The following is a 115,343-nucleotide window of genomic DNA, read 5'->3' as shown; positions in this document are numbered from 1 at the left end:
GCCGCCGCAGCGGTTGCGGCCGCGACCGGTTCGTTTCTGCTCGCACTCATGGCAAGTCTGGCTGCCGCTGCCGCCGCCGGGATCGTGGTCGAAACCACCGTCATCCGCAGGCTTTACGATCGCGATCATCTGGATCAGGTTCTCGCCACGTTTGCGCTGATCCTGATCTTTTCGGAAGGAACACGCTGGGTCTTTGGGTCATTTCCCCTGTTTCTTGACCCGCCCGATTATTTGTCGGGCTCCGTCTCGCTGCCGTTCGGTATCGAATATTCCCGCTATCGTCTCAGCCTTATCGTGGTTGGATTGGCCGTAGCTGCCGGTCTGTTCTGGATGATCGCCAAAACCCGGATTGGTATCCGCATCCGGGCCGGAGAGAACGATCGGGAAATGATCGGTGCTTTGGGGATCGACATTTCCAGTCTCTACACGCTGGTCTTCGCGCTTGGAGCAGCCCTTGCGGGGTTGGCCGGTGCGCTGATCGGCGCAATTCAATCCGTGCAGGTGGGTATGGGCGAACCCGTTCTGATCCTGGCGTTTGTCGTGATCGTGATCGGCGGGATCGGGTCGATCAAAGGCGCATTGATAGGCGCAATTCTGGTTGGCCTTACCGACACATTGGGTGGCTTCCTGCTGCCAAAACTGTTCGCCCTGTTCCTTTCTCCTTCAGCGGCCACTTCGGTTGGATCGTCGCTGGCTTCAATGTCAATTTACATCCTTATGGCGGGCGTCCTTTTGGTTCGGCCCAAAGGGCTGTTTGGAGGGGTATGAAATGAAACGGGAATCCTTGCTGAACAGCGGCCTTCTCATCCTGCTAATTGTGATCCCAACGGCGGCGTGGTTTTCGGATGAACCCTTCCTGATCACGTTGGTCACGCGCGCGGTGATCTTCTCGATTGCGGGCATCGGACTGAATTTCGCACTTGGCTTTGGTGGGCTGGTCAGCTTTGGCCACGCTGCATTCTTTGGTCTCGGCGGCTATGCCATGGGCATTCTGGCTTATCATGCCCAGACCTACACACCGCTGCTGGAATGGCCAGTCTTGGTCGAAGGCACAAACTCGATGATGATCATCTGGGTGGTTGCCACCGTTGTTGGTGCCCTCGCCGCGCTGGCTATCGGCGCATTGAGCCTGCGAACGACGGGTGTTTACTTCATTATGATCACACTCGCCTTCGGGCAAATGCTCTATTATTTCACGATATCCTGGTCTGCATATGGTGGCGAAGACGGCCTTTCGATTTACGTGCGGAACGGGTTCCCCGGTTTGAACACCATGGATCCGATCCAGTTCTTCATCATTTGCTATGTGCTGCTTCTGGTGGTGGTCTACGGCGTATATAGGACCGAAAAATCGCCATTCGGGTTGATGCTGCAGGCGGCGCGGCAAAATGAAGACCGCGTGCAGGCCGTGGGGCAGGTACCTTATCGCCTCTATCTGACAGCCTTCACGATATCCGGTGCGATTACCGGGCTGGCCGGCGCATTGTTCGCCGATCTGAATCGGTTTGTCAGCCCGTCCATGCTTAGTTGGCAGACATCGGGCGAAATCATGATCTTTGTCATCCTCGGGGGGGTCGGTCGAGTATTCGGACCCGTTGCCGGGGCTGCCCTGTTCGTTTTGCTCGAACACAGTCTTGGCGGGCTAAGCGAGTATTGGCACATCTACCTGGGTGCCATCCTGCTTGGCGTCGTGCTGTTTGCCCGGGGCGGGCTGTTCGGACTGATCGCGGGCCGGGAGGTGGCACATGACTGAGCCGGTTCTCGACATACGTGGCCTGACCAAAAGGTTTGGCGGGCTGGTCGCAAGTAAAAACATCAGCCTTGATCTGCGTCCGGGTGAAATTCATGCTTTGATAGGACCAAACGGTGCGGGAAAGTCGACGCTGATCAAGCAAGTTGCCGGAGGGCTGCAGCCGGACGAGGGCAGCGTCTACTTCGATGGGACGGACGTCAGCCCGTTGTCGACGGCCGCACGTGCGAGACTGGGCATGGGGAGAACCTTCCAGATTTCGTCTCTGGCCATGGATTACACCGTTTTGCAAAACGCGGTTCTGGGAGCATTGGGTCATCGTGGCGATGTGTTCCGGTTCTTCAAACCAGTCATGAAAGATAAGGAGCTGGTTCAGGCCGCCGAAAACGCCCTCGAACAGGTCGGTCTGGAGGAGTTTCGCGCCTTCAGAACATCCGACCTGTCTCATGGTCAGCGGCGCCAGCTTGAGGTTGCGGTCGCCCTGACGCTGGAGCCCAAGGCCTTTCTGATGGACGAACCTATGGCCGGGCTTGGGCTGGAAGGCTCTCAACGCCTGATCGGTTTCCTTGACGGCTTACGGAGCAAAGCGCCCATCCTGCTGGTTGAGCATGACATGGATGCCGTCTTCACCTTGGCCGATCGGATCAGCGTGCTGGTTTACGGCGAAATCATTGCATCGGGGTCGGTCGCAGAGATTCGGTCAAATCCAACTATACGCAGTGCCTATCTGGGCGAGGAGGACGCAGTATGAGCCTTTTGAAAATGGCCCATGTGTCCGCCTTTTACGGACCGTCTCAGGCGTTGTTCGATGTCCATCTTTCGGTTGAGGACGGCGAGCTTGTCGCACTGATGGGCCGTAATGGGATGGGGAAGTCGACCACGATCAAGGTCATTTGCCGGTTATTGAAAAACCGCGGAGGCTCGGTCTTGTTCAGTGGCGAGGATATCACTCGGTTGCCCCCCCATAAGGTTGCTCGCATGGGGGTAGGGCTGGTGCCGGAAGGGCGTCGATGCTTCACCGATCTGACGGTCTATGAAAACCTGATCGCCGCCGCGCGACCGGGTGAATGGGATTTCGCCAGGGTCGCCCGGTTGTTTCCCAGACTGAGGGAACGCAAGGATCAGACCGCTGGCACCCTGTCGGGCGGTGAACAGCAAATGCTGGCCATTGGCCGGGCGCTGATGACCAACCCCCGTCTTCTGGTGTTGGATGAGGCGACCGAGGGCCTTGCACCAGTTGTTCGGCAGGAAATCTGGACGGCGATTTCCAAGCTGAAAGCCGAAACCGGAATGGCGATTATCGTTGTGGACAAATCCCTCAAGGAATTGTCCGCGGTTGCCGACAAAGCCGTCATTCTGGAAAAGGGCAGGTCGGTTTGGGTGGGGGACTTTGGTTCGCTCACTCCGGAAATCACTGACAAGTATCTTGGGGTCTGAGCCATGGCTTTTAACTTTCCGCAGAAAATTCTGTTCAGGCACTGTGATCCGGCAGGAATCGTCTTCTACCCGCGGTTTTTCGAAATGATAAATGACTGCGTCGAGGCCTTTTTTGAACAGGAACTGGACTTTCCCTTTGCAGAGATTCACCGGGATGGAGCGGTTCCAACTGCTGAAACCTCGACCAGGTTCTTGGCTCCTTGCAGGATAGGAGAAGAACTGAACATGGAACTGGAGGTCACCAATCTGGGCCGCACGTCCATGGGTCTTGCACTTCGGGCGAAGTGCGACGGCGAAACGAGATTCGAGACCAATTCGACCCTGGTATTCGTAAACGAGCAGGGACGACCGCAACCGTGGCCTGATCGGGTTCGCCACAGGATCGATCATTTCCTGAACCGGTAAGGCAAACACACTGCCACGCATATTCAAAGAACAGAGTTGAGTTATGACCGACGCATTTATCTGTGACGCACAACGCACCCCGATCGGCCGGTATGGCGGCGCGCTGGCGCAGGTGCGCACCGATGATCTGGCGGCGATTCCGATCGCATCTTTGGTTGAGAGGAATCCACAGGTGGATTGGGCCGCGTTGGATGACGTAATTCTTGGGGACGCGAACCAGGCGGGTGAAAGCAACCGCAACGTAGCGCGAATGGCGGCGCTCTTGGCCGGGTTGCCGGTGGAGGTGCCGGGCACTACGATCAACCGGCTTTGTGCATCAGGCATGGACGCGGTGGGCATGGCTGCCCGTGCAATTCGGTCCGGTGACTATGATCTGGCAATTGCAGGGGGCGTGGAAAGCATGTCCCGCGCGCCGTTTGTGATGCCTAAGGCCAGCAGCGCCTTTTCACGAGCCAATGCGGTTTATGACACGACCATCGGCTGGCGCTTTGTAAACCCGGTGATGGAAGACATGTACGGCACCGACTCGATGCCGCAGACGGCCGACAACGTGGCCGAGCACTATGGTATCAACCGCGCCGATCAGGATGCTTTTGCTGCCCGCAGCCAAGCCCGCTGGTCCGCTGCGCAGAACAGCGGGTTTTTCCGGGACGAGATCACCAAGGTCACGATTCCGCAACGCAAAGGTGAGCCGATTATCGTGGAAGAGGACGAACATCCCCGGCCGGGAACTAGTGTGGAAAAGCTGTCCGGTCTGCGCGGCATAAACGGGCCTGACAAAACGGTTACCGCGGGCAATGCCTCGGGCGTCAACGACGGGGCCGCCGCCATCTTGCTGGCAAACGAGACCGCTGCTAACCGCAATGGCCTGACGCCGCTGGCACGCGTCGTGGGTATGTCAGTTGCGGGTGTGGAACCGCGCCTTATGGGCATTGGCCCTGTACCCGCGACGCGCAAGGTACTTGCACGCGCCGGGCTGCGCATTGATCAGATGGATGTTATGGAGCTGAACGAGGCATTTGCCGCTCAGGGGTTGGCGTCTCTGCGCGAACTTGGCGTGCCCGACGATGCGCCACACGTGAATCCCAATGGCGGCGCAATCGCTCTGGGACATCCTCTGGGTATGTCTGGCGCGCGACTGGTGATGACCGCCGCCTATCAACTCCGCCGAACGGGTGGGCGATACGCGCTGTGTTCTATGTGTGTCGGTGTCGGGCAGGGAGCTGCAATCATCATAGAGCGCGTGTAGCACCGGCGGTATTCCGTCTGACCAGCCGTTTTGAAAGTTCACTTTGAACTCTGTTATGATTTCCAGTCCCTGTTTCCTGTATGAGGCCGCGGATCTACCGGGTCTCGCTTGGCGCGTGGCCGAACCGTGCGCGGAAGTCCCGAGAAAAGCGACCCAAATGGCTATAACCGCAGTCATAGGCGATTTCAGACACACTCGCGCGGTTCTGACGCCGCAGAAGATGAAACCGCGCCTTGTCCAAACGAACGTCGCGCAAAAACTGGATCGGGGTCATGTCCAAACTCTCGCGAAACGCCGTTTGCAGCGTGCGGTGATGCACCCCTGCGGCACATGCAATATCGTACAACCCGATGTTGTCGTGGGCATTTTCATGGATAAAGGCAATGGCGCGGCGCACATGCGCGGCAGAGCAGGGCGGCACCACCGCATTCATGAGGTGATAGATATTGCTGCGCTGGTTTTTCAGCAAGGTGACCGCAATCTGCCGCTCTAGCGTGAGCAGGTTGAGATCCTGCGCGATCGGTCGCACGCGTCCCGTATCAAAGGCCCGTGCCGCAATAAGAGACATGGCTCTGATACGCTGACCGGCCTTTTCCGAAAGCACCACTTTCGGGTCAAAACGCACAGGTCCGGGAAGCTCTGCGCCGATTTCCTCGGTTGCGACGCGCGAAAGGTAATCCGCGTCGATCTGAACCATCAGCTTGCGGCAGTCACCCTTCCATACCATCCGCGACGGCCTGTCGGGGTTGAGCAACGTGCCGCAGCTGGCGCTCGCCTCAACCTCTTCGCCGCGATGTTCAATCCGGGCGCTGCCGGCCATCGGCAGTTGCAGCAGATAGAAATCCTTTAGTTCTCCGGGGTTGATCGCGACGTCGGCCCCATACCCAAGAACGTTAAGCGAGACCTGAGCGCCGCGAACATGGTGATGCACGACCGTGACTTCACCATCTGAGAAAAGCTCGAGCCGATGATCGCAATAGCGCTGCGTTACGGCTGCCCGCGCTTCGTCCAGCCTACGTGTGCGCAGAACATTAAAGTTCTCAAGCAATGTGCCCTGATGCCCCATGAAAAAAAACTACCCGATGGGAAAACTATTTCAAGCCTGAACCTTTTTGACTCGCAAAGTGGATAATGCCTCGGACCGGGTTCGGTGCAGAGTATTCCTGCAACAACAGCGAGGAAACAACATGGACCTGGGCATCACTCAAAGCGACGGTCATGTCGGCGACAGGGCCTGGAACGTTGTCGGACATATTTACACCCCGAAACTGCACAGCCCGAATGCATTTATCTGGCACGCGCAGATCCCGGACGGCACCTTTGTCCCGCCCCATATCCACCCGACGCAGGATGAATGGATATATATGCTGACCGGAAATCTGGAGGTCGAGTTTGGCCATGATGAAGGCAAAGTAACAACGCATCCGGCCAGTGCCGGTGATCTCGTGCGGATGCCGATGGGCAAGTCGCATGGCATCTTCAACCGCTCTGGGGCGGAGGCGACATGTGTCTTTGGCGTTGCGCCGGCTCGCAAGCTCTTTGACCTTTTTGGTCAGCTGGACGGCGTGACAGACCCCGACGAACTGGTGCGCCTGTCGGCCCTGCACGAGGTCGACTTCCTGCCGCCGCCTCCGGGCGCGGGTTAAGGGGGTTCAGACATGGCCAAACGCAAAAAAGTAGCGGTCATCGGGGGTGGGGTCTCGGGCCTTGCGGCCGCCAAGGCCTTTGACGAACGCGGCCACAGCGTCGTCGGTTTTGAACGAAGCCACGATTTTGGCGGTGTATGGGAGCTCAGCCGGTCTTACCCGGATGTGCAGACCCAATCCCCCAAGGATCTATATTGTTATACCGATCACCCGATGCCGGATGAATATCCGGAATGGCCCAAGGGTCCTCAGGTGCACGCCTATCTGCATTCCTATGCAGACAAGCACAATCTGCAGCGGCTCTTCCGGCTCAACACCAATGTGGTTTCCATGGATCGGCGCTCGGACGGGGAACCCGGTTGGACCCTGACGCTGGACTCCGGCGGCCAGCGCTGGACCGAGGATTTCGATTTCGTGGCCATCGGCACCGGACAATTCTCGGACAAGAATATCATTACCCATCCCGGTCAGGAGTCCTTTGAAGCGGCCGGTGGGCAGGTCATGCATTCGTCCGAATACACGGACCCTTCGGTGGTCAAAGGCAAACGCGTAGTGGTGCTGGGCGGGTCCAAGTCCGCCACGGATATTGCGGTCAATGCCGTCAAGAACGGCGCGCGTTCTGTCCATTGGGTCTATCGTGAACGGATGTGGCGCATTCCCTATTTCGTGGGCGGCATCAACTTCAAACGGCTGCTCTACATGCGGGCGCAGGAACAGCAGTTCAATTCTTGGGGCAGGACCGGCCTGCAACGCACAATCGCGACCCTTTTCAAGCCGTTGGTCTGGGCGAACTTCCGTGGGCTGGAGACCTTGCTCAAATTACAACTCGGGCTGAAAAAGCATAACCTTGTACCCAAAGTCCCGATTGAGAAGGATATCTCCTGTTCAGTACCTATTGTGACCCCGGGATTGTTTGAAGCGTTGAACGACGGAACGCTAAAGAACATCGAAGGCACTTATGACCGGTACGACGGCAAGACCATTTACATGAGCACCGGAGAAAAGGTTGAGGCCGACGTCTCGATCCTTGCCGTGGGTTGGAAGATGGGCGTTCCGTACTTGCCGCAAGAATATCAGGATAAGCTGATTGAATCCGATGGCCAGTACCGGACCTATCGTCTGTCGGTAAATCCCGACCTGCCGGATATGGGATTTGTCGGGTTCAATTCGTCGTTCTGCACCATCCTGTCGGCCGAGATGATCGCGAACTGGCTGGTGCGCTATGCTGATGGTCAACTGGAACAGCAACCGACCGCAGCACAGATGAATGAGAACATCGACATGATGCTGAACTGGAAACGGCATGAGCGCCCTGCGGCTCAGATCTATGGCGGTCAGTGCTCGGCGCCGTTCCATTTTAAGCACCTTGACGAATTGCTTGCGGATATGGGGGCTAAAAAGAACAAACGGTCGAACCCGTTGGCCGAGCAATTCAGCTATCCCAACCACAGGGCGTACAGTGAATACCTCGCCTCCTGCCCGCAGTACCAGGCGGTGTAGCACCTCGGATGCGCCGGCCGCAAAAAAGATCGGCCCGACTTTAGTCGGGCTGACAGAGATTCAATCCGAACCTCGGATATGCAGGACTTTCATGCAGGCGAAGCTCACATAGGTAGTGCGTGAATGGCTGTAGGTGTACTGAGTGCGCAAGTGACCCTTCCTGAAGAATGGGTGAAACGTACATCAAAGTGAAAGACAAATCGGTGTACTTTGTCGAATCTGAGATAATCACGGCAAGCCCCTTGTTTTCATCCCGTCCGAGCGACGGAACAAGCCTTCCCTCAATCTGAACCAAAAGCTTGCGACATAACCCATATTGTTCGAAATCCTCATCCGAAGCGAGTGGCACGGTAAGAACAGTCAGATAGCCTGGCGATTCCGTTATGAAACTTGGGCCTTGGGTATTTGATCAGGCGTAATCTTGCTGGGTGATCCGGAGACATATACCTCCTCAATCGCGCGGTCATCTCCCATCATCTGCAAAACAAACAACTCCTCTGCAAGACTGCCCACACGGTTCATGCGTAAGGCCATGGAGGGCGTGCTGCGCGCATTCAGGACAACAACGTCTGCCTCGGTTCCGGGGTCGAGATTTCCAATTCTATCTTCCAACCCAAGAACGCGCGCATTTCCGAGCGTTGCCCAGTGAAAGGCCTGTAGAGGATGCAGTGCCGACCCTTGCAACTGCAGGATCTTGTAACCCTCGCTCAGGGTTTGCAGCATCGAATAGCTGGTGCCTGCCCCAACATCGGTCGCGATACCGTTCGATATACCTCGCGCTCTCAAACCACTATAATCAAAAAGACCGCTGCCAAGAAACAAGTTTGAGGTCGGACAGAACACGGGATGCGCACCGGTTTCGGCAAGAGCGTCGATCTCGCGTGGTTCCAGATGGATGGAGTGCCCAAGAAACGTTTTTTGCCCCAGCAGACCGTAAGACTGGTAGACATCCAGATAGTCGCGGGCCTGCGGATAAAGTTGCTTGGTAAAGGCGATCTCATCCTTGTTTTCCGACAGATGCGTCTGGATGTGGCAGTCCGGATGTTCCTGCGCCAGCGCTTGCGCCATCGCCATCTGTTCCGGGGTTGACGTGATTGCGAAACGAGGCGTGATGACATAGCCGTTCCGGCCCTTACCGTGCCAATCCGCGATTAAGGCCTTAGTGTCATCGTACCCGGATTGTGGCGTGTCCTGAAGACCTTCGGGCGCATTGCGGTCCATCAGGACCTTGCCACCAAGCATGCGCATGTTGCGTCTTGTCGCTTCGGTAAAGAAGGCGTCCGCCGATGTCTTGTGGACCGAGCAATATGCAACAGCAGTCGTCGTGCCGTGCGTGACGAGCTGATCGAAGAACGCCCGAGCCATAAGTGTGCTGTGCTCTTCCGAAGCAAAGCGGGTCTCTTCCGGAAAGGTGTAGTTGTGGAGCCAATCCAAAAGTTGCGCGCCCCAAGAGGCGATCACCTGTACTTGCGGGAAGTGAATGTGCGTGTCGATGAAACCAGCCATCATCAGATGCGGGCGATGGTCTGTCACTGGTACATTCCCGGCTTTCGCACTGATCTCGGCGAAGGGTCCTGTATCCTGGATGATCCCGTCCTGGATCAGCAAGGCACCGTCTTCGAGATAAGTGTAAGCGTCGAAATCTTCGCCGTTCTGCGGTTCGCGGTGAAAGGTCAGCAGACGACCGCGGAGCAATCTCTGTGTCATGAATAGTCTCGGTTACTTTGAAAGGGAAGGGTGGGGGCAGCCGTGCAGCTGCCCTCGATGGTTCAGGCCTGTTGGGCGGGCGAGTCGTCGTCGATGAGATCCGGCTCATCCGGCACGATGACGCGATGCTCGAGGTCCTCTTTCGGTGCGAGCACCGGGTAAGCATAGAGGAATGCGCCGATGATCCAGTAGCCAACAGTGATCCCGTCAAGCTGAGGCATCTGCAGCGTGTAGGAGTGAATGATTCCAAACGAAGACATCAGTCCGCCCGCGAAAGCAAACGCCGCTGCCATCCGGAATCGACCGTCGATCACGTCGGCCACGATTGCACCCCAGATCAAACCAGTAATGATCGCACCCTGGCTTAAGGCAAGATGACCTTCGTAATGGGCACCTTCCATGAGAAGGGCCGCAGTCAGCCCCTCATCACCCAAAGACGGCAAACCTTCGACACCGGAACTGCGCAGAGCATTCATCAATGAACCCCATTTAACCATCAGGAAGGCCGAGATGTGAGGCAAGATCGCAAAGGACACAGCTGCCATGTGCATCGGCTTCACAGCCCAGGCTGTATTGGTGATTAGGCTCACAGAGACAAAGACCAAAACAGGTGCAGCGGCGGCAATCGGGATCAGGCCGGCAAGAAAGGACAGAAAGCCAAGGAACGCAGCAGCAGCGATAACGACTGCCACACCGACGATGTACCCTGCATGAGCATCCAGCCGCTTATAGGCTGGGTGACCTATGTAAACGGTTGTCGGGAAGGGCGAACCAAAGAGAGCACCCAGCATCGTGCCTGCTCCGTCCGTCACCTGACACAGTCCGACCGGATAATGGTCGCCTGCAGCTTCGGCGGACTCTACGTTGTTCATCGTTTCGATGAAGTTGTAAATCTGCACGGGGATCAGCACCAGGAACAGCTCGGGGTTTGCGAACAGGTACTGCACACCGGCAACGAGGTCACCGAAATACGGGATCGGTGGGTAAAAACCGATGCCGCTTACGTCAATTTTGGACTCACCAAGAAGAATTGCGATCACGGTACCGGCAGCAATTGCAACCAAACCGGCGGGTACATTGCCCGGAAGGCGGAAACGACCGATAAGGCCCCAGAGGATAAACAGCAGTGACGTGAAGCCGATGATTGGGTTTTCGAAGACTTCCGCCAGTGGGACGGCGCCGATGAAGACCAGTGCGATGCCGCAAAGCGTGCCCAGCATCCCGGCGCGCGGCGTGATCCGCTTGAGGTACGGTCCGATCACGGAACCAAGTGCAGCCACGATGCCGCCCATAAATCCGGCGCCAATACCCACTTGCCATGCAAGCATCGGGTCGTTGGTCGCCCAGTAAATGGGTCCGATCACGCCAAACAAGTAGACAAACATTACCGGTGTCGAGATGCCGTAGGGCAAGGCCGTTACGTCTTTGCCTTGAGCGGATGCCGCCCATTTGGCGAGGTACGTGTAGACGGCCACACCGGCCAAAATCGCGATAGCGGCACCGGGAACGATGCGGCCAAAGACGATCTCTGCAGGCATCTGAAACACGAACTGGCAGACCCCGGAAAGGATCAGCAGGTTCACAAGGTTGTCGGTAAACAGCGCCCAGAAAGCGCTGAAGTCGCTGCGGGTAAACAGCTTGTATTCGTAGGTCCTCCCGTCCATGACGGTCTCCTCCTCTGATATGACCGGAATTGCCCGACGGATGTCAGGCCGTTCTCCCTTTCCGGTCGCTATGGTGGCCCTCGGCGGGCGCCTGGTTTGCCCCGGTCAGGGCGGTCGCGGCAGTTTCAGAGGTCAATTCAGCCATCACTTCGGCCACCACAAAGGCGGCGATGACGCTGGGCCGCTTATCGCGGCTACCGCTTGCCCCAATGGGGCAATTCAAGTGTTCGATAGACTGTCCGTCACAGTTTTTGTGCGCCCAGTTTCTGAGCTTTACCCGCTTGGTGGCGGATCCGATCATCCCCACATATGCTGCGTCCTGACGTTCCAGCGCTGCAGACGTCAGCAGGAAGTCGAGCCCATGATCATGGGTCAGAATGATAAAGGCGCTGTCTGCAGGGGCACTCCGGATTTCGGCCTCTGGAATGGCGCTCACTCGGGTTTCGACATTTGCGGTGCAAAGCTCGACTTCGTCAGCGCGTGTATCGACGAGGATGCAGCGTACCGGTAGGTGCTGAAACTGAATTGCCAATGCACGCCCGACATGGCCTGCGCCCATGACGTATACGTGCGGCAGTGCTTGCTCGCGCCGGGCCGCACGTTCTGTTGCGGCCCATTTGTCTGACACTCGCATACGGTTCAGCTGCAACTCGACGCGACCACCACAGCATTGCCCGATTTCAGGGCCAAGCGGTACATCCAAATCCTGGTGCAGCGTACCGTCGCGCAGCATGTCCCGCGCTGCGTTGATGGCCATGAATTCCAATTGCCCACCACCAATGGTTCCCCAAAGTGCCTTTGGAGTCACGAACATTTCTGTCCCCTCATTGCGTGGAGAAGACCCGCGCACACGCGTAAGGGCAACTTGGATCACGCAACGCTGAGCGGACAGAAATTCGTTTAGGGAACCCAGGGCGGTCATGGCTCAGGGACCTTCTTTCAGCCGTGTAACTGCCATCAGCACACGCTCGGGGGTTGCCGGAGCGTCAAGGCGTGGGCATTCTCGGTAGTCGGCAACAGAGGCCACGGCCATCGACAGGGCTTCGAACACCGAGATTCCCAACATGAACGGTGGCTCGCCAACGGCCTTGGACCGTTTGATGGTCAATTCGCGGTTTTCTGACCAATCGGCGAGGTTGACATTGAAGATGCGTGGGCGGTCTGACGCGAGCGGGATTTTGTAAGTCGACGGAGCATGCGTGCGCAGACGACCGGCATCATCCCACCAGAGCTCTTCGGTGGTCAGCCACCCCATGCCCTGAATAAACGCGCCTTCGACCTGACCCTTATCAAGCACCGGGTTCAGCGAACGTCCGACATCGTGCAGCACATCCGTACGTTCTACGCGGTACTCACCTGTCAGGGTGTCAATCGTCACTTCCGAGCACGACGCGCCATAGGCGTAGTAATAGAACGGTCGCCCTTGACCCTTGGCCCTATCCCAGTGGATTTTCGGAGTTTTGTAGAACCCGGCTGCCGACAGTTGCACACGGGCCAGATAGGCCTGCTTGATGAACACTTCGAACGGCAGAACATCTTGGCCGATAAAGACTTGATTGGCGTGAAAAGCCACTTCCTCAGGGGCGACGTTCCAGTTCTCGGCTGCGAATTTCACCAGACGCTCTTTGATCTGTTCGACCGCGTTCAAGGCGGCCATACCATTCAAGTCGGTCCCGCTGGAGGCCGCAGTAGCCGAGGTGTTGGGAACTTTCTCGGTGGTCGTTTTGGTGATCTTGATCCGGCTGAAATCAACCTGGAACGCCTCGGCCACGACCTGCGCGACCTTGGTGTTGAGGCCCTGCCCCATTTCGGTGCCGCCGTGGTTCAGGTGGATCGAGCCGTCATTGTAGACATGAACCAAGGCACCGGCTTGGTTGTACCAGGTCGCGGTGAAGGAAATACCGAATTTGACCGGTGTCAGCGCGATACCTTTTTTCAGGATCGGCGAAGTCTTGTTGAATTCGATGATGTCCTGTCGGCGCTGGCGGTATTCCGAGGTCTCTTCCAGCTCTCCGACCAACCGGTCGAGAATGCTGTCTTCGACCTCTTGGTGGTACGGGGTAATGTTGCGGTCGTCGGCGCCGTAGAAATTGGCCTTTCGCACATCCAGCGGGTCCTGCCCCGTGGCATAAGCGATTTCTTCGATCATCCGTTCTGCCGCGATCACGCCTTGCGGTCCGCCAAACCCGCGAAACGCGGTATTCGAAACCGTATTGGTTTTCATCGGGTGGCTGTTCAGGCGCACGTTTGGATAGAAATAGGCGTTGTCCGCGTGGAAGAGCGCCCGGTCGGTCACAGGGCCCGAAAGATCGGCCGAGAACCCGCACCGCGCAGCAAAGCTGCTTTCGACAGCCCGAATGCGGCCGTCGTCGTCAAAGGCGACATCGTAGTCGATCACGAAGTCATGGCGTTTACCGGTCGCCGTCATATCCTGATCCCGGTCGGGGCGGATTTTCACGGCGCGGTTCCATTTCTTCGCGGCCATAGCAGCAACAGCGCAGAACAGGTTCATCTGACTTTCCTTGCCGCCAAATCCGCCACCCATGCGGCGCACATTGACCACAACGGCGTTGGACGGTACGCCAAGAACATGGGCTACCATATGCTGCGCCTCGGACGGGTGCTGCGTGGAACAATGCACGACCACGTCATCGTCTTCGCCGGGAATGGCAAAAGCGATGTGACCTTCGAGGTACATGTGATCCTGACCGCCAACACTCATCCGGCCTTTGATCCGATTGGGGGCGGCTTCCTGCGCGGGCGCGACATCGCCGCGCTCCAGCTTGAGCGGTGCCGTGACATGCGGGTATCCGGCGTCTTGCGCGGAAATAGGGTCCAGCGCGTGGGGCAGGGTTTCGTACTCGATCTTTGCCAGTTCGGCGGCCCGGCGCGCGATGTCGCGGGTTTCGGCAACTACAGCAAACAAAGGCTGCCCATGAAACTGAATGGCATCGGTTGGGAAAACCGGTTCGTCGTTCAGATGTGTCGGGCTGATATCATTGGCCCCCGGCACATCATCCGCGGTCAACACGCCGACAACGCCGGGCGCGGCCAGAACATCGGTGAAGTCGACGCCCAATAGCTTGGCGTGCGCGACGTCAGAGACGCCGAGATACGCGTGCAGCGTGCCTTCGGGTTGGGCAATGTCGTCGGTGTAATCGGCCCGCCCAGTGACATGCTTGATCGCGCTGTCGTGGTTTACGTTGGTGTGGGCCGCCCCAATGATGGAAACGTTGTCTTTCACTTTGTCGTCTCCTGATTAGGCGCAAGCCAGTTGAACGGGGGTGTCGGTTTTAGCGTCGTATTCGAGGAAGAACCGACGCAGCAGGTTTTGCGCGGTCAGCATCCGGTAGTCGGACGAAGCACGCCAATCGGTCAGAGGAGAGAAATCTCGCGCCAGCGCCACAGCGGCGGCTTCAAAGCTTTCGCGTGCCCAGGGTTGACCGTTCAGCGCCGCCTCGGCAGACGATGCACGCTTGGGCGTGGCAGCCATGCCACCAAATGCGATACGGGCGTTGCTGATGGTGCCGTCCGTGACCGTCATGTGGATGCCGGCCGCCACGGAAGAGATATCCTCGTCGCGGCGCTTGGAAATCTTGTAGGCCGCATCCAGATCGTTAGGCCCGGGCAGAGTGGCACGGATACTTTCAACAAACTCATCAGGCTTGCGATCCTGTTTGCCGTAGTCGATGAAAAACTCCTCGAGAGGCAGGGTCCGGACTTCTGAGCCACGGCGCAGCGTGATGTCCGCGCCGAGCGCGATCAGAACAGGCGGCGTATCCCCGATGGGGGAGCCATTGGCGATGTTCCCGCCAACGGTTCCCATATTCCGCACCTGCCACCCTGCGATGCGATCCCAGTAAGAGGACAGGTGCGGCAAGTGCTCTGACAGGAGTTCCTGGCAATCGGTGTAGCTGGCACCAGCACCGATCAGGAGGAGGGAACCCTGTCTTTCGACGGTTTTCAGGTCCTCGAGGTGACCTGTGAAGATGGCAGGCCCGATGTTACGCAGGAATTTGGTGACCCACAGACCTACATCTGTGGCACCAGCCACGATTGTGGCCTTGGGGTACGTCTGCAGGCACTCGGCAAGGTCATCAACGCTGGATGGGATAATGCTCAGGTTGTTCTCAGGGCCGGACGCAACGCGCCGTCCGTCTTTGAGACCAGCCAGACGTTTGGTCATGAATTCTCGCTCAGTATTCAAGTAGTCCGACGCTGGGGTGCCATAACGGCTGACGGCAACGGCGGCGCGGATGATTGGTTCATATCCGGTGCAGCGGCACAGGTTGCCCTGCAAAGCGGTCTCAACCTGCGCTTCGGTCGGCTCGGGTGTCTGCATCCAAAGGGCGTAAAGCGCCATCACGAACCCCGGTGTGCAGAACCCGCACTGGCTGCCGTGATGCTCGACCATGGCTTGTTGAACGGGGTGCAGGCGACCGTCGGGACCGGACAGGTGTTCGATTGTCACAACATGACAACCATCGACGGAGGCGAGAAACCGAATACAGGCATTCACTGGGACATAGGTCAGGCCGGCGTCGCCAAGCCGTCCGACAAGCACGGTGCACGCGCCGCAGTCGCCCTCGGCGCAGCCTTCCTTTGTACCAGTTAGACGGCGCTCCAGGCGCAGAAAGTCCAAAAGCGTTTGGTCTGCTGATACGTTTGGGACGGACACATCCTTGCCATTGAGGATAAACTGGATGTTGGTGCGATGCGTCATGGAATTCTCCCTCTGCCCCTGCCTTCCGGCGGGTGATCGGAAGGACCATAAAAGCAAAGATTGGGTCGGAAAATCGCCGCAAATGGCAAATACTTTCAACAGAACGTTGAAAAAGAATTGATCGTAACGCACTCTCTCACCACTGGGAGGATCAAATGTCGTACATTGAAAGTCTGCGTGTCTTTGTCAGAGTGATGGAGTTGGGCAGCATTACGTCCGGTGGGCGCGACCTTCGGTTGACTCCGGCGGTGGCCAGCAAGCGCTTGAAAGAGTTGGAGAACCATTTGGGCGTGCGGCTGTTCAACAGAACAACCCGGTCAATGACGCCGACCGAAGTTGGAACAATTTTTTACGATGAGGCCAAGGCCGTTCTGCTGGCATTGGATCACGCCGAGGCGCGTGTCGCCAGCTTTTCAGATGCTCCCCGTGGCGCCATTCGCATCACTGCACCGCTGGGCGTCGGGCGGAGAATCGTTGCGCCATTGGTCCCGGAGTTTTCGGATCGCTACCCTGAGACAGAGATTCGTATGCGTTTGTCCGACCGGAAGGTGGACATTCTAGCGGACGGGCTGGACATCGCATTCTTTATTGGAGAACCCGGCGACTCCACAATGAAATTGCGGAAGTTCGCGGATTGCGATCGGGTCCTGTGCGCGTCGCCGGATTACCTATCGCAATTTGGTGTGCCTAAGACACCAGATGACTTGTTGCACACACCGCACAACTGCTTGTTGCTGCGCTATCCCAGATCTCCTGAGTATTTCTGGACGCTCAAGACCGACATGGGCCCGCGGAAACTTGAAGTGCGTGGAAGATACGATGCGGATGACGGTGACGTGCTGACCGACTGGGCTTTGGCGGGCAGGGGGATCGTTAATAAGCCGCGCTTTGATGTGCGCGAATACCTAAACGATGGTCGATTGGTCGAGTTACTACCCCAAACGCCACCATTACCAACGATTTTCGGGTGTCTCTATCCACATAAGAAACTTCAAGACCCCAAAGTGCGCCTGTTTGTTGAACATATCGCGCAGCACAGCAAACGCTATTTCGCGTAGCGCAAAAAACAGAAAAACCGGGCGTCGCGACCCGGTTTGCAATCTTCGATTTAGTGAGCGCCGGCATTTACTGGTCTCTGACTTCACGCACCCATGCAATGATGGTTTGGCGCGCTTCGTCATCCATTTGCACCGCAGATGGGGGCGGCATCGCATGGCTGATCCCTGCCTGCAGATAAATCTGGTCGGCCTGACGGGCAACGTCGCCGGGTGTTTCAAGGTACACCTTCTTGGGGGCCCATTTAATGGTGCCATAAACCGGCTCGCGTGCATGGCACATGGAACAGTTGCCGATAACCGTGTCGTACGCTTCTTCGAAACCAGCGGCTGACGCATATTTTTCCTCATACGGTGTAAGTGCCCGCGCTTCCGCATCTTCCCAGGTCTCCGTGGGCCTCACCGAAGAAAGCCAAGCGATCACAACCATGAGAATGACTGTCACTGCCCAAGTCCAGTGCGGGCCGGTTCCGGTTGCGTGCATCGTGTTGAAGTAGTGACGGATAGTGACACCAGTCAGAAAGATCAGGCTGGCGATAATCCAGGAATACTCGGTGCCGAAGGCCAGCGGATAGTGGTTTGACAGCATCAGGAACACGACCGGCAAAGTCAGATAGTTGTTGTGCGTAGAACGCACCTTGGCGATCTTGCCGTACTTGGCGTCTGGCGTGCGACCAGCCTTGAGGTCTTCGACCACAATACGCTGGTTTGGCATGATCTGAAAGAACACGTTGGCGGTCATGATCGTCGCGGTGAACGCACCAAGATGCAAAAGCGCGGCACGACCGGTGAATATCTGGTTATAGCCCCAGGACATGATCACAAGGATCACGAACAGCAATAGCATCAGTACGGTCGGGTGGTCGCTCAGCTTGGATTTACACATCTGATCGTACAGCAGCCAACCAATGGTTAGTGATCCGCCGGAGATCAGGATACCCTGCCACAGCGCCAAATCCACTTTGGTTGGATCAAGTAAGAACAACTCGCCGCCGACCCAGTAAATGATCATCAGCAGAGCCGCACCGGACAGCCAGGTCGTATAGCTTTGCCATTTGTGCCAGGTCAGGTGTTCAGGCATCCGCGCAGGTGCCACCAGGTATTTGACGGTATGATAGAACCCGCCCCCATGCACTTCCCACTCTTCGCCGTAGGCCCCATCCGGCAGGGCGGGGTTCGGCTTAAGCATGAGATCGAGTGCGATAAAATAGAATGACGCTCCAATCCACGCCATTGCGGTGATCACATGCAGCCAGCGGACGGAAAAGGCGATCCACTCCCACATTACGGCCAGGTCATACATGGCATTGCTCCTAAGATTCTTTAGTTCCGGTCACTCTATGCGAGACAGTTTTGTTCTGGTATTGCTGGTAAAGACCAAGCAGTATCAAAAAATGCAAAAAAATGTCCTATCTTGACAACATTCGCACTTTTGTCCGTGTCTACGAATTGGGCAGCATGTCTGCCGCAGGCCGTGATCTGAGGGTTTCACCGGCCGTGACCTCGGCACGAATTTCACAACTGGAAGAGCATCTCGGTGTGCGGTTGTTTCAACGCACTACGCGCAGTCTTACGCCCACCGAGCAAGGAAAATCTTTCTATCGGGGGGCGGCAGAGATACTTGAAGCGGTTGATCGCGCTGAAGCTCAGATCGTCAACATTACAGAGAACCTGAAAGGTTCACTTTATGTCGCAGCGCCTTTGGGTGTTGGGCGACGATTGATTGCGCCGCAGGTGCCAAAGTTCCTGGCCGAATACCCGGAGGTGAATGTTAGGCTAAGGTTGACGGATCGAAAGGTGGACCTGACCACTGAGGGACTGGACCTGGCGTTTTTCCTCGGTCAGCCAGAGGACAGCAACTTGCGTATTCGCAAGATTGCTGATGTCGAAAGAGTGCTTTGCGCATCTCCGAAATATATCAAAAAACGTGGGATGCCTGAGAGCGGCGATGACATTATCGCTGATCAGCATGAGTGTCTCAGTTTGCGGTTTCCGGGTGCGACCGAATTTCAGTGGCTCTTGAGAACTGATGCGGGACCAAAACGTTTCCGAGTCTCTGGGCGTTATGAGTCAGATGACGGCGATGTGTTGACGGATTGGGCGCTGGGCGGCCATGGCATTGCACTGAAACCGATTTTTGAGATTGCTCAGCATCTTAAGGCCGGAAATCTGGTCCCGGTTGCAGAAAAAACGCCGCCGGAACCGATTCAAATGGCTTGTCTGTTTACGCACCGCCGTATGCAGGATCCTAAAACGCGGCTGTTCATGGAGTTTATAATAGACCGCATCGGATCTTCAATTGCCGCGACAAATACGTTTCGGTAAGTCGCTCAGCTTCCACGATAGGTCGAGTAACCGAAGGGCGAAAGAAGCAACGGCACATGATAATGTGAGTGTTCGGACATGCCAAAGCGGATCGGTATCACGTCCAGAAAACGTGGGTCCTCAGGAGGGGTGCCTGAGGCATCAAGGTAATCTCCGGCATAGAAGATCAGTTCGTATTCGCCTGTTGAAAACTCTGCCTCGGGCAAAATCTGTTCGTCGGTCCTGCCATCGTCATTAGTGACCAGAGCTTTCAGCAAAGTGCGTTCTGCGCCATCGATGCGAAACAGCTCGATTTTCAATCCTTCGGCGGGGCACCCCCGCGCCGTATCCAAAACATGTGTCGTAAGGTAACCGGTCATGTGCGTTACTCCTCAAGTTACACGGTAACTAATCTGTTTTCGTCGCAGGGGGCAAAGGCTGTCTATTCGAAGCTGCTTTCTGAATTTTTTGAAAAACATCTAAAATTATCTGAGGTATTGATGAAAAGAAGAAGAAGGAAATTGATGTGACGCGCTATCCACGAGACTTGACCGGCTATGGTGGGCAAGTGCCAAAAGCAAACTGGCCCAATGATGCAAAGATCGCGGTTCAGATTGTACTGAACTATGAAGAAGGTGGCGAAAACAACGTCCTGCACGGCGATGCCGCGTCCGAGGCGTTCTTGTCCGAAATCACAGGTGCCGCCCCATGGCCGGGGCAGCGGCACTGGAACATGGAATCGATCTATGAGTATGGCAGCCGCGCCGGGTTCTGGCGTGTGCATCACCTTCTCCAGGATCTGCCGATTACCGTTTACGGCGTCGCCACGGCTTTGGCCCGCGCACCAGCGCAAGTTGCGGCGATGAAGCACGCGGGATGGGAGATTGCCAGCCATGGTTTGAAATGGATTGAACACAAGGACATGGGCGCGGAAGAAGAACGCGCCGAGATCCGTGAAGCAATTCGGCTGCACACCGAGGTTACAGGTCAGCCACCGCGTGGTTGGTATACGGGCCGCTGTTCTATGAACACTGTCGATCTGGCCGCTGAGGAAGGTGACTTTGCCTATATCGCCGACAGCTACGCCGACGATTTGCCGTATTGGACCAAGGCTGGGGGCAAGGATCAACTCATCATGCCCTACACGATGGACTGCAATGACATGCGCTTTGCGATCCAGGCTGGGTACACCAATGGGCAGCAGTTCGAAAGCTATCTGAAGGACAGCTTTGACATGCTTTACGCCGAGGGTGAAGCCGGCGCGCCGAAAATGCTCTCGATTGGTCTGCACTGCCGTTTGATTGGCCGCCCCGGTCGCGCCATGGCGCTAAAACGTGCGCTGGACTACTTCAAGAAATACGACGGTGTCTGGTTTGCCACACGCGAACAGATTGCCGACCACTGGGCAAAGGAACACCCACCGATGCAACGCCTGACCCCGTCCGAAATGGACCAGCCCACCTTTGTTGCCGAATTCGGCGGCGTGTTCGAACACAGCCCGTGGATTGCCGAAGGTGCGTATGATCTTGAGCTGGGGCCGACCCATGACAATGCTGCCGGTGTTCACAACGCGTTGGCCCGAGTATTCCGAACGGCCTCTGACGAACAACGCCTTGGTGTTCTGACCGCTCACCCGGATTTAGCGGGCAAGCTAGCCGCGGCTGGACGACTGACCAAGGAAAGCACAGCTGAACAGGCCGGGGCCGGTTTGGATATGCTGACCGATGAGGAACGCGCAACATTCACTGCGTTGAACGAGGCCTACACGACCAAGTTTGGCTTTCCCTTCATTATTGCGGTCAAGGACAACACGAAAGCCAGCATTCTGGCAGCCTTTCAACGTCGCATCGACAGCGACCGGGACACCGAATTTTCTGAGGCCTGCCGTCAGGTTGAACGGATCGCCGAATTGCGCCTGATTGAGAAGTTTGCGGAATGACAACAGCGTTAAAACTCCGGCCACTGAATGCAGAGGCTTTTGCTCCGTTTGGCGATGTCATCGAAGTGGCGGGCGACGCGGACAAATACATCAATCAGGGCAAGTGCGCACGGTATCACGATCGCGCCGCGCTGGATTTTCATGACGGGCGCGCTGGAATTAGTGTGTTTCAATCAGAAGCCTTTAGCCTGCCGATCAAGCTGGAGATGGTTGAACGCCACCCGGAGGGAAGCCAAGCGTTTCTGCCCTTGTCGGACAAACCCTTTGTTGTGGTTGTGGCCCCGGATCTAGACGGCACACCAGGACAGCCCATCGCATTCAAAACAGCGCCGGGGCAGGGCGTGAACTATCATCGCAACACTTGGCATGGCGTGTTGACGCCACTTCATGCACCCGGACTCTTTGCGGTGGTCGACCGAATTGGAGCCGGGCCCAACCTCGAAGAGCACTGGTTCGGGGAGGCTTTTTTAATCACGGAATGAGGGACGTGGCCGGAAGAGGAGCCGGTTTACGAACCTCAAGGGAGGAAAGACTAAATGTCAGATGCATCCATCGGAACGCCGGAACAGCTCCGCGATCCGAATTACACTCCGCCAATCATAAAAGCGGTGCCACTGGGAATTCAGCATGTGCTGGCGATGTTCGTGTCCAACGTCACGCCAGCCATTATCGTTTGTGGCGCGGCCGGGTTTGGGTTCGGATCGAACAGCCCCGATTTTCCGCAGATGATCTACATGATCCAGATGTCGATGTTCTTTGCAGGCGTCGCCACGCTGTTTCAATCCATTGGTGTGGGGCCCGTTGGCGCGCGGCTGCCCATCGTACAAGGGACGTCATTCGCCTTCATCCCGATCATGATCCCGCTGGTGGTGGGAAAGGGCGTGGATGCCATTGCCGTTCTGATGGGCGGTGTTGTCATCGGCGGCCTGTTCCACGCATTCCTTGGGCTGTTCATTGGGCGTATTCGCTTCGCCCTACCGCCATTGGTTACAGGTCTTGTGGTGACTATGATCGGTTTGGCGCTGGTGAAAGTCGGCATTCAATACGCAGCCGGTGGCGTACCTGCTATAGGTACCGAGGAGTATGGCTCTGGCCTGAACTGGTTCATGGCCGGAATCGTGATCGTCGTAACGCTTGGGCTGAAGTTCTTTGCGCGGGGAATGCTGTCGGTGTCGGCTGTTCTGATAGGGCTGCTCGTTGGATACGCTGTGGCTTTTGCTCTTGGTCAGGTCAACTTGGGCAACGTTGGTCGAGCGGCCTCGTTCGCGCTGCCGAACCCGTTGCATTTCGGTATTGAATTTTCAGTCGCGGCCATCATCGGTTTCTGTGCGATGTCCTTTGTGTCGGCCGTTGAAACTGTTGGGGACGTGTCGGGTATCACAAAAGGCGGCGCCGGACGCGAAGCAACCGACAAGGAAATTCAGGGTGCAACCTACGCTGATGGTATCGGCACAGCGATCTCTGGTCTCTTTGGCGCATTGCCGAACACCTCGTTCAGTCAGAATGTCGGTTTGATCGCCATGACGGGGGTCATGAGCCGAATGGTCGTTACCATCGGCGCGCTCTTCCTGATCGTGTGCGGCCTTGTTCCGAAAATCGGTGCGATTATCTCGTCAATCCCGATCGAGGTTCTTGGTGGTGGCGTCATCGTGATGTTCGGAATGGTTGTGGCGGCGGGCGTCTCGATGCTGTCGGACGTGAACTGGAACCGCCGTAATATGGTGATCTTTGCTATTTCCCTGAGCCTCGGTCTGGGATTGCAGCTGGAGCCAGGTGCGCTTCAGTATTTGCCCGGCACACTAAAAGTTCTGGCCACTTCGGGAATCCTTCCCGCCGCGGTCATTGCAATTGTCCTGAACCTGGTGCTTCCCGATGAGCTTTCGGACGAAGCGACGGAAGAAGTGTCAGGTGGCATGGCGGGTCACGGACTGGGGTCTATTGGCCATGACGACCATGTCTGATGGGGCGTAGGTGACGCTCAGAGTGCCACTGTTAAGAAAAAGCGGCGTGCCAGGGCGCGCCGCTTTTTAGTCAGGATTTCCATCCGGTGTGGCAATGGGATCAGCCTGACCTCAGCCGACGTCGGTGAGATCGTTGCGAACTGTTTCGGCGTTTCTGGCAGGGTCTGTTATGGGGATGGAACACGCGCGAAACTTGCTCTTTGCGCAAGATCATTGCAAAACGCTCCGGCAGCTTCATTCTGCCAGCTCCTAACGTCTGAAGCGAGAGCGCGGATCGCGGCTTTAGGTTTTCGTCAGGCAGGATCTCGAATGGCAGATCCAACCTACCAGAGTTGACAGGTCGATATCGCTGCCGTTGGTCGCCGTTATCGGAACTTTGGGAAGACGTTTGCCGACGAGCCACTCAGGCAGGTTGTCACTATGTGACATCAGAAATCGACCTCAATCGCGATCCCTTTTTCAACGGCGAGATCGACCACGGAGGCAGCGACGGCGAGGTCCTGAAGGCCAACACCAGTGCCATCGAACAGCGTGATCTGATCGTCCGATGTTCGGCCCCGGTTTGTGCCGTTGATGACCGCGCCAAGCTGGGCAACGTCGCTTTCTTTGATGAGGCCCTGGGCAATAGCGTGCTGTGCCTCTCCAATGGTGATGGACTGTGCGACTTCGTCGGTGAAGATAGATGCTTTGGCCAGCAGAGCCGCTTCCACTTCCTGCTTGCCCTTGGTGTCCGTCCCCATGCAGGCGACATGCGTTCCAGGGCTGACGTGATCCGCCATTAGCGACGGTGCAAATGCCGAGGTGATCGAGATGATCACATCCGCCTCAGCCATTCCGTCAAGCTCAACCGCTTCAAACGCAACACCGGCTTCATTGGCGACCTTCTCGATATTCGGCAGCATCTCTGGGTGGTAGTTCCAGCCAATGACTTTTTCAAAGACGCGCTGTTCCAGTGCTGCGCGCAGCTGAAATGCCGCCTGGTGGCCCGCGCCGATCATGCCGATGACTTTGGCGTCAGTACGAGCGAGATGCTTGATCGACACGGATGAGGCCGCGGCTGTGCGCAGGGCCGTCAGAAGGTTGCCGCCGACCATTGCCGAGGGTTTGCCAGTGTCGGGGTCGAAAAGAAACACGGTGGACTGGTGGTTGATCAGCCCGCGTTTTTCCAGATTGTTCGGCCAGTAGCCGCCCGCTTTCAGACCAAGTGTCAGCCCCGCGCGGTCAAACCCGCCCTTGAAGCCATAAAGCGCGTCTTCATGCCCGATGGCTTCGCGCACGACAGGGAAGTTGTAGGCGTCGCCTGACGCCATGGCGGCAAAGACCTGTTCAACGGCATCAAAGGCCGCTTGGCGGGTCATGAGGTCAGCGATTTCGCGCTCGGGTACAATCAGCATATCTTTCTCCAATCAAACATTCGTGCGCCCGTGTGCTTTTCCCGAAGGGAGGGAAGGCACACGGGCGGCTATCAGGCTACATTCGAGCCGGATTTTCCTGCCTTAAAATTGCTCGGCTCAATATGCGCGACCGCGGGCGGATACTGGCCAGACGGCTTCGACCTTACCGTTGCGAACGCCGACGTACCAATCGTGCACATTTGCGGTCGGGTCGCAGTGCCCCGGCACCAACTTCAGCTTGTCGTTTACCTTGAGCACCCCTTGCGGGTCCATGACGACGCCATGTTCGTCTGAACATTTGATGTATTCGACATCGTCGCGTCCGAAGATAACGGGCAGACCGCTGTCAACAGATTGTGCCTTGAGGCCAGCATCGACGATGGCTTTGTCCGATTTGGCGTGGCTCATGACGCTGGTCAGGATGAAGAAGGCATTTTCCCACTCACCCTGGTCGATCCGGTTGCCATCCTTGTCCAGAATGCGACCATAATCGGCATCCATGAACGCGTAGGACCCGCACTGCAGTTCGTTGTACACGCCGGAGTTGGACTCGAAGTAGTAAGAACCGGTGCCACCGCCCGAGACCAGCTCGCATTCGATCCCCTCTGCCTTCAGGCCTTCAACGGCGTTTTTCACCATCGCGATTGCGGTATCCAGCTTTTCCTTGCGCGCTTCGTAGCTGTCCAGGTGCTGCATGGCACCCTGATAAGCCTGAATGCCGGTGAATTTCAGGTTCTCGGCAGCTTCGACTGCTTTGGCGATCTCGATCACTTCGGGTGTCGTTGTCACACCACAACGACCGGCACCACAGTCAATTTCGACGAAAACCTCAAGTTGCGTTCCGTGGTCGACGGCCGCACCCGAAAGGTCCGCAACGTTGTCCAGATCATCAACGCAAACGATGATGCGGCTGCCCAGCTTCGGCAGGCTGGCAAGGCGGTCGATTTTGGCGGGATCGCGCACCTGGTTCGACACCAAGACGTCTTTGATGCCGCCGCGCACGAACACCTCAGCCTCCGAGACTTTCTGACAGCAAACACCGACCGCACCGCCGATTTTCTCTTGCAACTTGGCCACATCGACCGACTTGTGCATTTTCCCGTGCACGCGGTGACGCATGCCATGGGCCTTGGCGTAATCGCCCATTTTCTTGATGTTGCGCTCAAGCGCGTCGAGATCCAATATCAGGCTGGGGGTCTGGATATCTGCTTCATCCATTCCGGGCTTGGCCGGAATGTCATAGCCTACTTCGAAATTGTCGAGATTGGTCATATCTTTCATTTCCGTATTCCTATGTCGGGATTGATGTCACGCGTTCAGCCAGGGCAGCTTGTCCAGATCGACGTTGCCCCCTGTTATGATCAGGCCGACACGCTTGCCTTTGAATGCGTCCGGGTTCTTCAAGATTGTGGCCAGCGGAACGGCTGAGGATGGTTCCATCACGATCCGCAGGTGTTTCCACGTCAGCTTCATCGCATCGACGATTTCTTGTTCCGAGGCCGTGTAGATCTCGGAGACGTGGTTCGACACGAAGTGCCAGGTGAGGTCTTTCAGCGGAACCAGCAGACCGTCGGCAATTGTCTTTGGCGCATCATCGGCGATGATGTGACCTGCTTTAAAGCTGCGATAGGCATCGTCGGCCTGTTCGGGCTCAGCTGCGATAATCGCGGTTTCCGGGGCTAATGTGGAAAGGGTCAGGCAGGTGCCGGACACCATGCCGCCGCCGCCGATGGGAGCAACCACCGCATCCAGGCCGTCGGTCTGCTCGATGAACTCACGCGAACATGTGCCCTGTCCTGCGATTACACGTGGATCGTTATAGGGATGGACAAAATCCCCACCCGTGGCTGCCTGGACCTCGGCAAAAGTGGCTTCGCGCGACGAAGTGGAGGGCTCACATTCCGTGATCTTACCGCCATAGCGCCGAACTGTGTCTTTCTTTGCCTGCGGTGCCGTGCGCGGCATGACCACGTTACATGGGATGCCCCGCTTCATCGCTGCATAGGACAGGCATGAGGCGTGGTTGCCCGAAGAATGCGTCGCAACACCCTTCTTTGCCTGCTCTGCGTTAAGGCCGAACACCGCGTTTGTGGCACCGCGCACTTTGAAGGCACCTGGTTCCTGAAAGTTCTCACATTTGAAGAACAGTTGCGCCCCGGTCAGCTCGTTAAGATAATCCGAAGTCCGAACCGGGGTACGGCGGATAAAAGGTTCAATCCGATCATGCGCCGCAAGCATGTCCTCATAGGTTGGGATGTACATAGTGCAATCCTTCATCACGCGGCGTCCTTTTGAACGGCAGCTGGATGACCGCGATAGTATTCCTGCGCAGCGGCCACACCGGAGCCGAGTTGAATATTCAGACCCAGATCGGCCATGCACATCTCGGCGGTGGCAATCCCGGACAGAGCCATGACGTCCGTCAGGCTTCCAAGATGTCCGATCCGGAACACCTTGCCAGCGACTTCGCCGAGTCCCACACCGAAAGCAACGCCGTACTTTTCTGCTGCGTGCGTAACGATATCGGTCGCATTGAAACCGCCCGGGGTGCGGATCGCGCTTACCGTGTCAGAATACGCCGACTGGTCGGCCGCGCAAAGCTCCAGCCCCCAGGCACCAACGGCGGCGCGTACCCCTTCGGCAATCCGATGATGCCGGGCAAAGACGTTTTCCAGGCCTTCGTTCAACAGCATATCACAGGCTTGGTTGAGGCCGTTCATCAAGCCAACAGCAGGCGTGTAGGGGTAGGCGTTGTTTGCGTAGCCCTTCGCCATGTCGTGCACATCAAAGAAGGTGCGGGGCAGGGTGCCCGTCTTGGTTGCCTCCATTGCCTTTTGGCTAAAGCCGACGATGGCCAGACCCGCAGTCAACATGAACCCCTTTTGTGAACCTGTAACGGCGACGTCGACGCCCCATTCGTCAAAGCGAAAATCCATAGATGCGATAGACGATACGCCGTCAACAAACAGAAGGGCCGGGTGCTGTGCTGCATCCAGTGCCTTGCGAACGGCAGCAATATCAGACTTCACGCCAGTTGCCGTCTCGTTATGCGTGGCAAGAACAACTTTGATTTCATGGTTTGTGTCGGCGGTCAGAATCTCTTCGTAACGATCGGCTGGCAGCCCTTCGCCCCAAGGGGTTTCGACGATTTCGACATTCAGACCGTGGCGCTGGCACATGTCGATCCAGCGGTGGCTGAACATGCCATTGCGCGCCGCCAGAACCTTGTCACCGGCGGACAGAGTGTTGGTCAGTGCGGTTTCCCAACCGCCGGTCCCGGTCGAAGGGAAGATGAAAATCTCGGCGCTGTCGCTTTTCAGAATTTTCTGAACACGCGCACGCGCAGGGTGCAGAATCTGCCCGAACAGCGGCGAGCGGTGGTCGATCGTGGGCATATCGCAGGCCTTGCGCAGGCTTTCAGGGATATTGGTCGGGCCCGGGATAAAAACGGGATTTTGAAAGCTCATGGATGGTCTCCTTCCGTCGTTGACCACACAATAGGTTCCAGTCGCTTAGTCGGATATATTTTTGAAATTGCCTTTCAAAAAACGAAGGTTGCTTTTTATTTTATATTTGTCAGTGGTTTGTATTTTTCATATGGTGAATTCTTCTTTCACAAATGATTGGAGGGTTTTTATGGATTCTCAAGAAAATACACCCGGAGCCCGCCGAAAAGCCCGTGGAAGACCACGGGGATGGGATGACAAGACCGCGCAAAATACGATCAAATCCCTCGACCGGGCGATGGAAGTTTTTGAGTATTTGAGCGAGGCGCAAGGTAAGGCGTTAACCGCGCTGTCCGATGAAATGGGCCAGTCGCCGGCCACGGTTTACCGTATACTCGTGACACTTGAGGGCAGGGGGCTCGTCGAATTTGATCACGATGAGCAAGTCTGGCACATAGGTCCACGTGCGTTTGTCATTGGCTCTCGCTTCCTACGCCGCACCAGCCTTGTGGATCGGGCCAGACCGGTGATGCGAAAGCTCATGGAGGCCACTGGCGAAACCGCCAATCTAGGGGTGGAAAAAGAAGGTTCGGTGCTGTTCCTGAGTCAGGTGGAAACCCACGCCAGCATCCGCGCGTTTTTTCCACCCGGTACGTTGTCGCCCATGCACGCATCGGGAATTGGGAAATCTCTGTTGGCATTTATGGATGAGGACAGGTTGGACCGCCTGTTGGCCAATGTTGAGCTACAGGCATTTACTGATTGGTCGATTACCAATCCGGCGGTGTTGAAAGAGGACCTAGCCATAGTCAGGGCGCGGGGCTTCTCAGTCGACAATGAAGAAAAGAACGCGGGCATGCGATGCATTGCGGCGCCGGTTTTCGATATCAACAGAGAAGCGGTTGCAGGAATTTCAGTGTCCGGACCGACAAGCCGGGTCAGCGAGGCTGAAATTGAAAGGCTAAGCCGCCCTGTCATGGAGGCGGCTCATCAATTGACGCTTGCTATCGGTGGAACGGTTTCTCAGCCGCAATCCTGAGACGCCCGTGTTGTGGCTAGGCAGCGGGTCCCGGTCGCAGCGCCATATGCCGGTTTACGTCCTTGTAAAGCAGGTAGCGGAACTTGCCCGGACCACCAGCATAACATGCTTGGGGGCAGAACGCGCGCAACCACATGTAATCGCCCGCCTCCACTTCGACCCAGTCATTGTTCAACCGGTAAACTGCCTTTCCTTCCAGAACATAGAGACCGTGCTCCATAACGTGGGTTTCAAGAAAGGGGATGACCGCGCCGGGCTCAAACGTCACCACGGTGACATGCATGTCATGGCGCAAATCGCTTGGGTCGACAAATCGCGTTGTGGCCCACTTTCCATCCGTCCCGGGCATAGGCGTCGGCTCAATGTCGTTTTCGTTTAGGACAAGTATGTCAGGGCTGTCGAGGCCTTCGACGGCTTCATAAGCCTTTCGAATCCAATGGAAACGCAGGGTTTCATCCCCTTGATTTCGCAGGGTCCAATCACTTTCTAGGGGCAGGTAGGCGTAACCTCCGGGCGTCAGTTCATAGGTCGTGCCCTCGGCGACTAAGGTCGCTGTACCCTCGACCACAAACAAAACGCCTTCGGCCTCGGGATCGGTCTCGGGCCGATCAGAGCCACCACCGGGCTGAACCTCCATTATGTATTGCGAAAAGGTTTCAGCAAAGCCGCTCAAAGGACGTGAAATCACCCACAAACGTGTATCTTCCCAAAACGGCAGGAAACTGGTCACAATATCCCGCATCGTACCCTTCGGGATAACGGCATAAGCGTCAGTAAAAACAGCTCGGTCAGTCAACAATTGCTCTTGCCCGGGATGTCCGCCGATTGGTGCGAAATACTTGTTGCTCATGTATGCTCCTGAAGAAATACTAGTCCCTCAAAAATATGCGCCGGGCGGATTGTGTGGACCACCCGTAAAAATGTAACAGCTCTATTCGAAAAGTTTTGAAAAATCCGCAGAATAAAACCAATGGAATTACTCTATGCGTCCAACTTGCAATCGGACGGGCGACATAATGCGTGGGCAAAGTCTGAGCGATACCTGATCCGTGATTCCTAATGCCAATCAGGATAGGGTGGTTGGCGCATTTCCTTCATCATTTTTTCGCGGATGCATTCGCCCCGGTGTTTTGCCATCCGAGTCAATTACGAAGCGTTGCATTGAGAAGGTCGCGGATTATTTTCGATGCATGAACTTGGATCGCTAGGATGTTGCGTTTCCCGGGCGACTATCTTCAGACGCGCCGCTCGGAGTTCTCCGCAGTTCCATTTTGCCACGGTGATGAGGGATCACGGAACCGGCTGGGAGTTTCCTTTGGGCAATGACCGGCATCTTCGCCATGTCGGTCACTTATCGCTTGGCCACGTTTCCGCAGATGCTTCGATAACAAACTTCCCAATTTTCCCGCCAGTTCAGGGTTAACTGAGCCAATGATGATTATGTAAATGCACTGGGTGTCGGTGCGTCTGTCGGAGTCTATCCAGATGCAGGATTTGGCAATAGCGGTTTATTCCAATAGTTCAGTCCGGAAGATATCCGCGCAATGCATGAAACCAATGTCTTTGGACCGATGAACGTCATGCGATCGGCACTGCCGGACATGCGGGCGGCGGGGTCATCGTTAGTGTAACCTCGGTGGCTGGCCATCTCGGTTTGCCCGGCAATTCGGTCTACTCCTCCAACAAGCTCGCTCTGATCGGTTTGACGGAAGCCATGGCGCAGGAACACGGCCCTCTTGACGTCAGAGTTTTCGATGTAGCGCCCGGCGCTTGTACGACGAACGGCCTCGATGAGGCGGTAGACAAACGTCTGGACAGCGGGGCTCCGCAACTGGTGGCATTCTCTCAAAAGTTGCGGGCGCAAACAGGTGCTTTAGCTGCGCAAGTGCCCAATGAACGGGGTGCGCTTGCCGATCCTCAAGAAGCGGCGGATCACATGTTTGCTTGCGCGATAGAGGGTCACCCAATCCACAACCCCAGCGGTTCTGACGCAGAAATGTTGACGAATTTGTCGGATCAACAAAACCGCCAAGGCATTATCGACCAACTGTCCGCCATGCTGTTTCCCGCAGCCTGATCAATAAACTGGAGAAACCGATGTTTGGAACAATGATATCCAATATGAGGTCAAGTCGAGCCCATCACCCTTGTTCGACAGGCCCGAAGTTCACGGGCTGGATTACGAAAACGTAGAATTCAAAACCCGAGACGGCGTAGCGTTGCGCCGGTGGTTGATAAATGGCGGAAGCGACAAGGTAATAGCGCAAACCCAATTCGTCATGCAGCGCAATCGTGGCGGCGGGACTCCCAAGGGGAATGGTCCGATCACGCCATGGAAGCAGGACATCCAATTTTTGCGTCAGGCAAATACCTGGTGGATCGGGGTTTCTCTGTTCTGATGTATGAAATGCGCGGTCATGGCGAGAGTGATCTTGGTCCGATCCCTTGGGTTAGTTGGGGCCCAGAGGAGACAAAGGGCGTTATAGCCACCGTGGACTTTGTAACCGGTCGTTTCCCCGATGCTTAGATAGGGCTGTTGAGAATCTGCATGGGCGCGGCTTCGAAAACGCATGCGTACGGTTGCGACAACAGCTTGGTCAGCCGCCCGAAAATCTAAGCCATTGTCGCTGTTCAACCCTTGCTTTACACCTGCTTCGTCGTGGCACTCGGCATGCTCGGGTTCATAGCGCGGGCTGGTGAAAAAATCAGTGAAAGGCGGCTTGGCTTCGACATGGGCGCGCCGAATTTCATAGACGACACCCCCAAAATCTCTGTTTCAACGTTGGTCGTTCAGAACAGGAGTGACCCGTGGACAAAGATCGGCATGGTGGAAGATTTCTTCCAAGCATTGAGCGTCGAGAAGGAGTTGAAACTGCTCGACCTCGAAAAAAAACCGTTTTGCTGCTTACGGCTATGTTGGGAGCCACCCCGATGAGGTTATTGGCTGGTCCGACAGATTCATGTGATGTTCTGAACCACCTTGAAATGGGGATTGCCCCTGCTTAGCTTCGTGACCGCCGCGGGCGTTCTCTCGCAGAGAGCTTCGTCAAAAAAGGTGGCGTTTCGGGCATAGAGCGGTATTCGGCAAGTAGGGCCATCTCGGTGGTATTCGTTGCAGTCCAAAGCAATGGCACCTCCGAAGCCGGTAGATGTCCGGTCCCGTGAAGTGGTGCAGCGGCTACACCAGTGTTTGTTGCCGGGTTCAAAGGCATCAGCGACTTTGCCGTCAATACGCTGCGTGAATACGGCGAGGGGCGCGATTTCAACGGATCTTTTCGACCATGAAATCGATCATGGCACGCGTTTTTGCCGGCAGGTTTTCTCGGCTGGCATAGATCACATGAACGCCAAGCTGTGGCTTTTCGAACGCTGTGAGTACGGGAACAAGTGTTCCGGCGTCCAGTTCGGCCCGACATGAAATTTCCGGCTATCGGGTGATCCCGCGACCCGCAAGGGTAAGCGCTTTTTCGGTATGTGCGTCGTCGCACCGCACCCGAGTGTTCATGGAGCACCTGTTCAAGGTTAATCCTGACTCGACATGGTAATCCTCAGTGGGTCAGGGGCTTCGGCACCTGACCTTCTTTGCTGCGTTCAGGGTCATCTACGCTCATCCAAACTAAAAACCTTCTCTATTCCGCCCCGCCACCTGCGCTACCACGACGTACGTCGCAATCGAATGGCTGGCGGTTTTTGGAGGCCGAATAACTTGATTTCGCAGGCAGGAAACACCCCTAATTTCATGCTGTTGGAACGAAGAAACGATCGTAAAGCGATAGGGTTAGTCGCCAGGGCACCTTCGTTAAAAGGGTGCCAAGCAAGATCGTCACCGACAAGAGTGGCGCGAGTACGGCAGGTATCCGAGAGGTCAGCCTCGACAACTGATGTATGCGGAAGCTTAGTTTTGCCGACCGGAATGACTAACTTCGCGACACTTTCCAGAACACAACTTCAATCAATCACCCATTCGTGGAAACCGAGTTATCCGGAAACGTTTTGTCTGCGGTCTTCTACTGTCGAAACCAGTTATTATCAGCTATTCAAAAATCCAAGCCGACATCAACAGAGCGGTATGAATGGGTCAACGCTCCGGAAGATATGTAGTCTACTCCGGTCGCGGCGATGGCCGCAACAGTGTCATGACTGACATTGCCAGAGGCTTCGGTCACCAATTGGCCATCTGCCATCGCTACTGCCTCTTTCAGGTTTTCCGGGGACATATTGTCCAGCAAAACAACGTCCGCCCCTCCCACCTCAAGCACTTCGGCCAATTGATCCAAATTATCCACTTCGATTTCGATCTTCATCATATGAGAAGCGCGCGCCTTAGCAGTTTCCAGAACCGCGCGTACCCCGCCAGCGGCGGCAATGTGGTTGTCCTTGATCAGGATCGCATCTGAAAGTGAAAAGCGGTGGTTGAATCCGCCGCCATGCAGAACGGCTTGTTTTTCCACAATGCGGAGTCCGGGGGTTGTCTTGCGTGTGCAGGTTATACGCGCCTTGGTTCCCTTTGTTTCGGCGACCAACGCTGCGGTTAGCGTGGCGACCCCTGCAAGTCGTCCAACAAAGTTCAAAGCTACCCGTTCAGCAGACAGGATCGAGGCTGCGCTGCCCCGGATTTCCATCAGCGTGTCCCCTTTCGCACAATGCTGGCTATCACGGAAATGGGTGATGATATCCAGCTTGGGGTCGACCAGACGAAAGGCCAGCTCTGCCACTTGCATACCCGAGATCACAGCGTCTTCGCGCGCGTTCAGTCGAGCGCTGTAGGTCGCCGCAGCAGGGATAACGGTCAGTGTGGTTATGTCTCCGTTGGCCCCCAGATCCTCCATCAGCGCTGACCGGACGAGCGGTTCAAGGATCAAGTCGGGCAGTGCCGGATAAATCATGTGGCGTCCTTTGCGATACGGTCTCTTAGCGCCATAGCCTCGCTCAGCGTCAGGATAGCGCGTTGGCTAGGGCCGGGGGTGGTTTCAGGAAAGTCAGATCGGTAATGCGCACCGCGGCTTTCCTCGCGGATCAGAGCGGCGGCGGTTATCAGGGTGGCCGTTGCCGTCATATTTAGGAAAATTTCCGACTCCGCGTGATGTGCCTCGAGCGTTGCGATATCGGCAAGGGCGCTTTCCAAACCGGCCCGCTCGCGTACTACGCCCACATTTGCGGTCATGGTTCGGCGCAAGGCGGACACGGCGTTTTCATCAGAAATCTTTTTACCGGGGGTGAAACGGATATCGACCGGCGGTGTATTTTCTGCAGGTACAACCTCTGCAATATCCCGAGCGCAGGCACGGGCAAAGACCAGAGCCTCAAGTAGTCCGTTGGAGGCCAGACGGTTGGCGCCATGTAAACCGGTGCAGGCAGCCTCACCGCAAACCCAAAGCCCGGCCAAAGAACTACGGCCGGCCATATCCGTTGCCACTCCGCCCATATGGTAATGCGCCGATGCCGTTACCGGGATGGTTTCAGAAACCGGATCAACGCCATTGCGGGTGCAGGCGTCGGTAACAGAAGGGAATTGGGTCGCAATCTCGGACCCGATAGCCGCTCGTGTGTCGAGCGCAGGGCGTAACCCGGACTGCGCGTGCAGATAAACAGCGCGGGCGACAATGTCGCGTGGGGCCAGTTCACCATCGGGATGAATATTGGCCATGAATCGATGGCCGGTCTTGTCAATCAGGGCTGCACCTTCCCCGCGCAGCGCCTCGGTTGCCAATGGCGTTGGATCTTCTCCCACGTCGATTGCTGTGGGATGAAACTGCACGAACTCCGCATCGGCGATACGCGCGCCGGCCCGGGCCGCCATCCCGGTCCCCTGTCCCCGGATGCGCGCGGGGTTGGTGGTCTGCTCATACAAGCCCGATGAGCCGCCCGTCGCCAGAACATGCGCAGTTCCACGTAACAAAACCGGTTCCGCATCAGGCGCGTCGACGCTGGTCAGGAAAACCCCTGTAACTTGCGTGCCGTCACTTTCCAATGCAACAGCCTGCGCGGCCTCAACCACCTGAACAGAAGGCGTCCGGCGCAATTCCGCAATCAGCGCCCGCATGATTTCAGCCCCGGCCTGATCGCCCTTGACGCGTACCACACGGGCAGCGGAGTGGGCGGCTTCGCGCGATTGAACAAAGCTTCCATCAGCCTTGCGATCAAAGCTGGTGCCAAGGTCTGACAGGTCCAGAACACGCTCGCGCGCCGCGCGGGTCACGAATTCTGCCACTTCGCGCAAAACGGCCCCGGATCCAGCCCGCACCGTATCATCTGCATGGGCCTGGGCGCTGTCGGTTGGCGCCATCGCAGCCGCCACACCGCCCTGAGCCCAGGCAGAACTGGCCCCGGTTCCCAAAGGTTCCGGTGAGATCATGACAACCGGTCGCGGTGCTAGTTTCAACGCCGCATAAACCGCAGCTAAACCGGCGCCGATGATGACCACTCGATTTGTGGTTATCTGTTGCATTGAGACGATCAGATACCCAGTTGCCGCGACAGGTCTATCATGCGCTGCACGGACTGCCGCGCTTTGGCTGCAACGTCGGCGTCAACCTCAACCTGACCGGTCATGGTGTCGAGCGCAAACAGCACCTTTTCCAAAGTAATTTTCTTCATGTACGGGCACATATTGCAGGGGCCGACGAACTCGACCTCGGGCAGTTCATCGGCAATATTCGACGCCATCGAGCATTCGGTAATGAGCAATGCCTTTTCGGGTTTTTCGTCGGTGACGTATTTGATGATGCCGCTGGTTGATCCGGAAAAATCGGATTCCGCCACAACGTCCGGTGGGCATTCCGGATGCGCGATCAGGCGTGTCCCGGGATTCCATTCGCGAAAATCACGCAGATCACTGGCGCTGTATTGTTCGTGGACGATGCAGGACCCTTCCCACCAGACAACATTCTTTTGTGGCACATCGCGCGCAACGTTCTGCGCCAGATACTGGTCGGGGGTCATGATCACAGTGTGGTTGTCCTGGGCCGCAACGATCTGAGCTGCGTTGGATGACGTACAACAGATGTCCGACGCCGCTTTAACTTCTGCAGTGGTGTTCACATAAGATACAACCGGAGCTCCGGGATACCGAGCACGCATTTCTTCGATGCCTTCCGCAGTAATCGATTCCGCCAGCGAGCACCCCGCCTCCATGTCCGGCATCAGCACAGTTTTACCCGGGCTGAGAATTTTGGACGTTTCGGCCATGAAATGCACGCCACATTGCACGATAACATCTGCCTCGACCTCGGTTGCCTTGATGGCAAGCTGCAGGCTGTCCCCGCCAAAATCCGAAATGCCATGGTAGATCTCTGGTGTCATGTAGTTGTGACCCAAAATGACCGCATTGCGTTTGGCCTTGAGATCATTGATTGCCTTCACGTATGGCGCATAGATTGCCCAATCGACGGGCGATACCACACGCGACATCCGGTCATAGATATCGTTCATGCTGGCGGCCAGCTGGGGCGATGGGGTCAGATCATACTTTTCGGAGAGATGCGCGCGCTGCGCGGGTAGGTCGAACACGGGTCTGATTTCTGCCTAGCTTACTTGTGGTGCCTTCAGTAACGAATTCGATTTAAATTGAACACCAGTCAATAAAGGAAAATGTGCCAAATTTCGCCGCGGTTGCAGAACTAATTGACTGGAATCGCCAACTTGCCGCTTCGATAGATGCATTGTGGTGCGGCAGGCATGATCGAAAGATCCGAGGCACCCTGACCTATAGGCTTTCGTTACCGTCGAACGATCATGGCGTGGTTGTTTGGGCCGATCACCGCTTCACTCGGGCGATCGTCTCGGACAAGGCACACAGCTACGCCAAGGTGGTTGGCGAGATGAGTTGTCGGCTTGGGTCTGCAGATGCGAGCCGACATATCGAAAGGTGCTTGGTAGCTATGCGGAAGCTACAGTGAAGTTAGTGTGATGGTCGACTGCTGTGCAGGCAAAAAGCATTGACTTAGAATAATCCGGAAAAACAGGCGACACACTAAGTCTTGCCTAACGTCAGCTGACAGGTTCAGTTCGATTGTGAGTGCATCATTGGCCGTTGATCAATCGGTTAAAAGGCTTCTGGTGCCGGTGGGCGATACCTTAAAGTACTGCGGGGTCTTTAGGTGCTGTTGTGTTTTCTCAATTGGTTGATCAGGATCTAAGCCTAGCGCAAACGGTCGAAGATCTCAGCGTTGAGCGGATCACCCCTCATCATTTCCGGTCATGACCTTTGGCGTGCCGTATAAGACCTCACTCAATGAAAAGTGCCTCGTCGACACTCCAATTGGTCTGACCAATTCTATGCCATCCGGTGTTGCGGAATCTGCTTCAAAACTGCTGGTTTACGCGCTCCAACGCTGCCTTCAATTGCAGGGCAAATTCACTTGCCAAGGCAGATGGCGGACGGTGCGCCGGTCGCATGATAGAGACGCTTAGAACGACATTGGGGCGGAACGCCCGGAACTCAACGGGCCTCCGCTCGGGTCGCATATTGACGTACCCAGCCGCGGTGATCGGATCGCAGATACAGTAACAAAGGCCTTTTTCCACCAGGGTCAATGCCGGGTGAAACGTGCGGAGTTCAAATCGTTGGTCGAAGCGGGCCTTTTGGCTGGCGAAAGCTCTTTGGGTGGCGATCAGGTTTGGATGTCCGTCTTGCAGCCCGGCCATCGGGCGACCCGACAAATCGCGGGCGTCGATTGTGTCCTGTTGAGTCAGTGGGTCACCCGCCGGGATTGCGCAAACGCATCTCATGTCAAAGTCGATGGTATCAATCGCCGCTGTCGGTTTCGGCGTCTCACCCAATCCGATGTCATATTGCTGAGAGGCCACCCATTCCTCGATCACCGGTGAGGCACGCATCATCAGCGACGCTTTCACATCAGGCTTGTCCAGCAGGAATTCACTCAGAATCTGCGGCATAAGCAGACTGGCGGCGGCTGGCATGCAGGCGATGTTGAGGCGGCCTTTGGTCAGAGCGCCGATCTCGCGCATCGTTCGGGTCGACAATGACAGACGGTCCAGGATCGCCTCGGCCTCGGTGATGAAATACTGCGCTTCTGGCGTGGGGGCCATTTTCCCGCGCTGCCGACGGAACAGGGCGATCTGCAATTCGGCCTCGAGGTTCGCAATCAGTGCACTGACCGCTGGCTGTGTCCGGCCGAGGATTCGGGCGGCATCCGATACCGAACCTGTCCGCATGACCTCGCGAAAGGCCTGTAATTGGCGAAAGCTGAGATTCATGTGCCTTTGTTAATCCATGATTTTTTCGCATTGTATAAAGCAACTCTATTTCATGATCAATTTAATCGTTTTGACTTAATGACATCTGTTCGCAATTTTTCCCGCCACGAATGCACCGCCGGCATTCATTTTGAAGGAGGGGGAAATGACGCGCTTTGCAAGTGTCTTGCTGACAGTCCTGATCTGCCTGGTCGCACTTGGGCAATTCGTGCAGGTGATCACTCGGTACGTGCTGGAAATCCCAGTTATGGGGCTGGAAGAAAGCCTGCTTTATCCAACGCTGTGGCTTTACATGATGGGTGCAGTCAATGCCTCGCGCGAGAACACTCATATCCGCGCAAACGTTCTTGAGATCTTTTTGTCCACCGAGCGTCAGCATCAAGTTCTTGCTGTGATCGGAGAAGTCATCAGCCTGATTGTCGGCATCTGGCTGACCACCTGGGCCTGGGACTTTACGAAATACTCGATGCGCGTCTGGCGCGAAAGCCCGACGCTGTATCTGCCGACCTTTTATGTCGACGTCGCGCTGTTCGTCGGAATGGTCCTGATGATGATCTTTACCGCCTGGCATCTGCTGATGCACCTGCGCGCGCTGTTCATCCCGTCTACCCCCGCCATTGAAGGAGAAGCGCAATGATCGAGATCGCGCTGTTGGCCGTCCTGGTCCTGGTCATCCTGCTGACGCTGGGCGTACCGCTGCCATACTGTTTTGGCGCGGGTCTGATGGTGATGTATTTTGCCGGTGGCGTGGTCATGAAAGGCAACATGCTGTGGGGTTTCCAGCAGCTTGGCAATCCGGTGCTGCTGGCCATTCCGCTGTTTGTTCTGGCCGGGACGATCATGTCCGTCTCGGGCATTGCTGCGAGCCTTCTGAACTTCGTCAATATCTTCATCGGGCACCTGCGCGGCGGTTTGGGTGTGGTCGCCACCGTCTCTTGCGCGCTGATCGGAGCCATCTCAGGTTCGGGCCTGACCGGCGTTGCCGCGATTGGTCCGCTGTTGATCCCCGAAATGGAGAAACAAGGCTATCCTCGCGAATACGCGACGGCGCTGATTGCCAATGCTTCGCTGCTGGGTCTGCTTATTCCCCCCTCGGTCACCATGATCGTCTATGGCTGGGTAACCGATACATCCATTCTGGCCTGCTTCCTTGCTACTTTGGGCCCCGGCCTGCTGATCATGGCGAGTTTCTCGGTTGTCAACATCCGCATGGCTCGCAAATTTCCCCTGCAGTTGAATGAGCCGCCGAAAGGGCAGGCCTTTCTTTCCGAGGCGACCTCGCGCGGTCTTAAGGCCACGCCCGCGTTGTTGATGCCGGTGATCATTCTGGGCGGTATCTATGGCGGCATCATGACGCCGACCGAGGCCGCCGCCGTAGCAGTGATCTATGCGATCCCGGTAGGTTTCCTGATTTACAAAGGGCTGGACATCAAAACCTTCTTTGGTGCGGGCAAAGAGGCTGCGACCTCGGTCGGTGCCATCATGCTGATGATCCTGTTCTCGATGATCCTCAGCCAGATGTTCGTGCTCGAAAGCGTGCCACAGGCCATCGTCAAAGCGATCTTTTCAGTAACAGAAAACAAGGTGCTGCTGCTGATCCTGATCAACATCCTGCTGTTTCTCGTCGGCATGGTCGTGAATGACGTCACCGCAATCATCCTGATCGCGCCGTTGTTGTTGCCGCTGATGCAGGCCATCGGCGTCAGCCCGATCCAGTTTGCCGCGATTATGGGCGTGAACACGGCCATGGGCGGTGTGACACCGCCCTACGCCTCGATCCTGTATCTGGGCGCGCGCATCGGTCAGGTGCCGGTCACCAAGGTGATCCGCCCGGCCATGACCCTGATCCTGCTGGGCTATCTGCCTGTCGTCTTCCTGACCAGCTTCTGGCCGGACCTGTCGATGTGGCTGCCCCGCTTCTTTGGCTACTAAGCCACCCCTTTCATCATTCACGGAGGAGACTTATCCATGATGAACTTTCTGAAATCCACCTGTCTGGCTGCGGCCGTTGTCGCAACTGCGGGCATCGCTGCTGCCGACACGCTGAAAATCAGCCATATCCGGCCTCAGGGCGCGACCATCGACAATGAACTGAGCGCTTTTGCCGAGGAACTGAAAACCGCCACCAACGGCTCGCTGGAGCTGAACCTGTTCCCGGCATCCGCCCTGGGTGATTACACCTCGGTTCAGGAACGGATTTCGGTCGGTGCGATCGACATGGCCGTGCAACCCGCCGCCACAGCGGTTGATCGCCGTATGCAGATCTCGGCTTTCCCCTATGTTGCGGCAAACTGGGACGAGGCGAAAAAGATCTACGGTCCCGGTGGCGCGATCCACACCGCCATGAAGGAACTTTATGCCAAGCAGGATATCACCATGCTGGCAGCTTATCCGGTGTATTTCGGCGGCGTTGCCCTAAACACCGACGCGGTGAACCCGGGCGACCCGACAACCGCAAAGGGGATCAAGGTTCGCGTACCGGGCATCAAGAGCTTCCAGCTGACTGCGGATGCTCTGGGATATATCTCATCGCCGATTCCATTCTCGGAGGCGTTCACTGCCGTGCAAACTGGTGTTGTTGATGGTGTCGTCGGATCGGGCGCCGAGGGCTATTATGCATCCTTCCGCGACGTGACCACGTCCTATTTCCCCGTGAACACGCATTTCGAAGTTTGGTACATGATTATCAACTCGGGCACTCTGGCCGAGCTGGGCGATGAAGACCGCGCGGCCTTGGAAACTGCTGCACTTGCGTTCGAAACCAAGCGCTGGGAAACCGCCGAGGCAGATCAGGGCGCGTTCGAGCAGAAGCTGGCCGACAATGGCGCAACCATTGTGTCACTGACGGACGAAGAGCTTGCCGCCACCGCTGCCCATGTACGTGCTCAGGTCTGGCCGCAGGTCCTTGAGGACGTGGGCCAGGATTGGGGTCAGTCCATCCTCGACAAGATCGGCGAGTAAGCGGTCGGACCCTGATATCGAGCAAGGCGTACTCCTCCCCGCGCCTTGCCCTGCCAGCCCACGGAGATCAGCTCATGTTCAGATCCTTGCAAGACGATGACCACGATCTGGTGACGCTGAGCGTCAATGGTCAGCAGGTCTATGCGCGCAAAGGCCAGTCAGTATGGTCTGCGATGGCCGTAACCGGTCAGGTCGTAACCCGCAAGGCGGCCCTATCGGGCGAAGCGCGCAGTGCGTATTGCGCCATGGGCGTGTGTTTCGAATGCATGGTCGAAATCGATGGCATGCCCAATCAGCAAGCCTGTCTGCGTCGGGTGGCGGACGGGATGAGCGTTACTATGCAAAACATCACCGAAGACACTGAGGCAACAGATGAAAGCCTTTGACTGCGCGGTCATCGGGGCAGGCCCGGCTGGCATGTCCGCAGCCATTGAATTGGCACAGGCCGGAGCGGATGTGGTTGTTCTGGACCGGGCCGATCGGGCAGGGGGACAAATTTATCGGTCTGCGGCCGACAGCCCTTTGCCGGATGCAACACGCCTCGGACCGGACTATACAACCGGCGCCGATCTGATCACTCGGTTTGAGCAATCGGGTGCGACACATCTTGCCGGAGCCGATGCTTGGCATCTTGGGGATGATGGGCGCATTCTGTTTTCTTATCAGGGTGAAACCCGCGAGCTGCATTGCCGTGAGATGCTGTTGTGTCCAGGGGCGATGGAACGACCCATGCCGATACCCGGCTGGACTTTGCCCGGCGTCATGACAGCCGGTGCAGCGCAAGTGATGCTCAAGTCCGATGCGGTTGTTGCAGACGGAGCTGTCTTTGCCGGATCCGGACCATTGCTGTACCTGATTGTGGCGCAATATTTGCGATTGGGCGTACATGTGGCCGCGCTTGTCGATACGACCCCGCGTCAGCATTACCTGGACGCAGTACCTCTTATGCCACGCGCGTTGCGACAAGCCGGGCAACTGCGCAAGGGTTTGTCTTTATTGCGAGAAATCCATGCTACCGGCGTTGCCACCTTTCGATATGCCGAGAGCCTTGAGGTGATCGGCGGTGACACGGCCACAGGGCTACGATTTAAGGCTTCAGGTCAACAGCACGAGGTCACGTCCGATACCGTGTTTCTGCATCATGGCGTCCAGCCCAATCTGAATATGTCCCAAGCGATGGGGTTGGCGCATCACTGGAACAGCGCACAGATGTGCTGGCAGGTTACGGTTGATGCCTTTGGCCAAAGCTCGGTGCCGCATGTTTCGGTTGCCGGTGACGGCGCAGGTGTTGTCGGTGCGGATGGCGCGCGCGCGGCAGGGCGTGTGGCCGCGCAAAATATTCTATTTCGCCTTGGTCGGATTTCTGGGGCTGACAGGGATCAAAGGGCGCGCGCTAATCTGAACTACTTGTCCACCTTGAAACCGTTTCGCCGGTTCATTGACCGCCTGTACCGCCCGACCGAGGCGCTGAGATTGCCGCGTGACGCAGGAACTCTGGTTTGCCGTTGCGAAGAGCAGTCATTGGGCGACTTGCGAAACGGGTTCGAACAGGGCGCGCGGGATCCGAACGCCCTGAAATCCCTGACACGCTGTGGAATGGGCCCATGTCAGGGACGGCAATGCGGTCATGTGGTGGCCGGGCTGTTGGCGCAGTGGCGCGCAGAATGCCCCGAAGCGGTTGGTTACTACCGACTACGCAGCCCCCAGCGTTTGCTGACCCTGGATGAACTGAGCCGTTACGGCACTTTTCCCGCGGAGGCGGCAGAATGAAGGCGGATGTTCTGGTCATTGGTGGCGGCATCCAGGGCTGCGCAACTGCCTACCATCTGGCGCGCAAAGGCGCATCCGTGATCGTGGTTGAAAAGGATTACCCCGGACGGCATGCCTCGGGCGTAAATGCAGGTGGGGTGCGGCTTCTGGGACGTGACATGGCTGAGGTTCCTTTGTCGAAAGCGTCGATGGAGATGTGGCAGACATTGGATGAAAACCTGGGTCATGACACAGGGTTTCGCCGTCAAACGCTGGTCAACATCGCGGTGGATGAGACCGATCTGGCAACTGCGCAGGCCCGCGAGGCCAAGATGCATGACGCTGGATTCACGTATGAAAGGATCATAGATCAGGCCGAACTCAGGGAGAGACTGCCTCATGTGAGTTCCGATTGCGTTGGCGGTGTGATCTCGGAGCTGGACGGATATGCAATCCCTTACAAGGCGACATCTGCGTTTCGTTTGGCGGCGGAAAATCTGGGTGTGCAGGTCATCGAAGGCGAAGAAGTTCTGGGCCTCCGACGGGTGGGCGACGCGTGGCTGGCGCAGGGCGTCCGGCACAGGTATGAGGCCGAAACCGTCGTCAATTGCGCCGGGGCCTGGGCGGATAAAATTGCGTTGATGATCGGTGACAATGTTCCCCTCAGCCACGCCGCGCCGATGCTGATGATCACCTCTCGGATGCCGCATTTTGCCAAGCCGGTCGTTGGGGCGATCAGCCGGCAATTGAGTTTCAAGCAGTTCGAGAATGGCACTGTCTTGATCGGCGGCGGTGCCAAGGGATTTGCTGACCGCGCCAATAACCGCACACGGCTGGATTACGCCAAACTGGCCGCCGCTTGCCGTACCGCAGCCGAGTTTTTCCCGATCATGCGCACGGCCAGCATCAACCGGATGTGGGCTGGGCTGGAGGCTTATATGCCCGATAACCTCCCCGTAATCGGTCCAGCCGTGAACGCGCCGCGTGCCTTCCATGCCTTCGGGTTTTCCGCGCATGGATTTCAGATGGGACCCGTCGTTGGGCAGGTTCTGGCGGAGTTGGTGACAGGCGGGCAAAGCCGGTTCAATCTATCGCCTTTCCGCATCGACCGATTTGACCGCAAGGTTCTGTAATGGAGATAACCGACATGACAATCACCCGTATCGAAACCGGCCAGCGAATGAGCAAGATCGTAAAGCACAATGGCGTCGCCTATCTATGCGGCCAGACCTCAGACGCCGCTACGGTCGCGGATCAAACCCGCGAAATCCTGTCCAAGGTCGAGGATCTGTTGGCCAAGGCGGGCAGTGACAAGACCCGCATTTTGCAATGTGTGATCTGGATGGCCGACATGGCGGATTTCGCCGAGATGAATGATGTTTGGGATTCTTGGGTGCCGGAAGGCTACTCCCCGGCGCGCGCCTGTGGCGAAGCCAAGCTGGCGCGCGACGTGCTCAAGGTTGAGATGATTGTGACCGCTGCTTGTGATGGAGTTTGAGGGGTTGAACGATACCTGAACCGTGATTGTGGATGTTCTCCCGACCAGACGGCATCGAAACATGCGACAATGCACTGATGCCGTCTGCTGAAGCGAACCATCATGCCCGAGAGCACTGCGCTGACCGGTTTTTTTTTAGAACGTTTTCCGGGTTGTGCGACCACCTTTAAGGGTAGTGATGCCTTCAATCAGCGCTTTGCACACGCGAAACTCAAAGGGCCTCTGACTGGTCATTCTCGGGGTTGTTTTGCCAAGGAGGCGTGCGCAACCAGCCGATTTCTGCAGGCGATTGGTGCAGTATTTTGGCCTTTGATTTCGCCTGATTCCTTCGATTTACGAAGAACCACTCGTAAAACGGTCGGGCAAGAATGACGCCAACAACCCCTCACCATCTCAATTGGGATCGGTAATCCAAACCCCTTCGACAATTTGTAGATCGCCTTACGGCGCGCGGTGTTGGCGCTTATATCGATAGCTAACTTCCCGGCGCTGCATCCTACTCCGGCATCCTACCTAAGAACTTCGCTGTAGGTGGTTTATTACGTAGAAGGTTGAACCTTTGAACATGTCGCACACTGCTCGATAGAGGTAGGCCCAGGCACCATTTTCCTTGATCCGGGTCTCTTCATTTTTTCGACTTAGCGCAGCGAAACAAGCTCGCTCAATTCGACTTTGGAGTAAGGCTGTCCATGCTTGTCGCATCACTCCAATAGGACCCTTCTTTCCTGTCTATGTGAAGTTTGAGCACATCCAGCGCTTTCTGAATATTACCCTCCTCGACACATTGGACCAGTTCTATGTGTTCGCGGTAGGATTTTGCCATGTGATCCGGGTGGTGACCCAACCGGCTACGTAATGCCGCCATTTTTAATGCAATCGTTTGGTATGCATCATTCAGGAACCGATTGTCGGCACAATCGAACAGGCATTGGTGGAACACCGTATCCAGATGCAAGTATGCCGCGTCATCCGCGGCCTCTCGCGCAGCTTTCATCTTACTGACACAGTCGCTCAGCGCAGCGTGAAGTGCTTCTGAATTTGCCTGCATGGCTATCGTCATAGCCGTTGTCTCAAGGCAGACACGTGCATCGCAGAGTTTTGCCAGTTCCTCAGGTTCCAGATTGAACACGAAAGACCCGCGTTGAGGTTCAACAATCAGCAGCCCTTCCATCTCAAGCCTGTTGATCGCCTCGCGGACAGGGGTGCGGCTGACCTCGAGATTCTTGGCGATTCGCGCCTCCGACAACTGTTCACCCAGTTCAAATTCACCTGCGATGATCCGTTCGCGCAGGTTCTCGGTGACCAATTCCGTCAATGATTTCGGTCTGTTGAATAGGCTCATGTCGCTCTCCTCGGGATGACAGTAGCAGCGATGCTTCTGGCATACAATGTGGTAGCGTTGACATATTGGCATACTGTATGCCAGTGTCACTTCCAACGAAGAGACGGCATTGGGAGGGGCGTCTTTGTACATTTTGGAGAAATGGATTGTTGCAGTGAACCGCGCATTGGTCGCTTTGGCGCTGGCTGCGGTTTTTGCAATCGTCTTTGCAAATGTGGTCGGACGATACGGGCTAGGCACCTCGTTCGCTTGGGTCGAAGAGGTTGCGCGACACCTGATGATCCTCGGTGCGTTCTGCGGCGCGGGCCTTGCCCTGCGAGAGGGGCGGCTGGTTGCGATCACCACCATCCCAGATCGTTTGCCGGCGGCTTTGGCACGTCTGCTGCGCTGGGGCATCGTCATCGTCATGTTTGCCTTCATGGCCACGATGCTGTGGCTGGGCATCCGGTTTGTTGAATTTGGCTGGAACAAGGAAACCATGTCCACCGGCATTTCGCGGGGCATTCCCTATCTGGCGATACCGATTGGCTGCGCATTGTTCCTGATCCAGTTGGCCTTCTTCGCCAAACGCTTCGTCAATCAGGATTTCGAACATGGCCTCAGCGCCGAGGGCGATGAGGCGAAGGTCTGAGCCGTGGCAAAAACCCTGATCATCCTGTTTTTTGCCACTCTGTTTCTGGGCGTCCCCGTAGCGTTCACAATGGGTGTTGCCGGTATTTCGGCGATCTTCATCGACGGGTCGCTGAACCCGCTGGTGGCGACCCAGCGCATGTTTGCCGGGATCGACAGCTTTCCCCTGATGGCAGTGCCGTTCTTTATCCTCGCCTCCGAGCTGATGACGGCCTGTGGTCTGACAAATGCCCTGCTGCGGTTTGCCAATGCTCTGGTCGGGCATGTGCGTGGTGGTCTGGGGCATGTGAACATTCTGGTATCCATGCTATTTGCCGGGATCAGCGGCTCGGCGCTGGCGGACGCGGCGGGACCTTCGGCCATCGTCATGCGGATGATGCGTGAAGCCGGGTATGAAAAGAACTATGCTGGTGCTCTGTCCGCAGCGACGGCCACCATCGGGCCGATCATCCCACCCTCCATTCTGGCTGTGATCTTTGCGATCTCGACCAACGGTGTGACGGTTGCTGGCCTGTTTCTTGCCGGTATCGTGCCGGGAATCCTTCTGGGCGTTGCACTGGCCGTTGCCAACCATATCGTGTCGACCCGCTACGGCTATCGCGGGCGCGAGCATCGCGCGACCTTGACCGAGCTGCGCAGCGCGACCCTGTCGGCCATCCCGGCCCTGATCATGCCCGCGATCATTCTGGGTGGCATCCTGTTCGGCGTCTTCACTCCGACCGAAGCGGGGGCGGTGGCCTCAGCCTATGCGCTGTTTTTGGGCTTCATTCTTCGGGCCTTCACCCTTCGTACGCTTTACGCGGCTTTTGTGCGCGCCGCGGTGGTGACGTCCTCGGTCTTTCTGATCGTGGCGATGGCGTCGATCTTCGCCTGGCTGCTGACCTACCTGCAAATCCCGCAGGAACTGGCGAAACTGATCACCCAGATCACCGACAACCGACTGGGTATTCTGTTCATTCTGGCGGCCTTTGCCCTGATCTGCGGCTTCTTCATCGACACGCTGCCCGCGCTGATCATCCTGACGCCGATCCTCGGTCCCATTGCCTATTCCGCCGGGATCGACCCGCTGCAATTCGGCATGATGCTGGTGCTGAACCTGACTATCGGGATGATCACCCCTCCGGTTGGTCCGGTGCTGTTTGTGATCGCCACAGTCGGACAATTGAAAATCGAACTCCTGTCAAAAGCGGTTGTGCCGCTGCTGCTGGCTGAACTCGTGGTGCTGCTTCTGGTCATTCTTGTGCCAGGCGTAAGCACCTTCATCCCCAACTTCTTTGGATTTGCGAACTGACATGAAAGGGAGGAACCTCATGAAAACCATGTCGAAACTTATGACGGCCACGGCTGTTGTTGCGATGACCGCCGCTGGCGCCGCCTCGGCCAAGGAACTGAAATATGCGCATTTTCAGGCCGCTGACCTGAGCTCGCCCAAACATGCCGCCGCGCTGGCCTTTGAGGCCTGTGTCGAGGGCAAGACCTCGGGCTCGATCGACGTCCAGATCTTTCCGGCCTCGCAGCTGGGTGGCGGGTCCGAGATCATGGAAGGCCTGCAGCTGGGCACCGTTCAGATGGCAGCCATCCACGACGGACCGATCTCGACCGTCTATAAACCTTTCTCGGTTCTGGCGATGCCTTACCTGTTCGAAGATCAGGCCATGGCCTGGGCCGTTATGGACGGCGAATTCGGTGATGCGCTGGCCGAGGACATGCTGGCCCAAACCGGCATCCGCAACTTTGGCGTGGCCGATAACGGCGTGCGCAACTTCACCAATAACGTCAAGCCCGTGGCCGAGCCTGCAGATATGGAAGGCCTGAAAATGCGGGTCATGACCGCGCCGGTCTGGGTGACGCTGGTGGAAAGCCTGGGCGCCTCGGCAACCCCGGTTCCGTGGCCTGAACTGCCCGGCGCATTGCAGCAAGGCGTTGTGGACGGTCAGGAAAACGGCGTGACCAACATTGTCAACGCCTCGCTCTATCAGCACCAGAAATACGTATCTCTGGATGGGCATGTGTTCAGCTGGCACGCATATCTGATGTCGGACATGTTCTACCAAAGCCTGACCGACGACGAGAAAAAGGCTGTAGAACAGTGCGTTGAGATCTCAAAGACGATCCACCGCGGCATGACCGCTGCGCAAGACGCGAACGCAACTACGATCCTGTCTGAAAAAGGCATGGAAGTGATCCCGGTCAGCCCCGAGCAGAAGGCCCAGTTTCGGGCCGCGGCCCAGCCCGCCGTGCGCGAATACATCGTCAGCGAGATTGGTGAAGACTGGCCGAACCGCCTCGACGCCGCCGTAGCGGCCTACCAGGCCCAGTAACCGATGCCAAGGGACCGTCACATGACCCGCCAGACCATAGCAATCCTTGAACCCGGCTATGCCACCTATGACACCGAGGCCTCGGTGCTGGCCGCGCAGGGCGCTCAGATCGCGCCGGTCACACCGGATACTGAGGCGGTCCCGGCTTTGCAGGCTCTGGATCCGGTCGCCATCCTGGTGCGGGAACGCACCGTGGATGCGGCGGTGATCGATGCCTGCCCGAACCTGAAAGTCGTCGTCCGCTATGGGGTGGGCGTCGACAATATCGATCTGGATTACGCCCGTTCGCGTGCCATCTACGTGGCCAATGTGCCTGACTATGGCGCTGAAAATGAAGTCAGCGAGCATGCGCTGGCGCTGTATCTGGCGGTGCAGCGGCGCATTCCGTCCCGCGATGGCGAGGTGCGGCAAGGCCAGTGGGGTATTGGTCAGGCTGCCCTGATCCCCAGCCGCGAAAACGCTGTTCTGGGTCTGATCGGCTGCGGCAAGATCGGGTTGCAGGCGGCGCAGAAATTTCGTGCGCTGGGTTTCACATCGGTCCGGGTGTTTGACCCCTATCTGACGAACCACGCGGCCGCCGCCGCCGATGTGCAAAAGGTCAATCTGACCGATCTGTGCAAAGCGGCCGACGTGGTCAGCCTGCATGCGCCGCTGACGCCCGAGACGCGGCATATTCTGGACGCCGCTCAAATAGGGCTAATGAAACCGACTTCGGTCGTGATCAACGTCTCTCGCGGCGGGCTGGTGGATGAAGCAGCGTTGGCTGAAGCCCTGAACCAAGGGCGCATTTTCGGGGCTGGTATCGACGTGTTCGAACAGGAGCCGGTCGCGCCGGACAATCCACTGCTGCATTGCCGCAACACCGTCGTGTCAGATCACGCCGCTTGGTACTCGGAACGCTCGGTCGCAGTGCTGCAGCGATGCGCGGCGCGCGAGGTCGCCAAGGTTCTGAATGATGAGCATCCCGATCACTGGGTGAACAAATGGTAGAATTGGTCGAAACATTACGTTCTGCACAAATTGTCCCGGTAATTCGCCACAGCAACCCCGAGATCGCTTTGACAGCCTGCGAGTTGCTTGCCGAGGCCGGAATACGCGCATTGGAGATCACCACGACGGTTCCGGATTCCGCTGCGCTGATTGTCGAGCTGCGGAAACGCTACCCTGCGATCTGTACTGGTGCCGGAACGGTTCTGGACGCTCGTGAGGCTGACATGGTGTTGGCGGCCGGAGCCGAGTTTGTCGTCTCTCCGTGTTGGAGCGATGCCGCCGCACGGGAAGCCAAGGCTGCAAAAGTGCCATATCTGCCCGGTGCAATGACACCGGGCGAGGTTCAGCATCATGTGGAAAACGGCGCTGCAGTGATCAAGATTTTTCCGGCCGATGCTGCCGGTGGGCCCGGCTTCCTGAAGGCCGTCAAATCCGTGTTTCCCGGTCTCGCCCTGATGCCGACTGGCGGCGTGTCACCTGACACTGCGCAATCCTATTTGAACGCCGGTGCGCTTTGCGTTGGCATGGGTGGCAATCTGCTGCCCGCCCAGGCGCTAGAGGCCGGTCACATCGACCTGGCCCGCGCACAAATCAACGCAGCCCTCACGGCTGCATCCTTTCAATCTTCCCAACGTAAGAGGATACTCTCATGAACACCCAAGAACTCGTTGCCGGGTTTCGCGACGTGGCTACCGCATCCGTCGCCGATGCCGTGGACAAGGTTGCGGGCAAGACTGGATTTCTGCCCGCCTCGATCAAACCCCGGATCAATGAAAAGAAGATCGTCGGCCCAGCCTTGACGATCCTGGAAGGTCCGACCGATGAATTCCTGCCGCCGCAACACGCGTTAGATGCAATCGATGAATCCGAGGCCGGTTCGGTCATCGTGATCTCGACCAACGGCACCACCGATGTGGCGCTGTGGGGTGGTCTGATGACCGCCGGAGCTGTTGCCAACAAACATGAAGGCGCTGTCCTAGACGGTGGCGTCCGCGATCTGGTTGAAATCAAACGCGACTATGACTTCCCGGTCTATTCCCGCTGTGTCAGCCCGGGCACTACGCTGGGTCGCATCCGGACACTGGCCTCGAACGTTGAAGTCGACATGGGCGGTGTGATCGTCCATCCGGGCGACATTATCGTGGCCGATATCGATGGCGCAGTCGCCGTCCCGCGAGATTATGCCGAAGCGGTTCTGGAAATGGCACGCGAGATCGACGAACGCGAAGCGGAACAGGCCCGTCTGATCATCGAAACCGGTTCGCTGCGCGAAGGTCTGGCGAAATACGGCCGCATCTAAAACAACAAACTGTCCCGCAGGTTGCTCGCAACAACCTGCGGGACACCAGAGCACAGCAAGGGAGGAATACATGCTGAAACGAATGCTCAACACGGTGGCCATTACCGCCGTTCTGGCCACCCCGGCGCTCGCGAACGGGCCCGAGGTCGTCGCGGAATGGAACAGTCTGCCCTATGCCGTCAAGGACGAGGCGACAAAATCCGCCTGGGAAGGCAGCGAGATTTTCGGCAAAGCGCTGGTCCAGGGCGCCAAGGTCGACAGCCAGGGCAACATCTATTTGTCCACCGCGCGCTGGGGCGGGGCCGAGATCCCCTCGACAGTCTCCAAGCTGGTCAAGAGCGGCGACACGTGGGAGCTGGAGGCGTTTCCGTCAGAGGAAATGAATAGCATGTCCAACCCTGATGGCCTGAAGGCTGTGCTGGGTTTTGAGATCGACCGTAACGATGTGATGTGGATCCTGGATCAGGGCCACGTGGCCGGCCCTCCGTTCGAAGACGGTGACGCCAAGCTGGTGCTTTGGGATCTGAAAGAGAACAAGGAAATCCAGCGCTATATGTTTACGGCGGAAGAAGCGGACCGCCAGTGTTCCTTCCTGAACGATCTGGCCGTCGATAACGATACCGGCTTTGCCTATATCGCGGACAGCGGTATTTTTTGTGACCCGCTACATGGCGGTCTGATTGTCTATGACAGCAACACCAATTCGGTGCGCCGCATTCTGGATCAGCACCGGTTCACCAATGATGAGCCGAATTTCTTCTTCAACATCGACAACCGTCCTGTTCTGAAAGAGGGCGGGATGCGCACGGGTGCCGACGGCATAGCGTTGTCGGGCGACAAGGAAACGCTCTACTGGACCAACCTGACCGGCAATCATCTGTATAGCCTGCCGACCGAAATCCTGCGTGATTTCGAGACCAATGAAACCGTGATCGAAAACGCGGTTGAGGTTGCCGCAGTGCTGCCTTCGAACACCGACGGGATGACCGCTGACAATGCGGGCAACATCTACATGACCGCATTGTCCTTGGACGGGATTATGAAGTTCGATGAATCCACGCGCGAAGTCAGTCGTTTCGTCCACCATCCGGAAATGAACTGGCCCGACACGCTGGCTTGGGGTCCGGATGGCGAAATGTATGTGGTGTCGAACCACCTGCATGTCTGGGTCGATGGCGACATGAATTTTGAAGACCCCGAAATCCCGAACTTCCGTATCTGGAAGATTCCGGGTGTCGGCCAAAGCTATACGGCCGAATAATCCTCCCATACATCTTGGTCAGCCTTTCGTGGCTGACCCCTTTTTTCGGAAATGAGACACCAATGACCCCGGATATTCTCTGCCTTGGCGAACCGATGCTGGAGTTCAATCAGCAGCCCGACGGGAACTACCTGCCCGGACATGGCGGCGACACGTCGAATTGTGCCATCGCCGCTGCGCGTCAGGGTGCATCCGTTGGATACGTGACGCATATCGGGGCGGATACCTTCGGCAATTCGTTCATGGATCTTTGGCAGGCCGAAAAAGTGGATACGTCGACCGTCCGCCAGGTTACGGACGCACATACCGGTGTCTACTTTGTAACCCACAGCGTAAACGGGCATGAATTCAGCTATTTCCGCGCGGGGTCTGCCAGCAGCCGGATGGGGCCGGAAGATCTGCCGGTAGCCGCCTTGCAATCGGCCAAGATTCTGCATGTTTCGGGCATCAGTCAGGCGATATCGGATGTTGCGGCTGATGCTGTGTTTCGCGCTATCCAGATCGTGAAAGATGTCGGAGGCCTTGTGTCCTACGACACCAATCTACGCCTAAAGCTCTGGCCGATCGAGCGCGCGCGCGCCGTAACGCATGCCGCCATGTCACAGTGCGATATCGCCCTTCCAGGTTTGGATGATGCCGAGCAACTGACTGGCCTTTCCGACCCGGATGCCATCGCAGACTACTACCTGAATATAGGGGCAACAATTGTCGCTCTGACGCTGGGGGCCGAAGGGACCTTGGTTGCGACACCTGACAAGCGCGAGCGTGTCAAAGGCCGCCAGGTCGAAGCGGTGGATGCCACGGCTGCGGGCGACACATTTGACGGTGCCTTCCTGTCTCGTATTGTTGCGGGCGATGACCCGTTTCAGGCCGCACGCTATGCCAACGCCGCCGCTGCCCTGTCGACCCAAGGGTATGGCGCAGTCGCCCCAATGCCGCGCAAGGACGCGGTCGAGGCGTTTCTAGCGGAAGGAGACTAACCCATGAAACACGCCGTTGTCATTGGCGGCACCCGCGGCATTGGCGCTGGTATCGCGGGTGAATTGCGCCGCAAGGGTTGGTGTGTGACGGCGACCGGCGTTGGCGCAGACGAGGTTGCCGCCTGCGCTGCGCAATACCCTGACGAGACCTTTGTGCAGCTGGACGTGCGGGATACTCAGGCCGTCACCGTATTTTTCGGAGGGATTGAAAAATTGGACGGTTTGGTCAATTGCGCCGGCGTTCTAGCCCGCGGTGCGGAATATGAAATCGAAACCTTCGAAACGGTGATCGACATCAACCTGACCGGCACGATGCGATGTTGTCTGGCAGCGCACCCGCTTTTGGCCGCATCAGGCGGGGCCATCGTGAACACCGCGTCAATGCTAAGCTTTTTCGGCGGGCCTCTGGTTCCGGCCTATTCCGCAAGTAAGGGCGGGGTGGCGCAGCTGACCAAGTCGCTTGCCGGGAAATGGGCACTAGATGGTGTACGAGTCAATGCGGTCGCTCCGGGTTGGATCGAAACCGAAATGACAGAGGCCCTGCGCGCCGATCCGGCCCGCAACCAACCAATCCTGAGCCGGACGCCGCTGGATCGCTGGGGAAAACCTGCGGAAGTGGGGGCGTTGGTCGCGTGGCTGCTGTCGGATGAGGCTGCTTTCGTGACGGGCGCCATTTATCCCGTGGACGGTGGCTATTCAGCAATGTGAGGAGGACATCTGATGCCAGTACAAGGACATGATGACGATCCAAGAATGCCGTACCAGCTGCCTTTCCCCAAGGACGCGCAGGATGAGATTGTCATCCCTGACGCCGTGGCCGCGGATGAGCGTGTCTGGGTGCCGCAAACCGAAAACGTCTCATTCCGGCCGCTGTGCCTGAACCGGTCGCAAGGGTACTGGATGAACCTGCTGCGGGTGCGGAAATCCGGGGTTCTGTCGCGACATCGGCACCCCCAGCCCGTTCACGGCTTTGTTCTGAAAGGCCGTTGGCATTATCTGGAACATGACTGGGTGGCGCAGGAAGGCGGCTATGTGTTCGAGCCACCGGGCGAAACCCACACGCTGGTTGTTCCCGAAGATGTCGACGAGATGATCACCTACTTCCAGGTCAACGGCGTTATGCTCTACGTCGACCCATGGGGTAAAACCATGGGCTACGAGGACGTCTTTACCAAAATCGACATGTGCCGTAAGCACTATGAGGAGGTTGGTTTGGGGGCGGACTATGTCGAACAATTCATCAGATAGACCGCTGAATCTGGCTCTGGTTGCCCATGACGCCAAGAAAGACATGATGGTCGAATGGGCCCGATCCCACGCTGACACCCTGCGTCAGGCGCATCTATTCGCCACCGGAACCACTGGTGGCCGCATCAGCGACGCTTTGCCCGATCTTCAGGTCACCGCGCTTAACAGCGGCCCGCTGGGCGGAGACCAGCAGCTTGGCGCGATGATCTGCGAGGGTCGATTGGACGGTCTGTTCTTTTTCATCGACCCAATGTCGCCGATGCCTCACGACGTGGATGTCAAAGCCCTGAGTCGGCTGGCGATTGTTTATGACCTGCCTTTTGCAAGTAGCCCGAGTACAGCGGATTTCGTTCTGAACGGGATATTTCACCTGTGAAGTCAGTAAGGGCTGACTGGCTGCTAACGAATTTCGCCATGACCGAAACGAGCGAGTGATGGTCATGCATCGAGTTAGATGTTTGCGCCTGTGCAGCGAATGGCGTTTTCCAGTTGAAAGCTAATCTATGGCTTCTTGCAGAGGCGCGCTTTGCAAGCAGAGGTTCTTGGTCTCAAAAAAACCGGCACAACCTTCGGCGCTTGGAAAATTGCGGCTTACGTCGCCTTAATTCTCGAGTGGTCAGGCCTACCATCGGCCGGTGGATTTTTAATGGACATATCCGCTTAACATCACCCTTAATTTAATCACTCATTCAGCGTTCTGAATGCAACGGTGCAGGCTGTAAAATGGGCGTGCGGTGAGGCGTTGCGAACGCTCAAATGATCGTAAATTTCAACAAAGCGTCGGGTGGGAAACAAATTGTGATTAGAAATTAAACAATTACGGACCAATTTTGTGGTAGACTAGGATGAACTTAGCGCGCTGGGACGAAGGAGTACGAAACCTAGAGGAATTGTTGAGATGGAGATTTTCGAGCAGTTTGCAGAAGAGTATGGGCGGACCAAGCTCATCGAAATGACATTGCAGGACTACTTGCTGGAATGTCGTGAAGACCCGACTATGCGGGCTACCGCAGCCGAGCGGATGGTCGCTGCGATTGGCGAGCCAGAGCTTATCGATACCAGCCAGGAGGCTCGGCTTAGTCGCATATTTCTTAATCGAACAATCAAGCGATACGAACCCTTCCAGGACATATATGGCGTCGAGGAAACCATTGAGCGTATCGTTGGCTTTTTCCGCCATGCCAGCCAGGGACTCGAGGAACGCAAACAAATCCTCTATCTGCTGGGGCCGGTCGGTGGAGGCAAGTCAACGCTTGCCGAGATACTCAAAAACCTGATGGAGCGGCAGCCAATCTATGTGCTGCGGGCAGGTGACGAGCTCAGCCCAATCTTTGAATCGCCGCTTGGCCTATTTGACCGCGCGCGAATGGGAGATTTGCTGGAGAACAGGTACAATATCCCCAAACGGCTGTTGAACGGATTGATTTCGCCTTGGGCCGTAAAGCGTTTACAAGAGTTCGACGGCGATATTTCCAAGTTTTCGGTTGTCAAACTCTATCCGTCGAAACTGCGCCAGATTTGTGTTGCGAAGACTGAGCCAGGCGATGAAAACAACCAGGACATTTCTTCGCTTGTTGGGAAGCTCGACATACGCAAGCTGGAGGAATTCAGCCAGAACGACCCGGACGCTTATTCCTATTCCGGTGCTCTGAACCGCACCACGCAGGGATTGATGGAATTCGTGGAGATGTTCAAGGCGCCGATCAAGGTGCTGCATCCGTTGCTGACCGCTACGCAAGAGGGGTCTTACGCGGGCACAGAGAACATCGGTGCTTTCCCCTTCCAGGGTGTGATAGTTGCGCATTCGAATGAAGCGGAATGGCAGCAGTTCAAAAACAACAAGAATAACGAGGCCTTCCTGGATCGGATCAGTCTGGTCAAGGTGCCCTATTGCCTGCGTGCCTCAGACGAAACCCAGATTTACGAGAAATTGCTTGAGGAAAGCAGTCTGGGCGACTCCCCATGTGCACCGGAAACGCTGTCCATCCTGAGCCAGTTCAGCGTCCTGACACGGTTGAAGGAACACGAAAACTCGCCGACATTTTCCAAACTCCGCGTCTATGATGGTGAAACACTGAAGGATACCGATCCCAAGGCTCGTTCCGTGCAGGAATACCGGGATGCGGCCGGGGTGGATGAAGGGATGACGGGCACATCGACCCGCTTCGCGTTCAAGGTACTGTCCGAGACCTTCAACCACGACACCGAGGAAGTCGGCGCCGATCCGGTTCACCTGCTCTATGTTCTTGAACAGGCGGTGAAACGCGAACAATTCCCTGACGAGGTCGAGAGCCGGTACCTGTCTTTCATGAAGGACGACCTGTCGCCGCGCTACGCGGAATTCATCGGGAACGAGATCCAGAAAGCCTATCTGGAATCCTATTCCGACTTTGGTCAGAACCTGTTCGACAGATACATCGCCTTTGCTGATGCCTGGATTGAAGATCAGGACTTCAAGGACCCGGATACCGGCCAGATCCTCAATCGCAGCGTTCTGGAACAGGAGCTTGAAAAGATTGAAAAACCGGCCGGAATTTCCAACCCCAAGGATTTCCGGAACGAAGTGGTCAAATTCGTGCTGCGCGCACGGGCCAACAATCGCGGTCGTAACCCTGACTGGCGCAAATATGAAAAGCTGAGAAGGGTCATCGAAAAGCGCATGTTCGGTCAGATTCAGGACTTGCTGCCGGTCATCAGTTTTGGTGCCAAGCGGGATAAGGAAACTGAAGCCAAGCATAACGAGTTCATCGATCGCATGATCGGTCGCGGATACACGCGCCGACAGGTCAGGCGCTTGGTTGAATGGTACATGCGGGTCAACAAGGCAGGATGAGGAGTCTATGCTAAAATGGCCCATTTCATCGACCGAAGGCTGAACCCCAAGGATAAGAACCTTGGGAACCGCAGGCGGTTTCTGCGCCGGGTTCGCTCTGCCGTCAAAAAGGCGGTTGACGAAAGTGTCCGGAACAGAAAAATCGCCGATGTCGGACAGCAGGAAAACATCTCGGTCCCGTCAGAAGGGATCGGGGAACCGCATTTTCAGCATGACATCAAAGGTGGTACCAGACACCAGGTTCTGACCGGAAACAAGAAGTTCAAGGCGGGTGACCGGCTCAAGAAACCGCCAGCGGGCCAGGCCGGGCAAGGGGGACGTGAGGGTGCCCCCGACGGAGAAGGCGACGACGAGTTTATGTTCGTTCTGTCGCGGGACGAGTTTCTTGCCATGTTCTTCGAGGATCTCGAACTGCCCGACATGGTCAAGCACAGCCTGAAAGAGGTTACCGTCTCCAAACCCCATCGCATGGGCTATACTGCCGCGGGAACGCCCGCCAATCTCAGTGTTTCGCGAACGATGCGCAATGCTTTTGGCCGGCGGCTCGCAATGCGGCGTCCGACAAACGCCGCGATACAGGCTCTTACTGACCAGGTTGAAGAACTGGAGGCGCTGGAAAAGCCAGATGCGGCGCGAAAAGCGGAAACGCACTTGCTGCGCGAAGAACTCGACAAGTTGCTCCGGCGACGCCAGATCGTTCCCTACATTGATCCCTTGGATGTGCGTTACAAGTATTTCGAGATGCGTCCCGAGCCGGCGTCGAATGCGGTGATGTTCTGCCTGATGGATGTTTCGGCCTCGATGGGCGAGCGGGAGAAGAGCCTTGCCAAGCAGTTCTTCGTCCTGCTGCATCTTTTCCTCAAACAACGCTACGACAAGATCGAGCTTGTCTTCATCCGCCACACCCAGGTCGCGACCGAAGTAGATGAGGATACCTTTTTTCACTCTCGCCAAACCGGCGGCACGGTCGTGAGCAGTGCGCTCAATGAGATGAAAAAGATAATCGACGCCCGCTACCCGCCCTCATTGTGGAACATTTATGCCGCGCAAGCATCCGATGGTGAGAATTTCAGTGGAGATTCCCAACTGTGCGCTGACCTGCTGAACAGTGAACTGATGAAGTGCTGCCAGTATTTTGCCTACACGGAAATCGTTGACGAGACCGAGGCCAATCTGATGAACAGCGAAGATAACGGTATGGAGCTGTGGCGCTCTTATCGGCAGGTCGCTGAAACCTGGCCAAACTTCGCCATGAAAAGGATCGCGCGCGCCAGTGACATCTACCCGGTTTTGCATGAGCTGTTTGCGCGCAAGACGAACGGAGTTTCCAATGGCTGATGGGACTGATGCAAAGCGACCGCTGTTTGAAGGAGCAGAGTGGGATTTCGATACCATCCACCGCAGCTATGACGCGATCGAGCGCGTGGCGATCGACGAACTCGAACTTGACGTCTACCCGAACCAAATCGAAATTATCTCGTATCAACAAATGCTGGATGCCTATTCGTCGACCGGGATGCCGCTCATGTACCGGCACTGGTCTTTTGGGAAGCGTTTCGTTCACGAAGAGAAAGCCTATAGCAAAGGCGCAAACGGTCTTGCCTATGAGATCGTGATCAATTCCGACCCCTGTATCTCGTACTGCCTCGAAGACAACACGATGGCACTTCAGGTCCTTGTGATTGCCCACGCGGCCTTCGGACACAATCACTTCTTCAAGAACAACCACCTGTTTCGCCAGTGGAGCGATGCGCAGGGTATTCTCGACTACCTCGACTACGCACGCGGTTTTATTGCCCAATGCGAAGAACAGCACGGTGAACGTGAGGTTGAACATTTACTCGATGCGGCCCATGCGCTCATGCCGTCGAGCGTTTTCCGGCACCGGCGACCCCCCCATTCATCGCTTGCAGATGAGAGAACCCGGCAGCGTGAGCGGCGAATCGAAGAAGAGCGAGCGGTACATTACCTGTGGGACGCCTTCGATCATCCCATGCAGTCGTCAAAAACCGATGAAGAGGCGCAGAAACGCAAGCGCGAAATGGGGCTTCCGGAAGAAAACCTGCTCTATTTCGTCGAGCGTCACAGCCCGGTTCTGGAGTCCTGGCAGCGTGAAGTTCTGCGCATCGTTCGCAACATCGCGCAGTATTTTTACCCGCAGCGTCAGACCAAGGTGATGAATGAAGGATGCGCCTGCTTCGTCCACTATTACATCACCAACCAGTTGCACAGCGCCGGTCTACTGACGGATGGAGCAATGCTCGAAATTTTGCACAGCCATACCAACGTGCTGACGCAGCCCGACTTTGACGCCCCGAACGCGATGGGGATCAACCCTTATGCGCTGGGGTTCGCGATGATGCAGGATATCCAGCGCATCTGCTCCGACCCGACCGAGGAGGACCGGGAGTGGTTTCCGGACATTGCGGGCAGTCGCGCGTGGCGTGAAGTTTTAAAGGACGCCTGGGCCAACTATCGCGATGAAAGCTTTGTTCAGCAATTCCTCAGCCCCAATGTCATGCGCCGGTTCCGCATGTTCTCGCTGACCGATGACGACGGAAAACCCTTCTACACAGTCGACGCGATTCATGACGAACGCGGATATCATCAGGTGCGTGACACTCTGGCGCGCAGCTTCGACACTGCGGAACACGACCCCGATATTCAGATCGTCGACGTGGACTTAATGGGGGATCGCCACCTCAGGTTACAACACTCCGTGCGCAACGGAGTGCCACTGGACCAAAAGGCCTGCGAAGCGACTTTGGGCCATCTACGGCAAATCTGGGGTTTCGATGCGGCGTTCGAAAACTAGCAAAGGTTGTGCTGCACACTCTGGGTCCAGATTGACGAAAAAACTGTATCAGCGCCAGTTAACAGTACAGCTTCTGTGGCTGCCGTGACACTCTCGCCGCCATTTGAACGTGCTAATTACTGTTTCGCCCGCAAACTATGGTGGGGTCAGATCGGGTGTTGTAGACCCATAACTTAAATGGGGAATATGACGGATACACCATCGCGGACACCTGCGGATCAGGCGCAACGACGCCAAGTTTCGGTTCTGTTCTCCGATATGGTCGGCTACACTGCCATCGTTGCCAGTTTGGACGAAGAAAAAGCGCTTGAATTCGTGCGCAAGGTCTATGACACGCTGGTCCGCGCGGTCGAAGGAAACGGCGGCACGGTTCGTGATTTTGCCGGTGACAGCATAATGGCGTTGTTCGGTATCCCTGACGCGCTTGAGGACCCGGCCCTGCGAGCCTGCCGGACCGCTTTGGCAATCCACGCAGCCTTCAAATCCGCCGCGGCAGAGTTTGACAAGCGCTTTGGTGTGCGCCCGGAAATGCGTGTCGGTGTCAGTTCAGGCAATGTGTTGATGGCGGCGGTTCAGGGGGAATTCGGGCCGACGACGGCGGTTGGCAGCACGGTTAATCTGGCGGCACGTCTTGAAAATCTTGCGCCATCCGGAGGCAGCCTCCTTTGCGACACCACCCGCGATCTGGTCGAATGGGTTTCCGATCTCAGCTTTTTCGGCGAGCACACGATCAAGGGTTTGTCCGCGCCGCAAAAGATCTGGCAGCTGAAAGCCATCAACGAAGGCGCGACGCGCTTTGATGCGTCAGTCGCGCGCGGGTTGAGCGACTACGTCGGTCGGTTGGGTGAACTGGATGCGATGTCCGCAGCCTTGCTGCGATCAAAATCCGAGCGAACAGTCGTTGACTTGGTGTCCGAACCGGGTTTGGGGAAATCGCGCCTTGTCTACGAATTTGTTCACCGGGTGCCGGCCGACGAAGTCACCGTCCTGACGGGACATTGTTATCCCGACGGTCAACAGGTACCGTTCCTGCCCTTTTTGGAAATCGTCAAAAAGTCCTTTCACATCAGCGACCGGCACAATCCGCTGCGAGTTCAGGCAAAACTAGAAGCGGGGCTTGAGAATTTCGGGCTGTATTCTCAGCAAAATCTGGGCCTTCTGATGAGCCTTCTGGGGTTCAAAGCGCCCGAAGGGTCGTTGGATGGTCTCGACGGCGTTCTAATCGGGTTGCGCATCCGCGAATTGCTGACAACCCTGCTCAAGAAGAAATGCGCAACAGACTGGGTCGTTCTGGTGATCGAAGATGCCCATTGGATCGACACCTCTTCGAAAGATCTGATGGCGATCGTGCTTGAAGACCCCGAAATTTCGAACCTGCTAATCATTCAAACACGGCGGCCGGAATACACACCGGAATGGCTTGGCAAAAGTGGTGTGACAACAGTCGCGCTGAATCCGTTGACGGTTGCGGATTTTGGGGATCTGGCCCAGGGCCGTCTGGGTGTGTCCGACCTGCCGGACGGAATGGCGGAACAACTCACCGAACGCGCCGGGGGCAACCCGCTGTTCGGCGAAGAAATCCTGAGCTTTCTGCTGGATCAGGGTGCTTTGCGCGTCGATGGAGGAACCGTCTGTTTCAACGCGGATATCAACGACAGCGGATTGCCCCTTACAATGCGCAGTCTGCTGACAGCCAGAATTGAGCGTCTCGCGGCCGGGGATCGCGAGGTCCTGCAGGTTGCCGCCGTTGTCGGCCGCCGCTTTGACCCCGGTCTGCTATCCCAAATTGTGGCGAATGCCGACGAAATTGGCACAACTCTGCAACGGCTGCAGGCGCAGGATGTGCTGTATCGCGAGGCGAACTCGGCCGACTATATCTTCAAACACGTTCTGCTGCGGGACTCGGTGTACCAGAGCCTCGTTCCCTCACGCCGGTCCGCGTTGCACTTGGCGATCGCCGACGCGCTTGTTGTGCGCAACGCAAACCGGCTGCAGGAGGCGGCTGAAACGCTGGCCCACCATTATGGCCAAACCAATCGCACCGATCAGGCGTTCCGCTTTACATCGATGGCCGGGGACAAAAGCCTGGGTGTGTACTCGCTGGACGAAGCCAACCAGTTCTTTGTCGCGGCGCTGGAACTTTATCAAAGCGATCCGGACTGTGCCTCGAATGAACAGTTTGCGTCGTTCATGGCCAGTTTCGCGCTCTGCTCCAACATCTCGTTGCGGGTCAAAACGATCATCGAACTGGCTGGCACCGTACGGCCGATCTTGCAAAAAGCGGGGGACAGTCAGGACCATGCGCTGTTCCTGCACCATTACGTGTCGTGCCTGGTGTGCAATGGCAAGTATCGCGAAGCGCACTGGGTGCAGCAGGAATTGACCGAAATGGCTCAGCGCCTGAGGGATCCTTCCTCCAGCGCTTATGCCATGGTCAACGAACTATCAGTTTCGATCTATCATTCCCCGATCCCGAATGAGCGGTTTGAGGCCAAAAAGCGCGAGATCGAGACCGTTCTGGCAAAAATTGACGATGCTTACATCCACAACTTTTTTCTCGCCACGGTTGGTTGGAACGAATTGACCCGTGGCCGTGTGGCCCGGGCGCACGCGACATCGGATCGTATGATTGCGCTTGGCAAATCCAAGAACGACCCGCGGGCGCTGGGATATGGGACCGCGATGAAAGCGTTGATCGCAATGGTTACGGATGACCATGAACTGGCGCTGACGATGGCGGAAAAGGCGCGGCAGGCCTCGCAGGTCGAGTTTGAACAGGCCATTGCCGAAGCGGCCCGTGTCGCCGCCATGGTCCCGCTGGAACAACCCGGTGCGATTGAAACCGTCCAAAGGCATATAAAGGATTGCGACGAAAAAGGGTGGACCTTGTTCACTTTCGGGCCTGCGACGATGTTGGGCGTGGCATATGCGTTGAACGGTCAGGTCACGGCCGGGCTGCGGCAAGTCGAATGGGCCATTCAGAGGCGCACGGATGAGGGTACTCCGGTTTCGGCAGACTGGGCGCGGTTGTTCCTGTGCGAGATGTACCTGGCCATTCTGACCGGCGAGGGCGGTGGCTCGATCGGGGTTCTGATCAAGAACTTCCGCTCTATCATCTGGGTTACGCTGTTTGGCAGAAAACGGTTGATTGCGATGATCGAACAAGTGCGGAGTAACCCGCAGTTCGACAAAAAAGGTCATTACATCGCGCGCTGTGACATGATCATGGGGCTGCTCTACAAGGCAAAGAAAAAGAAATCGCAGGCCAGAGACTATCTGACGAAAGCGCGTGTTGTCGTCGAAACTGCCGGACGATCACCGATGCTGACGCGGATCGATACAGCCCTGGCGGAGCTTGCCTGATCCGTAAAGTCAGACAGGTTTCTGATCGTAGTCCGGTTTAACAGTAGAATTTTAGCCCGGCCGCGGGTTTTGATCAGGAATTGGCTATACCCCGACAGCGTAGCTATCACGGGACGACGAGGCCAAAGCCCTGAATGCGGGAAATGTACAACAGGATCAGCATAACTTTTCGTTGCCCGACACCAACCTGCCCATAGCGTGACAAAGCCATATGAGCAATTTTAGGAAAGGCGTTAAGGTCGGCACCTGGGCGCCAGAGCGTTTTGGCCCTGGCGCTCGCGTGATGGTTAAGCCGTCAGAGCGTTATGCCCGAAATACATGAACTCACGGTCCATTCCGGCCACGTCACCGGCCTCAAGCGACAGGCTGGCGGAGTCCAGCATTTTGTAGCTTTTCTGGGACTTCACCCAGTCATCCGCATGTTGGAGGGTAGTTAGCGTATAGCTGGTGGTTTCATTCAGGTAGTGCGTTGGAATGATAACCTTCGGCTTGAGCCTTTCCACGATGTCATTGCCCTGTTTGTAGTCCAGAATATGCTGGGACCCGTCGACAGGTAATGTCAGGACATCCACCTGTCCGATTGCGTCCCAAAACTCCTGCGGCGGATTGTGACGGTTATCTCCCCAGATCAAAGTCCGGATTCCGCCGGTTTCGATCAGGTACACCACCATATCCATGTGGCTGACATTGTCCGGCGGGCAGGCCTGAACGCCAAATTCGCCGAGCGCATTGGTCCAATCATACCAGCCCGGCGCGCGGCATACATGCTTATCGGCAAGGCCAGTGATTTTGATATCTGCAAACTCGAAATTTCCGACCATACGGTCCAGCACCATCGTCGATACCGGGCGATGAATCGCATCGTGGTCGAAATGCGTATGCGTCGACATGCAGATATCTACCGGAGTTTCGGGGAATTCGTTCTTGAACCACAATCCCCACGCGCCCGAGGGGTCGTCACGCCACGGGTCGAACAGGACCGTCGCGCCACCGGGGGACGTGATTTTTATCGCGCAATGCCCGAAATAGTCGATGCCGACCGCGCCTTCGACGGAACTCCCCGTTGTCTTTTGCAATTCGATCACACCGTTGTTGTTGCCCGGTTGGGTCCAGTCCGTAGATTGCGCCTTGGCCGGGCTGCTGCCCAGCAACGTCGCCGCTCCGCTTACCCCGGCAGCCCCTGCTGCAGCAAAGAAGGTTCGGCGGGACAGACCAGGGCTTAGGTCGTCCTTGTCCCCGCGCAAGAGTGTCGGTTTAAGGTTCAAATCGTCTTTTTCCATTTTTCAGTTCCCTGTTGTCCTGTAACCCGAAGTCCATTTCGGGGTAACGGAAGGGTATCAACTGCACCTGCAGTCGAAGGCACTGAAAAACCGAGGGGAAAACACTGGGGAGATCCCCATGTTTTATTGAATTGATAGCAACAGGCTTCGCAGGTTCCGACCGCTGCGTTTTAACCCAAGCTTGGCGCGAATGTTGTTGCGGTGAAACTCTATGGTGCTTGGTTCACGCGACAAAGTGCGCGCAATGTCCTTGGTTGTCTGACCGCGCATAATCATCTGCGCTATTTCCTGCTCGGTCGGGGTCAGGGCCTCAAAGACGGTGGCCAATTGCCCGCGCATTTCCGATGTGATGGATTTTAGACTTTCCTCGGCGAGTTCCAGATAGGCACGGCCTGCAGGATCTCCGTCAAGCCTGCCACGCAGCTTCGCCAGATGAGGCAGGACCAGCCCCTTTATCTGGCGCAGAATCTTTTCGTCATACTCTTCGCGCGATGTTTCCACGCTGTTGAGAAGTACGCGCAGCGCGGCATTCGCTTCCTCAAGATCTGCGGTGCGGTTTGCGACACGCTGCTCCAATTGGTCCAGCGTGGCCTGCAACTCGGATTCAAGCGCAGCGCGTCTGTCGATCTCGGTCAACAGCTCAAGATCTGCCTCTATGACCCTGGCAAACTCTTGTAAACCTTCGCGAAAAAGCAACGCGCGCCTATTCCGGCGGGTGTCCAAAACACAGATTGTTCCGAAGATACTACCGTCTGGCCACTTCAGCGGGTAGCCGATGTAGAAACGCATCCCGTGTTCCATGTCGTCATTGTCGACCCAGTCGGGATCACAGGTGGCGTCTTCTACAGTCAATTCGCCGTCGTTGCGTAAAACCCCGTAGCAATAGAGCTTTTCGTTCAGTGTGAAACGGCAACCGGGCTTGTACGGATTACCCTCTGAGACACTGGAGACAAAAACAGAATGGTGGGGTTCGTGCGTCCGCATGACAAGACTGGCCGGCACGTTTGCGACCCGTGCAATGAGGTTCACGATCCTCTGCCACTTGGCGATGGTTTCTTGTGATATTGCAGGCTTCAAGCGATGGCATCCCAGTATTCGACGCGAAACCCTTTCAAGCGTAATCCGCGCAGGGGTGATCTCGCAAGGTCTCTGTTGCAAGAACGGAATTGGATCAAACAATCTGGCCTGTCGACGTGCTGCCCGTTTTGGTCAAATTGGACACAAAACACAGCAATCAATAGAATGACTTTTGGCGTTCAATGCGTGTTCTCGGCGGTTTGATCTGCCAGCATGGCCTTTATTCAAGTTTTTTCATTCGAGGGCTGTTTTTAAGTAGTTGCTGTAAACCTGTCACGCTTGTCGCTTTTGCTTGTTGTGTTTATTGATGTGATTGGATTTGGATTAATTCTGCCGATATTCAACACGATCTTGCAGGACCCACAGCAAACCTTGTCGCTGTTCTCAGGAAGCGTCGGACCGTCCGAGCAAGGTTGGGTGATGGGCGTTACGGTTGCAATCTATGCCTTGGGCTCAGGAACCATTACAGCGCTCAGCGGTTCTCTTATGACAATCAATCTGCGCATGCCATTCCTGATCGCCATAATCTGCTGCGTTTTGGTACTAATCGCGATGGCAAAACTGTTCCGGCATCCGGGCGTTCAGTCGCTTGATACCAAAGGTAAGTGACCACTGCCGCGACAGATGCAAAGATGGCATTCGGACCTTTGTTGGAGCGTAAATCGAAGGCGATAAACGTCGGAACTCGCATCCGAGTCAACAGAACCGGGCCCAAACCCGCAATGATCAGAAGGTCAGCAACAAAGCAGAACTCGTGCGGTCAAATTCTGAGGCATCCAATGAATGATCTTGCAGGGTGTGTGACCGACCGACTTCAAAAACTCTGGTTCGGAGCACCGACGGGTCACACTGCGCATGTCGTTGAAGAACTGATCTGTTGTAAATGTAACGAAACTAGTTACTTCGATTGGACCTTCTGACAAGTTCGGGCACAAGGCGCGGATACTGCCACACTGCCAACGACAACTCGAATTGCGTCCAATGTATGGTGCGAATTGTTACCGTTTTCCGCCTCCGATGGTTTTAGTGTCTCAGGTCGCTATTTTATCAATCCTCTGTTTGCGCGGTGAACAGATCCTTGCGCAAAGTCATCAGTGCGCCGGGGTCGATTTTTCCTTGAATAACGGTGGTCTTGCCGCTGGCGATAGCCTGTGTGAGGGCAGGGCCCATTTCTCCGGGACCGTTGACCCAAATCCCTTTGCCGCCGCAACTTTCGGCAAACTGATCAAAGCGGGGCGAGGCGATTTCCGCCCCCAACAACCGACCGCCGTAAAACTCCTGTTGATAGGCTTTCTCAGCTCCCCAGGCTTCGTTGTCGAGGACGACGATCGTAATTGGCAGATTGTGCGAGATGGCCGTTTGGATTTCGATCATTGTGTACCCGATTGCACCATCACCCATGATCGCCACGACCGGACGTTCGGGTGCGGCCGCTTTGGCCCCGATGGCGGCGGCAAGTCCAAATCCGACCAGCCCAAAATCCAGTGGCGTGATCAACGAAAGCGGTTGGTAATGCGCCAGCCGATCTGCGGCCTGCAGACAAGTATTTCCGGTATCCAACGTGACGATGGCGTTTTCAGACAATGCGTCACGTAATTCAGCAAGGGCGCGTCTTGGGTGCAAAGGCATTGTGGCGATCTTGGCCTCTTCCTCGCGTTCCTTCAGCAGGCTGTCCATGTCGGCGCGAAATGCTTTGCGCCAGCTGTCTGCGACGGGCTTTCGGGTTTTGTCGGCCAAGGCCTCGGCCGTCAAGCGAGCGTCACCTTGAGCGGCGATTTCTGCAGGAAAGTAACGCCCCACGGCCGAACCTTCGATATCGACATGAGCTATGCGGGTTTCCTCACCAACGTAATCATTGGAATGAAACGTCGAATTGAACCCCAATCGCGCGCCCAGAACGACCATGACATCGGCTTCTTTGGTCAACCGTGACGCAACCCGGTTGCCGCGCGGTCCGGCCTGACCGGCAAACCAGGGATGGCCGTGACGCATGACGTCTGCGTGCCCCGTGGATGCCACAACCGGCACTTCGAGTATTTCGGCCAAAGTCGTTAGCGCGTCCCGCCCGGCGCCCCATTTGAAACCGCCGCCGGCAAAGATTACCGGACGTTCTGCACCTCCTAGTAGGTCTGCTATTGCAGCGATATCGGCGGGCGCAGCCGGGCCGGGGCGCGCTATGTTGACCGGTTCGGGATCAATTGCCGGAACACTGGTGGCGAAAAGGTCACGGGGCACATGCAGGACAACCGGTCCGCGCCTCCCGGAATTGGCCAGACGGATCGCATCCTCTAACATAGGGGCCAGCCGGCCCGGATTCGTAACCATAACGGAACGTTTGCAAATCGGGGCGAACAACGCGACCTGGTCGACCTCCTGAAAGGTGTCCTTGGCCTGATCCGCGCGAGTGATCGCTCCGGCGATCACCACCAGTGGGGAATAGGCCAAATGGGCTTCGGCTACGCTTGTCACGAGGTTTACAACACCGGGCCCCGCCTGCGCCCCCAGAACGACGCCGGGCTTGCCGGTCATCCTTGCCCAGGCGTCCGCCATATGCCCTGCAGCGCGTTCATCCCGCGCCCCGACATAAGCGATGTCGCCGCCCTGATACATGGCGTCATAAAGTTCGAGCATCGAGCCACCCAGCAGGCCGAACACAGTATCAATTCGGTTCGCTTTCAGGACGCGATAAACGGCTTCGCCGCCATTGATAGTGTTCATGTTCTACTCCTCGGATCGGGGCCGCAGGTTTTGCGGATCAAAGATGGCATCTTGGTGGATTGTAACGGGAATGACCTGGTTCAGAATCTGCACCGACAGACCCTCACGCGGTGTTCCTTTGCGCACGAACAACCAGCCTAACGATTTACCGACGGTGTACCCGTAGCCGCCGGAAGTGGTCAGACCAACGGGCGTGCCGTTCAGTAATACAGGCTCACCGCCATGCACATCGATATCCTGACTATGCACCTCAGCATAAAGAAGCTCCCATTGTGGCGTGTGCGCCAAAAGCGCATTACGACCGATGAAATCGCGCTCTTCGCTGCGCACGAAGCGCTCCAGCCCCACATCGAACGGCCCGGCATCTGTGGTCAGCTCAGCCGATGCGCGATAGGCTTTTTCCATGCGCATGCCATTAAATGCGTAGCTGCCCAAATCGACCAGCCCAAGCTCTGCGCCCGCTGCGTGGAGCGCATCATATAGCGTGCCCATTCGGTCAAGCGGCGCATGCAATTCCCAACCCAGTTCACCTACAAATGACACGCGCAACGCATATAACGGAACATCGGCGACGGTGATTTCCTGCCCGGACAACCAAGGGAAGGCTGCGTTGGACAGATCGGTATCCGTGAGTTTCTTCAGGATCTTGCGAGAATTCGGGCCGCATAAAGCCAGCATTCCCCAATTGGCCGACCGGTTGATCATTTGCACGTCTTCCCCAGCGCAGATATGTGAACTGATCCAGTCAAAATCGGGGTTGGCGCGGGCGATGGCGGATCCGGTTAAATAGCGATCACCGGCTATGCGCCAAACGGTGAATTCGGTCTCGAACCGGCCTCTGTGCGTCAGCAAGTGGTTGAGGCTCATGTTGCCATCGCGTGATGGGATTTTGTTGGCGGACAGTCGGTCAAGCAGTTTGCCTGCATCCTGGCCGGAGATTTCGAACTGCGCAAAGGCGCATAGGTCAATCACACCCGCGCCTTCGCGTGTGGCTCGGGCCTCGGCCATTGCATTCGCATGCCAGGGTTGGCGACCCCAGCCAATCTGTTCGACCTCACCAACCTTGCCGAAATAGCGCGGGCGTTCCCAGCCTGCGACCTCGCCAAAGACCGCGCCCTTGTCTGCCAGCCGGTCATAAAGCGTGTGTCGATTGACAGGCCGCAGACTGTGAAACTGTTTGCCGGGGCAGGGCGTATCATGGCGGCGCATGAATTCGTCTTTGGTCCGCTCGACAATGAAACTGTCATTGGCAAAGTCACCATAACGACGGGGGTCCATCGACCGGGTGTTTATCTCGGCCTCGCCGTGCACCATCCAGTCGGCCAGTACTTTGCCCGCGCCGCCACCCCATGCCAGCCCGATAGACGATCCGCAGGATAGCCAGATATTGGGCACGCCGGATGGCCCGACCAGCATCCCACCATCGGGGGTATGCGTGATTGCGCCACGCACCACACGCTTGATACCCAACTCGGATAGAACCGGCATCTTTTCAAGCGCCACCATCAGGAAGTCGCCGATCGAGTCATAGTCTGCTTCGAACAGTTCGTTCTCTGCAGCCCAGGGGGCACCTTGCGGCATTTCCCACACAGTCGGACAAACATGACCCTCATAGATTCCGATGAGCCCTGATTTCTGTTCCTGCCGGATGTATCCACCGAAGGCATTGTCACGCATTACAGGCAATTCCGGCCGACCTTCGAATTCCGGAACGGTGTCGGTGACCAGGTAATGATGCAGACACGAGACCGAGGGGATTTTCAGGCCGAACCATTGCCCAACCTGGTTGGCATAACTGCCCGCGGCGATAACCACATGCTCGGCCAGAACATCGCCCTGTTCCGTGCGAAGCAGCCACATGTCGCCTTTTCTGCTGGCGCCTGTAACCTGATTGCGCCGCTCGATCTTTGCGCCGCGCGCGCGAGAGGCTGCGGCCAAGGCCATTGTCACGCCAGACGGGTCGATATGCCCGTCCTTGAAGGTCTGAACGGCGGCCTTGACGTCGTCGACCTTGTAGAACGGATTGCCCTTTGCGACCTCTTTCGGTCCGACCAGTTCCATCGGCAGATCCAGCAGCCTGCCCACGCCCATGATGGATTTCATCCAGTCGACTTCGTCGTCGGTCGTGGCAATTCGAAACCCACCAACTTCGTGCCACCCGATACTTTGGCCGGTCTCTTCCTCGACGCGTTTGTAAGTTTCGATCGAGGTTTTGTTGATCCATCCCGCGATGCGGCTGCCCACCGCATGCGCGATCTGCCCCGCTGCGTGCCAGGTCGATCCGCTGGTCAGTTCCGCCTTTTCGAATAGGATCGTGTCGGTCCATCCGTTTTCCGCCAGTTGAAACTGCGCCGCGACACCCATGATGCCACCACCAATTATGGCGACCCGGGTGGTTCGAATAGTGTCAGTCACGCAAACGCCTCCTTCGCGGGTTTGAGAGATGCTTTTGCGGGAAAACGAGTGCAGGCGATTTCAACTTCAAAACCCTCGACCACAGTCTTTTCCAAGAGTTGGTCGAGCGGTGCATCCACCATCGCCAATGCGACGGAACGTTTGAACCGGTAGCTCCACGCAGAAGAGGTAATCTGCCCGACGACCCGACCGCCGAAGTAGATCGGTTCATCATGCATGGGGATTGCCTCGGCATCATCAAACAGCATCGAGACGATGCGCCGATTTGGTGAATGGTTTTGCAAGGCCGCTTCGCCGACAAAAGCCGTGCCAAAGGCGCAGAATGCCCCAAGCCCTGCCTCAATCGGCGTGGTACCAGGGGTCAGTTCATGGCCAAATGCGCGAAAGCCACTTTCGATACGCAGGGATCCGCTGGCGTATAGACCAGTGTGTGTCGCCCCGGCCTCGACCAGTGCTTCATGTGCCGCCATCGCCATCTCGGCAGGGATGTACAGCTCGTACCCTTCCTCGCCAGTAAAGCTCAGCCGCCCGGCCCAGCCGCAGGCTAGGCCAATTTCCACCGGAGCGAAATGGAACCGTTTCAAATCGGGCAGAGGCGTGTTCGAAGTGGCTTGCAAAACCTTGTGCGCCCGTGCCCCGGCCAGGCCGACAACGGCGTGTCCGCTGGTTACATCGGTGAATTCCACGCGGTAATCACCTTTGGTTTCGCGCATCCGTTTCAGATCACGCACCACCTCACCCGCGCCCACGATCATCAGGTAGGAGTCCAGCCCGTGACGTTGCACGGTCACGTCGCTTTCGATGCCGCCACGGGGGTTCAGGATCTGACTATACGCAATTCGTCCTGAGGGGATGTCCATCTGCGCCGCACACAGGTGGTTCAGATAACTGCAGGCATCCGGTCCCTGCACCATGATCTTGCCGAATGCGCTTTGGTCGAGAATGGCGGCCCCGTTTCGGCAGGCGTCGACCTCAAGGCCGACCTGATCGCGCCAGGCCGGAGTGCCGAATGTCAACGGCAGATGCGTTGCCTGACCGCCGAAATGCACCGCCCGTTCCCATCCGCCGCGCGCCTCGAACCGGGCGTTTGCCGCGACCAGTCCGGCATGGATCGGCGAACGCCGTTGTCCACGTGCCGTATCCATCGACCTGCCCGGGAAAGGGTTGTCGTAGTGGCGGCCAAGAACTTCGGGAATGCGTTCCTCCAGCGCCTTTAGAACGTTCATCTCAGGGCTGAAACGGCGAATATCGGCTTCGTTCAACTCCATCGTTGGTTCGCCTGCGATGATCCACTCGGCCATGGCCTTACCCGCACCTCCCGCCAGAGCAATCCCGGTCGAGTTCATCCCACCCATCAGGAACAGACCGGGCACCTCCGGGCTTTCGCCCAGCATGAATTGGCTATCCAGGGTAAAGCTTTCAGGGCCGTTCAGTAACATCCGCACCTCGGCGCGCTCCAACGCCGGAATGCGGTGCAGAGCATTTTCCATCATCGGCATGAAATGGTCCCAGTCCTCATCCAGCAGATCAAAACTGAAATCAGCGGGCAGACGGCTAAGCGGCAGCCCCTTGGCGTTGGGTTCAAACGAGCCGACCAACAATCCTTCGACATCATCGCGGGCGTAAAGAAAAGCGTCCTGATCGTTCAGGGTCGGCAAATGCGTACCGGGGCCAAGCGCCTGAACCTCGGGCAACGGTTTGGTCAGGATATAGAAATGCTCGCACGCGTATAGCGGCATATGTGCCCCGGCCATTGCGGCGACTTCTCGGGACCACAGTCCACAGGAGATGACGACCTCGTCGGCGTCGATGACGTGGTCCCCAACCTCGACCCCTGCGATGCGGCCTTCCTTTTTTCTCAAGCCGGTTACGGCAGTGTCTTCATGGATTTGTACCCCGCGTGCTTTTGCGCCCTTGCTGAGCGCCAGCGCCACGTCCGATGGGTTTACACGCCCATCTGCCGGTGACCAGACGGCGCCGATTACGTCGTCTGTTCTTATGAGTGGCCATAACTCCTGCGTGCGTGCGGCATCGACAACCACGGCTTCAAGCCCGAATGCGCGGCCTAACGAAACCTGTCGTTTGATGTTGGTCAGCCGGTCCTCGTTTGTAGCCAGTGTCAACGATCCGGTCTGGGTCCAGCCTGTCGCCTGCCCGGTCTCGCGCTCCAATTCGCCATAAAGGTCAATGGAGTAATTGATCAGCTTGGTCAGCGTAGCTGACGGGCGCAGGCGTCGAACAAGCCCGGCCGCATGCCAGGTTGTCCCGGATGTCAGTTTCGAGCGCTCCAGCACCACAATGTCTTTGCGCCCTTCACGGGCCAAATGATAGGCAATCGAACAGCCGATAACGCCGCCGCCAATCACAATTGTGCGGGCTTGTTGAGGCAGAGTCATGTGATTGAGCCTTCCCGGATCATGTCGGACAGGGTTTCGCGGAATGCCTCAAGCGCCTCGTCGATCAGTTCGGGCGTATGGGCCGCGCTGGTAAGACCCGACGTGTAGGACATCACGTCGACGCCGCGTGTAAGCATCCCGTTACGATACGCACGGACCTGCGCAGCCGGCAGTCCACGGATGTGTGCGGGCGTCAACCCGTCAAGCGAGCTGTTACCGAAGTGCAGGTGAAAGATCGAGCTGTCGCCATAAGCCAGGCCCGAGACCTCGGCATCGGCCAGGGCTGCATTCATACCCGCGCGCATTCGCTCGGCCATTGCGTTGGCATGCGCCTGCACCTCGCCTGTTGCCAGTATTGGCATGGCCGCACAGGCCGCCGCTGCAACAAGGGGTGAGGCATTGAACGTTCCTTTGTGGCTGACTGCCGGGGCAAACCCGCCCATCGAAGTGGTGTTGTTCATCAGTTCCATGATGTCGGCCCGTCCACAAACCGCACCACCCGGCAGACCGCCTGTAACAATCTTGGCCAGAGTCGTGAGGTCTGGCGTTATGCCATCGCGCGCCTGTCGTCCGCCGGGAGACCAGCGAAAACCGGTGATGATCTCGTCAAAAATCAAAACCACACCAGCAGTTCGGGCGACATCGTGAAGGGCTTGCAGGGTTTCGGATGTCAAAGGTACACAACCATAGTTCGCCCCCGAAACCTCGATGATCACGGTTCCGATCCGATCGTCCTGCAGGGCACTTTCCATCGACTGTGGGTCGGCGTCGCAGATATCGATCAGGTCGTTCACAGCCTCGGGAATTCCCAGTGTGGGCGCGGTCTGGCTGCCGGGTTTGGCCCCTTTAAGCGCGTGGTCATGCCAACCATGAAAGTGGCCATCAACGCGCAGAACGCGATCCTTGCCGGACCACGCGCGGCCCAAGCGGATGGCAAGCATCGTTGCTTCGGTACCCGACGAAGTGAACCGGGTCCGCTCGGCCGAAGGGTAAAGGTGGTTTATCCATTCCGCCCAAAGGGTTTCGGCCTCATGACAATCGGCACTGAAGATTGAATGTTGCGCTTGCTTCTGCACCGCTTCTACGATGGCCGGATGGCAATGGCCCAGCATTTGGCTGGCGCTGCCCATTTTGAAGTCGATATAGCGTCGGCCTTCAACGTCCCACTTTTCGGCACCCTTGGCACGGTCGATGAAAATCGGGTGGGGATCGCGAAACCGCAATTCGTGGCTGACACCGCCGGGCAATGCCGATCGGGCGCGTTCTGACAAAGCCTTGTTGGTCATTCATTCCTCCCAATTCGGGATCGGCTGAGGCGGATGTCGAAAGCGCCCCGCAGCGCGATATCCGTCTCATCTGCGATATGGTTCGGAAAATGGCTGGCCAACAATTCCCGCGCCCGGTCGCGGGCCACATCGCCGACAGGGTGCGCGCCGTCTTCCTGCCATTCGACGGGGGTGCGTCTATCGCCGATATGGGGGTAGAAATAGTCGGACTTCATCCGGTCAAATGTGTGAATTTCGCCCAGATAGTGTCCCGGCCCGCGACACACGTTGGCAATGACATCCGCCGCGATGTTCTCGGGCGTGGCTTCGACCCCGCGAATTGTGCGCAGAATATTCCCAATCAGGTCGTTGTCGCTGACGTAAGCTTCGAGCGATACCCCCAGAAGGCTTGCATGAATGCCTGCCGCCTGAGTTACGATATTCGATCCCGCATGCGCCGCCATCGCAATGGCAAGGGTCTTTTCGGCACCATATTGCGTATCCAGCGTCTTGGCATCCGTGATCCCGGCAATTGAGGATGTAGGAAGGCCAAAGTGCCGACCCATCTGGGCCGCAGCCGCCATCAGGATCGCCTGTTCGCCGCCCCCTCCGGACATTGATCCGGTGCGCAGATCAGCGACAAGGGGCTTGGGCGCGAAAATGGCTTTCGCCTCAGGGTCGACAAGGCGGGCAAAGACCAACCCGGCCAGTGTTTCCGCCAAGGCCTGTACCAAGGATCCGGCGATTGTGGCGGGGCTGGTGGCCCCGGCCTGACCAGCGCTGATTAGTTGCACAGGGAACCCAGCCTTTATGGCCGCTTCCAGGACCTCGCAGGCGTCTTCGGCAAAGCGCATGGGTGGAACAACGTGGCAGACCATGACAGTCAGGAACGGGCGGGCGCGGAACGCAGCTTCCCCACCGGCGATAGTGTAGCAAAGCTCAGCGATCGCCTGAACGTTCTGGGGCTCGGTGATCGACATGGACACATGTTTGGATGTGCCGATCAGACTGGCATAGGCTGTGTTGATATCCATCGTTGCGTTGTCTTCGATGTCACGCACAACAACCGGACGGCTGAAATGGTGGATGTTCTCCATCGCATCCACCAACCTTGCGGCATCATAGAGGTCGGCCAAAGTAGAAGGTCGGTACAGTCCCGTATCAATGTCAAAAACACCGGGGGCCGCCCCGCCGGTCGACATATGCACGCGCGCACCTGCGATGAGCAGGTCGTGTTCGGGGGATTGACCGCACAAGCGGAAATCCCGCTGTGCCCCGGCGATCGCGCTTTGCACCAGGGTTCGTGGGAACAACAACCGTCGGTCTTCAGAAAGAGTGCCGCCCGCTGCAGTGACGGCTCGAACCATCGAAGGGATGGCCTGGCTTAGCCCAAGTGTCTCCAGCAATGACAAGGCGGATTCTTCCACCAAAGCCACCTCGGATGGGCTTAGCGGTTTCAGGCGCCCTCCGGCCACCCCCGCCCAGACCGGAGGATTGGTGTCGACGATCGTTTCTTGGGCCAGGCGATCTTTTCTACCGCGCCGTCGGTTCGATTTTGGCATCTATTCATGAGCTCAGATTGTCTTTGCCCCAGAATGAACCCAACTTGCATAAGTTTACAAAAGCCATTTTTTCATCAATAGATGAATGAAACTTATCTATGAGGTTGACGTGACGCCGTCCCTTCCAGCCCTGCGGGCATTCAACTCGGCAGCCCAATACCAGAGTTTTCGCGCCGCAGCTGAGGCGTTGTCCGTGACGCCAACGGCCGTCAGCCATCACATCCGCGGCTTGGAAGACCAGATGGGTGTCAAACTGTTCGAACGCGTGGGGCGCGATGTTGTTCTGACCGAAGATGGAAAACGCCTGGCCGAGGCAACGGCGCAGGCCTTTGGAATACTGGACGACGCCGTTCGTAAGTTGCGCCGAAGTACACGCAAAGCTGTGCGCCTGGCCGCTGGTCCGATATTTACGGCTCGATGGCTCATGCCCAAGATCAGCGATTTTTGGGAAACCCATCCGGATATCGAACTTGAAGTGGTGCCGTTTTACCAGCCCGGATTGCTGGATCGCGAGAATGTCGACGTTGTGATCCGCTGGGAACGGATGGCAGAAATGCCTGAAAATGCCGTCAAATTGATCGAGCTCAGCCCTGTGGCGATCGCGTCAGAACGATTTACCGCAAGGTACGGGCGCGTAACATCGCCCGAGGACTTGTTGCAGGTTCCTCTGCTGCACCAACGAAACCACTGGGGTTGGCTGGACTGGTTTTCAGCGATGAATGTGCAAGTGGCAGGTCCTTTGCGTGGGCCCGTGTTTGAGGATGCCAATGCGCTGCTACGCGGCGCAGCCGAAGGGCAGGGCGCGATTGTTGGCTGGCTTCCTCTGATCGATCAGGATCTGAAAGAAGGCCGGGTCGCACGTCTGTTCGACGAAGAGATTACCCCGACCCATGGCTATTACATAGAAGCATGGAAGGGCAGCCAAAGGCATCGGGAAGCGCGTTATGCAATTGAATGGCTGGCGTCCCAAAACAAACCGGTGCAATCCGCCGAATAGGAACCCCGCACAAAGCGCGGTTCGAGCAAATAAGAGCCAGGCAGCACTCTTTTGCGCCACCCGGCCGTCATGTTTTTCTACGGGGTGCTTCAACTTTGAAGCCTCGGGTCTGAGGTCTTTGTTATAGACTGCCGAAAGCCCGATCCAAGCCGTCATGAACTTGATCAACATCGTCCATCGACAGGCACATTGGTGGGACCAGACGCAGGCAGGATTGATAAGCCCCGGATTTCGACAGGATGATCCCGCTTTCACGCGTCGCCTCGAACACGGCGGCGGTGGTTGCCGGGTCAGGTTCTTTGGTCTTGCGATCCTTGACCATTTCGATGGCCAGCATCAGACCCCGCCCGCGAACGTCGCCGATGACCTGATACTTGTCCTTCAGCGCGTGCAGACGTTCCAGCAGGGCGGTCCCTACGTCGCGGGCGTTTTCGCGCACATTGTCTTCCTTGATGACCTGAAGCACCGCGCGGCCAGCCGCACATGAGGTGGGGTTGGCCCCGTAGGTGTGGAACATGAACTTTTCCGCCATCGGCGCAGCAATGTGTTTTCGGGCCACGACCGCGCCCAGTGGAAAACCATTTCCGATACCCTTGGCCATGACCACAATATCCGGGATGACACCATCGGCCTCAAAGCCCCACATATGATCGCCGGTCCGACCAAAACCCGCCTGCACCTCGTCCGCAATCAGCAGGCCACCTTTTGCGCGCACGCGTTCCGCCGCGCCGGTCATGTATCCTTTGGGCATTTCGACGACACCGCCATAGCCCTGAACGCTTTCGATGAAGATACCCGCAACTTGACCGGATGTAGCCGTGTGAATGGTGCGCTCGATTTCATCGAGATACGGCTGGGCGCCGGAATTTTCACCAAAGATGCCGCGATACTGATGCGGCTCGGGTACAAAGGCCACGTTTCCGGGCATGCCAGGATGCCGCCAGCCGGAAATGCCTGTGATCGACTGCGCCGCCGCAGTGGGCCCGTGATAAGCCGAGCGCAGCGCCAGCAAATCGAGGTTTCCGGTGTAGCTTCGCGCCATGGTCATGGCCAGATCCACGGCTTCGGAGCCAGAGTTGGTGAAATGCACAACCCATTCGATGTCGCCGTTGGGATTGGGCATGGTGGCGGCCAGTTCCTCGGCGAAGTGCGCCGGGACGGGGTGATAGAACATGGTGGTGCAGTGGGTCAGCTCCTGCGCCTGTTCCATTGCGGCGGCGACCACCTTGGGGTGGCTGTGGCCGACCGAGATGCACACGTTCATACCCAAAAGGTCAGTGTATTTGCGCCCCTCGACATCCCAAAGGTACTGCATCGACCCCTTCTTGAAGACCATGGGGTCCTTGAAGGGAATGAACTTGCGTTGCGAGGCGGCATAGTAGTTGTCGCGACGCGCAGCCGTTTCATCCAAGGTCCAGTCGGTTTGCATGTTCACGTGTCATCTCCTCCGATTTCCCGGCTGCGCCGGGCGACGAAATCATCAAGTGCTTCACGGGTCCCGGCATCCATCGCCGGCGCTTCGTATTCATCAATCAATTTCGCTACGCGCGCGCTGGCGCGTTCGTGCTGCCACTGGCCGCCCTCGGCATGCCACTGTTCAAAAGTTCCGTTGTCGGACATCTCGCCCATCCAGAAGGCGGTTTCGAAATTGTCCTGGGTATGCTGCGCGCCCAGGAAGTGGCCACCTGGCTCAACCTCAAAAAACGCGTCCATCGCCTGTGCCGATTCCGAGAAGTCGACGCCGCCGACAAAGCGTTGCATGGCCGAACAACGGTCGGCATCCATAACGATTTTCTCGTATCCTGTGGTTAGCAACCCTTCGAGACACCCGGTGGCGTGGATGATGAAGTTCACCCCAGCCATGGCTGCGCCCATTAGCTGCGCCTGGCTTTCATAGCCTGCCTGTGCATCCGGCACTTTTGACGCGGTCAATCCACCCACGGAATGGAAGGGCAAGCCCAGCCGATCCGCCAGCGTTTTGGCGCACATCTGGAATTGGGTGCCTTCGGGCGTGCCGAAGGTGGGCGCCCCGGTCCTGAGGCTGATCGGTGAAAAGAACGTGCCGAATGCGGCCGGAGCGCCCGGCCGGATAAGCTGAATCAGGGCGACCGAAGCCATCACTTCGGCCAGAACCTGTGAAAGGGTTGCAGCGACCGAGACAGGTGACATCGCGCCACCCAGCACAAAGGGTGATACCACAGTGCACTGCCCGGCTTGCGCGTATTCCTTGAGCGCCCAGAGCATGGTTTCGTCCATCACCAGTGGCGCATTGGTGTTGACCACCGAATACAGAACGCAGTTTTTGTCGACAAACTCGCGCCCCATGGCGATACGGCACATCTCGATCGTGTCGCGAGCACGCTCCGGTGCGGTGACGGCACCCATGAACGGCTTGTCGTTCATTGTCAGATGCGTGTGTGCCATGTGCAGGTGCCGAACCGGAACGGGGACGTCCACAGGTTCAACCACAACGCCACCTGAATGATTGATCGCCCCAAGCTGATAATGCAGCTTGGTAATGTTGCGGAAGTCCTCGATCGATGCGTAGCGGCGACCGTTTTCCATATCATGAACGAAAGGGGGGCCGAAGCTGGGCGCATAGACCTGCGCGTCACCACCTATCTGAATTGATCGCGCAGGATTGCGCGCATGCTGAGTGAATACCGAAGGGGCCGTGCGGATCTTGTCGCGGCACCAGCCCGGATCAAAGCGCACCCGTTCGCCCTCGACCCGCGCCCCGTTCGCCTTGAAGAGTGTCAGCGTTTCCTGGTCGCCACGAAAATCCATGCCGATCTCATCCAGAATGCGGTCTGCGTTCCGTTCGATGATTGCAACCGCCTCGTCATCGATCAGGCTGACCTTGCCAATCTTTCGGATGGTAAAGGGAGCGGCCAGCGCCCCTTTTGCGGCACGTGCGGCCATACGCTCTTGTCTGCCGGAGCGTCGGGTCGTGTTTCGTGCCATATCGGCCTCCGTGCCATTCTTCTGGAGACTCTCATGACAAGGAAAGGGCTGCGGGGATAGCAAAACCCAACAGTATTAGATGTAATAATGATGCGGATTAGGACGGGTAAATAACGTGTTCGCAAACTTCTGGCAGAAGTTTTTCGAAACTCTGCCGCATGGTTTCCCGGCATTGTAGGGCGATGCGTTCAGGGATGTCGTCCAATTCACCGGCACGGTGAATCATGAGTATGGATCGTTTGAATCCCGCAATCGGAAGTGGTTCCACGCGCAGGTTCATGCCCTCGGCCACGGCGTCGATCAGCAGGCTGGGTGTCAGAATGGCAAAACACTTACCCGTAATTACGCCTGCAACAACCATGGATGCCCGGTCGGCTTCCATTGAGCGCGGAAGGTCCAGGCGGCAACGCTGCAAATGCTGGTCCGTTCGCCTGCCGACTGGTGCATCAGAGCTGAACCGAACAAATGACAGGTCGTTGGCAACCGACATGATATCATCGGCAGAACCGTCATAATCCCGGGGAAGAACAAGAAAAAATGGTTCTTCCAGGATCGGGGTGCATTCAAAGTCGGTCAGGTCGAACTGAGGGTCCGAAGTTATAGCGACATCGATTGTTCGGGCATTGAATGCTTGCTGATGGTCGGTCGCAAGCCCTGCGGACAAGCTGAGTTCTGGAATGCCAAGATCGCTGCGAACCATGTCCAACAACCCGGGCGTCAGGGTTGTTGCAATCGAAGCCAGAAGCGCGACGCGCAGAATGGGCAACGAGCTGGATTGGACATAACGCAACTCGGATCGGAGGTCTTCGACCTCATTAAGAATACGAAAGGCCCGTCGGCGGAGTATTTCACCGGAATGCGTAAGCTCCAGCGGGCGACGCGATCTGTCGAACAGGGAAACGTTAAGCGCCCATTCCAATTTTTTGATCTGCTGAGAAACAGCGGATTGCGTCATTCCCAATGCGGACGCGGCAGCCGTTACATGCTGGCTGTCGGACACCGCCATGAACACTTCTAGCGCGCGTAGCAAGCTGACATCTGTCTCCGATTGCCGCTTCTTCATTTGGCAATAACTTCCATTAGTTTTTCTAATTTCTGTTTTGATTTCTTGATCCGCGCGCTGACGGAAGTCAATCCTTGCGGGGATATTCACGCCTGCGCCGTAGGATCGAATACGCGAAAAACAGGAGCTTGGGGAGTGAGGCAGCGCATGCAGAAAGCTATCATCGTTGGCGGAGGTGCCATTGGCCTTGGGCTGGCCTACCATCTGGCCGGTCGGGCGCAGGTCACGGTACTCGAGCGAAACCAACTGACCAGCGGTACAAGCTGGCACGCGGCCGGGATTATCGGGCCGCTACGTGCAACGCCGAACATGACCAGACTGGCCATGTATGCAGGTGAGCTGTTTCGCCAGCTCGAGGATGAATCGGGCATGTCCACCGGCTACCGCCAGACCGGCGGCTTTTGGTTGGCACGTGAAGAAGCGCGTATGGACGAGCTGCACCGCATTGCCTCTCTGGGTCGCCATTTTGGTTTGACACCGTCGATTTTAGAACGGGATGAGGTCGACGTACCGGGACTGAACCTTGATGGCATCGTTGGCGCGCTGCGTGTCGAAGAAGATGCCAATGTGAACCCGGTGGACCTGTGCATGGCCTATGCAAAGGCTGCCCGCGCCAAAGGGGCCGTGATCCGCGAGAATGTACAGGTCGCCGGACTGCTGGTGGAAAACGGGTCGGCCAAGGGTGTGCGTCTAGCGGATGGGTCTGAAATGCTGGCCGACCAAGTGGCGCTGTGTGCCGGTGCGTGGTCGAAGAAACTGGCGGATGAGGTGGGTGTTGCGCTGCCCCTGCAGGCTGTCGAGCATATGTATGTCGTGACCGAGCCTATGGCTGATCTGCCCACCCCTTATCCGGTGTTGCGCGATCTGGATCGCGGTGTTTACGTCAAAGGCGACGCGGGCAAACTGGTCTTTGGCGGGTTTGAGCCGAATGCCAAAGTCTGGGATGCGTTTGGCCCAGAAGGCGACCGCCCATTTCTGGAATTGCCCGAGGATTGGGATCAGTTCATGCCGTTCATGACCGCGGCGCTGGCGTTGGTTCCCGGGTTGGAAGCGGCGGGCATTCAGCACTTTATGAACGGCCCCGAGAGCTTCACCGCCGACACAAAACCCCTGATTGGTCAGACGCCCAATGTCGATGGGTTGTTTGTAGCAGCCGGGATGAACTCGGTCGGCGTGATGTCTTCGGCGGGCGTCGGACGCGTGCTGGCCGATTGGATGGTCGACGGTGAGCCGCCGATGGACCTGTGGGAGGTCGATATCGCCCGTGTCGATCCGCTGACGGCTGACAAGGATCACATTGAATCCCGGATGAAAGAGGCGGTCAGCGATGCCTTTGCTCTGCACTGGCCGTTCAAACAGCCCAAAGCCGGGCGTGGCCTGCGAAAGTCGGCGCTGCATGATCGCTGGTCCCTAGCGGGCGCGCAATTCGGCCTGACCGCCGGTTGGGAGCGCGGACTTTGGTATGCCCAGGACGATAGTGAGCGCGATTTGCCCTATTCGGTAGGCGATCAGCCCTGGTATCCGATTGCGCAGCGCGAGGCCGCGCAGATGCAGGAAGGCGCGGCGCTGATTGACCTGTCACCCTTCGGAAAATTCGACATTCAGGGCCGGGATGCATTGTCGGTGTTACAGTATCTGACAACCGCCAATCTGGATGTGCCCGTCGGACGCGCGGTGTATACCCTGCTGACAAATGGCAAGGGTGGAACCGAGGCAGATGTAACCATCGCTCGGGTCGCGTTAGATCGTTTTCGCATGACCTCAGCTGCCGCGAGCCGGCAAAAGGATCTGGCTTGGTTGCGTCGGCACAGCGCTGGGCGCGACGTGATAATTACTGACGTAACCGAGGCCGAGGTGGTCATCGGCGTTATGGGCGGCGGTTCCCGAGATGTGCTCAGATCTTTGTCCAACGCGGATTGGGACGACTTCCCGTTTTCAACCTTCAAGACCGTGACAATTGCAGGCAAGACTGCCACGGCCACGCGCGTCAGCTTTGTGGGTGAACTTGGTTGGGAACTGTCCATTGCGGTGGAACAAGGTGGCCCAGTCTTTGACGCGCTCTACGCCATAGGGGCCAGACCTTTGGGCCATTTCGCCGTGGATGGTTGCCGGATCGAGAAAGGGTTCAAGCATTGGGGCCACGATCTGGGTCCCGAGATTACGCCGCTTGAGGCCGGGCTTGACTTTGCCATTGACTGGAACAAGGATTTTCTGGGCAAGGATGTTCTGTCCGCCCAGAAAGAACGGGGCCTGACCCGCAGGCAGGTGATGTTCGACATCCCCACGCATCCTTTGATGTTGCATGACGAACCCATATTGGAAAACGGCCGCGTTATCGGCATGACCACCAGCGGCGCGCGTGGTGCTCGCACCGGACTGACGCTGGCGCTGAGTATGATTGAGGTTGCGACAGGCGAGAAACTGTCCGCCACCTGCGAACGAAAGTTCGAAATTGAAGTCGCGGGTGTGCGTCATCAGGCCAATGTGCTGATGCGCCCCCCGTTTGATCCCACAGGCGAAAGGATGCGCGGATGAGCACCACCAACGCTCGGGTCCTGATCATCGGCGGGGGCGCAATGGGCGTGTCCCTCATGTACCATCTGACCAAGGCGGGCTGGACCGACGTTGTTCTGACCGAAAAGAACGATCTGACCCACGGTTCGACATGGCATGCAGCGGGCCTTTGCACGCATTTCGCCCACAACCCGACCATTCAGGAACTGCGCGCCACATCCGTGCGACTGTATCGTGATATCCTGCCGGAAGAGACCGGTGATACGTGTGGTTTTCACCGCTCTGGTGCGATGCGGATTACCTCAAACCCGGACCGGATGGACGAGTTCGCTCATGTCGCGGGGCTTAGCCGTTTTACTGGGTACGACTTACAACTGCTGAAACCCGAGGACATTGAACGCCTGCACCCGCTGGCCCGAACCGAAGGTTTGCTCGGTGGCATATATGAGCCCGATGACGGCCATGTGGACCCGTCTTTGGCCACTAACGCGATGGCCAAGGTGGCGCGTCAGAACGGTGCCACGATCCTGCGGTACAACCCGGTGACCGCAATCCGGCGCGAGGATGACGCCTGGGTGGTCGAGGCGGAAAAAACCACGATCCGTGCTTTGCATATCGTCAATGCTGCCGGCACCTGGGGATGGGAAATAGGGCATATGATGGGGCTGAATATTCCCTCTGTGCCAGTGTTGCACCAATATCTGGTGACTGACACGGTTGAGGCGGTATCCGACCGCATCAAACAGGGCCTGCCCGAGCTGCCGATGATCCGCGACCCGGAAGAAAGCTGGTATGTGCGGCAGGAACGCGACGGTCTGATCCTTGGGCCGTATGAGAAAGACGCACAGCCCTGGTCGGTCGACGGCTGCCCGCCCGAATTCGGAGCCGACCTGATGCCGCCCGATCTGGACCGGGTCGAGGACATCATAATGATGGCGATGGAGCGTATCCCCGCGTTGGAAACCGGTGGCATCAAATCTGTCGTCAATGGCCCGATTACCTTTACACCAGACGCCAACCCTCTGATCGGTCCGGCGCATGGTTTGCCGAATGCCTGGCTGCTGACCGGATCGTCGATGGGCGTGATGGAGGGAGGCGGTTCAGGCTGGTTTTTGGCCCATTGGATGACCCACGGCGCGCCGCCGATGGACGCGCTGGCAGTAGACAGCCGCCGTTTTGGCAGCTGGGCCGATCGCGACTATCGCGTCGATAAAGCTATCGAATGCTTCGGTTTGCAATTTGGTGTGCATTACCCGCAAGAAGAGCGCCCCGCAGCACGTGGCAAGCGCCTATCTCCCTTGCATGACTTGATGGTCGAGCGTGGCGCCGTCATGGGAACGGCCTATGGTTGGGAGCGGCCCAACTGGTTCAGCGACAAGCAGGGCGACGAGGCGGTGCCTAGCTTCCGCCGCACGAACTGGTTCGAACCGGTTGCGCGAGAATGCCAGGTCGTGACGCATTCGGTCGGGCTTGCCGACATGTCGGTGTTCTCGAAATTCGAAGTAAAGGGCACGGATACCCGCGCATTTGTGGACTCCATCGGCACGAATCTTGCTCCAAATGTTGGCCGCATCGGACTGACGCATGCCCTGACCCCTACTGGGGGAACGCATTCGGAGTTCACAGTCTCGGTTCTGGCCGAAAACGAGTTCTATCTCACCTCGGCTGCAGCCGCAGAAGAGATGGACGAGGATCTGTTGCGCGCTCGCGCGGATGGATTCGACGTTTCCATCACGCGAGTTACCGAGAATTATGGCGTGCTTGGTCTGATGGGACCGAAATCTCGCGACGTCCTGTCTACGCTGACGGACGCTGATTTGGGGGCAGGGTTCCCTTGGCTCTCGGTTCGCGAGATTACAATTGCGGGCATTCCCGTGCGCGCGTTGCGCGTGTCATATGTGGGAGAACTGGGTTGGGAGCTGCACGTCGCAGCCGACCAGATGCGCGCATTGTTCCTGGCCATTGAAGCAGCGGGAAAGCCCTATGGGCTAAGTTTGTTCGGGGCTTATTCCATGAACGCCATGCGCCTTGAAAAGGGTTACCGAGCCTGGGGCGCGGACTTCACGACTGAGCGGACGCCTGCCGAAACGGGAGCGGGTTTCCTGATCAAGATGGACCACGACTTTATCGGCAAGAACGCCCTGGCCGCGCGTTTGGAAAGCGATAATCGCTGGGAGATGGTCCTGCTTGAAATTGAAGCCGGGGATGTTGATCCATATTACGCGCATGGGGTGATCCAAGGGGATCGAATGGTCGGTATTGTCACCTCGGCCGCCTATGGTCACCGAACGGGAAAAACACTGGCGCTGGCCTATCTGCGTGATCGGAACGCGAAGGAGGGACTGGAGGTTCAAATTCTTGGGCAACAACGAGACGCGAAAATTCTGTCAAAACCTCCGTTTGATCCGGCGAACGCCCGAATGAAACACTAGAACCCGCGTGGAGTTTTCGCAGCAATCCGGGGGGAAATTGGTGAGGCCCGTTGTCCACTGTTTTTGAAATTGCGCTCGAGGACATCATAGCGCGGAAACCAGCCAAATCATGACCCAGATTAAGGCTGAATTGCGCTTTAGCAGCGGGTGTTCAGGCTGGGGGATCACTGTTGGGAGCGGCCTTTCCGAACAGGTGATTTCAATCGTGTGATCAGCCGACTTTCAATTTTCAATTGCGAGGGGCGGGCGGAATTTCACCGGTTTCCCTTGTAGCGTTCGTCGCGAGGTGAAAAAGCGGAAAACGCGACATGATGTGTTGCGATCAAGGGAAACCGCAATATGGCGGGTGATAGAGGCGCCGTTTTCCTACGTGGGCCATCCGAAAAAGATATCCCCCAGCTACCGGAACATAATGCGCACTCTTGCCGAATCAAATTGTTTTGTGTTCTGTCGCGGCGATGGTTCCCGACCGCGTTTTGCGGGAAGGGATAAAAGGGAATACGGTGCGGCCTTCTCGAAAAGCCAAATCCGTGACTGCCCCCGCAACTGTAGGCGGTGAGCGACCCGAGATCGTCCACTGGGCTATTGCCTGGGAAGGATCGGGACAGCGTCGACCCGCAAGTCAGGAGACCTGCCATCCGAATATTAATGAACCTGGGCGGGGTGTCCCAGAGGGAGATGTCAATGTTTCAAACGGCCCATGCCGTCCGCAACCTTGCACCTGCTTCGCCCCCTTCCAACCGGAGGAGGCGATGTCGTTGTACTTGCAAAATTCTGATTTCCGACCTTGCATAACCCACAGGGTCAAAGCCACCTTGTCCAGATTCAGCATTCACGAGTACGCCGTAACCGTCGGGGCAGCCCGATGACACGGCGCGCATCGCATAATGACGCCGGAGCGCAAAAAGGCCGCTGTTTTTCTGAACTCAGCGTACCGGTACTGGTATCGGGGGCGTTGGCGCTGTCCGCTCTGTTGTGGTTCGCGATTTACACGGTGATCTGATGTCTGCTGTTCTTCAACTTCGCGATTTGACTCTCGGATACCGTGATCTGACACTGTTCCACCGGTTGTCCATGGACATCGAAGCGGGCTCGACTCTGGCCGTATTGGGTGCCAACGGGTCCGGTAAAAGCACATTTGTCAAAATGCTGCTTGGACTGATGGACCCGCTTTCGGGCAATCTTGCCTGGCCAAAAGGCCGCCCCCGTGAAATTGGCTATCTGGCGCAGATGACCGAGTTTGACCGTCGCTTCCCCATTCGCGTGCGGGATCTTGCGGCGATGGGGGCTTGGCGAGGGTTTGGGTTTCGAAACGGGCTGGACCATGCGGCGCGCGACAGAATGGTAGCTGCGCTGGATGAGGCCGGTGTTCTCGACATCGCGGACCGCCCCTTGCACATGCTGTCCGGCGGGCAATTGCAGCGCGCCCTGTTCGCACGGGTCATCATGCAGGATGCGCCGCTGATTTTGTTGGATGAGCCCTTTGCAGCCGTGGACCAAAGCACGGAGGCGCATTTGTTGTCGATCATTCGTCGATGGCGCGATGAAGGCCGCGCGGTTGTTTTGGTCGTTCACGACCTCTCTTCTGTACTGGACCATTGCAGCCATGCCCTGCTTTTGGGCGGGCAAGAAGCAACGCATGGTTCGGTAAACGACGTGCTCACACCCGACCGGCTGGTAGCCCAAGGGTATCTATCGGAAAGCCAAGCCTCCTGGATGTTCCGGGGCGGGCCAGCAAATGCGGAGCGCACACATGCTTGAACTCTTCACCGAAATGTGGAGCTTTGCTTTCATGCGGCGCGCCTTCGTGGCGACCACAGTCCTTTCCGCCTCGGTTGCTCCGGTAGGAGCCTTCCTCGTGTTGCGTCGCTTGTCCCTTGCCGGGGAGGCGATGGCCCATGCGATCACGCCGGGCATCGTTATCGGGTTTGTGACCGCCGGCCTATCGGTGATGTCGCTGCTGGTTGGAGGTCTGATTGCGGGTGTGGGTGTAGCCATACTAACCGCTTTTCTGGCGCGCAGGACGATTTTGCGCAGCGATGCCAGCCTTGCGTCGCTGTATCTGATTGCGTTGGCTGTCGGTATCTTCATCCTGTCGGCGGCAGGATCCGCCGTTCCGCTCAAAAGCTTCCTGTTTGGCTCGATCCTCGGGATCGACGACGCTTCGATGATGCTTGTGGGTGGAGTTGCGACTGTGACCCTGGTCGCCTTTGCCTTCCTGTTGCGACCTCTGATCGTCAGCACGTGCGACCCGGTCTTTTTTGAAACCCAGACGCGGCGGCCTTGGTTGATTGATCAGGGTTTCATGCTGCTTTTGGTTCTGAACCTGCTGGCGGCGTTCAAGACGCTTGGCACGCTGATGGCCGTTGGTTTGATGATCCTGCCTGCCACTGCGGCGCGCTACTGGGCGAGCACCATAACGGCGCAGCTGGTACTGGGTTTCATTTTCGCCCTGTCCAGTTGCTGGATCGGGCTGACACTGTCCTACTTTTTCCCGGAAACGCCCTCCGGCCCTGCAATTGTGCTGGTCGCGGGTGGTTTGTTTCTGTTCTCAGCCATTTTCGGCCCCTTAGGCTTTGGCGGCCGGTTGCGCAAACCGTCCGTTTCAAAAGACATCCCCGTTGCGCAAGTTCATCAAGAAGAGCGAGCAAAATGACTCTTGTGAAATCCCTCTATGCCGGCATCGCCTCGGCGTCCCTTGCTTTGGCCGCACTGCCGGCTGCGGCTGCTGAAGACGACGTCCGGATCGTGGCCAGCTTCTCGATCCTTGGCGACATGGTCGAAGAAGTTGTCGGCGAACTGGCAACAGTCACGACCATTGTCGGCCCCGACGCTGATGCTCATGTCTATCAGCCTTCGGTTGCCGACGCGAAGGCCGTGGCCAAGGCTGACATCATCTTTGTCAATGGACTGGGTTTTGAAACCTGGTCAGACACCCTGATCTCAGAGTCTGGAACCAAAGCGTCTGTACACGTTGCAACCGACGGTATCACGCCGGTCAAAGTGGATGGTGAGACCGACCCCCACGCATGGAACTCTTTGTCAAACGGCGTGATCTATGTGACCAACGTCGCCGACGTTATGAAAGAAGCCATGCCCGAGCATGCAGACGAGATCGTTGCCAATGCCAAAGCCTATATAGCTGAGCTTGAGGCGTTGGATGCCGAAACCAAAGCCAAGCTGGCAAACCTGCCCGCGAACCGCCGCACCGTCGTGACGGCTCATGACGCGTTCGGCTATCTTGCGGACGCTTACGGACTGACCTTCCTTGCGCCGGTCGGCATCGACACCGAGGCTGAACCTTCCGCCAAGCAGCTTGCCGTTCTGATCGACCAGTTGAAGGCTGATGGTGCCGCTGCCCTGTTCGTGGAAAACATCACCAGCCCGGCTTTGGTTCAGCAAATTTCGGACGAGACAGGTATCGTGATCGGCGGTCGTCTTTTCTCCGATGCTTTGTCCGAGCGCGGCGGTCCGGCCACAAGCTATCTGGCGATGTTCCAGCACAACCTGGGCACTCTGCTGGACGCGCTGGCACACGAGACCGCAAGCTAATCTGAAGTCACGCGCGGGGTGGTTTTTGAATGATCGCCTCGCGCAACCTGACCGAAACCATGTTTGTGGCTGGGTCAACGGTTGCACCGCTGCATTAGGCGGTCATTGCGAACGGCGAATGTGTTATTCACCAACAAACTCTGGCCGATGCAAAGCAACTAAAAGCCAGCTTTTGACCAAATTTGTGTGTGCCGGACTTTCATTTTCAGCGAGTGACAGATCCCGTCAAACTGAGGCAGAAGACCAGCTATTCGCATGCTCTGACTCTCAAGGCCGAAGATCGGTCTGACTGAAGCAGGCCAATCTCGAAAAACCACCGATGTCGCAATCAGTCGGTATTTTGGTTCTGTTTTCAATACGGTTGAGCCATTGCCTGTGCGGACGAGGGTCGGATGACAACCGGTTTGAACGAGATTTCGACCAGACTAGAACACCGCAGGCGAAGTGTGTTTTTCGTTTTTGCAGCCGGTGTCTTGTGGTCGACAGTTGGGCTTGGCATCCGGCTGATCGAAGACGCGGTCGTCTGGCAGATATTGCTCTACCGGTCGATCAGCCTCAGCATTTTCCTGTTTGTTGTGATCCGATTGCGCACCGGAGAGACGCCTATCACGCATCTCCGGCGTCTCGGCTTTCCTGCGGTAGTTGCAGGGCTGTCGCTGGTTGCGGCCTATTCTGGTGGGATCTATGCGATCCAGGTCACTTCTGTCGCGAATGCGATGCTTTTGTTTGCTACCGCGCCATTCATGGCTGCGGTTTTGGGATGGATTGTTCTGAAGGAAGAAGTGCGCGGCGCGACCTGGGTATCTATCGCCGTCGCCATCTGCGGTATTGCCATCATGGTCGCGGACAAGTCCGGGGGTGGAGCTCTGAGAGGTAGTCTGGCCGCGTTGGGATCGGCCGTTGGGTTTGCCGTTTTCACGGTGGCGCTGCGTTGGGGAAAATCCGGTGAAATGCTGCCCTCGGTGTTCCTTTCGGGCGTATTCGCCATTTTCATCACTTTTGCTGTCTGCAAGTTTCTGCAACTTCCTTTGCTTCTGTCCCCTCGCGATGGTGGCATAGCGATGGCCATGGGCGTCTTTCAGGTCGGGGCAGGCCTTATCCTGTACACTCTCGGGTCGCGTGGCTTGCCCGCTGCAGAACTTGTTCTGCTGTCATTGGCAGAGGTTCTGCTTGGTCCGGTTTGGGTGTGGGTTTTTCTGGGTGAAACAGCATCTTTCCACACGTTGCTCGGCGGTAGTGTGCTGTTGGCCGCAATTGTCGGAAACGCGGTTTCTGGAATGGTGCGAGCCCCTCCGCCCGTGTCAGGTTGATAAAAAACCGTGGGTTCGTCCTGATTGCTGGTTGCCGGATTCTGTCGGCAGCTCGTTGGATGATGGGAATAGCTGTGACATGCCAAGGGTAACCAGCGAAATAAGTGGCTGAATGTAGTCACTTATTGGCGGTTAGCTTTTCAGTCGCTACCATCGATGGCGTTCGGATGCTCTGTGAAGGAAACAACCGAGCTTTAAAATCATAGGAGGGCGAATAATGACCGCGAAGCATTTTTTCGGACGTGCCGCAATAGTAACCCTTGTATTTGGGCAGATCGCGACGGCAGCGCTGGCCGAGACGTTTTCGTTGACCGGGCAATACGAGGGACGATACGCCTGTGACAGTACCACGGGGGGTGTTCCTGCAAGCTGGTCAGACCCGATGCGCGCCGGGATCGTGCAGGATGGGGACGACATATCCATTGACCTGCTCTACACCGACAAACAAGAGCTTGGGGCCGAATACTCGCTTTACTCTGGCTCAATCGCACTGTCACCTGATGGCACGTTGATCAGCGGTTACTTTGAGGCCTGTGGCGGCACTTTCCCATCAAAAGAGCTGGCGCGGTTTTTCCCGGCATCAACCTCATCTGCGCCGTTCAGCTTGTCGGTCACGAGTGTCTGGGCTTCGGATCAGGTGCCGAACATTCCGGGACTGACGGTTCAGACCTGCATTTGGAGCCTTACGCGCGTGTCTACGGACACTCCCAAAATACGATCTTGTGATACGAATTCTCAGTAGACGATCCCCTAAATTGGCCAAGGCCGTCAAAAATCTTAGAAATTCTGCAAAATATTTATCGCGGCAACCTCAGTTGACGTAGGGGAAGACGGGAATCTTTCTAAGATCGCAAAATATCTATATATTGATGCATATTAGCGTCAATTGGCCGGCTCGGTGTCTGTGCCAAAATTGGAATTGCGCAAGGGTGGAACCACGGGGTTACGGCTGAACCCGGACCGATCGAGCGCGCCGGGACGGTTACAATCGCGCCCCTGAAACCCATATAGCCGCCAATCTGTTAACTTTCACTGTGCCTTGGCAGGTGTCCGATCCACCTGCAAGGCCCATAACAAACAGGATGGTCCCGATGAGTTTCATTCTAAAAAGTAGCCTGGTTACACAAATCATTGTCGGGCTCATCGCTGGTGTTCTTCTCGCCGCTGTCTGGCCTCAGGCTGGCATGGCGATGGGTTTGCTCGGCGACTTCTTTGTCGATGCGCTGAAAGCGGTCGCGCCGGTTCTGGTGCTGATCCTGGTCTGTGCCGCGATCACCAACCACAAGAAGGACAGTGAGGCCCGTATGGGCCCGGTCGTGTTTCTGTACATCCTCGGCACTTTCGCGGCAGCTTTGGTTGCGGTTTTGGCCAGCTTTGTGTTTCCGGTCTCATTGCAACTGACTGGAACACCTCAGATCATGGATGCCCCCGACGGTCTGGCCGAGGTTGTGAAGAACATCCTGCTTAAGATCGTGGATAACCCGGTCAATGCCCTGGCACAGGCCAACTACATCGGCATTCTCGCCTGGGCGATTGGTTTAGGCCTGGTCTTCCGTCATGCCAGCGCCACGACCAAGACGTTCATGCAGGATCTGGACAACGGGATCACCAAGATCGTTTCCGCCATTATCCGCGTCGCACCGATTGGCATTTTCGGCATTGTCGCCTCGACCATTGCGGAAACCGGGTTCGGCACGCTGCTCGGCTATGCCAACCTGCTGATATTGTTGATTGGTTGCATGGCGTTCATGGCGCTTGTGGTCAATCCGCTGATCGTGTTCCTGCGTATTCGGCAAAACCCCTATCCACTAGTGTTCACCTGTCTCAGAGAATCTGGCATTACAGCATTCTTCATGCGCAGTTCCGCCGCCAACATCCCGGTTAACATGGAGCTGTGCCGGCGGATGAATCTGGATGAAGAGACCTATTCGGTCACCATTCCGATTGGTGCCACCATCAACATGGGCGGCGCGGCCATAACCATCACCGTCATGACACTGGCCGCAGTTCACACCATGGGCATCGAGGTCGACTTCCTCTCGGCTCTGTTGCTGAGCATCATCGCAGCAATCGCCGCGACCGGAGCCTCGGGCGTTGCGGGCGGATCGCTACTGTTGATCCCGATGGCCGCCAGTCTGTTCGGAATCGACAACGCCACAGCCATGCAGGTTGTCAGTATCGGGTTCATTGTCGGCGTCCTGCAGGATTCTGCAGAAACTGGGCTGAACTCGTCAACAGACGTTCTGTTCACTGCGGCGGGGTCGTACAAACAAGGTGATCCCTACCCGCAAAAGCTACCTCTGAACGAGGTCCCTGCGTAAGTTGAACTCACGCTCTCTTTGAGAGACCTATAGTCAGAGGATGCGCCGCTAAGGGGCGCATCCTGCCTTAGGCACAATACCCGGGTTCCGGCCAGAGCGAATCTAGGCGCGCTCTTTTGAATTCAAACACTTGATGCCCCGGCGCCCCGTATGTCTTGCTGCAAGCCCGTTAGTCGCAGGCGGCGGTCACGATCATTTCGACCTTCAACACATCGCGGGCGAGCTTGGATTCCCCGCACGCGCGGGCAGGTGCATGGCCTTCCGGTACCCATGCGTCCCAAACGGCATTCATTTCGGCAAAGTCCGCTATGTCAGCGAGCCAGATTTCACATTTCAGAATACGGGTCTTGTCGCTTCCGGCCTTTGCCAACAGGTCCTCGACCTTGGCCAGGATGTCGCGCGTTTGCTCGGTCACGGATTCCGCGTCCGACGTCTGGCCGCACAGATAGGCGACGCCGTTGTGTTTGACGATCCGGCTCATACGTTGGCCGGTTTCGATCCGGGTGATGGTCATGTCGTGTGTCTTTCCCTTTATGGAACCTGATGGTGATTACGCGCGGCGCAAGAGCGGAGAAATGCAGGTTTCTTGCTATCAGCTGGTCGTCAACTCGGTTTGATAGCCGAATAATGCGGGCAGCCCGCCGGTGTGCAGCATTACGACTTTCTGTCCGGGCTGGATTTTGCCCACATCTACCAAATGCAGTAAACCCGCGAAGGTTTTTGCAGAGTAAACAGGGTCAAGGAAAACGCCCTCGGTCCGGGCCATCATCTCTAATGCATTGCGGGTCGTGGCGCTCAACTTGCCGTAACCCGGTGCCAGTGCCTCGTCCAGAACCTCGATCTTGGCCTGCAGAGCCGGCGCATCAATCTCAAGCAAATCCGCCAGTTTCTGCAAGACCGACTGCATTCGGGCATGCTGCTTGTGTCTGTCCCGACGGACGCAGACCCCGAATACCGGGGAATTCACCCCAGCCAGCGCGACTCCGGTCAACAACCCTCCGTGCGTTGCACCACTGCCCGATGGGACGACGACCGCATCAAAATCGGGCATTTGCTGGCACAATTCCTGTCCGGCAACGACATAGCCCAATGCGCCCAGCGGTGGATGGTTCAGACCCAGATGGATCACGTATGGTTTGCGTCCATCAGCCTTCAGCTCTTCCGCGCGGGCGTGCAGCGCAGCGTCGGCGCCTGCTTCGTCCTCACCCTCGGGATAGCTCATATGCTCGGCACCCAGAATTTTGGCCAACAGCACATTGCCCGAAGTGTAGTAATCCGGTCCCATACCAGAAACACGCTCTTCCAGTTGCAGAACGGATTGCATACCCAAACGGGCTGCTGCCGCAGCTGCGGAGCGCACATAGTTTGACTGAACGGCACCTGTGATTAAAATGGTGTTCGCTCCCTGTTGCAGCGCGTCACCGAAGTAGAACTCCAACTGGCGTGTTTTGTTTCCACCAAATCCTAGGCCGGTCAGGTCGTCGCGTTTGAGCCAGAGGTCGATGCCCAGTGTGCTCGACATCCGGTCCAGCCTTTCCAGCGGTGTCGGACCGGACATGAGCCGGGCCCGAGGGAAACTGGCCAGAGTGTTTGTTGGTGTCATCTTCTGCCCTCCGAAACTATGCCATCGCGAAAGCGCGTTGAAAGAGAACACAGCAAGCAATCAGGGAAACGACCCGAATGGCTGTCGTGGTGAATGTCTGCGGCAGGTAAGCGCCGGTGGCGCGACCTAGCAAGCTGCCGACCAGAGTTGTGACAATAAAGATCCAAAGTTGCGACCCGTACGGGATTGCCTGAGCCCCAGAAAAACTGTGCAACAGAAAGGCGATACCGTATGCCACCAGCGCAATGGGTTGAACCAGCTTGGCGACATCTTTGCCCGAGCGGCCTTTTGCAATCAAACCGAACACCATCAAAGGGCCGGGCGTTGCCGCCCAAACGGTCGCAAGACCGGACAATCCGGATACCGCTGAAAATCCCGCAGTTCCAATCGCGTTGTGAAAAGGGATCAGGGTCGTGATCAGACCGATCAGCAGCAGGCAGGCGGTCAGGGCCAGAACAAATGCCTCGTTCAACATGGGATAAACGGCAAGACCGGCAATCACTCCGATAAGGCATCCAAAAACTGCGATGCGAATAGTCTTGCCTTCGGTCTGAAGGATGTGCCTGTCGGTGGCTGCGGCTGACACAACGGTGTTCAACAGAAGCAGAACAGGAACAGCGGTCGACGTACCAAGCAAAACCATCATTGGCGGCCCAGCAATGATGCTGAACCCAATGCCGACCCCGACCTGCAGCATGGCGCCAAGGCAGATGGCGGCTATCAGAATGGATAGTTCGACGGACACTTCAACCCCTCATGGCAGCGACCACCCGTTGCAACGGTGGAAGTATCCAGAGTTTCGAGCCAGGTCCATGCCTATATCGTCGGGGCCCGACCTGGCCCAATAATCCGTGATGATCCGCGGCATCATCGCGACCAAGGCATGATCCCTGAATACGAACTTCGGGCTGCAACGGAATGCGCCATTTGTGCCAGCGTCGTCAGGTCGAAGACCGGAAGACGCAGCTCTTCCTGAAGCCGGGCGGCGTAGGGCGGCAGATCCGTGCATTCCAAAACTAGTGACCGTATTTCGGGCGTTTGGCGCTTCAGGCGCCGGGCTGCCTCCAGAACTTCGGCTTCGATCACATCGGTATCCATACGAGTCCGCATGTTGCGCAAGATCACCTCGGCGAATTCTCTGGTGTGCTCTAACCCTTGTACTGCAACCGGGATCTCTGCTGCTCCGACGCCTTCGAAATGCTGCGGAGTCAGGGCCGACGCGTCTGCCGTCAACACACCCACCGGAGCGTTGGCTCCGGTCATGTGGTAGGCCAAAGGGACCTGGATCAGACTGGATGCGAAGACAGGTACGGAAACGGCTGCCGCCAATTCCTTTTGAAACAACGCCAGGAAACCGCAGCTGCCGGTTATGGCCCGTACGCCTTCGGCCTCAAGATGCTGTGCGCCTTTGATAAAAGGCTCCAAGAGTTCCGGAGAGGGATTGTTCAACAGGGTCGGAACTGTGACGCCGTCGATCATCTCATAGAGCACCGGAAACGGCAGGCTGGACGGGTTCTTGATGTGACCGGGTGGTTTCGGAAAATAACTTTCAAGGCACAAAACCCCAATCGATGCCCCGCAAATGTTTTGGCCGCCATCGTAAATTGGCATGGTGTTCAGGTCCTTTCGATTTGGGGTTTAAAACCGGGCCAGCAAAAACGGGTCCAGATTGACGTTTGGGCTGCGCCCGGACACAAGGTCGGCAATGAGCTCGCCGGTTTTCGGGGCCATCATCAACCCATAGTGAGAGTGCCCGAACGCGGTGTAGAGTCCGTCATTGCCATCTACAGAGCCGATTGCAGGAAGGCTGTCGGGAAAGGACGGGCGTCGTCCCATCCAGAAACGTGCCTCGTTTGTCTCAAGGTTCGGGATCATGGACTTTGCTTGTTTGGTCAGGATCGTTTCCTTACGCGGATCGACGGGGGCGTCGATATCGGCAAACTCGGCCGTGCCGGCGACCCGCAGGCCGCCTTGCATAGAACTTGCGACAACCTTTGCATCCACATCCATGACCGAGTTGTTCAATTCCGCCGAGGGGATCGGGAACTCAACGTGATAACCCCGTTCGGCGACAAGCGGCACAGGCAGGCCCAGCGGCTTCAGCAAGTCGGCGGACCAAACACCAGCCGCCAGTACGACGCACTGGGCGTGCAGTGTTTCCTGCGGGGTAGTAAGCGTCCAGCCGCCATCCTCAGCTCGGGTCAGTTTTGTAACCTCGGTTCGTACGATCTCAGCACCTTGCATGCGCGCTTTGTCTGCCAGAACCGCACCCATGCGCCCCGGAGAGGTCACGCGTGCCTGACCCTTGATCACGATTGCTGCCTTGAACGCATCCGTCAGCGCGGGTTCAAGGCGCCGAAGCTCGTCGCCGTCGATGCGCTCCAGATCGCCGCCCTTTTCCTTACGGATCAGGTAATCAAGCCCGCCCAGATTGGCTTGTTCCGGATGGCGGAAAGCATGGACATAATAGCTGTCGGTGATCAGGTCTTCGTGCCCTGTGCCTTGCAAATGTCGGCGGTAAAGATCGATGGACGGGCGGCACAAAATTTCCATCGCATCCGAGACCTCGCGAACGGTCTTTTCGCCGGAGTTGCCCAAGAAACGCATTCCCCAGGGGATCATTTTTGGCCAGAAGGCAAGTCGAACTGACAGCGCGCTTTTCGGATCCAGCAACATCTGGGGAATTTTCTTCCAGATACCTGGCATCGCTTGTGGAATAATCGACCATGGCGACACCACACCGGCATTGCCAAACGAGGTTTCCTGCCCCGGTTCGCCCCGGTCGATGAGCCGGACCGGGACGCCGCGTTCCTGTAGCGACAAGGCGCAGCAAACGCCGACGATCCCAGCGCCGATAATGGTGACTTGTTCTGTCATCGTGTCACGCCGGAGAATGGCTGCGATTGCGACCGATCAACTGGGTGACGATGACCGGTGAGGCCACGGCCAGCGCGATCAGATCCGCAGTCAGGCTTGGCGCGACGAAAATGACCCCGGCGATTGCCATCAAAACCCGCGATGCAATGTTCATCGGTTTCAGCCAATAGCCCACCACTGCGGCCGACAGCGCGATCACCCCTGCAATACAGCTGGTTGCGGTGTAGGTGAACTCCCAGAGGTTGAACCCGGTTGACGACACGAACAGTAGAACCGGAGCGTAGACAAAGGCCATTGGCGCGATCACCTTACCCAAGCCAAGTGTAAAGGCGGACAATCCGGTTCGGAATGGGTTCGAGTTGGCAATGGCTGCGGCCGCGTAGGCCGATGTACAGACCGGGGGCGTGATCTCGGACACCACACCATAGTAGAGGACGAACAGGTGGCTTGCGATCGGCGGAACACCCAGCTGTGCCAGCGCAGGCTGGGCGACGGAAACCAGCATGATGTACAGCGCGGTCGTCGGGATGCCCGCGCCCATCAGGATGCAGACAACAGCAATGAAGACCAGCGAGATGAACAGCTGCAGGTCTTCCATGGCAAACAGCTGGAAGCTGCCGAACGAGATCATGTTATAGAGATCCGCCGCCAGATTGCCCGCGCCTTGCGTCACCATAAAGCCGATGCGGAAGCCGATGCCGGTCGTGTTGATCACGCCTACAACGATGCCCACCGCTGCGGCCGCAGCACCCACGGCCAGCGAGTATTTCACGCCCAACTCGACCGCCTGAAGCATCTCGGGGACTTCGATCCGTTTTTGCGGGTTAAGCGTCGCGATTACGGACAGAGTACACAAGATTGCCGTCATGGTCAGATCGAACCCGCCATCTGAAAATTTCCATAGCACAAAGGCCAGGAACGCCGCCGCGTAAATCAGTGTCGGAGGCTGTTTCAGGCGCGACATGCCGGCTATCACCGCCAGCGAGATACCGCAGAAGGCCGACATGAAGGGCGTGTAACCGGTGAACAGAACCACCAACAGTCCGATCAGAGGCACAATGTTGGCCCAGCCTTCGGCCCAGACGGCCTTGAGCTGCGGCAGTTGCTCTTTCGCCAGACCTTTCAGGTTCAGCTTGCGCGCCATCAGGTGCACCACAGCGAAGACACCGACATAGTGCAGGATGGCCGGGAAGATCGCCGCGATCACGATGGTTGTGTAGGGAACCTCAAGGAACTCGGCCATGATGAAGGCGGCTGCGCCCATGATCGGCGGAGTGATCTGACCACCGGCCGAAGAAGCAGCTTCGACGCCGCCTGCAAAATGGCCGGGGTATCCAAGGCGCTTCATGTTGGGAATTGTCAGCGCGCCGGTTGATACGGTGTTGGCCACCGAAGAACCCGAGATCGTGCCGAAGAAGGCCGAGGATACCACCGACACTTTTGCCGGACCGCCGGTATAGCGGCCCGCCAAAATCGTTGCGTTGTCGATGAAAAGCTGTCCCAACCCGGTGCGCTGCGCGATCACGCCAAACAGCACGAAATGGAACACGATGGTCGAAACAACCCAAAGGGTGACGCCGTAGATGCCTTCCTGCGGGAAATACATCGACGACACGAAGGTTTTGAAATTCACGCCGGGATGCTGCAGCAGGCCGGGGAAATAGGGCCCGAGCAGGGCGTATGAGATAAAGACACAGATGATCAGCGGCAGCACCCAACCCAAAGTGCGGCGCGCGATGTCCAGCACCAGCAGGATGATGATCACGCCCAAAATCACGTCGTAAGTGTTGGGGTTACCCATGCGGAACGTCTGTTCCTCGATCCCCAGGAGCGGAATGCCGCGCCAGGCGACGCCGACATACAGCGCAGCGATGATCCCCAGGGCCATGAAGACCAGATCATACAGGGGGATGTTGCCGATGCGGAACCGGCTTACCTTGAGCGCATAGAGGCTTTTGGCGCCGATAATCGGGATTGTTGCGTAGACCAAAATGAACAGCAGGGCCAGATAGATGCCCATATGCCAGTGATCGGCGGGCAGACCAAAACCGGCCGTGAAGAATTCATAGAATGCAAAGATCAGGGCAACGACACGCAGAACCTTACCGGTTGTCGGTGTGACTTGCCGGACGGCGGCGCCTTCGTCGAATTGTTCTTCAATGGCAGCCAGTTCCTCGGCTGTCAGCTCGTGGTCATCAAGTTTCTGTGTCTCGGACATGATGGCCCCCCTGATTACGCGTATTTCGAGTACCCGGTGCCCCAGATGGGACACCGGACGTTTAGGTTTCGTAAAGCTGAATTACTGAAGAAGCCCGGCTTCTTTGTAGAACTTCTCAGCGCCCGGATGCAGCGGAACACCCAGCGCCTCGACACCGTCCAGGGCCGTATCGGCTGTGATCTGCTTGCCCTTGGCATGACCGTTATCCAGCAACTTGCGGGTGTTGTCGTTCCACAGGGCTTTGGTCAACTCATAGACCAGATCGTCCGACAGGTCCGAGGACACAACCAGCATTGCGCTGACCGCGGGGGTTTTGGTTTCGGCGTCGATCCCTTCATAGACTCCACCCGGAATGACCGAGGGGATATAGGCCGGGATGATCTCGTTGATTTTCGCCAGATCCTCGTCCGAGAAGGAATGCAGGTTCATGCCCTTGGTCGAGGACAGCTGCACCATTGCGGCAACCGGCCATCCTGCGGCATAGAAATAGGCGTCCAGCTGACCGTCGGCCAGACGCTCGGCGCTCTGGCTGTTGTTCAGTTCGGCTTCGTCCATGTTGTCACGGTTGATGCCCCAGGCATCCAGCATCTGCAAAACGGCAACCTGCGTGCCGGAACCAGCTTGCGCGATACCAACGCGCTTGCCTTCAAGATCGCTCAGATCGTTGATCGTTGCCCCGGCGGGCAGCACCAGATGTAGGTCTTCGGGGAACAGGTTGGCCACGATGCGCAGCTTGGGGTGGGGTTTGCCCTCGAACTTTCCTTCACCCAGATACATCGAGCGCGTGACGTCCGCTGCGGCCAGGCCGGCCTCCAATTCGCCGTTCTGAACGGCCGCATTGTTGAAGACCGATGCAGTCGTGGATTGCGCAATAGCGATCAGACCCGGAACACCGCACTGTCCGCCCTCTTCACACGGACGCGATCCCGGAGGGGCAGAGATACCGTTTGCGATGGTGCCGCCAATGGGGAAATAGGTTCCGCCAGCACCGCCGGTGCCGATGCGGAAAAACGTCGGGTCCTGTGCCAGCGCAGGCGCGGCCAGCGCGCCAGCCAAGGCCAATCCGGTCAAGCATTTCATAAATTTCATTCTCATCTCCCTTTTTAGATCGTCGGATTCGGTTTTCCCAAACTTCGATCCCGCAAGCGTAGAGGCAAATTTCATAAATACAAATTTGTTATATTTCACTAAACTAAAGTTTGATTTATGTATTGAGGATGAATCTCACACAACTAGCCGTCTTTCGCGAAGTGATGGAAACCGGGTCCATCTCTCAGACCGCGAAAAAACTGCACCGCACGCAACCGGCGATCAGCCTGGCGCTGAAGAACCTTGAAAAGTCCTTGGGTTTGACGTTGTTCGAACGCAAGGGCCGTCGTCTGGTTCCGGTGCCGGAAGCGCATTACCTTCTTGCGGAAACGACAGGTATCCTGGACCGCCTCTCAACGATATCCGGCACGATGGAGGGTTTGATCAAAGGTCGCTCCGGCAGTTTGAATATCGCCACTATGCCCGGTCCTTCGGCATTCCTGTTTCCCCGGTTCATCAGCCAATCCGTTGGTGAAAATCCGAATATTCGGATAACGCTGTCCACGCGCAGCTCACCCCAGATCATGGAACTTGCCGGGACACAGAATATCGATTTTGGCTTCGCTGATTTTGAACACTCGGTCGGAAGGGAGCCACAATATTCGACCGAGATCATCCGGGCCGACTGTTTTTGCGCTGTTGACCTTACGCATCCTCTGGCCGCTCGCGAGAGTATTACGATTTCAGATTTGGACGGGATTCCAATGGGGGGATTGCACGCCACTCATCCGTTCCAGCGTAAGGTTCGACAAGAGTTTCAGGAAGAGTCCGCAAACTACAACCCGACCGTGACCTGCCAGTACTTTCTGCCGCTGATACCCTTTGTAAGTTCGGGTCAGTGCTGCACGATTGTTGATCCGTTGACGGTCGCAACCGAGCGGGAACTTGACCTCTCGCAAGGAAAGGTCGTCTTCGTGCCTTTCGAAAGACCGCTCAGATACGAATATGCGATACTGCAGCCTGACCACCGACCTCCATCGCAACTGGCTCTGAAGATCAAAGCGGGTTGGAAGTCCGAAGTCTTGCAGATGCTGGAAGAAGTGAAGGCCAATCCGCACGCAGAGCAGATCGATGAGGCGGACGACAAGCAGAGTTGAAGATTTTCGTTCTGTGATCCGAACGAACGGCTGCGATGGCCCGATTGCACCTGTCTGTGAAGGCTGAAATGCGCGTCAGGTTTGTCCATTGATTTGAGTGAGGTTGCCAAGAAGAGCCTGCACCAATGCAGCCTTGCGGGAAGTCTCATGAGGGGGCGAAGTGTGTTTAGGGAGAATAGCGACAAAAGCATAAGGCAGCGGCAGGCCGGGCCAATCCGACTGCAGAAAGTGTTCCGATCCGGTCTTCGCACAGATTAGCATCTTAGGAACCAGAGCGATACCGGCACCCTGAGACGCAAGTGCAAAAGCGACAGCCGCACCGCCGACCCGCAAGCCTTTGCGAACGTCCGGTGTTCTTGCAGTTCCTGCGGCCCGAAACCATGCTGACCATGTCGGATACGAGGCATATTGCTCTCCCCAGTCGGTGTGGATCAGCAGACTATCGGGTACTCTGGTCAGATCTCCTTCGGCAAGGTTCTGTTCTCTGAACGGCTGGTTGCAGTAGGGATAGACGGTGTCGGCGAAGAGAGGCACTGATGTGTGCTGCGGATAAAGGTGGCTTTCGGAAGTCACCCTTATATCGGTCTGGGTGCGCAGAAGGTCCACCGGATCACTTTCGATACGCAATTCCAGTCCAGTCTCTGGATTTAATGAACGAAACTTCGAAACCGCTGGCGCGACCCATTTTTCTGCCAAAGACTGGATTGTGCTGATTACGATCCGGGATCGCACTTCGCTTTCAAGCAACTGGTCGGTGGCGACTGAAATGCTCATCAGGGCATCAGAAATAGTCGGGTAGTAGTACCGCCCGGCATCGGTCAGATGTAGACTGTTATTGGTGCGACGAAACAGTGTTTTTCCTAGAAATTCTTCGACCTTTTTGACCTGCATGCTGACGGCGGCGGGTGACACGCCCAGTTCGGACGCGGCTGCGGTGAAGCCGCCCATGCGAACGGTGGCTTCGAAGGCCTTTAGAGAATTCAGCGGTGGAAGTCGCATTGCAGAACATCCTATCTGCATCAGATTTTCTTAACCATGACTGACATTTTTCGATCTGGAACGCCAGCTCGCGCCCGCCAATTATGGAGAAAAGCAAAGGAAGCGTGCATGGCGAAGATTGAGATTGAATACTTGGGCCAGCCTGAAATTGATCAGGTGTCGCTTGGCAATGATGATATTCTGGATGCGATCGAGCAGGGCTTGATTGCTGCGGGCGAGGGTAAAACGGTCATCGAGCCACGTATGCACCTGACACCTGACCCGACATTCAACGGTCACTTCAATGTGCTGCGCGGGTACGTCGAGCCGTTGGGATATGCAGGTGTGAAAATCGTCGGCGACTATGTCGATAATTATAAGCGTGGCCTGCCGTCGGAACTGGCTCTGTTGAACCTGTTCTGCCCAAGAACTGGCGCCCCGCGTGCCGTGATTGATGCCGCGGGAATAACGGATATGCGGACTGGTGCACTCACTGCCCTTGGCGCCAAATGGCTGGGGCCGCGAAATCCAAGAGTTTTAGGGCATGTGGGCGCGCGCGGCACGTCCTACTGGAATGTCAGGCTGTTGGATCACCTGTTCGATTTCGACGAAATCCGGGTGCATTCACGACGCCCTGAAAGCCGGGAAGCGTTCGGTGAAAGGCTGAGCCGTGATCTTGGCAAAAAGGTGATCGTAAGCGAGGATTGGGAAAGCTGTCTGAAAGACGCGGACATCCTGGTCGAGGCGACGCGATTGAACAAGCCAACGCCGATGTTTGACCGATCTTGGGTCAAGAAAGGCGCGTTTGTTGTTCCCTATGGCACCATGAGTGCCCTACCGCTGAACTTCACCGAGGGTTTTGATAAATTCGTCATGGATGATCTGGGGCAGATGCGAGCGGGCCATCTTGGTGCCCTGCGGCCGCATATTGATGCGGGCCTAGTCAGTGAAGACACGTTTTATGCGGAAATCGGCGAAATAGCGGCAGGATCGAAACCGGGCCGCGAGGCAGATGACGAAACCATTCTGTTTTGGCATCGCGGAATGTCGACCGGAGATATCGCGTTGGGCGCGCGGATTTTAGAACGCGCCCGCGAGCTTGGTATCGTTCAAAACCTGCTGTACCGGAACGTTTGATATGGAGACGCTTGGCCTTGACGGTGAATCGCTGACAGTTGCAGCACTCAGCGGGGCCGCCAAGCTATCGCAGAAGGTTGTGCTCGATCCCACTGGGCTGGCGGCCATGGATCGATCTCATGCGCTGGTGACACGGGCAATTCAGGATCAAATTCCGGTTTATGGCGTTACTACGGGTTTGGGTGCCCGGGCGACCGAAGTGCTGTCTGCACAAGCCTTGTCTGAGTTTTCAGTTCAAACCTTGCGTGGCCGCGCGCAAGCGATCGGTTCAGAGACCGCGCCGGAGGTGGTGCGGGCAGGGCTGATCGTGCGATTGAACTCCATGCTCAAGGGGCACAGCGCCGCCCGACCCGAGGTGGCGCGGCACATAGCCTCCTGCCTGAACGCCGGCCTGACACCTGTCGTAGGTGATATCGGCTCGATCGGCGCGGCGGATCTTGTTTTGAATGCAACCGTAGGTCTGGCGTTGATCGGCGAAGGTCAGATGCGAGACGCGAGAGGAGCAATAGGCCCAAGCGACGAGGTCATGCGCGCCCACGGGATCGTACCGCTCACGCTTGCGCCGCGTGACGGGCTGGCCCTGATCAATCACGCTGGTGCGGTTAGCGGGGCAGCCGCGCTTGCAGTCACCGAGGCAGCTTGCGCATTCGAGGCGGCGCAATCTGCCGTGGCGCTGTCTATGGAAGGGTTTTGTGCGAATACCGGACCGCTGGAGCCAAGGGTGCTGCGGATCAAGCCCTATCCCGGTCAATTGAAGGCAGCCGAAGGTCTGCGCAAGCGTTTGGCCGGAGGGCTGCTGTTCGATCCGGGGCAGGCCCGTCGCCTGCAGGATCCGCTGTCGTTCCGAAACGTGGCTCAGATCCACGGCACGGCCCGTGCGGCCCTGGATCGCGCGATTGAGTGTTTGACCATCGAAATCAACAGTTCCAGCGACAATCCGATAGCTCTGGTCGAAAGTGAGGAGATGATATCGTGTGGCGCTTACTTCACGTCCGAGATTACCTGCGCCGTCGAAGCGCTCAGCCGGTCCATCGTTCCGTTGGCCATGGCACTGGTGGCGCGTATCGCCAAACTGCTGAACCCTGAATTCAGCGGGTTGCCTAGTTTTCTGGCTCAGCAGGACAGCGCCTCAAACGGGTTTGCGCCGGTGATGAAAGTGGCCGAGGCGTTGGTGTCAGAACTTGCGCACGCAGCCCAACCAGTGCCGATCTGGCCCAGCTTGAACGCCAATGGAGTCGAGGACTGCTTCACCGGATCACCAACCGCTGTCAAAGCCCTGAGCGCGGTTGTCAGGTATCTCCGGCAATTGACGGCTATTGAGCTTCTGACAGCGTGCCAAGCGGTAGAGTTGCGTGGAAGCCGTCGCTCATTGGGGCAAGTTTTGAGCAGGCTCTGCGAAGATGTTCGTGAGGTGTCTCCTGCGCTCACCAAAGACCGGCCATTGGGTGGAGACATTAAAGCGCTCGCTGCAGGCATCGCTCACAACCGATTTGTCGGGATCGCCGACTAGCAAGGGGTCGCTTCGAAGCAACTTGGTGAAGTCCGGGCAACCTTCTGTGGAGCCTCGAACCTGTCGACTTCTCAACGAAGCTTTCTCGGGACATCTTTGCTTTGAAGAATAAGCGCGCCGCGACTTGGAAGTCCTATTTGGTTGAGCCGTCCTTTTTGAGAGAACGCGCCATGTCGCTTAAAGTTCGGTACACGTTGCCCGCTTGAGGATGCCAGCGCGCAACATCGCGGCCCTGTATGGCAACGACCTCTTCGTCTCCCCGCGCCGCAGGACCTGTTAGGGCGTCCTGAGGACCCAGAGCGGTCACATTCTCGACGGTGCTTTCAAGTAGTTTTGCGTTTAGCTGTGGTATCACGTCATCTGCGACGCCCGCGTCTGCCCATGCTTCACATGCAATCGCCTGCAACACGACGGCAAAGTTGTTCGAGATCACCGCCGCCGCGTGATAAAGGCTCTTTCCTTCGGAGCGGATCGAAAAGCATTCTGCCCCCAAGTTTTCCATCAACGGTTGCAGAAACGCGAGGGCGTCGGGGTCTCCTTCAAGGCCACACAAGGCGCCCTGGAACTGGTCTTTTGCCTTTTCGGGATCAGCGAAGGACAAGACCGGGTGGACACTCGCCAAATGCCAATTCAAATTTCGCAAAGGCTCCATCTCGTTGGCAGGGAAAAACCCGCTGCAGTGAAAGGCAATTGTCGGCTGCGCTGTTGTGTCTGTCTTCGAAAGCGCATCCGCAAGATCAACTGCAACTGCTGATATCTGAGTATCCGGAACCGCGATGATCCAAAGATCAGCGGGTCTCAGATCATAAACGCTATCCACGGCCCTGCCTGCTCCGGTTCGCTGAACCGCTTTCTGCGCAGAAGTGAGGCTTGCGCTGAGAACGTCCTGTATCTGGCAATTCGGCAATTCATTTAACAGGGTCAGGAATGTTTGCCCGACTCGACCTGCTCCGATCAGGTTTATTTTGATCTGGTTCATTTTCGCGTTGCCCCAAACGTGAATGTTTGAAGGGTACTGTGCCACGCCGACCAAGCCTCTTGCAAAGGTCGTATCGCAAAACTGTTTTGAACAACCGAACGCCAGAGAACTGTTCAATGGTTCACGACTTCTGCCGGAGGCCGATAGTCATCAATCCTTTTCAGTTTCCCCGGTTTCGGGCCTCCAACCGTTCCAGATTCACAACCGTTGAAAGCATCAAGCGGTCGTGGCTCCAATCTTGAGTTTGCCGGACAGATGCTGAACCAATGGCAAGAACCGTGGCCAATGACAGTGTCAGGCCGAGAAACGCGACAGGTAAAGGTGATGTCGACGCCGGTGCCTCGGTCAACGCAATCACACGCTGACGCAACGTGTTTTTTGCTTTGGTCCCATTTACGAGGGCAACGTGAAGCACACGCGGGTTGCTGAGGGCGACAGAACGCGTGCAGTAATCCAACAGGCAGGTGGTGTATTCTTTTGCGTCGATCCCTTTGCGGGACACAACGGACTGATCACATGCCATTTCGCGGAGACGATCGAACTGATGCTTCATAGCCAGATAGGCCGGGTTCCAGAAAAGCACCGGGCGCAGAAGTTCAAAGCCCAGCTCCCATTCTACGTCCAGAGACCGAATGTGCTGGAACTCATGTGCCAGGGCAAACCGCAATTCGCGCGGCGTGTTCAGCAGGTGACTGGGCAAAACGACGTGACGGCGGCGCAAACCGCGCACTGCGAAAGGGACGGTTACACGGTCCGACAGACGAATGTCGACTTTCGATGACTGGCGCCAAAGGAAACTGGACTTCACGGCTTTTCGGATTGCCCAAGCGTCGCGTGCTACTCGGATGGCCAATATTGTCGACACAAAAGTTAGTAGAACAAAAACGCAAGTAACAAAGAAGCTGTTGCCTGACAGGATGTGATCGAGCCATCGCTCACGCGTATTCAGCAGTGACTCGAATTGTGCGGCAGGCATCGCGATTTCGCCGCGCAGGAAGGCCGCTACGGCAATGTCACCCAATGCCACTGCACGCCCCGGCCAAAGCAGACTGGCAATTGTCGATACACCCAGCGCAAGAACCGGGCTGAGCACAACACAAAGACACAGAGCCTTGAGCGAGCGGAGTTGGGCCACAAAGCCGTGTCGCATCGATGTCCGATCTAACATGGCACGGGCCGCCAGCCAGATCAGCGCTGATAATCCAAGCACGACATTGAACTCGAGAAATGCATCGAGAACCGGTTTAACCGCCGTCATTTTGCAGTCTCCTCTCTACCAGTGCCCGAATTTCCTCAAGATCGGATTCACTCAGCCCCGCATCATCGACAAGACGCGCGACCAGCGTCGCGGGGGTGTCGTCGAACAGGGTGCGAGACAGGTTCTGGAGTGACCGCGCCTGATACCTGTCCTTTTCCAGCAGTGGCTTGTAGATCAGCGTCTTGCCGTCCTTGCGACTCTCAACGAAGCCTTTTTCGTCAAGAATTCGCAGAATAGTCGCGCCTGATGTATAAGCCAGATTGCGTTCCGATGGCAGGCGATCAAGTACATCCCGCACCGACCCTTGTCCGATCGCCCAGAGCTCGTTCATGAACTCTAGTTCAACTTCGGTCATCAGATTTGTCGTTTTTTTCTTACGCATCGGGTACTGTGTCGCCATTTTTAGTATGCCCGCCAGACAAGCATTCTTTTGTGGTTTCGCAAAGCCTAAACTTTCCAGAAAACAAAAACGCCCCAGCCGATTGACAGGAACAGAGGTGTCCAGACCGGCTGGCCCACCAATCCAAGCCAGGCCAGGAAGATATAAGCCGAGCCCAACAGCGTGATGAACAAGCGGTCACCCAGAGTGGTGGTCAGGCCCAGCACGCCGCGGCGTTCAATGCCGTCGCGGAACTTGACGACTTCCAGAATGCCAATCAGGGCGATAGCCGAGAAAATTCCGATAAAAATTGCAAGTGTGGCTGGGGTCCAGGCCATCCAGAAATCTGGCCATAGCGGGTCGGTCCAGGAGAACCCCTTTTCCTCTTGCTGGCCGACATTGCCCCAACCGGCCTGCGCCTGGGCGAAGGCTGTCGAGGGCAGAAAGGGGAGGGCGAGAAGTAGTTTTCGCATATCGAACCTCACACACGACCCATCGCGAAACCGCGCGCGATGTAGTTGCGGACAAACCAGATGACGATGGCTCCGGGGATGATGGTCAGGGTGCCGGCAGCGGCCAGCAGGCCGAGCTCGTACCCTGCGCTTGAGGCGGTGCGGGTCATTACGGCAGCAATGGGTTTGGCCTCGACTGCGGTCAGGGTTTTCGCCAGCAGCATCTCGACCCATGAGAACATGAAGCAGAAGAATGCCGCAACGCCTACGCCCGCTTTGATGTTCGGCAGAAATATGGTCACGAAGAACCGCGGGAAGGAGTAGCCGTCGACATAGGCAGTTTCATCCAGTTCCTTGGGAATACCACGCATGAAGCCTTCCAAAATCCAGACCGCCAGCGGCACGTTGAAAAGCGTGTGCGCCAGCGCCACGGCCAGATAGGTGTCGAACAGGTGTATCGACGAATAGAGCTGGAAGAACGGCAGCGCGAACACCGCCGCCGGGGCCATCCGGTTGGTCAGCAACCAGAAGAACAGCTGTTTGTCCCCCAGGAACCGATAGCGCGAGAACGCATATGCCGCAGGCAGGGCAACACAGACGGACAAAACCGTGTTGATCGTGACGTAGGCGATCGAATTGATGTAGCCCCAATACCATGTCGGGTCTGTGAAGATGGTGATATAGTTTTCCAGCGTAAACGTCTGGGGAAACAGGGAAAAACCCGACAGGATCTCGTTCGTGGTCTTGAAGGACATCGCCACCAGCCAATAGATCGGCAGCATCAGGAACGCGATATAGAGGATCGGGATGAGGGACCGCTTCTTCATTGCGCGTCATCCTTTGTCATCAGAGTGTAGAAGACCCAGCTAACCAGTAGCGTGATGGCGAAGTAGATCAGGCTCATCGCCGCCGCAGGGCCGAGGTCGAACTGTCCCAGCGCGATCTTCACAAGGTCGATCGACAACAGGGTGGTTGAGTTGCCGGGGCCGCCGCCAGTCAGAACGAAAGGTTCGGTGTAAATGTTGAAACTGTCCATGAAGCGCAGCAGAACGGCGATCGTCAGAACGGTTTTCATCTTGGGCAACTGGATGTAGCGGAACACGGACCATGGGCTGGCACCGTCGATCTTCGCCGCCTGATAGTAGGCATCTGGGATCGACACGAGGCCCGCGTAGCAGAGTAGCACGACCAGCGAGGTCCAGTGCCAGACATCCATGACAATGACGGTGATCCAGGCCGAAAGCGGCTGTTGTGTCATGTCATAATTGATGCCCAATACGTCATTCAGGAAATACCCCAGCAGGCCGATCTTGGGCAGGGTGAAGATGTTCCACATCGAGCCGACCACGTTCCATGGGATAAGCATCGGCAGGGCCATCAGGACCAGACAGACAGGCACCCAGAAACCTTTGCGCGGCATTGACAGGGCCACGATGATGCCAAGTGGCACCTCAATGATCAGGATCAGGAAGGTGAACAGGAACTGGCGCCCCAGTGCGGCCTGAAACCGGTCAGAGCGCAGGATCTGTTCGAACCAACCCAGACCTTCCCAGAAGAACTGGTTGTTGCCGAAGGTTTCCTGCACCGAGTAATTGACCACCGTCATCATCGGCACAAGTGCGTTGAACGCGACCAGCGCCAACACGGGCAGTACAAAGAACCACGCCTTTTGGTTTTCTGTTCTCATTGCGCCCGCTCCTCGGTAGCGATCCAGCCGTCGCGATAGACGCGGGATTGTTCTGGTTTGAATTGCAGGAAGACCTGTGATCCGGGTTCGGGCACGCTGTGTTCGGTCACGGCTTTGAGAGCCGTGTTGCCGACCATCGCGCTGACCACAAAATGACGGCCAATGTCCGAGACCTTGGTCACATGCGCCGGGATACCGGTGTCGCCAAAGCCTACATATTCGGGGCGGATGCCCAGATCGGTGCGGCCTCCCTCACCGTGGGTCGGGCCTTCCAGCACTACCTCGTGCCCTTCGAACACGGCGCGGTCGCCTTTGGCCTCGCACGGCAGAACGTTCATGCCCGGAGAGCCGATGAAATGGCCAACAAAGGTGTGCTGAGGGCGTTCGAACAATTCGACAGGGGTGCCGATCTGCACCACTTCGCCTTCCTGCATCACTACCACCTCATCGGCGAAAGTCAGCGCCTCGGTTTGGTCGTGAGTCACATAGATCATCGTCGCTTTGACGCGCTGATGCAGCTCTTTCAGTTTGGACCGCAGCTTCCATTTCAGATGCGGGTCAATCACGGTCAGCGGTTCATCGAACATCACTGCGTTCACGTCATCACGCACAAGACCGCGACCCATCGAAATCTTTTGTTTATTGTCCGGGCTGAGGCCGCTGGCGCGGGTGTTCAGCATGTCGGTGACGTCCAGCATCTCGGCAATTTCCGAGACCCGGCGGTTTATGGTCGCGGCATCGACGCCTCGGTTCTTCAAAGGGAAAGCCAGGTTCTCACCCACGGTCATCGTGTCGTAGATCACCGGGAACTGGAACACCTGCGCGATGTTGCGCTGATCGGGGGGCAGGGCGGTGACGTCTTTGCCGTCAAACAGAATCTGCCCCTCTGACGGAGTCAGCAGGCCCGAAATGATGTTCAACAACGTGGATTTACCGCAACCCGATGGCCCCAGCAGCGCATAAGCGCCACCATCGCGCCACGTCACGTCGATTTCCTTCAGTGCATAGTCTTCCGGGCCTTTTGGCGTCGGCATGTAGCTGTGTCGCAGGTTTGAAAGCTTGATCTGTGCCATGTCAGGCCACCCTTTTGCCGTCTTGGCCGAAATACCGGCAGTGGGCCGGGTTCATGTAGAAGCTGTGATCTTCGCCAACCTGATACGGATGCACACCTGTGGCGAGCGACACCCACGCGTCATCGCCATGTTGGAAATGCGCGCTGGAATCCGAGCCGGACAGTTCGGTCACAATCACGCGGCCGGTGAGTTCCACATCATCATCGGAAGAGCGGAACGGCGTTACCCGATGGGGTCGTACGGCGACCATGTAATCTCCGTCGGCCACATCGGTGACAGCCCAGCCGCCTCCGCCAGCCAGTTGCGCCTGAGCGCCAGATACGGTGATGCGCGCTACATTGATCGGCGGGTCCGAGAAGACCCGCGCGGCAGCGATGTTTTCCGGGTTACGGTAGATGTCGGCGGTCGGCCCGAACTGTGTGACGCGACCGTCTTCCATCAAGGCGGTGTAGCCGCCCAACAGCAGGGCTTCTTCCGGTTCCGAAGTCGCGTAGACGACGACCGCTCCGCGACCTGCGAACAGGTCCGGAAGTTGCTCACGCAGTTCCTCACGCAGCTTGTAGTCCAGGTTAGCCAGCGGTTCGTCTAGAAACACCGCGCGGCTTTCCTTGGCAATCGCACGCGCCAAGGCGGTGCGTTGCTGCTGCCCGCCCGACAACTCATGCGGGCGGCGGTGTAGCATCGGGCGCAGTTGCAACAGGTCGGCGGCCTCTTCCACGCGGCCTTCGATCTCAGATTTCGCCATGCCCGCCACGCGCAGCGGCGAGGCGACGTTGTCGAACACGGTCATATGCGGGTAGTTCACAAAGAACTGGTGCACCAGGCTGATCTGCCGCTTTTGCGTGTTCAGCCGTGTGACGTCCTGCCCATCCATCACGACCTTACCGGACGCAATTGGGTCCAATCCGGCCATCATCTTGATCAGAGAGGTTTTGCCCGATCCCGTCGCCCCCAGCAACACGTTGAAATGGCCGGTCTGCAATGTCAGGTTCGTGGGCTTAATGTGGATGACGTTACCGACCCGTTTGGTCGCGTCCTGTAATTCGATCATGTCCGTGGATTCCGGTCCTTCAGTGCGCCGCACTGGTCTTGAGGTTGGGGGCGCCTGAAACGGCGTCCCCTGGTTTCATTGCCTTACTGAGACTGCCAGCGCTGAACCAGTTCGTCATAGTTGACGGTCTGGCCCTGCGGCTTTTCGTTCTCAAGCTTGGCCTTGGGCGAACCCGCTTTTTCCAGCCAGAAGGCGGGATCCTGCGGTTCGTTCAGACGGGGGCCGCAGCCACCGTAGACACCGGCGCTTTCATCCGCGGCCTGCATGCGGGCCATGGTGATATCCATCTCTTCTGCCAGACGGTCCATCGCCTCTTGCGGGGTGAAGGCGCCCGAGTTCACGTCACCGATCTGCTGCCACCAGATCTGGGCCAGCTTCGGATAATCCGGCACGTTGATGCCGGTCGGCGACCATGCCACGCGGTCAGGTGAGCGGTAGAACTCGACCAGACCACCCAGCTTGGGTGCGCGTTCTGTGAACGACTCGTGATTGACCGAACTGTCGCGGATGAAGGTCAGACCCACATGGGATTTCTTCACATCAACAGTCTTGGAGGTCACGAATTGAGCATAGAGCCAGGCCGCCTGAGCACGATCCTCGGGGGTCGATTTCAGGAAGGTCCAGGACCCCACGTCCTGATAGCCAACCTTCTGACCTTCTTCCCAATAGGGGCCATGCGGGCTGGGCGCCATGCGCCAAAGTGGCGTGCCTTCGTCGTCGACAGTGTTATTGCCTTCGGATTTCGGCTTCACCATGTCTGCGGTAAAGGCGGTGTACCAGAAGATTTGCTGGGCCACGTTGCCTTGGCTAAGTGCCGGCAGCGACTGGTAGAAGTCATATGACGCCGCACCCGGAGGCGCATAGGCCCGCAGCCATTCATCCCACTTGCGGATCGCATAGACCGCAGCCGGACCGTTGGCCGCGCCACCGCGCGAGACGGAGGCCCCGACAGGGTTACAGGTGCCCGCTTCCATGCGGATGCCCCATTCATCAACGGGTACACCATTCGGCTCACCCACGTCACCAGCACCCGCCATCGACAGCCAGGCGTCGGTCATACGCCAACCCAAGTCAGGCGCACGCTTGCCGTAATCCATGTGACCATAGATTGTCACACCATCGACTTCCTTGACGTCATTCGTAAAGAACTCGGCGATGTCTTCGTAAGCGGACCAGTTGACCGGAACACCCAGATCATAGCCGTATTTCTCTTTGAACGCCGCCTTGTTGGCTTCGTCATCGAACCAGTCCTTGCGAAACCAGTAGAGGTTGGCGAACTGCTGGTCAGGCAGCTGATACAGCTTGCCATCCGGACCAGTGGTGAACTGAATGCCCATGAAGTCATCCAGATCCAACGTCGGCGAGGTTGTCGCCGCCCAGTCGCCGCCCATCATGTCGGTCAACGGATAAGCCAGTTGCAAACGCGAGTGGGTGCCGATTAGGTCGCTGTCATTGACATAGCCGTCATACAGGTTTCGACCGGTTTGTAGCTGTGTCTGAACAGCCTGAACCACTTCCCCTTCACCAAGTATCTGGTGGTTGACCTTTATGCCGGTGATTTCCTCGAATGCTTTGGTCAGAACCTCAGATTCGTAAGAGTGGGTCGGAATACCTTCGGACAGAACATTGATTTCCATTCCCGCGTAAGGTTGCGCAGCTTCGATGAACCACTGCATCTCGGCCATCTGTTCGTCTTTCGACAGGGTCGATGGCTGGAATTCGTCGTCGATCCAACGTTGTGCTGCGGCTTCGTCGGCCCAAGCAGAGCCGTGCCCCGCAATGACGGCAGCCGCCGCCACTGCGGAAAGTAGATGTCTCCGCATCTCTTTCCTCCCAAAATTTTAGCATAACCGGGTGTAACCGGATGGCGCTCAGCATCAGCGATTTCTTGCGCACCTGTCAAACTAAATTTTTAGTAAATGGAAAAAACCGCGTAATATATTAAAAATAAGTACTTTCTTGATGTAGCGCGGGAGGCAGTTGCGCGTTGTTTGCAGATGGATTTTTGTGAAGTTGTTGTGGCGTGCTGCGTCGAATTAGACAGGATGCCACGCCGGTTTAGGTTAATTGGCGCGGCGCGCCTAGTGGCCAAACGCAACCGAAAGAGTAGCACGGCATAGGCAAATACACCTTCGGAGATCTTCGTGACCAATTACATCACGTTTTTTTAACACCTATCATTTGTACGATTTTCACTAACTGCGCCGTTAAAAATAGTAACAAGTATGAATGCACTGTTGCTGATATGCTTAGGGTCAGGATGCATTGATTTTCAAAGCGCTGCGTGATTCACGGCTCGAAAACCGGAGCGGTGATATGAGCGACCTTTTCTGGCTGACTGCTGAGCAGATGGCCAAACT

99 protein-coding genes and 1 riboswitch (1 of these 100 running past the window's edge) are annotated in these 115,343 nt (G+C 57.0%); of the genes, 54 read left to right on the top strand and 45 right to left on the bottom strand.

Features of this window, described 5'->3' with window-relative positions; genetic code table 11:
• The 6 genes in view from ACR0AA_RS16290 to pcaF are tightly spaced (at most 43 nt apart) and all read left to right on the top strand, a layout consistent with a single transcriptional unit that may run on beyond the window.
• Positions 1–768, top strand: the 3' portion of a protein-coding gene (locus ACR0AA_RS16290; protein WP_480663686.1) for a branched-chain amino acid ABC transporter permease. It extends 150 nt beyond the left edge of the window; 768 of the gene's 918 nt are visible here — the last part of the coding sequence; its start codon lies beyond the left edge, outside the window; it ends in the stop codon at positions 766–768.
• Position 769: 1 nt separating this feature from the next.
• Positions 770–1,753 carry a branched-chain amino acid ABC transporter permease gene (locus ACR0AA_RS16285; RefSeq protein WP_480663689.1) on the top strand — a complete coding sequence of 328 codons (984 nt, stop codon included), beginning with the start codon at positions 770–772 and terminating at the stop codon, positions 1,751–1,753.
• Positions 1,746–2,501, top strand: a complete 756-nt coding sequence (locus ACR0AA_RS16280; RefSeq protein WP_480756449.1) for an ABC transporter ATP-binding protein — start codon at positions 1,746–1,748, stop codon at positions 2,499–2,501. Before ACR0AA_RS16285 ends, ACR0AA_RS16280 begins: the two co-directional genes overlap by 8 nt.
• Positions 2,498–3,187, top strand: a complete 690-nt coding sequence (locus ACR0AA_RS16275) for an ABC transporter ATP-binding protein (protein ID WP_480663693.1) — start codon at positions 2,498–2,500, stop codon at positions 3,185–3,187. Before ACR0AA_RS16280 ends, ACR0AA_RS16275 begins: the two co-directional genes overlap by 4 nt.
• 3 nt (positions 3,188–3,190) lie before the next feature.
• Positions 3,191–3,592, top strand: a complete 402-nt coding sequence (locus tag ACR0AA_RS16270) for an acyl-CoA thioesterase (RefSeq protein WP_480663695.1) — start codon at positions 3,191–3,193, stop codon at positions 3,590–3,592.
• Between the two features lie 43 nt (positions 3,593–3,635).
• Entirely contained in the window at positions 3,636–4,841 is a 1,206-nt protein-coding gene (gene pcaF / locus ACR0AA_RS16265; RefSeq protein WP_480663697.1) for a 3-oxoadipyl-CoA thiolase, read from the top strand.
• 94 nt (positions 4,842–4,935) lie between these two features.
• Here pcaF and ACR0AA_RS16260 read toward each other — a convergent pair whose 3' ends face one another.
• Positions 4,936–5,907 (bottom strand): AraC family transcriptional regulator, encoded by a 972-nt coding sequence (locus tag ACR0AA_RS16260; protein WP_480756448.1) that lies wholly within the window; start codon positions 5,905–5,907, stop codon positions 4,936–4,938.
• A gap of 121 nt (positions 5,908–6,028) precedes the next feature.
• Between ACR0AA_RS16260 and ACR0AA_RS16255 the strand changes: the two genes are divergently transcribed.
• Together ACR0AA_RS16255 and ACR0AA_RS16250 are read left to right on the top strand one after the other, a co-directional pair.
• Positions 6,029–6,487 carry a cupin domain-containing protein gene (locus tag ACR0AA_RS16255; RefSeq protein WP_480756447.1) on the top strand — a complete coding sequence of 153 codons (459 nt, stop codon included), beginning with the start codon at positions 6,029–6,031 and terminating at the stop codon, positions 6,485–6,487.
• 12 nt (positions 6,488–6,499) lie between these two features.
• On the top strand, positions 6,500–7,987 hold the full coding sequence (locus ACR0AA_RS16250) for a flavin-containing monooxygenase (protein ID WP_480756446.1): 1,488 nt from the start codon (positions 6,500–6,502) through the stop codon (positions 7,985–7,987).
• 381 nt (positions 7,988–8,368) lie between these two features.
• On the opposite strand, the gene guaD is transcribed toward ACR0AA_RS16250, so the two are convergent.
• The 5 genes from guaD to xdhA form a co-directional block, all read right to left on the bottom strand.
• Positions 8,369–9,694, bottom strand: a complete 1,326-nt coding sequence (gene guaD / locus ACR0AA_RS16245) for a guanine deaminase (protein ID WP_480663705.1) — start codon at positions 9,692–9,694, stop codon at positions 8,369–8,371.
• 62 nt (positions 9,695–9,756) lie between these two features.
• Entirely contained in the window at positions 9,757–11,358 is a 1,602-nt protein-coding gene (locus tag ACR0AA_RS16240) for a xanthine/uracil/vitamin C permease (RefSeq protein ID WP_480663707.1), read from the bottom strand.
• 43 nt (positions 11,359–11,401) lie between these two features.
• A complete protein-coding gene (gene xdhC / locus ACR0AA_RS16235; protein WP_480663709.1) occupies positions 11,402–12,280 on the bottom strand; it encodes a xanthine dehydrogenase accessory protein XdhC in 879 nt (292 codons plus the stop codon).
• A gap of 3 nt (positions 12,281–12,283) precedes the next feature.
• Positions 12,284–14,602, bottom strand: a complete 2,319-nt coding sequence (gene xdhB, locus ACR0AA_RS16230) for a xanthine dehydrogenase molybdopterin binding subunit (RefSeq protein WP_480663711.1) — start codon at positions 14,600–14,602, stop codon at positions 12,284–12,286.
• A 15-nt stretch (positions 14,603–14,617) separates the two neighbouring features.
• Positions 14,618–16,081: a xanthine dehydrogenase small subunit gene (gene xdhA / locus ACR0AA_RS16225; protein ID WP_480663713.1), complete on the bottom strand. Its 1,464-nt coding sequence runs from the start codon at positions 16,079–16,081 to the stop codon at positions 14,618–14,620.
• 155 nt (positions 16,082–16,236) lie between these two features.
• Between xdhA and ACR0AA_RS16220 the strand changes: the two genes are divergently transcribed.
• The gene (locus ACR0AA_RS16220; RefSeq protein ID WP_480663715.1) at positions 16,237–17,139 is read left to right on the top strand and encodes a LysR family transcriptional regulator; all 903 of its coding nucleotides are present in this window, start codon (positions 16,237–16,239) and stop codon (positions 17,137–17,139) included.
• Between the two features lie 67 nt (positions 17,140–17,206).
• Here the strand turns inward: ACR0AA_RS16220 and ACR0AA_RS16215 are convergent, their stop codons facing one another.
• Positions 17,207–18,439, bottom strand: coding sequence for a urate hydroxylase PuuD (locus ACR0AA_RS16215; RefSeq protein WP_480756445.1), 1,233 nt, complete (start codon positions 18,437–18,439; stop codon positions 17,207–17,209).
• Between the two features lie 101 nt (positions 18,440–18,540).
• Between ACR0AA_RS16215 and ACR0AA_RS16210 the strand changes: the two genes are divergently transcribed.
• Entirely contained in the window at positions 18,541–19,461 is a 921-nt protein-coding gene (locus ACR0AA_RS16210; protein WP_480663719.1) for a LysR family transcriptional regulator, read from the top strand.
• A 5-nt stretch (positions 19,462–19,466) separates the two neighbouring features.
• Here the strand turns inward: ACR0AA_RS16210 and uraH are convergent, their stop codons facing one another.
• Positions 19,467–19,820, bottom strand: a complete 354-nt coding sequence (gene uraH, locus ACR0AA_RS16205; RefSeq protein ID WP_480663721.1) for a hydroxyisourate hydrolase — start codon at positions 19,818–19,820, stop codon at positions 19,467–19,469.
• A gap of 146 nt (positions 19,821–19,966) precedes the next feature.
• On the opposite strand from uraH, the gene puuE reads away from it, so the two are divergent.
• The 3 genes from puuE to ACR0AA_RS16190 are packed head-to-tail and all read left to right on the top strand — an operon-like array spanning position 19,967 to position 23,340.
• A complete protein-coding gene (gene puuE / locus ACR0AA_RS16200; RefSeq protein WP_480663723.1) occupies positions 19,967–21,379 on the top strand; it encodes an allantoinase PuuE in 1,413 nt (470 codons plus the stop codon).
• On the top strand, positions 21,376–21,861 hold the full coding sequence (locus ACR0AA_RS16195) for an ureidoglycolate lyase (RefSeq protein ID WP_480663725.1): 486 nt from the start codon (positions 21,376–21,378) through the stop codon (positions 21,859–21,861). Before puuE ends, ACR0AA_RS16195 begins: the two co-directional genes overlap by 4 nt.
• 54 nt (positions 21,862–21,915) lie before the next feature.
• On the top strand, positions 21,916–23,340 hold the full coding sequence (locus ACR0AA_RS16190) for a uracil-xanthine permease family protein (RefSeq protein WP_480663727.1): 1,425 nt from the start codon (positions 21,916–21,918) through the stop codon (positions 23,338–23,340).
• A gap of 428 nt (positions 23,341–23,768) precedes the next feature.
• On the opposite strand, the gene bhcD is transcribed toward ACR0AA_RS16190, so the two are convergent.
• The 4 genes from bhcD to bhcA all read right to left on the bottom strand — a co-directional run bounded on the left by bhcD (position 23,769) and on the right by bhcA (position 28,201).
• Entirely contained in the window at positions 23,769–24,734 is a 966-nt protein-coding gene (bhcD, locus tag ACR0AA_RS16185) for an iminosuccinate reductase BhcD (protein WP_480663730.1), read from the bottom strand.
• Between the two features lie 117 nt (positions 24,735–24,851).
• The gene (gene bhcC, locus ACR0AA_RS16180) at positions 24,852–26,015 is read right to left on the bottom strand and encodes a 3-hydroxy-D-aspartate aldolase BhcC (RefSeq protein ID WP_480663732.1); all 1,164 of its coding nucleotides are present in this window, start codon (positions 26,013–26,015) and stop codon (positions 24,852–24,854) included.
• Positions 26,016–26,042: 27 nt separating this feature from the next.
• The gene (bhcB, locus tag ACR0AA_RS16175; protein ID WP_480663734.1) at positions 26,043–27,011 is read right to left on the bottom strand and encodes a beta-hydroxyaspartate dehydratase BhcB; all 969 of its coding nucleotides are present in this window, start codon (positions 27,009–27,011) and stop codon (positions 26,043–26,045) included.
• A complete protein-coding gene (gene bhcA / locus ACR0AA_RS16170; RefSeq protein WP_480663736.1) occupies positions 27,011–28,201 on the bottom strand; it encodes an L-aspartate--glyoxylate aminotransferase BhcA in 1,191 nt (396 codons plus the stop codon). The genes bhcB and bhcA overlap by 1 nt, the downstream gene beginning before the upstream one ends.
• 169 nt (positions 28,202–28,370) lie before the next feature.
• Between bhcA and bhcR the strand changes: the two genes are divergently transcribed.
• Complete coding sequence (bhcR, locus tag ACR0AA_RS16165) at positions 28,371–29,219, top strand: HTH-type transcriptional regulator BhcR (protein ID WP_480663876.1); 849 nt, start codon at positions 28,371–28,373, stop codon at positions 29,217–29,219.
• 16 nt (positions 29,220–29,235) lie between these two features.
• Here the strand turns inward: bhcR and ACR0AA_RS16160 are convergent, their stop codons facing one another.
• Positions 29,236–30,069, bottom strand: a complete 834-nt coding sequence (locus ACR0AA_RS16160) for a bifunctional allantoicase/(S)-ureidoglycine aminohydrolase (protein ID WP_480663738.1) — start codon at positions 30,067–30,069, stop codon at positions 29,236–29,238.
• Between the two features lie 735 nt (positions 30,070–30,804).
• On the opposite strand from ACR0AA_RS16160, the gene ACR0AA_RS16155 reads away from it, so the two are divergent.
• The 3 genes from ACR0AA_RS16155 to ACR0AA_RS16145 all read left to right on the top strand — a co-directional run bounded on the left by ACR0AA_RS16155 (position 30,805) and on the right by ACR0AA_RS16145 (position 32,154).
• Positions 30,805–31,296, top strand: coding sequence for an SDR family NAD(P)-dependent oxidoreductase (locus ACR0AA_RS16155; protein ID WP_480663877.1), 492 nt, complete (start codon positions 30,805–30,807; stop codon positions 31,294–31,296).
• A 70-nt stretch (positions 31,297–31,366) separates the two neighbouring features.
• On the top strand, positions 31,367–31,618 hold the full coding sequence (locus tag ACR0AA_RS16150) for a hypothetical protein (RefSeq protein WP_480756444.1): 252 nt from the start codon (positions 31,367–31,369) through the stop codon (positions 31,616–31,618).
• A gap of 260 nt (positions 31,619–31,878) precedes the next feature.
• Complete coding sequence (locus ACR0AA_RS16145; protein WP_480756443.1) at positions 31,879–32,154, top strand: hypothetical protein; 276 nt, start codon at positions 31,879–31,881, stop codon at positions 32,152–32,154.
• A 1,102-nt stretch (positions 32,155–33,256) separates the two neighbouring features.
• Here the strand turns inward: ACR0AA_RS16145 and nadC are convergent.
• The 4 genes from nadC to ACR0AA_RS16125 all read right to left on the bottom strand — a co-directional run bounded on the left by nadC (position 33,257) and on the right by ACR0AA_RS16125 (position 38,438).
• Complete coding sequence (nadC, locus tag ACR0AA_RS16140; RefSeq protein WP_480663742.1) at positions 33,257–34,105, bottom strand: carboxylating nicotinate-nucleotide diphosphorylase; 849 nt, start codon at positions 34,103–34,105, stop codon at positions 33,257–33,259.
• Positions 34,102–35,667 carry an L-aspartate oxidase gene (locus tag ACR0AA_RS16135; RefSeq protein WP_480756442.1) on the bottom strand — a complete coding sequence of 522 codons (1,566 nt, stop codon included), beginning with the start codon at positions 35,665–35,667 and terminating at the stop codon, positions 34,102–34,104. Before ACR0AA_RS16135 ends, nadC begins: the two co-directional genes overlap by 4 nt.
• A gap of 8 nt (positions 35,668–35,675) precedes the next feature.
• The gene (nadA, locus tag ACR0AA_RS16130) at positions 35,676–36,728 is read right to left on the bottom strand and encodes a quinolinate synthase NadA (protein ID WP_480663746.1); all 1,053 of its coding nucleotides are present in this window, start codon (positions 36,726–36,728) and stop codon (positions 35,676–35,678) included.
• Between the two features lie 795 nt (positions 36,729–37,523).
• On the bottom strand, positions 37,524–38,438 hold the full coding sequence (locus ACR0AA_RS16125; protein WP_480663748.1) for a LysR substrate-binding domain-containing protein: 915 nt from the start codon (positions 38,436–38,438) through the stop codon (positions 37,524–37,526).
• Positions 38,439–38,583: 145 nt separating this feature from the next.
• Here ACR0AA_RS16125 and ACR0AA_RS16120 point away from each other — a divergent pair, with 145 nt between their 5' ends.
• The 8 genes from ACR0AA_RS16120 to ACR0AA_RS16085 all read left to right on the top strand — a co-directional run bounded on the left by ACR0AA_RS16120 (position 38,584) and on the right by ACR0AA_RS16085 (position 45,018).
• Positions 38,584–39,075, top strand: coding sequence for a TRAP transporter small permease (locus tag ACR0AA_RS16120; protein ID WP_480663750.1), 492 nt, complete (start codon positions 38,584–38,586; stop codon positions 39,073–39,075).
• Positions 39,072–40,370 carry a TRAP transporter large permease gene (locus tag ACR0AA_RS16115; RefSeq protein ID WP_480663752.1) on the top strand — a complete coding sequence of 433 codons (1,299 nt, stop codon included), beginning with the start codon at positions 39,072–39,074 and terminating at the stop codon, positions 40,368–40,370. Before ACR0AA_RS16120 ends, ACR0AA_RS16115 begins: the two co-directional genes overlap by 4 nt.
• A gap of 36 nt (positions 40,371–40,406) precedes the next feature.
• The gene (gene dctP / locus ACR0AA_RS16110; protein WP_480756441.1) at positions 40,407–41,399 is read left to right on the top strand and encodes a TRAP transporter substrate-binding protein DctP; all 993 of its coding nucleotides are present in this window, start codon (positions 40,407–40,409) and stop codon (positions 41,397–41,399) included.
• A gap of 74 nt (positions 41,400–41,473) precedes the next feature.
• Complete coding sequence (locus ACR0AA_RS16105) at positions 41,474–41,785, top strand: (2Fe-2S)-binding protein (protein WP_480756440.1); 312 nt, start codon at positions 41,474–41,476, stop codon at positions 41,783–41,785.
• Entirely contained in the window at positions 41,772–43,169 is a 1,398-nt protein-coding gene (locus ACR0AA_RS16100; RefSeq protein ID WP_480756439.1) for an FAD/NAD(P)-dependent oxidoreductase, read from the top strand. Before ACR0AA_RS16105 ends, ACR0AA_RS16100 begins: the two co-directional genes overlap by 14 nt.
• Positions 43,166–44,281: an NAD(P)/FAD-dependent oxidoreductase gene (locus ACR0AA_RS16095; RefSeq protein WP_480663760.1), complete on the top strand. Its 1,116-nt coding sequence runs from the start codon at positions 43,166–43,168 to the stop codon at positions 44,279–44,281. The genes ACR0AA_RS16100 and ACR0AA_RS16095 overlap by 4 nt, the downstream gene beginning before the upstream one ends.
• Positions 44,282–44,295: 14 nt before the next feature.
• The gene (locus tag ACR0AA_RS16090; RefSeq protein ID WP_480663761.1) at positions 44,296–44,646 is read left to right on the top strand and encodes a RidA family protein; all 351 of its coding nucleotides are present in this window, start codon (positions 44,296–44,298) and stop codon (positions 44,644–44,646) included.
• A 102-nt stretch (positions 44,647–44,748) separates the two neighbouring features.
• Positions 44,749–45,018, top strand: a complete 270-nt coding sequence (locus tag ACR0AA_RS16085; RefSeq protein ID WP_480663763.1) for a hypothetical protein — start codon at positions 44,749–44,751, stop codon at positions 45,016–45,018.
• 289 nt (positions 45,019–45,307) lie between these two features.
• Here ACR0AA_RS16085 and ACR0AA_RS16080 read toward each other — a convergent pair whose 3' ends face one another.
• Positions 45,308–45,988: a GntR family transcriptional regulator gene (locus ACR0AA_RS16080; RefSeq protein WP_480663765.1), complete on the bottom strand. Its 681-nt coding sequence runs from the start codon at positions 45,986–45,988 to the stop codon at positions 45,308–45,310.
• Between the two features lie 154 nt (positions 45,989–46,142).
• On the opposite strand from ACR0AA_RS16080, the gene ACR0AA_RS16075 reads away from it, so the two are divergent.
• From ACR0AA_RS16075 to ACR0AA_RS16005, 15 genes are all read left to right on the top strand, one after another.
• Complete coding sequence (locus tag ACR0AA_RS16075; RefSeq protein ID WP_480663767.1) at positions 46,143–46,619, top strand: TRAP transporter small permease; 477 nt, start codon at positions 46,143–46,145, stop codon at positions 46,617–46,619.
• Between the two features lie 3 nt (positions 46,620–46,622).
• Positions 46,623–47,909 (top strand): TRAP transporter large permease, encoded by a 1,287-nt coding sequence (locus ACR0AA_RS16070; protein ID WP_480663769.1) that lies wholly within the window; start codon positions 46,623–46,625, stop codon positions 47,907–47,909.
• 19 nt (positions 47,910–47,928) lie between these two features.
• Entirely contained in the window at positions 47,929–48,939 is a 1,011-nt protein-coding gene (locus tag ACR0AA_RS16065) for a DctP family TRAP transporter solute-binding subunit (RefSeq protein ID WP_480663771.1), read from the top strand.
• Positions 48,940–48,960: 21 nt separating this feature from the next.
• Positions 48,961–49,929: a C-terminal binding protein gene (locus tag ACR0AA_RS16060; protein WP_480663773.1), complete on the top strand. Its 969-nt coding sequence runs from the start codon at positions 48,961–48,963 to the stop codon at positions 49,927–49,929.
• Positions 49,923–50,582 carry a bifunctional 4-hydroxy-2-oxoglutarate aldolase/2-dehydro-3-deoxy-phosphogluconate aldolase gene (locus ACR0AA_RS16055; protein WP_480663775.1) on the top strand — a complete coding sequence of 220 codons (660 nt, stop codon included), beginning with the start codon at positions 49,923–49,925 and terminating at the stop codon, positions 50,580–50,582. The genes ACR0AA_RS16060 and ACR0AA_RS16055 overlap by 7 nt, the downstream gene beginning before the upstream one ends.
• The gene (locus tag ACR0AA_RS16050; RefSeq protein ID WP_480663777.1) at positions 50,579–51,229 is read left to right on the top strand and encodes an RraA family protein; all 651 of its coding nucleotides are present in this window, start codon (positions 50,579–50,581) and stop codon (positions 51,227–51,229) included. Before ACR0AA_RS16055 ends, ACR0AA_RS16050 begins: the two co-directional genes overlap by 4 nt.
• 70 nt (positions 51,230–51,299) lie before the next feature.
• Entirely contained in the window at positions 51,300–52,490 is a 1,191-nt protein-coding gene (locus tag ACR0AA_RS16045; RefSeq protein ID WP_480663779.1) for an L-dopachrome tautomerase-related protein, read from the top strand.
• A gap of 62 nt (positions 52,491–52,552) precedes the next feature.
• Positions 52,553–53,470 (top strand): sugar kinase, encoded by a 918-nt coding sequence (locus tag ACR0AA_RS16040; protein ID WP_480663781.1) that lies wholly within the window; start codon positions 52,553–52,555, stop codon positions 53,468–53,470.
• A gap of 3 nt (positions 53,471–53,473) precedes the next feature.
• Positions 53,474–54,178 (top strand): SDR family NAD(P)-dependent oxidoreductase, encoded by a 705-nt coding sequence (locus ACR0AA_RS16035; RefSeq protein ID WP_480756434.1) that lies wholly within the window; start codon positions 53,474–53,476, stop codon positions 54,176–54,178.
• A gap of 12 nt (positions 54,179–54,190) precedes the next feature.
• The gene (locus ACR0AA_RS16030) at positions 54,191–54,718 is read left to right on the top strand and encodes a 2,4'-dihydroxyacetophenone dioxygenase family protein (protein WP_480756433.1); all 528 of its coding nucleotides are present in this window, start codon (positions 54,191–54,193) and stop codon (positions 54,716–54,718) included.
• Positions 54,696–55,094 carry a methylglyoxal synthase gene (locus tag ACR0AA_RS16025; protein ID WP_480756432.1) on the top strand — a complete coding sequence of 133 codons (399 nt, stop codon included), beginning with the start codon at positions 54,696–54,698 and terminating at the stop codon, positions 55,092–55,094. Before ACR0AA_RS16030 ends, ACR0AA_RS16025 begins: the two co-directional genes overlap by 23 nt.
• A 522-nt stretch (positions 55,095–55,616) precedes the next feature.
• Entirely contained in the window at positions 55,617–57,551 is a 1,935-nt protein-coding gene (locus ACR0AA_RS16020; protein WP_480756431.1) for a PrkA family serine protein kinase, read from the top strand.
• 15 nt (positions 57,552–57,566) lie between these two features.
• Positions 57,567–58,889, top strand: coding sequence for a YeaH/YhbH family protein (locus tag ACR0AA_RS16015; protein WP_480663791.1), 1,323 nt, complete (start codon positions 57,567–57,569; stop codon positions 58,887–58,889).
• Complete coding sequence (locus tag ACR0AA_RS16010; RefSeq protein WP_480663793.1) at positions 58,882–60,366, top strand: SpoVR family protein; 1,485 nt, start codon at positions 58,882–58,884, stop codon at positions 60,364–60,366. The genes ACR0AA_RS16015 and ACR0AA_RS16010 overlap by 8 nt, the downstream gene beginning before the upstream one ends.
• A 186-nt stretch (positions 60,367–60,552) precedes the next feature.
• The gene (locus tag ACR0AA_RS16005; protein ID WP_480663795.1) at positions 60,553–63,729 is read left to right on the top strand and encodes an ATP-binding protein; all 3,177 of its coding nucleotides are present in this window, start codon (positions 60,553–60,555) and stop codon (positions 63,727–63,729) included.
• 287 nt (positions 63,730–64,016) lie between these two features.
• Here ACR0AA_RS16005 and ACR0AA_RS16000 read toward each other — a convergent pair whose 3' ends face one another.
• On the bottom strand, positions 64,017–65,009 hold the full coding sequence (locus tag ACR0AA_RS16000; RefSeq protein ID WP_480756430.1) for an MBL fold metallo-hydrolase: 993 nt from the start codon (positions 65,007–65,009) through the stop codon (positions 64,017–64,019).
• Between the two features lie 123 nt (positions 65,010–65,132).
• On the bottom strand, positions 65,133–66,038 hold the full coding sequence (locus ACR0AA_RS15995) for a LuxR C-terminal-related transcriptional regulator (protein ID WP_480756429.1): 906 nt from the start codon (positions 66,036–66,038) through the stop codon (positions 65,133–65,135).
• A 345-nt stretch (positions 66,039–66,383) separates the two neighbouring features.
• Here ACR0AA_RS15995 and ACR0AA_RS15990 point away from each other — a divergent pair, with 345 nt between their 5' ends.
• Positions 66,384–66,695, top strand: a complete 312-nt coding sequence (locus ACR0AA_RS15990) for a hypothetical protein (protein WP_480756428.1) — start codon at positions 66,384–66,386, stop codon at positions 66,693–66,695.
• A gap of 438 nt (positions 66,696–67,133) precedes the next feature.
• Here the strand turns inward: ACR0AA_RS15990 and ACR0AA_RS15985 are convergent, their stop codons facing one another.
• From ACR0AA_RS15985 to ACR0AA_RS15965, 5 genes are read right to left on the bottom strand one after another with little or no spacing between them, the layout of a single operon-like run.
• Positions 67,134–68,804: a thiamine pyrophosphate-binding protein gene (locus ACR0AA_RS15985; RefSeq protein ID WP_480663803.1), complete on the bottom strand. Its 1,671-nt coding sequence runs from the start codon at positions 68,802–68,804 to the stop codon at positions 67,134–67,136.
• A gap of 3 nt (positions 68,805–68,807) precedes the next feature.
• The gene (locus tag ACR0AA_RS15980) at positions 68,808–71,219 is read right to left on the bottom strand and encodes an FAD-dependent oxidoreductase (RefSeq protein WP_480756427.1); all 2,412 of its coding nucleotides are present in this window, start codon (positions 71,217–71,219) and stop codon (positions 68,808–68,810) included.
• The gene (locus ACR0AA_RS15975) at positions 71,216–73,615 is read right to left on the bottom strand and encodes a GcvT family protein (RefSeq protein ID WP_480756426.1); all 2,400 of its coding nucleotides are present in this window, start codon (positions 73,613–73,615) and stop codon (positions 71,216–71,218) included. The genes ACR0AA_RS15980 and ACR0AA_RS15975 overlap by 4 nt, the downstream gene beginning before the upstream one ends.
• Positions 73,612–74,901 (bottom strand): aspartate aminotransferase family protein, encoded by a 1,290-nt coding sequence (locus ACR0AA_RS15970; protein WP_480756425.1) that lies wholly within the window; start codon positions 74,899–74,901, stop codon positions 73,612–73,614. The genes ACR0AA_RS15975 and ACR0AA_RS15970 overlap by 4 nt, the downstream gene beginning before the upstream one ends.
• A complete protein-coding gene (locus ACR0AA_RS15965) occupies positions 74,898–76,442 on the bottom strand; it encodes a trimethylamine methyltransferase family protein (RefSeq protein ID WP_480663810.1) in 1,545 nt (514 codons plus the stop codon). The genes ACR0AA_RS15970 and ACR0AA_RS15965 overlap by 4 nt, the downstream gene beginning before the upstream one ends.
• Before the next feature lie 85 nt (positions 76,443–76,527).
• Here ACR0AA_RS15965 and ACR0AA_RS15960 point away from each other — a divergent pair, with 85 nt between their 5' ends.
• The gene (locus ACR0AA_RS15960; RefSeq protein ID WP_480663812.1) at positions 76,528–77,439 is read left to right on the top strand and encodes a LysR substrate-binding domain-containing protein; all 912 of its coding nucleotides are present in this window, start codon (positions 76,528–76,530) and stop codon (positions 77,437–77,439) included.
• A 121-nt stretch (positions 77,440–77,560) separates the two neighbouring features.
• Here ACR0AA_RS15960 and ACR0AA_RS15955 read toward each other — a convergent pair whose 3' ends face one another.
• The 3 genes from ACR0AA_RS15955 to ACR0AA_RS15945 all read right to left on the bottom strand — a co-directional run bounded on the left by ACR0AA_RS15955 (position 77,561) and on the right by ACR0AA_RS15945 (position 81,466).
• Positions 77,561–78,868 (bottom strand): aspartate aminotransferase family protein, encoded by a 1,308-nt coding sequence (locus tag ACR0AA_RS15955; RefSeq protein WP_480663879.1) that lies wholly within the window; start codon positions 78,866–78,868, stop codon positions 77,561–77,563.
• Between the two features lie 2 nt (positions 78,869–78,870).
• The gene (locus tag ACR0AA_RS15950; RefSeq protein WP_480663814.1) at positions 78,871–80,403 is read right to left on the bottom strand and encodes a trimethylamine methyltransferase family protein; all 1,533 of its coding nucleotides are present in this window, start codon (positions 80,401–80,403) and stop codon (positions 78,871–78,873) included.
• 97 nt (positions 80,404–80,500) lie between these two features.
• Positions 80,501–81,466: a LysR family transcriptional regulator gene (locus ACR0AA_RS15945; RefSeq protein WP_480756424.1), complete on the bottom strand. Its 966-nt coding sequence runs from the start codon at positions 81,464–81,466 to the stop codon at positions 80,501–80,503.
• Between the two features lie 147 nt (positions 81,467–81,613).
• On the opposite strand from ACR0AA_RS15945, the gene ACR0AA_RS15940 reads away from it, so the two are divergent.
• From ACR0AA_RS15940 to sstT, 9 genes are all read left to right on the top strand, one after another.
• Positions 81,614–84,001: a GcvT family protein gene (locus ACR0AA_RS15940; RefSeq protein WP_480663818.1), complete on the top strand. Its 2,388-nt coding sequence runs from the start codon at positions 81,614–81,616 to the stop codon at positions 83,999–84,001.
• Positions 83,998–86,412, top strand: coding sequence for a GcvT family protein (locus ACR0AA_RS15935; RefSeq protein ID WP_480756423.1), 2,415 nt, complete (start codon positions 83,998–84,000; stop codon positions 86,410–86,412). The genes ACR0AA_RS15940 and ACR0AA_RS15935 overlap by 4 nt, the downstream gene beginning before the upstream one ends.
• 442 nt (positions 86,413–86,854) lie before the next feature.
• Positions 86,855–87,065, top strand: a riboswitch (cobalamin riboswitch).
• 212 nt (positions 87,066–87,277) lie between these two features.
• The gene (locus tag ACR0AA_RS15930; protein ID WP_480756422.1) at positions 87,278–87,415 is read left to right on the top strand and encodes a hypothetical protein; all 138 of its coding nucleotides are present in this window, start codon (positions 87,278–87,280) and stop codon (positions 87,413–87,415) included.
• Positions 87,415–88,173 (top strand): metal ABC transporter ATP-binding protein, encoded by a 759-nt coding sequence (locus ACR0AA_RS15925; RefSeq protein WP_480756421.1) that lies wholly within the window; start codon positions 87,415–87,417, stop codon positions 88,171–88,173. The genes ACR0AA_RS15930 and ACR0AA_RS15925 overlap by 1 nt, the downstream gene beginning before the upstream one ends.
• Positions 88,166–89,068 (top strand): metal ABC transporter permease, encoded by a 903-nt coding sequence (locus tag ACR0AA_RS15920; protein ID WP_480663825.1) that lies wholly within the window; start codon positions 88,166–88,168, stop codon positions 89,066–89,068. Before ACR0AA_RS15925 ends, ACR0AA_RS15920 begins: the two co-directional genes overlap by 8 nt.
• Entirely contained in the window at positions 89,065–89,964 is a 900-nt protein-coding gene (locus ACR0AA_RS15915) for a metal ABC transporter solute-binding protein, Zn/Mn family (protein WP_480756420.1), read from the top strand. The genes ACR0AA_RS15920 and ACR0AA_RS15915 overlap by 4 nt, the downstream gene beginning before the upstream one ends.
• A 392-nt stretch (positions 89,965–90,356) precedes the next feature.
• Positions 90,357–91,274: a DMT family transporter gene (locus tag ACR0AA_RS15910; protein ID WP_480756419.1), complete on the top strand. Its 918-nt coding sequence runs from the start codon at positions 90,357–90,359 to the stop codon at positions 91,272–91,274.
• A 217-nt stretch (positions 91,275–91,491) separates the two neighbouring features.
• A complete protein-coding gene (locus tag ACR0AA_RS15905) occupies positions 91,492–92,016 on the top strand; it encodes a hypothetical protein (RefSeq protein WP_480663831.1) in 525 nt (174 codons plus the stop codon).
• Positions 92,017–92,365: 349 nt separating this feature from the next.
• Positions 92,366–93,595 carry a serine/threonine transporter SstT gene (gene sstT, locus ACR0AA_RS15900; RefSeq protein ID WP_480756418.1) on the top strand — a complete coding sequence of 410 codons (1,230 nt, stop codon included), beginning with the start codon at positions 92,366–92,368 and terminating at the stop codon, positions 93,593–93,595.
• A gap of 169 nt (positions 93,596–93,764) precedes the next feature.
• Here sstT and ACR0AA_RS15895 read toward each other — a convergent pair whose 3' ends face one another.
• The 7 genes from ACR0AA_RS15895 to ACR0AA_RS15865 form a co-directional block, all read right to left on the bottom strand.
• The gene (locus ACR0AA_RS15895) at positions 93,765–94,109 is read right to left on the bottom strand and encodes a RidA family protein (RefSeq protein ID WP_480663835.1); all 345 of its coding nucleotides are present in this window, start codon (positions 94,107–94,109) and stop codon (positions 93,765–93,767) included.
• Between the two features lie 78 nt (positions 94,110–94,187).
• Positions 94,188–95,198: a D-cysteine desulfhydrase family protein gene (locus ACR0AA_RS15890; RefSeq protein ID WP_480756417.1), complete on the bottom strand. Its 1,011-nt coding sequence runs from the start codon at positions 95,196–95,198 to the stop codon at positions 94,188–94,190.
• Between the two features lie 16 nt (positions 95,199–95,214).
• Positions 95,215–95,943 carry a TSUP family transporter gene (locus tag ACR0AA_RS15885; protein WP_480663839.1) on the bottom strand — a complete coding sequence of 243 codons (729 nt, stop codon included), beginning with the start codon at positions 95,941–95,943 and terminating at the stop codon, positions 95,215–95,217.
• 122 nt (positions 95,944–96,065) lie between these two features.
• Positions 96,066–96,809 (bottom strand): aspartate/glutamate racemase family protein, encoded by a 744-nt coding sequence (locus tag ACR0AA_RS15880; RefSeq protein ID WP_480663841.1) that lies wholly within the window; start codon positions 96,807–96,809, stop codon positions 96,066–96,068.
• A 27-nt stretch (positions 96,810–96,836) separates the two neighbouring features.
• Positions 96,837–98,075: an NAD(P)/FAD-dependent oxidoreductase gene (locus ACR0AA_RS15875; protein ID WP_480663843.1), complete on the bottom strand. Its 1,239-nt coding sequence runs from the start codon at positions 98,073–98,075 to the stop codon at positions 96,837–96,839.
• A 4-nt stretch (positions 98,076–98,079) separates the two neighbouring features.
• A complete protein-coding gene (locus ACR0AA_RS15870) occupies positions 98,080–100,293 on the bottom strand; it encodes a TRAP transporter permease (RefSeq protein ID WP_480756416.1) in 2,214 nt (737 codons plus the stop codon).
• 81 nt (positions 100,294–100,374) lie between these two features.
• Positions 100,375–101,382 carry a TAXI family TRAP transporter solute-binding subunit gene (locus tag ACR0AA_RS15865; protein ID WP_480663847.1) on the bottom strand — a complete coding sequence of 336 codons (1,008 nt, stop codon included), beginning with the start codon at positions 101,380–101,382 and terminating at the stop codon, positions 100,375–100,377.
• Positions 101,383–101,510: 128 nt separating this feature from the next.
• Here ACR0AA_RS15865 and ACR0AA_RS15860 point away from each other — a divergent pair, with 128 nt between their 5' ends.
• Positions 101,511–102,479 carry a LysR family transcriptional regulator gene (locus ACR0AA_RS15860; protein ID WP_480663849.1) on the top strand — a complete coding sequence of 323 codons (969 nt, stop codon included), beginning with the start codon at positions 101,511–101,513 and terminating at the stop codon, positions 102,477–102,479.
• A 75-nt stretch (positions 102,480–102,554) separates the two neighbouring features.
• Here ACR0AA_RS15860 and ACR0AA_RS15855 read toward each other — a convergent pair whose 3' ends face one another.
• Positions 102,555–103,478: a LysR family transcriptional regulator gene (locus ACR0AA_RS15855; protein WP_480756415.1), complete on the bottom strand. Its 924-nt coding sequence runs from the start codon at positions 103,476–103,478 to the stop codon at positions 102,555–102,557.
• Positions 103,479–103,586: 108 nt separating this feature from the next.
• On the opposite strand from ACR0AA_RS15855, the gene ACR0AA_RS15850 reads away from it, so the two are divergent.
• A complete protein-coding gene (locus ACR0AA_RS15850; RefSeq protein ID WP_480663853.1) occupies positions 103,587–104,594 on the top strand; it encodes an ornithine cyclodeaminase family protein in 1,008 nt (335 codons plus the stop codon).
• 1 nt (position 104,595) lies between these two features.
• Positions 104,596–106,104, top strand: coding sequence for an aromatic amino acid lyase (locus tag ACR0AA_RS15845; protein WP_480756414.1), 1,509 nt, complete (start codon positions 104,596–104,598; stop codon positions 106,102–106,104).
• Positions 106,105–106,237: 133 nt separating this feature from the next.
• On the opposite strand, the gene ACR0AA_RS15840 is transcribed toward ACR0AA_RS15845, so the two are convergent.
• From ACR0AA_RS15840 to ACR0AA_RS15800, 9 genes are all read right to left on the bottom strand, one after another.
• Positions 106,238–107,083 (bottom strand): Rossmann-like and DUF2520 domain-containing protein, encoded by an 846-nt coding sequence (locus tag ACR0AA_RS15840; protein ID WP_480663857.1) that lies wholly within the window; start codon positions 107,081–107,083, stop codon positions 106,238–106,240.
• A gap of 160 nt (positions 107,084–107,243) precedes the next feature.
• Complete coding sequence (locus ACR0AA_RS15835) at positions 107,244–108,341, bottom strand: M56 family metallopeptidase (protein ID WP_480756413.1); 1,098 nt, start codon at positions 108,339–108,341, stop codon at positions 107,244–107,246.
• Positions 108,328–108,723 (bottom strand): BlaI/MecI/CopY family transcriptional regulator, encoded by a 396-nt coding sequence (locus ACR0AA_RS15830; RefSeq protein ID WP_480663861.1) that lies wholly within the window; start codon positions 108,721–108,723, stop codon positions 108,328–108,330. The genes ACR0AA_RS15835 and ACR0AA_RS15830 overlap by 14 nt, the downstream gene beginning before the upstream one ends.
• Positions 108,724–108,788: 65 nt before the next feature.
• Positions 108,789–109,193: a DUF2160 domain-containing protein gene (locus tag ACR0AA_RS15825; RefSeq protein WP_480756412.1), complete on the bottom strand. Its 405-nt coding sequence runs from the start codon at positions 109,191–109,193 to the stop codon at positions 108,789–108,791.
• 8 nt (positions 109,194–109,201) lie between these two features.
• Complete coding sequence (locus tag ACR0AA_RS15820) at positions 109,202–109,999, bottom strand: carbohydrate ABC transporter permease (protein WP_480663865.1); 798 nt, start codon at positions 109,997–109,999, stop codon at positions 109,202–109,204.
• Entirely contained in the window at positions 109,996–110,859 is an 864-nt protein-coding gene (locus tag ACR0AA_RS15815; protein ID WP_239343820.1) for a carbohydrate ABC transporter permease, read from the bottom strand. The genes ACR0AA_RS15820 and ACR0AA_RS15815 overlap by 4 nt, the downstream gene beginning before the upstream one ends.
• On the bottom strand, positions 110,856–111,932 hold the full coding sequence (locus ACR0AA_RS15810) for an ABC transporter ATP-binding protein (RefSeq protein ID WP_480663867.1): 1,077 nt from the start codon (positions 111,930–111,932) through the stop codon (positions 110,856–110,858). Before ACR0AA_RS15810 ends, ACR0AA_RS15815 begins: the two co-directional genes overlap by 4 nt.
• A gap of 1 nt (position 111,933) precedes the next feature.
• Entirely contained in the window at positions 111,934–112,983 is a 1,050-nt protein-coding gene (locus tag ACR0AA_RS15805; protein ID WP_480756411.1) for an ABC transporter ATP-binding protein, read from the bottom strand.
• An 83-nt stretch (positions 112,984–113,066) separates the two neighbouring features.
• Positions 113,067–114,806, bottom strand: coding sequence for an ABC transporter substrate-binding protein (locus ACR0AA_RS15800; protein WP_480663870.1), 1,740 nt, complete (start codon positions 114,804–114,806; stop codon positions 113,067–113,069).
• Between the last annotated feature and the right edge of the window lie 537 nt (positions 114,807–115,343).

This window comes from Ruegeria sp. CE8 (genome assembly GCF_056537465.1).
Note: the sequence above shows the minus strand (reverse complement) of the source record. Positions and strands in the feature narration are given on the sequence as shown.

Bases quoted from the DNA above. Each gene is read 5' to 3' on its own strand.
- ACR0AA_RS16285 (WP_480663689.1), top strand. From the start codon at position 770: ATGAAACGGGAATCCTTGCTGAACAGCGGCCTTCTCATCCTGCTAATT.
- ACR0AA_RS16280 (WP_480756449.1), top strand. From the start codon at position 1,746: ATGACTGAGCCGGTTCTCGACATACGTGGCCTGACCAAAAGGTTTGGC.
- ACR0AA_RS16275 (WP_480663693.1), top strand. From the start codon at position 2,498: ATGAGCCTTTTGAAAATGGCCCATGTGTCCGCCTTTTACGGACCGTCT.
- ACR0AA_RS16270 (WP_480663695.1), top strand. From the start codon at position 3,191: ATGGCTTTTAACTTTCCGCAGAAAATTCTGTTCAGGCACTGTGATCCG.
- pcaF (WP_480663697.1), top strand. From the start codon at position 3,636: ATGACCGACGCATTTATCTGTGACGCACAACGCACCCCGATCGGCCGG.
- ACR0AA_RS16260 (WP_480756448.1), bottom strand. From the start codon at position 5,907: ATGGGGCATCAGGGCACATTGCTTGAGAACTTTAATGTTCTGCGCACA.
- ACR0AA_RS16255 (WP_480756447.1), top strand. From the start codon at position 6,029: ATGGACCTGGGCATCACTCAAAGCGACGGTCATGTCGGCGACAGGGCC.
- ACR0AA_RS16250 (WP_480756446.1), top strand. From the start codon at position 6,500: ATGGCCAAACGCAAAAAAGTAGCGGTCATCGGGGGTGGGGTCTCGGGC.
- guaD (WP_480663705.1), bottom strand. From the start codon at position 9,694: ATGACACAGAGATTGCTCCGCGGTCGTCTGCTGACCTTTCACCGCGAA.
- ACR0AA_RS16240 (WP_480663707.1), bottom strand. From the start codon at position 11,358: ATGGACGGGAGGACCTACGAATACAAGCTGTTTACCCGCAGCGACTTC.
- xdhC (WP_480663709.1), bottom strand. From the start codon at position 12,280: ATGACCGCCCTGGGTTCCCTAAACGAATTTCTGTCCGCTCAGCGTTGC.
- xdhA (WP_480663713.1), bottom strand. From the start codon at position 16,081: ATGACGCATCGCACCAACATCCAGTTTATCCTCAATGGCAAGGATGTG.
- ACR0AA_RS16220 (WP_480663715.1), top strand. From the start codon at position 16,237: ATGTCGTACATTGAAAGTCTGCGTGTCTTTGTCAGAGTGATGGAGTTG.
- ACR0AA_RS16215 (WP_480756445.1), bottom strand. From the start codon at position 18,439: ATGTATGACCTGGCCGTAATGTGGGAGTGGATCGCCTTTTCCGTCCGC.
- ACR0AA_RS16210 (WP_480663719.1), top strand. From the start codon at position 18,541: ATGTCCTATCTTGACAACATTCGCACTTTTGTCCGTGTCTACGAATTG.
- uraH (WP_480663721.1), bottom strand. From the start codon at position 19,820: ATGACCGGTTACCTTACGACACATGTTTTGGATACGGCGCGGGGGTGC.
- ACR0AA_RS16195 (WP_480663725.1), top strand. From the start codon at position 21,376: ATGACAACAGCGTTAAAACTCCGGCCACTGAATGCAGAGGCTTTTGCT.
- ACR0AA_RS16190 (WP_480663727.1), top strand. From the start codon at position 21,916: ATGTCAGATGCATCCATCGGAACGCCGGAACAGCTCCGCGATCCGAAT.
- bhcD (WP_480663730.1), bottom strand. From the start codon at position 24,734: ATGCTGATTGTACCCGAGCGCGAAATCGCTGACCTCATGACCCGCCAA.
- bhcC (WP_480663732.1), bottom strand. From the start codon at position 26,015: ATGAAAGATATGACCAATCTCGACAATTTCGAAGTAGGCTATGACATT.
- bhcB (WP_480663734.1), bottom strand. From the start codon at position 27,011: ATGAAGGATTGCACTATGTACATCCCAACCTATGAGGACATGCTTGCG.
- bhcA (WP_480663736.1), bottom strand. From the start codon at position 28,201: ATGAGCTTTCAAAATCCCGTTTTTATCCCGGGCCCGACCAATATCCCT.
- bhcR (WP_480663876.1), top strand. From the start codon at position 28,371: ATGGATTCTCAAGAAAATACACCCGGAGCCCGCCGAAAAGCCCGTGGA.
- ACR0AA_RS16160 (WP_480663738.1), bottom strand. From the start codon at position 30,069: ATGAGCAACAAGTATTTCGCACCAATCGGCGGACATCCCGGGCAAGAG.
- nadC (WP_480663742.1), bottom strand. From the start codon at position 34,105: ATGATTTATCCGGCACTGCCCGACTTGATCCTTGAACCGCTCGTCCGG.
- ACR0AA_RS16135 (WP_480756442.1), bottom strand. From the start codon at position 35,667: ATGCAACAGATAACCACAAATCGAGTGGTCATCATCGGCGCCGGTTTA.
- ACR0AA_RS16125 (WP_480663748.1), bottom strand. From the start codon at position 38,438: ATGAATCTCAGCTTTCGCCAATTACAGGCCTTTCGCGAGGTCATGCGG.
- ACR0AA_RS16120 (WP_480663750.1), top strand. From the start codon at position 38,584: ATGACGCGCTTTGCAAGTGTCTTGCTGACAGTCCTGATCTGCCTGGTC.
- ACR0AA_RS16115 (WP_480663752.1), top strand. From the start codon at position 39,072: ATGATCGAGATCGCGCTGTTGGCCGTCCTGGTCCTGGTCATCCTGCTG.
- dctP (WP_480756441.1), top strand. From the start codon at position 40,407: ATGATGAACTTTCTGAAATCCACCTGTCTGGCTGCGGCCGTTGTCGCA.
- ACR0AA_RS16105 (WP_480756440.1), top strand. From the start codon at position 41,474: ATGTTCAGATCCTTGCAAGACGATGACCACGATCTGGTGACGCTGAGC.
- ACR0AA_RS16100 (WP_480756439.1), top strand. From the start codon at position 41,772: ATGAAAGCCTTTGACTGCGCGGTCATCGGGGCAGGCCCGGCTGGCATG.
- ACR0AA_RS16095 (WP_480663760.1), top strand. From the start codon at position 43,166: ATGAAGGCGGATGTTCTGGTCATTGGTGGCGGCATCCAGGGCTGCGCA.
- ACR0AA_RS16090 (WP_480663761.1), top strand. From the start codon at position 44,296: ATGACAATCACCCGTATCGAAACCGGCCAGCGAATGAGCAAGATCGTA.
- ACR0AA_RS16085 (WP_480663763.1), top strand. From the start codon at position 44,749: ATGCCCGAGAGCACTGCGCTGACCGGTTTTTTTTTAGAACGTTTTCCG.
- ACR0AA_RS16080 (WP_480663765.1), bottom strand. From the start codon at position 45,988: ATGAGCCTATTCAACAGACCGAAATCATTGACGGAATTGGTCACCGAG.
- ACR0AA_RS16065 (WP_480663771.1), top strand. From the start codon at position 47,929: ATGAAAACCATGTCGAAACTTATGACGGCCACGGCTGTTGTTGCGATG.
- ACR0AA_RS16060 (WP_480663773.1), top strand. From the start codon at position 48,961: ATGACCCGCCAGACCATAGCAATCCTTGAACCCGGCTATGCCACCTAT.
- ACR0AA_RS16055 (WP_480663775.1), top strand. From the start codon at position 49,923: ATGGTAGAATTGGTCGAAACATTACGTTCTGCACAAATTGTCCCGGTA.
- ACR0AA_RS16050 (WP_480663777.1), top strand. From the start codon at position 50,579: ATGAACACCCAAGAACTCGTTGCCGGGTTTCGCGACGTGGCTACCGCA.
- ACR0AA_RS16045 (WP_480663779.1), top strand. From the start codon at position 51,300: ATGCTGAAACGAATGCTCAACACGGTGGCCATTACCGCCGTTCTGGCC.
- ACR0AA_RS16040 (WP_480663781.1), top strand. From the start codon at position 52,553: ATGACCCCGGATATTCTCTGCCTTGGCGAACCGATGCTGGAGTTCAAT.
- ACR0AA_RS16035 (WP_480756434.1), top strand. From the start codon at position 53,474: ATGAAACACGCCGTTGTCATTGGCGGCACCCGCGGCATTGGCGCTGGT.
- ACR0AA_RS16030 (WP_480756433.1), top strand. From the start codon at position 54,191: ATGCCAGTACAAGGACATGATGACGATCCAAGAATGCCGTACCAGCTG.
- ACR0AA_RS16025 (WP_480756432.1), top strand. From the start codon at position 54,696: ATGTCGAACAATTCATCAGATAGACCGCTGAATCTGGCTCTGGTTGCC.
- ACR0AA_RS16020 (WP_480756431.1), top strand. From the start codon at position 55,617: ATGGAGATTTTCGAGCAGTTTGCAGAAGAGTATGGGCGGACCAAGCTC.
- ACR0AA_RS16015 (WP_480663791.1), top strand. From the start codon at position 57,567: ATGGCCCATTTCATCGACCGAAGGCTGAACCCCAAGGATAAGAACCTT.
- ACR0AA_RS16010 (WP_480663793.1), top strand. From the start codon at position 58,882: ATGGCTGATGGGACTGATGCAAAGCGACCGCTGTTTGAAGGAGCAGAG.
- ACR0AA_RS16005 (WP_480663795.1), top strand. From the start codon at position 60,553: ATGACGGATACACCATCGCGGACACCTGCGGATCAGGCGCAACGACGC.
- ACR0AA_RS16000 (WP_480756430.1), bottom strand. From the start codon at position 65,009: ATGGAAAAAGACGATTTGAACCTTAAACCGACACTCTTGCGCGGGGAC.
- ACR0AA_RS15985 (WP_480663803.1), bottom strand. From the start codon at position 68,804: ATGAACACTATCAATGGCGGCGAAGCCGTTTATCGCGTCCTGAAAGCG.
- ACR0AA_RS15975 (WP_480756426.1), bottom strand. From the start codon at position 73,615: ATGACTCTGCCTCAACAAGCCCGCACAATTGTGATTGGCGGCGGCGTT.
- ACR0AA_RS15970 (WP_480756425.1), bottom strand. From the start codon at position 74,901: ATGACCAACAAGGCTTTGTCAGAACGCGCCCGATCGGCATTGCCCGGC.
- ACR0AA_RS15965 (WP_480663810.1), bottom strand. From the start codon at position 76,442: ATGCCAAAATCGAACCGACGGCGCGGTAGAAAAGATCGCCTGGCCCAA.
- ACR0AA_RS15960 (WP_480663812.1), top strand. From the start codon at position 76,528: ATGAAACTTATCTATGAGGTTGACGTGACGCCGTCCCTTCCAGCCCTG.
- ACR0AA_RS15955 (WP_480663879.1), bottom strand. From the start codon at position 78,868: ATGCAAACCGACTGGACCTTGGATGAAACGGCTGCGCGTCGCGACAAC.
- ACR0AA_RS15950 (WP_480663814.1), bottom strand. From the start codon at position 80,403: ATGGCACGAAACACGACCCGACGCTCCGGCAGACAAGAGCGTATGGCC.
- ACR0AA_RS15945 (WP_480756424.1), bottom strand. From the start codon at position 81,466: ATGAAGAAGCGGCAATCGGAGACAGATGTCAGCTTGCTACGCGCGCTA.
- ACR0AA_RS15940 (WP_480663818.1), top strand. From the start codon at position 81,614: ATGCAGAAAGCTATCATCGTTGGCGGAGGTGCCATTGGCCTTGGGCTG.
- ACR0AA_RS15935 (WP_480756423.1), top strand. From the start codon at position 83,998: ATGAGCACCACCAACGCTCGGGTCCTGATCATCGGCGGGGGCGCAATG.
- ACR0AA_RS15930 (WP_480756422.1), top strand. From the start codon at position 87,278: ATGACACGGCGCGCATCGCATAATGACGCCGGAGCGCAAAAAGGCCGC.
- ACR0AA_RS15925 (WP_480756421.1), top strand. From the start codon at position 87,415: ATGTCTGCTGTTCTTCAACTTCGCGATTTGACTCTCGGATACCGTGAT.
- ACR0AA_RS15920 (WP_480663825.1), top strand. From the start codon at position 88,166: ATGCTTGAACTCTTCACCGAAATGTGGAGCTTTGCTTTCATGCGGCGC.
- ACR0AA_RS15915 (WP_480756420.1), top strand. From the start codon at position 89,065: ATGACTCTTGTGAAATCCCTCTATGCCGGCATCGCCTCGGCGTCCCTT.
- ACR0AA_RS15910 (WP_480756419.1), top strand. From the start codon at position 90,357: ATGACAACCGGTTTGAACGAGATTTCGACCAGACTAGAACACCGCAGG.
- ACR0AA_RS15905 (WP_480663831.1), top strand. From the start codon at position 91,492: ATGACCGCGAAGCATTTTTTCGGACGTGCCGCAATAGTAACCCTTGTA.
- sstT (WP_480756418.1), top strand. From the start codon at position 92,366: ATGAGTTTCATTCTAAAAAGTAGCCTGGTTACACAAATCATTGTCGGG.
- ACR0AA_RS15895 (WP_480663835.1), bottom strand. From the start codon at position 94,109: ATGACCATCACCCGGATCGAAACCGGCCAACGTATGAGCCGGATCGTC.
- ACR0AA_RS15890 (WP_480756417.1), bottom strand. From the start codon at position 95,198: ATGACACCAACAAACACTCTGGCCAGTTTCCCTCGGGCCCGGCTCATG.
- ACR0AA_RS15880 (WP_480663841.1), bottom strand. From the start codon at position 96,809: ATGCCAATTTACGATGGCGGCCAAAACATTTGCGGGGCATCGATTGGG.
- ACR0AA_RS15875 (WP_480663843.1), bottom strand. From the start codon at position 98,075: ATGACAGAACAAGTCACCATTATCGGCGCTGGGATCGTCGGCGTTTGC.
- ACR0AA_RS15870 (WP_480756416.1), bottom strand. From the start codon at position 100,293: ATGTCCGAGACACAGAAACTTGATGACCACGAGCTGACAGCCGAGGAA.
- ACR0AA_RS15865 (WP_480663847.1), bottom strand. From the start codon at position 101,382: ATGAAATTTATGAAATGCTTGACCGGATTGGCCTTGGCTGGCGCGCTG.
- ACR0AA_RS15860 (WP_480663849.1), top strand. From the start codon at position 101,511: ATGAATCTCACACAACTAGCCGTCTTTCGCGAAGTGATGGAAACCGGG.
- ACR0AA_RS15855 (WP_480756415.1), bottom strand. From the start codon at position 103,478: ATGCGACTTCCACCGCTGAATTCTCTAAAGGCCTTCGAAGCCACCGTT.
- ACR0AA_RS15850 (WP_480663853.1), top strand. From the start codon at position 103,587: ATGGCGAAGATTGAGATTGAATACTTGGGCCAGCCTGAAATTGATCAG.
- ACR0AA_RS15845 (WP_480756414.1), top strand. From the start codon at position 104,596: ATGGAGACGCTTGGCCTTGACGGTGAATCGCTGACAGTTGCAGCACTC.
- ACR0AA_RS15840 (WP_480663857.1), bottom strand. From the start codon at position 107,083: ATGAACCAGATCAAAATAAACCTGATCGGAGCAGGTCGAGTCGGGCAA.
- ACR0AA_RS15835 (WP_480756413.1), bottom strand. From the start codon at position 108,341: ATGACGGCGGTTAAACCGGTTCTCGATGCATTTCTCGAGTTCAATGTC.
- ACR0AA_RS15830 (WP_480663861.1), bottom strand. From the start codon at position 108,723: ATGCGTAAGAAAAAAACGACAAATCTGATGACCGAAGTTGAACTAGAG.
- ACR0AA_RS15825 (WP_480756412.1), bottom strand. From the start codon at position 109,193: ATGCGAAAACTACTTCTCGCCCTCCCCTTTCTGCCCTCGACAGCCTTC.
- ACR0AA_RS15820 (WP_480663865.1), bottom strand. From the start codon at position 109,999: ATGAAGAAGCGGTCCCTCATCCCGATCCTCTATATCGCGTTCCTGATG.
- ACR0AA_RS15815 (WP_239343820.1), bottom strand. From the start codon at position 110,859: ATGAGAACAGAAAACCAAAAGGCGTGGTTCTTTGTACTGCCCGTGTTG.
- ACR0AA_RS15810 (WP_480663867.1), bottom strand. From the start codon at position 111,932: ATGGCACAGATCAAGCTTTCAAACCTGCGACACAGCTACATGCCGACG.
- ACR0AA_RS15805 (WP_480756411.1), bottom strand. From the start codon at position 112,983: ATGATCGAATTACAGGACGCGACCAAACGGGTCGGTAACGTCATCCAC.
- ACR0AA_RS15800 (WP_480663870.1), bottom strand. From the start codon at position 114,806: ATGCGGAGACATCTACTTTCCGCAGTGGCGGCGGCTGCCGTCATTGCG.